Genomic DNA, 111,058 nt, shown 5'->3' on the forward strand with positions numbered 1-111,058 from the left:
CCACCAGGGCGCCGTTCACCGCCGGCACCTGGCGCAGGTGGAAGCCGCCCTTGTCGGCCGGTTCGACGAACACCAGGTCACCCGCTGACAGGCCCTTGCCGGCCCGCTCCCAGGCGACGTCCGCGGGGATCAGCTCGCCGGCCAGGCCGTCGACCGTCTCGACCTTCACCGAACCGCCGGTGGCGGTGACGGCGGCGATGCGCCAGTTGCGCCGCTCGGCGGGCGCGCGGGCCCCGCGCCCCTGGGGCGCGGCGTTGGAGGCGGCGATGGCCGCCTTCTGCCAGCCTGGAGCGACCTGGCTGAGATGGGCCCAGGCTCCGCGCCAGCCATGCCGGCGGTCGTAGGTCTCCAGCCCGTCCTGCAGGGCGATGCGGGCGGCCGTCTGCAGGCGCGGATCCAGGGTGGTGCGAATGTAATATCCGCCTTCGGTCAGGTCCTTGACCTGCGGCGTGGTGGTGCGCTGCACCCAGTCGACGAAATAGTCGGCGTCGCGGTACTTGGCCCGCGCCGGCGCGCTCTCGACCTTCAGGTCCTCGCGCATCGCGGCCTCGCCCTCGGCCTTGGACACCCAGCCCAGGTCGATCATGTCGCGCAGGATGAAGTTGCGCCGGCGGATCGCCGCGGCCTTCTGCTTGATCGGGTGGTAGTTGTCGGGCCCCTTGGGCAGGGCCGCCAGGTAGGCGCACTGCGCCAGGCTGAGGTCCTGCAGCGACTTGCCGAAATAGTTGTAGGCCGCCGCGCCGACGCCGTACGAGCGATAGCCCAGCCAGATCTCGTTCAGATACAGCTCCAGGATCTGTTCCTTGGAGAGGGTCTGTTCCAGCTGGGTGGCGAGGATCGCCTCCTTCATCTTGCGCCCGACGCTGACCTCGTTGTTCAGCAGCACGTTCTTGGCCACCTGCTGGGTGATCGTCGACCCGCCTTCGGGCCGCTTGCCCTGGGCCAGGTTGAAGACGTCCTTGATCATGGCGCGCGAGAGCCCGCCGACGTCGACGCCGCCGTGGCGGAAGAAGTTGTGGTCCTCGGCCGCCAGGAACGCCAGGTACACCTTCGGCGGGATCTGGTCGTACGGCACATAGATGCGCCGTTCCTTGGAATATTCGCCGATCAGGGTGCCGTCCCAGGCGTAGACCCGGGTGGCGGTGGGCGGGTGGTAGTCGGCCAGGTCCGAGGCGTTCGGCATGCCGTGGAACAGGATCGCCGCATAGATCGCCGCCGACACCGCGGCCACGCCGGTCGCCACCAGCAGTCCCGCGGCGACCAAGCCGATCGAACGACCCATAACTCTCAAGACCGGGCGCCTCCGCCGGCGGACACGCCCGCCGCGCGGCAAGGTCTAGACGGCTTCGATGCGGGGGAAAAGAGGATCGGCGGTCGCGGGGGGAGCCGCCGTCCCTTCCCTAGCGCGAAGCCAGCTTGGTCTGGCCGCTGAAATAGGCGTCGATGGCCGAGGCCACGCCATCCATCAGGCGGGCGCGCTGGTCGGCGTCCACCAGCCGGGACTCGTCGTCCGGATTGGTGATGAAGCCCATCTCCAGCAGGGCCGCCGGCACGTCGGGCGCCAGCAGCACGAAATAGCCGGCGTCGCGGTGGGTGCGCGGCAGGATGTCGACCCGGTCGCTGATGCGGTCGACCACCAGGCCGGCGAACACCGCCGAGCGGTTGCGCGTGGAGCGCTGGGTCAGGTCCAGCAGGATCTGGCCGACGGCCGGGTCGCCGGCGCGGTTGCCGGTGCGCACGAACCAGTCGTTGCGGTCGATCACCTTGCCCACCCGCTCGCCGCCGCGGTCCGACAGGGTATAGACGCTGGCCCCGTGGGCGCCGGCGTTGTCGCCCGCGGAATCGGCGTGCAGCGAGATGAACAGGTCGGCGCCGGCCTTGCGGGCGATCTGCACCCGGGTCTCCAGCGGCACATAGACGTCGGCGTCGCGGGTCATCACCACCTGATAGCGGCCGGTCTTCTCCAGGCGCGCCTTCAGCGCCTTGGCCGCGGCCAGGGTGATGTCCTTCTCGTTGTTGTGGCTGCTCTGGGCGCCGGGATCGTGCCCGCCGTGACCGGCGTCGATCACCACCACCTTCTTCAGCGACAGGCCGCCGGTCGAGGGGGGCAGCAGGTCCTGCAGCCCGTCCTCCACCGCGGCCATCGCCGTGGCCTGGGACATGGCCGGCGTGGCCTTGGGCGCCTTTACCGGCGTCGCCACCGGGGCCGGGCCGCCGGTCGCCACGTCGATCACGTAGCGGTAGTTGGTCACCCCGTCGCCGGGCGGCAGCAGGAAGCGCCGCTTGACCTGGGCGCCGGGCGCCACCTCGAGGGCGAGGCGCGCGCCGCCGCCGCCGTTGTCGACGGTCCAGGCCTTGACCAGGCCCTGGCCCTTGCCCTGCAGCACGCCCTTGGCGCTGACGTTGGGCAGGCTGACCACCAGGCGGGTCGGCGCATCATCGTCGCGGGCCACGCGGGCGGAAATCGAGCGGTCCAGATCCACCACGATGCGGGTCTCGGCCGCATCGCCGCCGAACCGCACGCGCAGCACGGCGCCCCCCTGGGACGCGCCCTCGCCGGAGGCCACCGCCGCCGCCGCGCCGCCGGCCAGCAGGAAGGCGAAGGCCGCCAGCAGGCGCCGCCACCCCAGACCCGCCAAGGCCGAACCCAAACGCCGCAACGCCATCCCCCCGATTGGAGCACCGCACACCAGGGGGCACTATCGTCGCCGGCGCGTAGCCAAAGGGTTAAGCAGGCTTCAATCCGACTCGCGGCCCGGGGGCCCCTCCCGGGCCGCCTCGCCCCGCGCGCGCATGCCGTGCTTTCAATTGTGGGATTGTTCTTCTACATTGCTTCCGCGCATGCGCCGTCTTCGGACTTCAGCGACCTTGCGCGGCCCGCGCGGGGTCTAGCGCCCTCTGGCGCAAGCGCATCAGCCGATCCGCGCTGTCTGAGCGCGACTTTGGAATTTTGAAACCAATGGGCAGCGCCGCCTACGCCCCGGAACAGACCCCGATCGCCCTCTCCGCGCCCCATGGCCGGACGGCGGACGGCGTTCTGCGCGCGCGCCCCTGCAGCCGGCGCCCGGACCCAGAGTCCTGGAGGCGCCCCGGAGATATCCTTTATGTCGAAGAGAATGTTGATCGACGCCGCCCACGCAGAAGAAACGCGGGTGGTCGTCCTGGACGGAAGCCGGGTTGAGGAGTTCGACTTCGAGAGCCGCGCGAAGAAACAGCTTCGCGGCAACATCTACCTGGCCAAGGTCACCCGCGTAGAGCCCAGCCTGCAGGCGGCCTTCGTGGAATACGGCGGCAACCGCCACGGCTTCCTGGCCTTCAACGAGATCCACCCCGACTACTACCAGATCCCGCACGCCGACCGCGAAGCGCTGATGCGCGAGCTGGACGAGGACGACGACGACGATCACCTGCCCACCGCTTCCGGCGACGGTGAGGAAGCCGAGAACGTGGGCGGCGAGGACGACGACGACGAGGTCGACGAGGCGCAGGCGCGCCTGCGCCGGCGCATGATGCGCCGCTACAAGATCCAGGAAGTGATCAAGCGCCGGCAGATCATGCTGGTGCAGGTCGTCAAGGAAGAGCGCGGCAACAAGGGCGCGGCGCTGACCACCTACCTGTCGCTGGCCGGCCGCTACGGCGTGCTGATGCCCAACACCGATCGCGGCGGCGGCATCAGCCGCAAGATCACCGCGGTCACCGACCGCAAGCGCCTGCGCACCATCGTCCAGGACCTGAAGGTGCCCAAGGGCATGGGCCTGATCGTGCGCACGGCGGGCGCCAAGCGCACCAAGGCCGAGATCAAGCGCGACTACGAGTACCTGATGCGGGCCTGGGAGAACATCCGCGACACCACCCTGCACTCGGTGGCCCCGGCCCTGATCTACGAGGAAGAGGACCTGGTGAAGCGGGCGATCCGCGACCTGTTCGACAAGGACATCGAGGGGGTCTGGGTCGAGGGCGAGGCCGGCTATCGCGAGGCGCGCGACTTCATGCGCATGCTGATGCCCTCGCAGGCCAAGAAGATTCAGGCCTACCGCGAGCCGGTGCCGCTGTTCGTGCGCCACCGCGTGGAAGACCACCTCAGCCAGATCTATTCGCCGGTCGTGCCGCTGAAGTCCGGCGGCTACCTGGTGATCAACCAGACCGAGGCGCTGGTCGCCGTCGACGTCAACTCGGGCCGCTCCACGCGTGAGCGCAACATCGAGGCGACGGCGCTGAAGACCAACATGGAGGCGGCGGAGGAGGCCGCCCGGCAGCTGCGCCTGCGCGACCTGGCCGGCCTGATCGTCATCGACTTCATCGACATGGACGAGGCGAAGAACAACCGCGCCGTCGAGAAGAAGCTGAAGGACTGCCTGAAGGACGACCGCGCCCGGGTACAGATGGGCAAGATCTCCGGCTTCGGCCTGATGGAGATCAGCCGCCAGCGCCGCCGCACGGGCATCCTGGAAGGCACGACGCAAGTCTGCCCGCACTGCCAGGGCGCCGGCCGGGTGCGCTCGGTGGAATCCAGCGCCCTGTCGGCGCTGCGCGCGGTGGAGATGGAAGCCCTGCGGGGCGGCGGCGAGCTGTCGATCCGCGTGCCGCGCGAGGTGGCGCTGTACATCCTCAACCACAAGCGTGAGGACCTGATCCGCATCCTGCAGACCCACGGCCTGCAGGTGAACGTGGTGATCGACGACGCCCTGGCGCACGCCGACCACGAGCTGGACCGCCTGTCGAGCACCCCGTTCGAGCCGGTGCAGGCCTGGGCGCCGCCCGCCCCGCCCGCCGAGCCGACCGCTGACGACCTGGAAGACGAGGCGTTCGAGGACGAGGACGAAGAGGTCGAGGACGAGGAGGAGGAGGAAGAGGTCTCCACCGCCGCGCGATCGGATGAAGAGGACGAGGACGACGGCGAATCGGCCTCCGGCAGCGACGATGGCGAACGCCGCCGCGGACGCGGCCGTCGCCGCCGGCGCGGTCGCCGTGGCGACGAGCCGCGCGAGGCCGCCGCGGCCCCTGCCCCGGTCGAGCGCCGCCCCGCGGCCAGCGAGGACGAGGAAAGCGAATCCGAACGCCGCCGCCGCCGGCGCGGCCGGCGAGGCGGTCGCCGCGCCCGCGAGGAAGGCGGCGCACGCCCGCAGGACACCTACGGCTGGTCGTGGCCGGCGCGCCTGGTCGGCGACGATCCCTACCAGTGGCGCGGCCCCGTCGAGCCCGGCCCGCGTCCCGCCCCGGCCGTCGCTCCGGCCCGCGCCGAGGCGGTCCAGCCTGCCCCGGCGTCCCTCGCTCCCGCCGCCACCGCCCCGGCGCCCGCCCCCGAGGCGGCCGAGCCGGTGGCCCTGGCCGGGTCGCCGCAGCCTGAGGTCGATGACGTCTGGGTGGAACTGCCGGCCCCTGAAGAGGTGGCGGAAAAGCCCAAGCGCGTTCGCGCCAGCCGCGGCCGCGGTCGCGGCAAGGCGGTCGCCGAGGACGCCGTGACCGAGGCCGTCGCCGAAGCCGCGCCGGAACCGGCCGTGGCGGAGGCGGTCGCCGAGCCGGCTGCCGCCCCCGTCGCCGAAGCGCCGGTGGCGGAGGCTGCGGTCGCGGAAGAGCCGGTGGTGCTGACCCCGGCGCCCGAGCCCGTGGTGGCGACTCCGGTCGCCATCGCCGAGCCGCCGGCGCCGGCCGAGCCCGACCCCGCGGAGATCACCACGCCGGCGGCGCAGCCCCGTCGCGGGTGGTGGCGCCGCGGCGCGTGAGGCCCTAAGTTCGGGCAAACGTGGCCGGGGGGCGTACGGAGTCTTGATGTGATCGGAACGCCCCTCCGCCGCCTGCGCGTCGCCGTCGGCCTGCTGGCCACGGTGAGCGCCCTGGCGTTCGCCCCGGTCCCGGTGGCGGCGCAGGAGGACGGCGGGGTGTCGATCATCCGCGACACCGAGATCGAGGCCATCCTGCGCCAGGACTGCGACCCGATCTTCGTCGCGGCGGGCCTGACGCCGCAGAACGTGCAGATCCACATCGTCGGCGACAAGGAGCTGAACGCCTTCTCGGCGGCGGGCCAGCAGGTGTTCCTCAACACCGGCCTGATCATCGAGACCAAGTCGCCGAACCAGCTGATCGGCGTCATCGCGCACGAGACCGGCCACATCGCCGGCGGCCACATCGCCCGCTCCGGCGAGATGGGGCGCTCGGGCATCGCCCCGCTGATCCTGGGCATGGGGCTGGGCATCCTGGCGGCCATCGCCGGGGCGCCGGACGCCGCGGCGGGTCTGATCTATTCCTCGTCATATTTCGCCCAGCTGTCCGTGCTGGGCTATTCGCGGGTCCAGGAATCGGCCGCCGACCAGGCGGCGGTGACCTATCTGGAGAAGAGCGGCCAGTCGGGCGAAGGTCTGGTCGAATTCTTCAACAATTTCCGATACCAGGAAGTGTTTTCCGACGAGAAGAAGTACCCCTTCTTCCGCGACCACCCCTTGAGCGACGACCGCATCGAGGCCCTGACCGCGCGGGTCACCGCCCAGCCGCACTTCCACGCCGTCGACAGCCCCGAGGCCATCGCCCGCCACGAGATCATGAAGGCCAAGCTGGAGGCCTTCCTCAACGCGCCGCAGCAGACCTTCGTGGAATATCCGGAATCGAACACCTCGTTCCCGGCCCGCTACGCCCGCGCCATCGCCTATTACAAGGAACTGGAGACCGACAAGGCGATCCGCGCCATCGACGCCCTGATCGCCGAGCACCCCAACAATCCCTACCTCTGGGAGCTGAAGGGGCAGGTCTATTTCGAGGCGGGCCGGCCCAAGGACGCCGAGCCGGCGCACCGCCGCTCGGTGGAGCTGAAACCCGACGCGCCGCTGCTGCGCATCAACCTGGGCCAGACCCTGGTGGCCACCGAGGACAAGACCAAGCTCGACGAGGCGATCAGCGAGATCAACCGCGCCCTGACCGAGGAGCCGGACAACGCCCTGGGCTGGCGGCTGCTGTCTGAGGCGTACGACGCCAAGGGCGAGGCCGGCCGCGCCCGGCTGGCGGCGGCGGAGCAAAACTTCTATCTCGGGCAGATGAAGGACGCGCGGGTGTTCGCGCTGCGCGCCCGCGACCTGCTGAAAAAGGATACGCCCGAATGGCGTCGCGCCACGGACATCGTGCTGGCCTCCAAGCCCTCGCCGCAGGAGCTGCAGGAGATCAATCACCCCGGATGAGGCCCCTGGTGAGCCCCCTGCGCTGGACGGCGCTCGCGCTGGCCGGCGCCGCCGCCCTGGCCCTGGGCGCCTGCCAGAAGACCGACGATGCGGCCTTCGGGGCCAAGGTGCGCGCCTATCTGCTGGCGCACCCCGAGGTGCTGCGCGAAGCGGCCCAGAAGCTGGACGAACAGGACCAGGCCAAGGCCACCGCCCAGGCGCGCGAGGCGCTGGCGAAGGCGGCGGTGAGACTGCCGCAGTTCCGCCAGCAGCTGGAGCACGATCCCGCCGACTTCGTGGCCAATCCGAACGGCAAGATCACCGTCACCGAGTTCTACGACTACCGCTGCCCGCACTGCGTCAACGCCGCCCCGCGGGTGATGGCGATGATCAAGGCCAATCCGGACGTGCGCTTCGTGTTCAAGGAGCAGCCGATCTTCGGCGACCTGTCGGAGCGCGCCGCGCGCGCCGCCCTGGCGGTGAAGAAGGACGGCGGCGACTATGTCGGGGCCTATGCGGCGATGATGGCCGCGCACGGCGCGCTGGACGCGGACGTGATCGACAAGATCGCCGTCGCCCACGGCGCCAAGGCCGCCACCCTGCAGTCCGCCGCCTTCCAGCAGGAGGCCAACGCCCACCTGGCCGCCACCGACCAGCTGTTCCGCCAGCTGGGGATGGGCGGCACGCCCTCGTTCGTGATCGGCGACGAGGTGGTCCCGGGGGAGGACGTCGACGCGGTGCTGCAGGCGGTCAACCAGCAGCGCACCCGCCTGGCCGGGACCTGACCGCCACCGCGCCGCGGCGCTGTCATCCAAACTTCACGGGACCCTCTGCGCCCGCCGTCGGATAAGGCGGCGACGCCCCGCCCTTGCGCCGACCAGCAGGAGCCACCCGTGACCGCCGCCCCCCAGGACCTCGACGCCGCTTTCACCGAGCGCGCTCCCGATGAAGACGGCGACGCCGACTACGCCCAGCGCGTGCTGGCCGAGCAGGCCGACAGTTTCGACGAGGAGTTCGAGCTGGCCCTGGTCGATGATGGCGACGACCACCTGGTCAGGCTGCTGGACCAGCTGCACGATCCGGCAGACCCCGGCGCGATGACCGAGCGCCACCGCTATTTCAAGGAGCTGCTGCGCCTGCAGACCGAGCTGGTGAAGCTGCAGGACTGGGTGGTGCGCCAGAAGCTGAAGGTGGTGGTGCTGTTCGAGGGCCGCGACGCCGCCGGCAAGGGCGGGGTGATCAAGCGCATCACCCAGCGGCTGAACCCCAGGGTCTGCCGCGTGGTCGCCCTGCCCGCCCCCAACGAGCGCGAGCGCACCCAGTGGTACTTCCAACGCTACGCGCCGCACCTGCCGGGCGCCGGCGAAATCGTGCTGTTCGATCGCAGCTGGTACAACCGCGCCGGCGTCGAGCGGGTGATGGGCTTCTGCAGCGAAGAGGACGTGCAGGAGTTCTTCAACTCGGTCCCCGAGTTCGAACGCATGCTGGTCCGCTCCGGCATCGTGCTGATCAAGTACTGGTTCTCGATCACCGACGACGAGCAGGCCTTCCGCTTCGAGATGCGCAACGTCGATCCGCTGAAGCAATGGAAGCTCAGCCCCATGGACCTGGAGTCGCGCCGCCGCTGGGAGGCCTACACCCACGCCAAGGAAGAGATGCTGGCCCGCACCCACATCCCCGAAGCGCGCTGGTGGGTGGTCGAGGCGGTGAACAAGAAACGCGCCCGGCTGAACTGCATCAGCCACCTGCTGGGCCAGTTCGACTACCAGGCCGTCGAGCACCCGCCGATCGTGCTGCCCGAACGCGCCCACAGCCCGGACTATGTGCGCCACCCGGTGCCGCCGGAGCTGTTCGTGCCGTCGGTGTATTGAGGCGCGCACAGGGGCCTCTGGCCGCCCGTCGCCGTTCGCGCCATGATCGGGCCCTTCCGGGAGCGCCCGCCATGTGCCGCAACATCAAGACCCTGTTCAACTTCGAGCCGCCGGCCACCGACGACGAGATCCGCGCCGCGGCGCTGCAGTTCGTGCGCAAGCTGAGCGGCTTCAACACCCCGTCGAGGAGCAACCAGGCGGCGTTCGACCAGGGGGTCGAGGCGGTCTACCGCGCCGCGCGAGACCTGCTGCAGCAGCTGGAGACCAACGCCAGCCCGCGCGACCGCGAGGTGGAGGCGCAGAAGGCCCGGCAACGCTCGGCCGAGCGGTTCGCCAAGGTCGGGGCTTAAAGCCTCCCTCCTCTGGTGGCCAGCAGGTCCACACATCCCACGCCTTGCAGGCATGCCCGGTCCTTCTCCCCTTGCGGGAGAAGGTGGCCCGCGCAGCGGGCCGGATGAGGGGTTGGTGATCCTTCGAGACTAGCTTGCAAAGGCTTGGCGCGGCGCCAACCTGAAACGCCGCGTCCACCCCTCATCCGTCTTGCTACGCAAGACACCTTCTCCCGCAAGGGGAGAAGGGAGTTGTGAACTCGCGAGCCCCTTATGGGGAGGGATGTACCATCACGATACCAGACCGAACTCGCGCATGGCCGGGACGAAGTTGACGTTGTCGTGGTTGTCGCGCGACAGCTTCAGCAGCACGAACCGCTGCAGGTCGGTGAGCCCGGCCCAGACGGTGTCGGAGGGCGGCGCGACGCCCGCCTGCCGCGCGAAGCCGATCACCTGATCGGGGGTGCGCGCCATGGCCTGCCAGGCGACGGTCACGCCGGGCGGCAGGTCCCTGGCCGTCTCGCCGCTGCGTTCGGCCACCAGCGCCTGGAGGGCGGCGCGATACGCCCCGACCTCGGCGGGGGTGGCGCAGGGGGCCATCAGCCGCTCGAACCGGTCCTCCGGCGTCAGCCGGCTCCACTGGCGCAGGGTCAGCTTCACCCCGGCGAGGTCCAGCTTGAAGCGCACCGCCATCGGCACGCAGCGCAGGGTGTCGACGAAGTCAGCCTCGAAGGCGAACAGATCGGTCTCGTTCATGCGCGCCCTATAGCGCGAGCCGGTGGGGATGGGTGAAGACCTCGAAGCCGTCGGCCCGGGCGATGGCGGCCAGGGTGATGTTGGCCTGGTCGGCCGCCTCGACAGCCAGGGCGCTGGGGGCCGAGACGGCGACCAGCACCGGCGCGCCGATCATCGCCGCCTTCTGCACCAGCTCGATGGAGACCCGGCTGGTCAGCATCAGCAGGCCCTCGCCAATCGCCGGGCGCCCGCGCTCTCCGGCGCGGGCCAGGGCGCCGATCAGCTTGTCGAGGGCGTTGTGCCGGCCGACGTCCTCGCGCAGGGCGACCAGACCCAGCCCCGGCCGCCAGAAGCCGGCGGCGTGCACGGCGCGCGTCTCGGCGTTCAGCACTTGCGCCGGCGCCAGCGTCGCCAGCGCCTCGGCCACCTGCGCGGCGGTGAAGCGTGGCTCGGCCGCCACCCGCGGCAGCGCCCGGCGCGCCTCGGCCAGGCTTTCGACGCCGCACAGGCCGCAGCCGGCGGGACCGGCCATGTGCCGGCGCCGGGCGACGAAGGCTTCCCGCCGCGCCGCCGACAGGCCGATGCGCAGATCGACGCCCAGGGGCTGGACGGCGATCTCCAGGCTCTCGATCTCCTCGGCGTCGCCGATCAGCCCCTCGCTGAGCGAGAAGCCCACGGCGAAGTCCTCCAGGTCGCGCGGCGTCGCCATCATCACCGCCTGGCTGGTGAAGTCGTAGGTGAAGGCGATGGCGGCCTCCTCGGCCAGCACCCGCACGCCGGACACCGGCTCGCCATGGCGGACGCCGACGCGTGGCGCGGCCCGGCTGGCCGGCGGCGGCGCACGCTCCCCGGCGGCGGACAGGGCGGCGCGCGGGCTCATGCGGCCGCGGACGAGCGCCGCACGGTCACCGGCGCCGACTTGTAGGACGGGGTGCCGCTGACGGTGTCGTACTGTTCCAGGGCCACCAGCACATTGGCCTCTGGGTAGTAGGCCGCGGCCGAACCGCGGGCGATCTCGTAGGCCACGGCGGTGTAGCCGCGCAGGGCCCGCACCGGCTCGCCCGGCCGCTCCGGCACGGTCTCGACGTCGACCACGTCGCCGTGCGCCAGCCCCGCGGCCTGCAGATCGTGGGCGTTGAAGAAGATCACGTCGCGCCGGCCGGTGACGCCGCGATAGCGGTCGTCCAGGCCGTAGATGGTGGTGTTGTACTGGTCGTGGCTGCGCACCGTGGTCAGGATCAGCACCGGCCCGCCGGCGGCGTCCGGATCCTCCTTCAGGCCGGGATAGGTCAGGAACTGCGCCTTGCCCGAGGGCGTGTTCCACACCCGGTTGGAGGCGCCGACCGTGAGGCGGAAGCCGCCAGGCCTCGCCACGCGGTCGTTGAAGTCGTGGAAGTCGGGGAACACCTCGGCGATCTTCTCGCGGATGCGGCCGTAGTCGGCCACCAGGTGCGGCCAGTCGACCTTGCTGTCGGCGATCGTCGCCATGGCGATGCCGGCGACGATGGCCGGCTCCGAGCGCAGCTGGTCGGAGGCCGGCTTCAGGCCGCCGCGCGAGGCGTGGACCATCGACATGGAGTCCTCCACCGTCACCGCCTGCGGCCCGCCGGCCTGTTCGTCGACCTCGGTGCGCCCCAGGCAGGGCAGGATGATCGACTCCTCGGTGGCCAGCAGCAGGTGCGAGCGGTTGGGCTTGGTGGCGATATGCACCGCCATTTCCAGGCCGCGCATGGCGGGGAACACCGCCTCAGGATCGGACATCGCCACCGCCAGGTTGCCGCCCAGGCTGACGATCGCCTTGGAGCGGCCGTCGCGGATGGCCATGATCGCCTCGACCGCGTTGTGGCCGTGCTTGCGCGGCGCGGTGAAGCCGAACACCTTCTCCATCGCCGAGGACAGCGCCTCGCTGGGGATCTCGGTGATGCCGACGGTGCGGTCGCCCTGCACGTTGGAGTGGCCGCGCAGCGGGCAGATGCCGGCGCCCGACCGGCCCATGTTGCCGCGCAGCAGCAGCAGGTTGGCGATCTGCTGCACGTTGGCGACGCCGTGCCGGTGCTGGGTGATGCCCATGCCGTAGCAGACGATCACGCTCTTGGCGGCGCCGTAGACCCTGGCCGCGGCGGTGATGTCGCCGCGCGACAGGCCGCTGGCGCGCTCGATGGCGTCCCAGGAGACGGTCTCCAGGTCGGCGATGAGGGCGTCGACGCCCTGGGTGTGGTCGGCGATGAAGCCGTGGTCCAGCACCCCGGCGCCGCCCGCCGCCCGATCCTCGGCGTCGGCCTCGAGCAGCACCTTCATCATCCCCTTCAGCGCGGCGATGTCGCCGCCCACCTTGACCTTGTAATAGGCCGAGGCCAGCGGGGTGGAACCGAGGGTCAGCATCTCCACCGGGTCCTGCGGCGCGGCGAACCGCTCCAGTCCGCGCTCGCGCAGCGGGTTGAACACCACGATCGGCACGCCCCGCTTCGACGCCGCCCGCAGGGTCGTCAGCATGCGCGGATGGTTGGTGCCGGGGTTGTGGCCGATGCAGAAGATGGCGTCGCAGGCGTCGAAGTCTTCCAGCGTGACCGTGCCCTTGCCGACGCCGATCGACACCGGCAGCCCGACGCTGGTGGCCTCGTGGCACATGTTCGAACAGTCGGGGAAATTGTTGGTGCCGAACTCACGCACGAAGGTCTGGTAGAGGAATGCCGCCTCGTTGGAGGCGCGGCCGGAGGTATAGAACTCGACGCTGTCGGGGTCCTGGGCGCGCAGGGCGGACAGCTTGCGGCCGATGCGGGCGAAGGCCTCGTCCCAGGCGACCTCGACGAAGCGGTCGCTGGCCTTGTCGTAGGCCATCGGGTGGGTCAGCCGCCCGGCGCCCTCCAGAGCGTGGTCGGTCCAGTCCCACAGTTCCGACACGGTGTGCTGGGCGAAGAAGTCCGGCGAAGCGCGCTTGGCGGTCGCCTCCCAGGTCACCGCCTTGGCCCCGTTCTCGCAGAACTCGAACGACGAGGTGTGCTTGGGGTCCGGCCAGGCGCAGCCGGGGCAGTCGAAGCCGTGCGGCTGGTTCATCTGCAGCAGGGCGCGGGCGTTGCCCGGCGCCTGGATCTGCTCCTTCAGCGCCACCGCCACCGCCTGCAGCGCGCCCCACCCGCCGGCCGGGCCCTCGTAGGTGCTGATGCCCTCGATGTCGTCGTCCTGGGCCATGGGGTCCTCCTACGCAGCACTCTGGGCGCGATCCGACGCCCCGCATGGCCCAAGGTCAAGCCCGACGCCAGCGCCGTTGCTAGAACGTTTTCAGCCTCGGACGGCTGTTGGGGCTGGCGCGGGTCCCCGCCTGCTTCACCTCTTGCCGTCATCCTCGGGCGTAAGTCCCGAGGATCCATGCGCACGTGAGAGCGATTGGCGCGCTTCGCAGGGCGCGCCACGGCGCAGCGGTTGCCGCGTGCTTTCGCCGACAGCACACTGCGTCGCTCCGCTGCCGCTCGCGACCTCAACTCACGTGTTCATGGATCCTCGGGACTTACGCCCGAGGATGACGGTGTGTTGCTGTTGGCGTGGCCTCGCCGTGCGACGCGGCCTGCCGCCTAGATCAGCCCCGCCAGCGGCGACGACGGGTCCGCGTAGAGGCGGCGCGGCATGCGGCCGGCCAGGTAGGCCTCGCGGCCGGCGATTACCGCGTGCTTCATGGCCCGGGCCATGCGGATCGGATCGCGGGCCTCGGCGATGGCCGTGTTCATCAACACAGCGTCGCAGCCCAGCTCCATGGCGATCACCGCGTCGGAGGCCGTGCCCACGCCGGCGTCGACCAGCACCGGCACCTTGGACTGTTCGATGATCAGACGGATGTTGACGCGGTTCTGGATGCCCAGGCCCGAGCCGATCGGCGCGGCGGCCGGCATGATCGCCGCGGCCCCGGCCTCCTCCAGCTTCTGGCAGTAGACCGGGTCGTCGGTGGTGTAGACCATCACCGAGAAGCCCTCCGCCACCAGCATCTTCAGCGCCCGCAGCGTTTCCTCCATGTCGGGCAGCAGGTGCCTGGTGTTCGACAGCACCTCCAGCTTGACCAGGTCCCAGCCGCCCGCCTCGCGCGCCAGGCGCAGGGTGCGCACGGCGTCCTCGCCGGTGAAGCAGCCGGCGGTGTTGGGCAGGTAGGTGAAGCGGTCGGGCTTCACGTGGTCGACCAGCATCGGCTGGCTGGGGTCCGACAGGTTCACCCGGCGCAGGGCCACGGTGACGATGTCCGCGCCCGCGGCCTCGGCGGCGGCGGCGTTCAGCGCGTAGTCCTTGTACTTGCCCGTGCCGACGATCAGGCGCGAGCGAAAGGTGCGGCCGGCGACCGTCCAGGTGTCCTCGTCCGCCATCTGCGATCCGTCCATCAGCCGCCTCCGATAAAGTGCACGATCTCGATCCGGTCGCCGTCGGCCAGGGGCGTGGCGCCATAGGCCGAGCGCGGAACAATTTCCAGGTTGCGCTCGACCGCCACCTTGCGCGCGTCCAGGCCGAGACTGGCCACGAGGTCGGCGATCACGCCGACGGCCTCGAAGCTGCGTTCCTCGCCGTTCACCGTCAGCCGCATGGTCCTGGCCGTCCGCTCCTCAAGCTGTCGTCGCCCGCCTTGTGAGCCCGAGCGCCGGACGATACAAGACGCGCGAACCGGGCGGCGGAGCTGAATGTCGAAACCGATCTATGTGCTGAGCGGGCCCAACCTCAACCTGCTGGGGGTCCGCGAGCCCGAGATTTACGGCCGCCAGACCCTGGACGACGTCCGTGTCCTCTGTGAGGCGCGCGCGGCGGCGTTCGGCCGTCAGGTGGTGTTCCGGCAGAGCAATCACGAAGGCCAGCTGATCGACTGGGTGCAGGAGGCCCGCACCGAGGGGGCGGCGGTGGTGATCAACCCCGCCGGCTACGGTCACACCTCCGTGGCCCTGCTGGACGCCCTGAAGACTCTGTCTATACCGGTCGTCGAGTGTCACCTGTCGAATCCGGCCGCGAGGGAGGACTTCCGCCGCTCGACCTACGTTTCGCTCGTCGCGGCCGGCATGGTCTCCGGGTTCGGCGGGGCGAGCTATGAACTGGCCGTCGAGGCGGCGTGCGGCCTCGCCGCCGCCTGAACACCCGACATCACCTCCGACATCTGAACCCGGGCCCAGCAAGAAGGTTATCTGTACATGGCTACTCCCAAGGCGCCCGCCGAACCCATCGACGCACGTCTGGTGCGCAAGCTGGCCGACATCCTGAACGACACCAACCTGTCGGAGATCGAGGTCGAGCGCGGCGAGCTGAAGATCCGCGTCGCCCGCACCATCGCCGCCCCGGCGGCGGTCTACGCCGCCCCGCCGCCGCTGGCCGCCGCGCCGGCGCCCGCGCCCGCAGCCCCCGCCGCCGCGCCGGCCGCCGCCACCGAAGCGGCCCTGCCCGCGGGCGAGGTGGTGAAGTCGCCGATGGTCGGCACCGTCTACCTGCAGCCGTCCCCGGGCGCTTCGCCCTTCGCCAAGGTCGGCGACCGCGTCGAGGCCGGCCAGACGCTGATGATCATCGAGGCGATGAAGACCATGAACCCGATCGCCGCGCCCAAGGCCGGCGTGCTGGTGGAGTACCTGGTGACCGATTCCCAGCCCGTCGAGTTCGGCGAGCCTCTGGTGGTGATCGGCTAGCCCGTGTTCGACAAGATCCTCATCGCCAACCGGGGCGAGATCGCGCTGCGGGTCCACCGGGCCTGCAAGGAGATGGGCATCTCCACCGTGGCCGTGCACTCCGAGCGCGACCTGTCGGCCATGCACGTGCGGCTCGCCGACGAGAGCGTCTGCATCGGCCCGGCTCCGGCGTCCAAGAGCTATCTCAACATCCCCTCGATCATCGCCGCCTGCGAGATCACCGGGGCGCAGGCGATCCATCCCGGCTACGGCTTCCTGTCGGAGAACGCCCGCTTCGCCGAGATCGTCGCGGCGCACGGCTACACCTTCATCGGGCCCAAGCCAGAGCACATCCGCATCATGGGCGACAAGATCTCGGCCAAGCAGGCGGTGAAGGCGGCCGGCATCCCGGTGGTGCCCGGCTCCGACGGCGCGCTGGAGACCGAGGCCGAGGCCATGGCCGCCGCCGAGGAGATCGGCTTTCCCGTGCTGATCAAGGCCGCCGCCGGCGGCGGCGGGCGCGGCATGAAGGTGGCCAAGAGCCGCGAGGACCTGGCCGAGGCGGTCGCCACCGCCCGGGCCGAGGCCAAGGCCGCGTTCGGCGACGACGCGGTCTACATGGAGCGCTATCTCTCCACGCCCCGGCACATCGAGCTGCAGGTGATCGCCGACGCCTTCGGCAACGTCTGCCACCTGGGCGAACGCGACTGCTCGCTGCAGCGCCGCCACCAGAAGGTGCTGGAGGAGGCGCCCTCCCCGGCCATCGACGCGGCCGCCCGCGAGAAGATCGGCAAGGTGGTGGTCGACGCCATCAAGGCCATCGGCTACCTGGGCGTCGGCACCATCGAGTTCCTGTACGAGAACGGCGAGTTCTTCTTCATCGAGATGAACACCCGCCTGCAGGTGGAGCACCCGGTCACCGAGGCGATCACCGGCATCGACCTGGTGCGCGAGCAGATTCGCATCGCCGCCGGCATGCCGCTGTCCTTCCGCCAGGAGGACATCGTCTTCGAGGGCCACGCCATCGAGTGCCGGATCAACGCCGAGAACCCGCGCACCTTCACCCCCTCGCCGGGGCTGATCACCGACTTCCACGCCCCCGGCGGCCTGGGCGTGCGGCTGGATTCGGCGATCTACGCCGGCTACGCGATCCCGCCCGACTACGACAGCCTCGCCGGCAAGCTCATTGTACACGGCCGCGATCGTGTGGAATGCATAGCCCGGCTGAAGCGGTGTCTGGATGAAATGGTGGTCGGAGGCATCGAGACCACCATTCCGCTGTTCCAGGATCTTCTGGTGGATCCGGATATTCTGGAAGGGCGTTACAACATCCACTGGCTTGAGCATTGGATCGCGGCGCAGGGATGATCCCTTCGCCGAACGGCTTGGGGGGGTCTTGGACGGGTTTTCGGCCGACGATCTGATCGCCTGCTACCGTCGCGGCGTGTTCCCGATGGCTGATGCGCGCCATGATGACCGGGTGTTCCTGGTCGATCCCGCGCGCCGAGGGATCATCCCCCTTGATGGGTTCCACTGCCCGCGGCGCCTGCAGCGCACGGTCCGCTCGGGACGCTTCGACGTGCGCGTCGACACCGCCTTCTGCGAGGTGATCGACCTGTGCGCCGCCGCGCGGCCGGGGCGCATGGAGACCTGGATCAACGGGCCGATCCAGAGCCTGTGCCTGGAACTGTTCGACCGCGGCAAGGCGCACAGCGTCGAGGCCTGGCGCGACGGACGCCTGGTGGGCGGGCTCTACGGCATCTCGGTGGGCGCGGCCTTCTTCGGCGAGAGCATGTTCAGCCTGGAGCGGGACGCCAGCAAGGTGGCCCTGACGCATCTGGTGGCCAGGCTGAAGGTCGGCGGCTACCGGCTGCTCGACGCCCAGTTCATCACCGACCATCTGGCCGGGCTGGGGGCGGTGGAGATCTCCCGCGCCGAATACGGCCGACGCCTGGGCGACGCGGTCGGCCAGCACGCCGACTTCCTGAAGATGAACCTCTACGCTGGCGGGACGGAGGCGCTGCAGGCGATCAGCCAGGCGTCGTAGACCGGGTGCTCGAAGGGGTGCAGCCCCGGGGCCGTGGAGAACATCCAGCCCTTGTAGACCTGCTTGGTGGGCGGCGGTTCGTGGCCGGGGACCGGCCGCGGCTGGCTCTCGACGACGAGGTAGGCGGCCGCCTGCGGCTGCGGATCATCCAGGCCGGTCGTCTCGCAGGCCTTCACCGTGAACACCAGGTTCTTGTAGCGGATCCGCCGGCCGATCGGCGCCTCGAAGCGCATGGTCTCGGCGGTCACCTTGTCCAGCGCCTGCAGGATGGCGGCGGGGCTGCGCAGCGGCTTGGGCGGCTCCGGCGGCTTGTCCGGCGCGGCGGTGCTGGCCGAGGCTCGCGGCTTGGCGGCCACGCTGTCGGCGTCGTCCGCGGTGGCGTCGGTGGCAGGGCGCAGGCCCGGGGAGGCGGCCGGCGCGGCGCTCGGGGCCGGCGCCGGCGGCGAGATCACCGTCGGGGCGGCGGGCGCGGGATTGTCGTCGGGCGCGGCCGCGCCGCCGGCCGGCTGCTGCGCCCACACCAGGCTGGAGACCGCGAGGGTGGTCCCCGCGAACGCCACGGCGATCCCGGCGAAAAACTCCGCGCGGCGGCGACGCGCCGCCCGGCGCTCGGCTATTCCGGAGTCCACGGCTGGTAGTCCCCCGTGGCCTTGGCGCGTTCGCCGCCGCGGGCGATGGCCCCCTTGGGCCGCCAGGCCCAGATGGTGCCCGTCAGGTTCGGCTGATGGTCCTTTTCCCACGCGCGGCGGGTCAGCGGCGCGGTGGTCGGCGGCTCGGCGAAGGTGTGGTGCAGCCAGCCATGCCACTCGGCCGGCACCTTGGAGGCGTCGGCGTAGCCCTTGTAGATGACGTAGCGGCGCTTGCGGCCCTTGTCGTAGCTGCCCTTGTCGGTGCGCGCTTCGAAATAGCGATTGCCGAAGTCGTCCTCGCCCACGAAATTGCTGCTGCTCTTGATTTGGTTGTTGGCGCCGATCGTGGCGCCGTTCCACCAGGTGAAGATGGCTTTCAGCACAGTCGCGAGAATCCAAACAAAGGCCTGAGCGCTTATAGGCGCCCCGCCCCCTCCCCGTCCAGCGAACCGGCGCCGCATCGCCCATGCGCCGCACGCTTTACGCCACGTCGCGGATGACCGGCGCGGCGCCCTCCGCTATGGGTTGAGCCATACCGGATCATCGAATTTCGGCAGACCACAGGGACCCACTGGGCTCCGCAGGGACAAGGGAAGCGCCATGAAGGATTTCGCCGGCAAGATCGCCGTCATCACCGGGGGCGGCACGGGCATGGGCCGCGAGCTGGCCCGCCAGCTGGTCGCCGAGGGCGCGAGCGTCGCCATGTGCGACGTCTCCGCCGGCAACATGGCCGAGACCCAGCGCCTGTGCCAGCAGGACGCCCGCCAGGGGGTGAAGATCACCACCCACGTGGCCGACGTCTCCATCGAGGACCAGATGAACCGCTTCCGCGACGAGGTCGCGCAAGCGCAGGACACCGACCACATCCACCTGTTGTTCAACAACGCCGGCATCGGCGGCGGCGGCTCGATGATCGCCTCCAGCCGCGCCGAGTGGGAGCGGACGTTCAACGTCTGCTGGTACGGGGTCTACTACGGGGTGCGCGCCTTCATGCCGATGCTGCTGAAGGCCAGCGAGGGCCACATCGTCAACACCTCCAGCGTCAACGGCTTCTGGGCCTCGCTCGGGCCGAACGTGCCGCACACCGCCTACAGCGCCGCCAAGTTCGCGGTGAAGGGCTTCACCGAGGCCCTGGTCAACGACCTGAAGGTCAATGCCCCGCACCTGAAGTGCTCGGTGGTGATGCCCGGCCACATCGGCACCGACATCGTCGCCAACTCGCGCAAGGTGCTGGCCGGCAACGACAGCGACACCCTGTCGGGCGAGGAGCTGGCCCGCTCGCGCGAGATGCTCAAGCGCTTCGGCATGGACGTCGGGGCGATGTCGGACGACCAGATCCAGGCCCTGTCGGCCGAGCGCGCGCGCCGCTTCCACGACGACGCCCCCACCAGCGCCGCCCAGGCGGCGACCATCATCCTCGACGGGGTGAAGGCCGAGACCTGGCGCATCCTGGTCGGCGAGGACGCCCAGAAGCTCGACGCCGCCGTGCGCCGCGCCCCCGAGCACGCCTACGACGCCGACTTCTTCGAGCGCTTCAACAACGAGGTCGGCTGGCGGCTGGGGCAGTAAGGCCGTCCCTCACTTCGAACCACGAACCACACGAACCACACGAACGGATTCCGCTCCCGCCATCCCGGTCAGCCCGGCGAAGGTGGAGGCCCAGGCATGACTCGCCTGCGACAGGAGGCCTGACCCCCAGGGTATGGCGCACGATCCAATGAGTGGAAGCTTTTGCCTGAGCCCGGGCCTTCGCCGGGGTGAGCGGTGCGAGTGGACGTGTTCGTGTGGTTCGTGTGGTTCGTGGTCAAAAGAACCAAGCTAAGATCCGACGGCCCTGACGGCGCGCGCGCCAGCCTCCCCGCCCCCATCCAGCACCCGCTCCATCGCCGCCACCAGCTCGCTCACCTGGATCGGCTTGGCGACGAAGCCGTCCATGCCGGCGGCGGCGTATTCGGCCTGATGGTGGGCCATGGCGTTGGCGGTCAGCGCCAGGATCGGGACCCGGGGAGCGCCAGCCGTCGCTTCCTCGGCGCGGATGGCGCGGGCGGCGCTGGGGCCGTCCATCACCGGCATCTGCACGTCCATCAGGATCAGGTCCCAGCCGCCGCAGGCCGCCGCCCGCACCGCCGCGGCGCCGTCGCCGACGATCTCCAGGCTGACGCCGAGCTGCTCCAGCAGGGTGCGCAGCACGGTCTGGTTCATCGGATTGTCCTCGGCGGCGAGCACCTTCAAGCCTTCGCACTCGGCCTCGTCCGCCGGCGCCAGAGCGGCGACCGCGGCCGGCGCGGCGCGTTCGGCGCGGCGCAGCGGCAGGCGCAGGGTGAAGGTCGAGCCCTCGCCCCCCACGCTCGCCGCCGTGATCGTGCCGCCCATCAGCTCCGCCAGCTCGCGGCAGATCGCCAGCCCCAGTCCGGAGCCGCCGTACTGGCGGGTGGTGGAGGCGTCGGCCTGCACGAACTTCTCGAACAGGGCGCCCAGCCGCTCGGCGGGGATGCCCGGCCCGGTGTCGGCCACCGTGGCGACCACGTCCGCGCCGTCCACCGCCAGGGCGACGCGCACGGCGCCGCGGGCGGTGAACTTCACAGCGTTGGAGACCAGGTTGAACAGGATCTGCCGCACCCGCGTCGGGTCGCCGCGCCAGGCGCCCGCCGCCTGCGGCGCGATGTCGAGCACGAAGTGGATGTCCTTGTCTGCGGCCAGGGCCATGAAGGCGTCCTGGGCGTCGCGGGCGGCGGCGGCCATGTCGATGACGCCGTCCTCCAGCTCCAGACGGCCGGCCTCGATGCGCGACAGGTCCAGCAGGTCGTTCAGCAGGCGCAGCAGGGTCTCGCCGCCCTGGCGGATCACCGCCAGCCGCTCGCGCTGCATCTGCGGCAGGTCCTCGCGCGCCATGGCCTGGGCCATGCCGATCACCCCGTTCAGCGGCGTACGGATCTCATGGCTCATCGTCGCCAGGAATTCGGACTTGGCGGCGTTGGCGGCCTCCGCGGCGGCTCGGGCGCGTTCCAGGTCCGCCGTGGTCCGCGCCAGCAGTCGCGCGGCGCTGATGTTGCGGCCGCCCGACAGCGCCGCATAGATGGTGAACAGGCACACGCCGAACACCGTGGCGAGTTGCACCGGCCCGGTGAACTTCGGCCAGATCAGCGGGCTGGCCACCATCACCGCGCACACCGGCGCGGTGAACATGCCGAACGCCAGGGGTGAGCGGAACGCGAAGCTGATCGCGTTGGCCAGCAGCGCCGCCCACACCAGCAGGGCCAGGAACCGCCCGCCGAGCGGCTCGGCGTTCCAGAACATGACGCTCAGCGCCAGCCAGACCGAGCAGCCGCTCAGGGCGGAGGCCATGTAGCCCAGCCGGTTCCATCGGGTCAGAGGCCGCCCGCGAGCGTGCGGGCCGGTGGCCAGCCACATCCAGCCCTCGGCCGCCAGCACGCCGGCGCCCCAGAGCCCCGCCGCGCGCTGACCGAACATCGCCAGCACCAGCAGGATCACCACGCAGGCCGCCGCCAGCCGTCCGACGCCCAGCTTGCGGGAGTCGAGGGCGACGAGGTCAAGCTGCTCCAGTGGGGGGAAGACAATACGCGTCATGGGAACCTCAGGGGCGCCCTTACCCCCTCAGCTTGCAATTTTGGCTTAACGTCGGGAGAAATTGGCAGCGCGGCGCCAATCCCCTGCGTCGCCGCACCGCACCCCATATGTTGTGGATGACAGGCTTCAGACCCGCAACATCTGTTGCTCCCAACGGTCATGGCGCCTAGCGTGTCACCCGGCAGATGTTCGCCGGAGCGAGTCCCATGCGATTTCAGAAGCGGTTCTGCGGTCAGGTCCTTCCCGAGGCCGAACTGCGCTGGATCGAGCGCGCGCATGAGCTGCTGGAAACCCTGGCGCCGCGCGCCTGGACCACCGCGCGGGTCGAGGCGTGGCTGGACTGGGCCGACACCCTGCCCACCGACTATCCGACGACGGACCTTCCCGAGCGCCTGAAGCCGAACGGACGGTTCAAGGGCCTGCTGGCCGAAGGGCCGGACCGCTGGGCGCATCGCCTGGCCGCCTGGGGCTGGGCGCTGGGGCTGTTCGACAGGCCGGCCGACGCCGAGACCTTCGCCGAGGAGCTGTTCGCCCTGGCGGCCCTCGGTATGGCCGCCCCCGGCGCCAGCCTGGCCTTCGGCGCGCGCATGCATCCCCTGGCCGAGGACAGCGCCAAGGCGCCGTCCGCGCCGATCGCCGACCTGGCCGCGCGCGACCTCGGACTGGCGGCGTCCGCCGAGCGGGGCATCGTCCGCGAGCGCCTGCGCGCCGTGGCCGACGCCATCGCCCGCTGCGAGGGCGATCCGGCCGCCTGCGCCGATCCGGCCGCCAATCCTTCCCTGGCCCGCGCCGCCCTGGCCGCCCGCATGTCCGGGGCCAGCGACGCCGAGATCGCCGACGCCATGGCCCTGGCGGCGCACGAGACCGCCCTGGACGGCGCCGACGCCGCGGTGCTGGCGCGGGCCGATCGCGACGCCGTGGCGCGCGCCGACGCCGCGGCGGTTCGCGCCGCCGCCCTGGGATGGCGCTCACGGCGGCTGACGCTGGCGTTCGGCTCCGAGGAAGCCGTCGCCCTGGCCCGCGCCGGCGACGCCCCCGCCGCCGCGCTGAACCTGGCCCGTCTGGAGACGCCCGAGGACATCGAGGCCGCCGCCCGGCTGCTGACCGTGGCGCTGGACATCGAGGTCTCGGCCGGCTTCTGCGCCGATCCCGCCGCCGCCTGGCGTCGGCGCGAGCGCCGGCCCCTGGCCCTGGGCGCTGCGGGCCTGGCCGAACGGCTGGTGGCCGAGGGCCAGGCCTACGACAGCGACGCCGGCCGCGCCCGCGCCGCGGCGCTGCAGGCGCTGGTGGACGCCGCCGCCCTGGCCGCCTCGGCCGAGCTGACCGCCGCGGCCGGCGCCACGGGCGAGGCCGACCTCGCCGCGCTCGACGCCCGGATCGCCGCCGTCACGCCGCTGAAGCCCGATGCCGCCGCCACCCGGGCGAAGGCGCTTTACACGGCCGCCCGCAAGGCCCTGGCCAAGGCCGGCGCCCGCAACGTCCAGGTCACCGCGGTCAGGGCCGATGCCGACCTGTCGCTGAAGCTGGGCGGCGTCTCCCTGGGCGCGGCGCCCTGGATGGGGCCGGCGGTGTTCGCCGAGACCGCTGACGGCGACTGCGTGGCGGTTCTGGCGGAAGCGGCGCTGCAGGGCCTGGAGCGGCTGGGTCTCGACGCCGCCGAGGCGCGCGCTCACGTGCTGGGCCGGCGCACCCTGATCGACGCCCCCGCCATCGACCATGTCGCCCTGGCGGCCAAGGGTCTGACCGAGCACGAGATCGCCGCCGCCGAGAGCGCGCTGGCGGCGGGCCTGACCCTGGAGGCGGCCTTCGCCCCGGCCGTGGTGGGCGTCGGTTTCGTCTGCGACGTGTTGGGCGCGCCGGAGGAAGCCGCCCTGGCGCCCGGGTTCGACACCCTGGCCTTCGCCGGCTTCACCGCCGCCGAGGTCGAGGCGGCGCGGGCGCACGCCTGCGGCGCCGGGTCCCTGGCCCGGGCCGCCGCGCTGCCGGCCGAGGCCCGCGGCGTGTTCCTGACCGCCGGCGAGACCGGCCTGCCGGCGCGCACCGCCATGACCCTGGCGCTGGAGCCGTTCCTGGGCGCCCCGGCGACCCTGGCCATCCCGCTGGCGTTCGACGCCCCGGTCGCCGAGGCGGTGGCGCGACAGGCCGAAGCGGCCAGCGCCGGTGTGCGCGCCATCCGGCTGGACCGCGCGCAGGCCCCGGCGGATTTCACCCTGGCGATCCCCGAACCGGCGGCCGAGCGCCCCGCCCGCGCCGCGCCGGAGCCCGAGCCGCAGGCCGAGCGGGTGGTGGAGCGCATCGTCGAGGTGGAGCGGATGCGCCGCAAGCTGCCCGACCGGCGCAAGGGCTACATCCAGAAGGCCAGCGTCGGCGGCCACAAGGTCTATCTGCACACCGGCGAGTACGACGACGGCGAACTGGGCGAGATCTTCATCGACATGCATAAGGAAGGCGCCGCCTTCCGCTCGCTGATGAACAACTTCGCCGTGGCGATCTCCATCGGCCTGCAATACGGCGTGCCCCTGGACGAGTTCGTCGACGCCTTCGTGTTCACCCGCTTCGAGCCGGCGGGACCGGTGACCGGCAACGACTCGATCCGCTCGACCACCTCGATCCTGGACTACATCTTCCGCGAGCTGGGCGTGTCGTACCTGGACCGCCGCGACCTGGCCAACGCCGACCCGGACGAGCTCAACGCCGACGGCCTGGGGCGGGGCAAGGCGGACGAGACGGGCGAGGACCCGGTCGCCGAGGCGGCTCCGCAGCCGGCCTCGCGCTACATCTCCAAGGGCTTCTCCCGCGGCGCCGCGCCGGACAACCTGGTGTTCCTGCCGTTCGGCGCCAAGCCCGGCGGCTCGCTGATGGCCACCGCCGACGTCTGCCCCTCGTGCGGCGACCTGGCGCTGGTCCGCAAGGGCCAGAGCCTGATCTGCGAGACCTGCGGCGCGCGCGCGCCCAAGGCCGGCGACGCGGAGCGCTGAACCCTGGCGCGAGCCGGCTCGCTCATCTGGCCTTAAGCTTGCGGGTGTAGGGGCAGATCGACCGATTTTGCCGAGGCCTGTGCCGAAATGAAACCGCTTGCCATCCTCGCCGCGGCCGCCGCGCTGCTCAGCGCCCTGCCCGCCGCCGCCCAGAACGCGGGGCAGATCGCCCACGCCCGCGACGGCGCCTCGTGCCCGCACTGCAACCTGTTCCAGGCCGACTTCGCCAACCTGGAGCTCAAGGGCCGCAACTTCTCCGGCGCCCGCCTGCGCCAGGCCGACATGAGCGCGGCGGTGATGAACCGCACCTCGTTCGCCGGCGGCGACCTGCGCGACGTCAACGGCTACGGCGGCGTCTTCACCGGCTCCAGCTTCGCCGGCGCCAACCTGACCAACGCCAGCTTCGTCGGCGCCTATCTGCAGGGGGCCGACTTCCGCGGCGCGATCCTGGACGGGGTGAACTTCTCCGGCGCCGAGATGGACCATGCGGTCGGCCTGACCCAGGGCCAGCTGCGCGGCGCCTGCGGCGACGAGGCCACGACGCTGCCGCGCGGCCTGCGCCTGCGCCGCTGCGACTGACGCGAGAGGCCGGAGACGCCCGCGCGCATGGCGCTAGCGGGCGCCGCCAGGACCGCGCGGTCAGCGCCTCTGACCCCGCTATTACAAGGTTTTAAGTGGCGCCGGGGCGCGCTTGGCCGCACTAAGGTCCCACGAGGACACTGCTGCCAGGATACCGCCGTTGTCGATTTCGTCCTTCACCTCGCGACTGACCCTCGCCCTCAGCCTCTCCAGCCTGATGGCCGTCATGGCCGTGGGCCGGGCCTACGCGCTTGAGGAAGATCGCGATGTGCCGCGGATGGTCTCGTTCGGCGGCATGTGCGCCAACTGCGAGCTGTCCGGCCGCAAGCTGACCGGCGCGCGGTTCATGGGCGCCAACTTCGCCGGCGCCGCCCTGGTGGGATCGGACCTGCGCGGCGCCTCGTTCTTCGGCTCGAACTTCTCCGGCGCCGACCTGACCCGCGCCGACCTGCGCGGCGCCTCGATGACCGGCGCCACCTTCCTGGCCGCCAACTTCCAGGAGGCGACCCTCGACGGCCTGCAGGCCAAGGGCGCGAACTTCTCGAATTCGAACATCTCGCACGCCCGCTTCGACGCCAGCGACATGCAGGGCGCCAGCTTCGCCGGGGTGAACGCCAGGAGCGTGTCCTTCGCCAACGCCAGCCTGCTGGGGGTGAACTTCACCGGCGGCGACCTGGACCACGCCTCGTTCAAGGACGCCACCCTGGCCGGGTCCAACTTCGCCAACGCCCAGCTGGCGGGGGCCGACTTCCGCGGCGCCAGCATGATGCGGGCGTTCTTTGGCGGCGCCGACCTGACGACCGCGCGCGGCCTGACCCAGGGCCAGCTCGACGAGGCCTGCACCGACGCCGCCACCCGCCTGCCCTCGGGGCTCAGCGGCCACGCCTGCAAGGGCCCGCGCGTGGTGATCATGCACGCGCCGCCGCACCCGCCCGCGCCGCCGGCGCCACCCCGCTGAGCGTCGCCCAGCGCCCGCCCTCCCCTTCATGGGGAGGGAAAGATCGCGTCAGCGATCAGGGTGGGGAACACTTGCCGAAACAACGGTGGTCTTGGGGTCCAGGCAAGCGTCTGACTCCCCCACCCTCCCCGCGAGGGGGAGGGAAGACGCTATTTGATCGGCGGCGCCAGGCGGATGTGCAGGTCGCGCAGCTGCTTGTCCGACACTTCCGACGGGGCGTTCATCATCAGGTCCTGTCCCTGCTGGTTCAGCGGGAAGGCGATGACCTCGCGGATGTTCTGCTGGCCGGCCAGCAGCATGACGATGCGGTCCACGCCCGGGGCCATGCCGGCGTGCGGCGGGGCGCCATAGCGGAAGGCGTTCAGCATGCCGGCGAACTGGCGCTCAACCTCTTCGGCCGGATAGCCGGCGATCTCGAAGGCGCGCAACAGGATGTCCGGGCGGTAGTTCCGCACCCCGCCCGAGCACAGCTCCACGCCGTTGACGACGATGTCGTACTGGTAGGCGAGGATATCGAGCGGATCCTTGGTGTTCAGCGCCTCCAGCTCGCCCTGCGGCATCGAGAAGGGGTTGTGCGTGAAGTCGATCTGCTTGGTCTCGTCGTTGAACTCGTACATCGGGAAATCGACGATCCAGCAGAAGTCGAACCGCCCCTCGGCGACCAGGTTCAGCTCGGTCCCGACCTTGGTGCGGGCCAGGCCGGCGAACTTGTAGAAGCTGGCCGGATCGCCGCCGATGAAGAAGGCCGCGTCGCCGACCTTCAGGCCCAGCTGGTCGCGGATCGCTTGCGTGCGCTCGGGGCCCAGGTTGCGGGCGATCGGGCCGGCCGCTTCCTCGACGCCGTTCTCCTCGCGCCAGAACACATAGCCCAGGCCCGGCTGGCCCTCGGACTGGGCCCAGGAATTCATCCGGTCGCAGAAGGCGCGCGAGCCGCCGCCCGGCGCGGGCAGCGCCCACACCGCGTTCTTCGGCGATTCCAGCATGCGCGCGAACACCCCGAAGCCGCCGCCGCGGAACGCCTCGGAGACGTCCTGCATCACCAGCGGGTTGCGCAGGTCGGGCTTGTCGGTGCCGTACTTCCTGATCGAGTCCCGATAGGGGATGCGCGGGAACGGATAGGGCGTGACCTGCTTGCCGTCGGCGAACTCCTCGAACAGGCCGTGCAGCACCGGCTCCATGGTCGAGAACACGTCTTCCTGGGTGGCGAAGCTCATTTCCAGATCGAGCTGGTAGAACTCGCCGGGCGAGCGGTCGGCGCGGGCGTCCTCGTCGCGGAAGCACGGGGCGATCTGGAAGTAGCGGTCGAAGCCGGCCACCATCAGCAGCTGCTTGAACTGCTGCGGCGCCTGCGGCAGCGCATAGAACTTGCCCGGGTGCACCCGCGAGGGCACCAGGTAGTCGCGCGCGCCTTCGGGGCTGGAGGCGGTCAGGATCGGCGTCTGGAACTCGGTGAAGCCGGCGCCGACCATGCGGCGGCGGATCGACTCGATCACCTTGGCCCGCAGCACGATGTTGCGGTGCAGGCTCTCGCGGCGCAGGTCCAGGAAGCGGTACTTCAGGCGGATGTCTTCCGGGTAGTCCGGCTCGCCGAACACCGGCAGCGGCAGCTCGGCGGCCTCGGACAGCACGGCGACCTCGCGCACGCGCACCTCGATCTCGCCGGTGGGCAGGTTGGGGTTGATGGTCTCGGGCGTGCGCGCCACCACCTCGCCGTCCACCTGGATCACGCTCTCGGCGCGCAGGCGCTCGACCGTGGCGAAGCCGGGGGTCTCCGGGCTGAACACCAGCTGGGTCAGGCCATAGTGGTCGCGCAGGTCGACGAACATCAGTCCGCCGTGGTCGCGCTTGCGGTGGATCCAGCCGGAGACGCGAACATTCGCGCCCTTGTCCGCGAGCCGGAGGGCGCCGCAGGTATGGGTGCGATAGGCGTGCATCGGTCTGTCTCTAAGCAAGAAAGTTGCGGTTTTTGGAGGCGCGGAAGGGCGCATGACCCCTGCCCAATGTCAAGGCAAAGCGCCCCTTGGCGCCCCTGCGGCCGCTTGACGTTTGCGACTCTCGCAAAGGCGGCCCATATTGGGGGTCCTGTTCAACAGCTGAAAGGAGGTGATCCAGTGTCTCATTGTCTCCAACCGTGGTCCCAAGCGGCCTGGAGCCTCAAGACTGAGGTTCGCGCCTGACAGCGTTTGACGCTCGAAGGTTTTAGGTCGCGAAGAGCGCCGGTTCGCCGGTAGGATTCGCGGTCCCGACGATGGAGGCCCGCCCGGGAAACCGGGCGGGCCTTTTCGCATGTAAGGGGGGGTCGGCCCGCCCGGGAAACCGGGCGGGCCTTTTCGTATCTGAGGGCTCGCCCCCCTACCCGGCCGCCGCCATCCGGGCGCGCAGGCGGCGCATGCCGCCCAGCCAGCGGTCGTAGTCGGCGGTCTTGCGCTGCATGTAGGTCTCGACGATCGGGTGCGGCAGGATCAGGAAGTGCTCGGCCGCGAGCCCCTCGATCACGCTGTCGGCCACCTGGTCCGGGGTCAGCACGCCGTCGAGGTTCTGCGGCTGGGCCGCGCCGCCGCCGGCGCGCAGCATGGCGGTGTCGACGCCCTGCGGGCACAGCACCGAGACGCGGACGCCGCCGTCGCCGTGGGCGATGGCCAGCGATTCGGCAAAGCCGATCGCCGCGTGCTTGGTCGTCGAATAGACGGCGCTGCCGATCTGCGACAGCAGCCCGGCGGCCGAGACGGTGTTCAGGATGTAGCCCTCGCCCCGCGCCAGCATGCCGGGGATCACCGCGCGCGCGGCGTGCACGTGCGCCATGACGTTGACCTCCCAGCCGCGCTGCCAGGTCTCGTCGGTCGCCGAGGCGGCGTTGTTGCGGTCGGGATCGCCGCCGCCGACGCCGGCGTTGGAGCAGAACAGGTCGATGCGGCCGAACCGCGCCTCGAGGTCGGCCACCAGGGCGGCGATGGCCGCGCCGTCGCGCACGTCCAGGGTCACGGCCTCGCCGCCGATCGCCTGCGCCACCGCCGCCGCGCCTGCGCCGTTGATGTCGGCCACCACCACCCTGGCCGCCCCGGCCTGGGCGAAGCGGCGGCAGAGCGCCGCGCCGATGCCGTCCGCCCCACCGGTGACGACGATGACCTTGCCCGCCACATCCATGTCGATTTCCTTCCCGAGACTTGCGTTTGATCGGCATCGCTAGTCCAAGGCGCGAGCCGGCGCCACGTCGAAACACGGCCGCGCCGCCGGCGTCCCGCGTGCTCCGGCGAAACGGGCGGCAAAACTCAGCTGGAACAGGCGCCCTTGTCGGACATTCCCCGCCCATGACCTTCGACGCACACGTCCTGGTGGCCCGGTACGGCTACCTGACGATCTTCGCCCTGATCTTCGTCGAGAGCGTCGGCATTCCGCTGCCGGGCGAGGCGGTGCTGGTGGCCGGCGCCCTCTACGCGGCGCGCACCCACCGGCTGGATCCGCTGGCGATCGTGGCGGTGGCGACCCTCGCCGCGAGCAGCGGTTCGATGCTCGGCTACGGGCTGGGCCGGTGGATCGGCGAGCCCGTGCTGCAGCGCTTTGGGCGTTTCATCGGCCTGACCGAAGGGCGCCAGAGGATCGGTCGCTATCTGTTCCTGCGGCATGGGGCGACGATCGTGTTCTGGGGCCGGTTCCTGGCGATCCTGCGCACCTTCGCCGGGCTGCTGGCCGGGATGAACGAGATGGGCTGGCGCCGCTTCGCCCTGTTCAACGCCCTGGGCGCGGCGCTCTGGGCCGCGACCGTCACCACGGCGGCCTATGTGTTCGGACGGGCCTTCGCGCACCTGGCCGGCCCCGCCAGCCTGGCGCTGGGCGCCGCGGCGGTCGTGGCGGTCTGCGTGGCGCTCGTCTGGGGCCTGCGCCGTGAGGCGGACCTGCAGCGCAAGGCCGATGCTGTCCTGGCCCATCCCGCGGCCTGAGAGGAGCCGTGGTGCGACGTCGGTTCAGCCGGGATGGCCTGGCGCCTTGCGGGCAGGCGCTGGCGGCAGCGGATAGATTGCGCCGACCAAGGCCAGGGCGATCAGGGCCCCGGCCACCTCGGCCGCCACGTGGGCGGCCGCGGACTGCAGGCTGACCGACAGCAGCGGCGCGCCGGCCAGGGCGGCCAGGGCCACCGCCGGATTGGCGAACGGGAACGTCGGAACCACCAGAAGCGTCGCCAGCACCCACCCGGCGGCGGCGAACGCCCCGGCGATCGGCGAGGCGGCCCGTGAGACCGCCAACACGACGATCATCAGCCCACCCGCGCCGACCAGTTCGCCGGCCAGCAACAGGGCCAGAGGCGGCGTCGTCTGCGGCATCCAGCCGACGGCGCCGAAAAGTACGGCCGCGACCTTGGCCCCCAAGACCCCGCCCGCCAGCTGGGCGCAGAGGTAGGCCAGCAGGCACGCGGTGTTGCGCCGCCGCTCGAACCACTGGCAGGCGGTGATCAACGGGTTGAAGTGACCGCCCGACACCGGCCCGAAGGCAATCATCAGTCCCGCCAGGGCCGCGGAAATCGCCAGAGCTCGCGCCACCGTGGCCGGCCCCGGCGGCAGGCAGCAGGTCCCGGCGAAGGACGCCGCGATCACCAGCACCAGCAGGAAGGCGCCCACCCCCTCGGCCAGGGCGCGGCGCCACAGCGGGGCCCCTGGATCGCGCTCGAAGAAACTGGTGGGATGGCCAGCGCCGGGGACGAGCTTCATGTCGTTGTCGGGCGTGAGGCCGCCAGGCTCGGTCCGAGCGTTCCAGGTCGCAGCCGGCTTGCGGCAGCCTGTTGCGGCCCCTGCCCAGCCACCGGCCTGGTGATCGAAGACTGGGACATGGACGCGAGCGCTCCGACAGGGCTCGTCAGACTGACCCACGGCTTCGCCGGGCGTCTTCGACCGCCGCATCGTCGGTTTCACTTTCGAACGGCCGTCTGACTGCAGCCGACGCGGCGGGCAACAAGACTTAACGCCGCGAAACACCGCCTCACCGCCTCGTCCGCGGGACAGGTCCACAATGGCCGCGGTCCGTGGAGGGATCCTCATGTCCGTCGTCGCCGCGCGCCTGGGGGTCCCGTCCGCTGCCGGCTCCCAGCCTTCGACCCCGGTGTGCGGCGACAGCCGCGTTGGCGGCGAGCCGCTGCGGACGTCGCGCTGGCGCGAACTTGAGGCGGGCGCGCGCCGGACGCTCGACACGGGCGACGACTACGTCTTCACCATCGCCCTGCTGGCGACCCGCCTGGAACTGCGCTGCGACGACAACGCCGTGTTCGACGGCTGGATGCGCCCAGGCGCCGGGGTGGTCACCGGGCCCGGCAGGCGGCTGAGCGGGGCCCTCGCCGAGCCCTGCGACCTGCTGCACCTGCATGTTCCGGCCCCGGCGCTGCGGCGGCGGCAGGCAGCGATCGCCGGGATCCACGGCCGCGCGCCGGCTTCGCTCGATGGACGTGCGTTCTGCGACCCCCTGGCCGCCCAACTGGCGCAGATGCTGCTGGGCGAGTCGCCGGACACGGCCAGCGCCGCCGCGGCGATCGGCGAGACCCTGGCCGCGCGACTGATCGACGTCGCCCAGGCCCAGCCCCAGGCCGCGGCCCTGCCGAAATGGCGCCTGCGGCGGGTTCAGGCCCTGATCGAACAGCGCCTGGACGACACCCTGACCCTGGGCGAGCTGGCGGCTGCGGCCGGCCTGTCGCGCATGCACTTCGCCGCGCAGTTCCGCGCCGCCACCGGCTGCTCGCCGCACGCCTACCTGCTGGCGCGCCGCGTCGAGGCCGCCAAGGCGATGCTGGCCGGCGACGAGACGCCGCTGGCGGACGTCGCCCTCAGTCTGGGCTTCACGGCGCAATCGCACTTCACCACCGTGTTCAAGCGCTTCACCGGCCAGACGCCCGGCCGCTGGCGCCGGCTGAACCGGCCGGCATAGCGCCGGCATGCCGTGGCGCCCCCCGCTTCCTGCGGCCGCCAGCCCGATCGGAAATCGACGCGCCGCTCGCCGATTGTGCCGCGGGGCGTGGCCGGGCACAGTGGCGGCCTGCCGGTGGCCGGAACGTCGGCGACCGCCAGTGGCGATCGAAGAGGCGGACGATTGGACGATGAGCAGTCCATACCCTCATCGAACGCCGTCCTGGCCGAGAGGTCCGAGGCGGTGCGCGGCGCCCTTCAGCGGTACTTTGCGCGCCAGGGTTGCGAAGCCCACGAAATCGACGATCTGGTTCAGGAGGTGTTCCTGCGCATCGTCCGGCGCGGCGGCGCCGACGAGCTGCAGCGCCTGGACGGCTACATCTTCCAGACCGCCAGCAGCGTGTTCCAGGATCGCTACCGCCGCCGCAAGGCGCGGCTTTCGGACCGCCACGTTCCGTTCGAACCCGAGACCCACGGCGGCGTCGCCGGCGGTCCGGACGAGGATCTGCTCGGGCGCGAGGCCCTGGGCAAGGTGAGCGCCGTGCTGCTGACCCTTCCCGAACGCACCCGCCAGGTGTTCATCCTGCGGCGCCTGGAAGAGCTGAGCTATCGGGAGATCGCCCAAAGGCTGGGCGTCTCGGTCAGCGCGGTGGAGAAGCACCTGGCCCATGCGATGGCGGTGCTGATGACCGAGATCGGGGGGCGCGAATGAGCGACAGCCTGCGTCCCGTCCGCGCGCCGCCGGCCGCGACCCTGGCCGCCGCCGAGTGGCTGAGCCGCCGCGAGGGCGGCGAGGACCTGGCCGCCTCGCCGGCCTTCGCCGCCTGGCTGGACGCCGCGCCAGAGCATCGCGCCGCCTGGACCCAGGCCGAAACCGTCTGGAGCCTGGTGGACGCCGAGGCGCGGCACGATCCCTTGCTGCAGGCCATGCGCCGCGACGCCCTGGCGGCGCGGCCGCCTCCGCCGCCAGCGCCGCGCTGGCGGCTGGGCGCGGCCATCGTCGCGGGCCTGGCGGCAGCCGTGGTGCTGGCCGTGGTCACGCTGCAATGGCGTGGCGCGCTGGTGCAGAAGCCGTCTTCCCAGCAGGTCGCCAGCAGCGCCCAGGCCGGCCGGACCTATGACAACGGCGCGGGCCTGCCGACGACCGTGGCGCTGGACGACGGCAGCAGCGTCACCCTGGATGCCGGCTCGACCATCCAGGTGGTCGGCCGACGGGTGACCCTGACCCGTGGCCAGGCCTATTTCCAGGTGATCCACGACCCGGCGCGACCGTTCCAGGTGGCCGCGCGGGACGTGGTGCTGACGGACATCGGCACCAACTTCAACGTCGCCATCGCCGGCCAGCGCACCGTCACCACGGTGATCTGCGGCAGAGTCTCGGCCGCCGCGCCGCGCCATCCCGGGACCCGGCCGGTGGTGCTGAGCGCCAACCAGAGGCTGGAAGCCTCGGCGGGCGCCTTCACCGTGCGGTCCGTCGACGCCCAGGCGGTGTTGGCGTGGCGGCAAGCCATGCTCACGTTCCACGACACGCCGCTCAGCCAGGCGGTCGCCGAGGTGAACCGCTACGGCGGCCCGCCCGCCCGGGTCGAGGGCCTGGAGGACCTCAAGGTCAGCGGCGCCTTCCGCGCCGGCGATCCCACGCGCTTCGCCCGCACCCTGGCGGAGATCTATCCGATCAAGGTGCGCGAGCGCGCCGACGGCGGCGTCGACATCACCCGGCGGTAGGCGTCGCCGACGGGCGCCCCATTTTCGGGAGCGCTGGCGGGTGATTTCAAAAAATCCTCGAAAATTCGCATAACGGCGGTGTGGGTTTGCCGCGCGCCTGCGTCCCTGGAGCAGGAGGGTGCGATCATGCCGCTGCTGAATCCCGTCATCTTGGGCCGCGCGCCCGACCGGCGCGCGCCGGCGCCCGAGGGCTCCGCGGGCCGGCTGCGGTCGGCGGCGGTGCAGTTCGGCGACTTCACCTACCTGCCCGGACAGGCGCTGCTGCTGCGTGACGGGGTCGCGCAGAAGATCGGCAGCCGCGCGCTCGACATCCTCGACTGCCTGCTGGCCAATGCCGGGCAGCTGGTGGAGAAGGCCGAGCTTGCCCGCTGGGTCTGGCCCACCACCACCGTCGAGGAGGTCAGCATCCGGGTGCACCTGGCGGCGCTGCGCAAGGTGCTGGGCGACGGGCGCGACGGCGCGCGGTTCATCATCAACGTGCCCGGCCGGGGCTATCGGTTCGTCGCCCCCGTGCGCCGCGCCGCCCTCGCCTTCGCCCCAGATCCCGAACCCTGCCAGGCCTGGGACGGGGGTCCGCGGCTGGCGGGCGAGGACGGATGGGCAGCCGACCGGCTGGACGGCCGCACGCGCGAGCTGGTCGCGCTGGTGGCGGCCGCCTGCCTGCGGCGCGACGGCGCCGTCGGCCTGCACGTGGCGGCGGCGCAACGCCTGGGAGTCGGGCCCGAAGAGATCGCCGAGGCGCTGCGACTGGCAGCGGCCATGGAAAGCGCGCCGGCGCCGGCTGCGGCCTTGCACCTGACCCGGGTTGCAGCGCAGGATTCGTGACTCCCGCCGCGGCCTCGATCCGGCTTGCAGCCGGGGGAGACCAGGGACGTCGGGAAGGGTGGCATGGGGGCGAGAGCGGCGACGGTCGCGGCGGCCGGGCTGATCGCCTCGGCCATGGCGCTCGCCGCGACGCCCGCCCGGGCGGCCGGCGGTCTCGACCTTCCCGCCCAGGACCTGGCCAGCGCCCTGCGCCAGCTCGCCGCCCGCGCCCACGTGGACCTGCTGTTCGACGCCTCGCGCATGACCGGGCGCCGCAGCGCGCCGGTGCGCGGCGCGGCCGACGCCCGCGCCGCCCTGCGCCAGATGCTGGCGGGCACGGGCTTTGCCGTCCGCAGCGGCGACTTCGGCGCGCTGCTGATCGTGCCGGGCACGCCGGCCGCCGCTGCGCCGAGCGCCGCGGACGCCGAGCCCTCCGCCGTCGCCGAGCTGCTGGTGGTCGGGTCGCGCTCGCTGAACACGGCCATCCGGCGCAGCGAGGACGACATCCAGCCCTACAAGGTGGTCTCGTCCGAGACCCTGGCCACGGCGCAGAGCCAGACGCTGGAAGACTATCTGCGCACGCGCGAACCCAGCGACGCCCAGGCCGGAACCCTGGCCCAGGCGCCGGTGGCCAACGCCGGGGCGGCGCGCTCGCGCATCGACCTGGGCGGCCTCGGCCCGGCCCAGACCCTGGTGCTGGTGGACGGGCGGCGCCTGCCCAGCATTCCCGGCCAGGACATCTTCCAGCAGGCCGACCTGAACGGCGTGCCGCTGGCGGCGATCGACCGGGTCGAGACCCTGACCTCCACAGCCGGGGGCATCTACGGCCCGGGCGCCACCGGCGGGGTGATCAATGTGGTGCTGCGGCGCGACTACGACGGCGGGCAGATCGGCCTGAGCGGCGGGGAGACCACGCTGGGCGACGCCCCGCACTGGCGGGTGGACGGCGTCTGGGGACATGCCCTCTTCGAGGGCCGGACGCAGGTGATGGTCGCGTTCAGCCACGCCGAGGACTCCGGCCTCGTCCAGGGCCAGCGCGGCTTCGGGCTGGCGGCGCGCCAGCAGCTGATCGCCAAGGGCTATTTCGGAGGTATCCCACCGGTGTCGTCCAGTCTCAACGTCATCGGCGATAGCCCGCTGCCTGGCGCGCCCGACCCCGAGGCCAGCGAATTCAGTCACAAGCCGCTGAACCAGCCCCTCGCCGCAGGCGGTCTGGCGTCGCTGATCGCCAACGCCGGAAGCCTGGACGACAGCCTGTCCCCCGATGGCCAGGGGACGATGCAGAGCCTGCTCAGCCGGACCCGCATCAGCTCGGTGGTGTTCAGCCTGCGACAGCAGCTGTCCCCGCGGATCGACACCTTCCTGGACGTTCTGTACCTGCGCACCCAGGGCTGGGCGGTCGGGCCGCGCACGCAGCCGACCAACGCCGTGTTGACGATGCTGGACCCGAGCAACCCCTATCCGGAGGGCGCCTGGGTCTCGTTCCCCACGCCCGGCCTGGCGGCCACCAGCAGCGACGACGTGCGCACCCTGCGCGCGACGCTGGGCGCCATCGTGCGGCTTGGCCGGGGCTGGAGCGGCGAGCTGGACCTGACCTATGGCCGCGCCAGCGACCGCATCAGCACGCCGGCCCTGCCGGGCATCCAGGGCGATCCCGAGCAGATCGACCTGTTCGACACCGGCGCGGGCATCCCCAGCCTGTGGCCAGGCTTCGCCGACAACAACGTCGAACGCCAGGTCAACGCCCTGGTCGACGTGAACCTGCGGCTCTCCGGTCCCGCCCTGTCGCTGCCGGCCGGAGCGGCCACCGTCACCCTGCTGGGCGAGTTCCGGCGCGAACACCAGCCCAACGCCTTCGCCACCTTCACCAATTTCGATACCGGCGCCGTCGACTTCTATTCGATCGGCCCCCAGACCCAGACGGTGGGTTCGGCCTACGCCGAGCTGCGCGCGCCGGTGCTGCGGGCCGACTCCGCCCTGCCCCTGCGCGGCCTGGAGCTGCAGCTGGCCGGCCGGGTGGACGGCGAGACCACCACCGCCCCCGCCGACGCCTATTTCTTCAGTCCCGACCGCGTGCTGTCGGGGACGCCCTTCGCCGGGCGCGCCAGGACCTTCGCCTTCACGGCCGGGGTGCGGGCGACGCCGGTGGAGGGCCTGTTGCTGCGCGCCAGCGTGGCCACCGGCTATCTGCCGCCCACCACCTCGCAGCTGGTCCAGGGCGTCGCCCGCCTGCCCGCTGGAGAGGGCGGCATCGGCCTGGACCCCAGGCGTGGCGACAGCCAGGTCGGCGAGGCGACGGACGTCACCTTCCAGTGGCACGGCTCGCCCAGCCTGCGGCCGGAGCATGCGCGCACCCTGTCGGCCGGCATCGTGGTCACGCCGACCTGGGCGCCGGGGCTGCGCGTGTCGCTGGACTACACCCGCATCGACAAGTCGCGGGAAATCACCGACTTCGCCAGCGTCGACTTCCAGTTCTTCCTGGATCACGAGGCGCAGTTCCCCGGCCGGGTGATCCGCGCGCCGCTGAGCGCCGCGGACATCGCCGCCGGCTACACCGTCGGCCCGGTGATCGACATCGACACCACGCCGCTCAACATCGGCCGCAGCATCGTCCAGACCATCGATCTCGACGCCAGCTACCGGCGCGACACCCGCTTCGGCAGCTTCCGCCTCTATCTTCGCGCCACCTGGCAGCCTGATTTCCGGCGCAAGGACGACCCCGACCGCGGCTTCTACCAGACCGCCGGCCACATCGACGGCCCCCTCACCCTGCGCGGCAACGGCGGCGTCGCCTGGTCCGCGGGGCGATGGCGCGCCGACCTGAACGTCCAGGCCTACGGCCGCTACAGCGTGACCTCCCTGAATCCGAGCTCGGCGGTCGCGCGGCAAAGCTATCTCAACGCCTACCTGCAGGGCGGAGCGACTGTGCCCGCCCAGGCCTACGTCGACCTCGAGGTCTCCTATGAGCAGCCCGTGCGCCAGGCGCCCGCCGGCCTGAAGAGCGTGGAGTACCGGATCGGCATCCACAACCTGTTCGACACGTCGCCCTCCCTGCTGGTGATCGACAACAGCGCCATCCAGCCGCTTCAGACCCTGTCGTACAATCCCTACGGCGATCCGCGCGGGCGCCGGTTCGAGATGTCCGTCGTCGGACGCTTCTGAAGGCCGCCTTGCCGACACGCAAAGGCCCCAATGCCCTTGGCCGCCACGATATTGGCGCCGTGGGCGGCGACACCCGGCTCCCTCTTGGCGGCGCAAAGCGTTTGGCGGCAATGGGTCCGGTGATCCTGCAGAGACTGAGATCGGCGGCGGTGGCGCTTGGCCTGACCGCGGCTCCAGCGCTGGCCCACGCCCAGGCGGCCGCGCCGTTCGACCTGGCCGGGCCGACGCTGCACGTGAGCGTCACGCACGACGGGCGCACCCTGCCGATCGCCGAGGTCCCGAACCTGGCGGCCGGCGACCAGCTGAGCATCCGCGCCGACCTCAGCGCCGACCAGTCCGCCCCGTATTTGCTGGTCGCCGCCTTCCTGCGCGGCGCCACCAATCCGCCGCCGAAAAAGTGGTTCTTCCAGGTGAAGACCTGGACGCCGGAGGGCCGCGCCGGCCTGGCCATCACCGTGCCGCCCGGCGCGCGGCAGGCGCTGGTGTTCCTGGCCCCCAGGACCGGCGGCGACTTCGACACCCTGGTGGGCGCCGTGCGCGGACGCCCCGGAGCCTTCGTGCGCGCCTCGCAGGACCTCTACCAGACCGCCCTCGACCGCACGCGCCTCGACGCCTTCCTGACCGCCGTCGGGGCCAACGGCCAGCACGACCCCACCCGACTGGCGACCATCTCGCCGCTGCTGGCCCGCAGCCTGGCGATCAAGCTCAACGCCGACTGCCTGGACAAGATTCCCGACCTGCAGGCGGCGTGCCTGTCGAGCAACCGTGACGCCCTGGTGCTGAACGACGGGCACAGCGCCTCGGTGGCCCAGAGCCTGACCTCCGGCGCCTCGTCCGAGCTGATCCAGCAGCTGGGCGCCACGCCGCGGGTCGGCGGCGGCGAATACGGCATCTACGTCGACACGGTGATGGACATCGTCCGGGTGCTGGATTCCCTGCACACCGCGCAATACCAGTACATTCCGGCGGTGGGCGACGCGGCCGGCGACACCCTGAAGCTGGCCCTGAACACCGCCCCCTCGTTCCACGCGCCGCTGTCGGTGCTGGTCACCGCCCTGCCCCCGGTCGCCACGCCGCAACTGCCCACCCTGCGCCTGGTCGATCCCGCGCAGAGCTGGTGCGCCAACCAGCCGGACCTCGTGCTGCCGGTCGAGGGCGCGCCGCTGACCTTCTCCACCCCCTACGCCCACGATCTGGCGCTGCGGCTGAAGACCGCCGACGGCCAGTCGGTGGACCTGCCGGCCCGCGCCGATCCCAGCCGCGGCGGCCTGGTCGTCGACGCCAGGCCCCTGGGCGCCGCGAAGCTGCGCGGCGGCCTCGACGCCGTGATCGCCGGCCAGTGGGGCTTCACCTCCTTCGAGGGCCCGCGCTTTCGCGTGCAGTCGGCGCAGGCCGAGCACTGGGGCCTGGCCTCGGACCAGGAGGGCGCCATCACCGTCGGCCACGACGCCACGGTCCGCCTGCAGGCGGCCGCCAATGCCTGCGTCAGCGGCGTGACGTTCCAGGACCACGGCGGCGACCCGCGGCCCGTGGAGTGGAAGCGGCTGCAGCCGGGCGAGCTGCAGGTCACCCTGCCGCTGCAGGGTCGTCAGCCCGGCCCGGCGGCGATCCTGGTGCGCCAGTGGGGTCTGGACGCTCCCGACGTGATGCCGCTGCAGACCTATGCCGAAGCCGGGCGCCTGGAAGGCTTCTCGTTCCATGCCGGCGACACCACCGGGGTGCTGAGCGGCTCGGGCCTCGACGAGGTGAAGGGCCTCAGCCTGGATGGCGCCGCCTTCGCGCCGATCCAACCCGCAGTCGGCGCGGCGGGCGGGGAGATCAGCCTGGCGGCGGCGGACCCGGCGGCCGTGTCCCGCTTCGCCGCCGGCGCGGCGGTCTCCGCCAGCGTGACGTTCAAGGACGGACGCAGCCTGCCGCTGAAGGTCACCGTCGGCCCGCCCCGGCCGAACGTGGCCCTGATCGCCGCCAGCCTGCGCCAGACGCAGCGTCCGCCGCTGGGACCGGTGCAGCTGGCCGACCGGTCCGAGGTTCCGGCCGGCGCCACCCTGGTGTTCGCGGTGCAGGCGGAGACGCCGGCCAGCTTCTCCGGCGACGAGGTGCTGGAGGTGTCGGCCGGCGGCGGCGCGGCGATGACCACCCTGACCTTCGCCGGCGGCCTGGTGTTGCAGGACACGCGGATCGCCGTGGCCACCCTGGACACCCGCGCCTTCCCCGGCGCCTCGGCGTTCGGCCCGCTGCGGTTCCGGCTGGTGAAGAAGGGCGTGGCCAGCGACTGGCAGCCTCTGGCGCAGCTGGTGCGCGTGCCCGCGCTGAAGGCGCTGGAGTGCGGCCGCGGCGGGCCGAAGACCTGCGAGCTGGCGGGCGCGCGGCTGTTCCTGATCCAGGCGGTCTCGACCGATCCGGGCTTCAAAACCGCCACCTCGGTGCCCGACGGCTTCACCGGAGAGACCCTCAGCGTGCCGCGCCCGACCGGCGGGAAGCTGTACCTGAAGCTGCGCGACGCGCCCGCGGTGGCCAATCTGGCCGAGTTCGGCAAACCGCGTGCAGCGCCGGCGGCGACCAGACCGAGCCGTTCGGCGCCCTAGGTCTGGAAGCTGCGCCGGGTCAGCCCCGGCAGCGCGATCGACTGGCCGGCCGCCCGGAACAGGAAGAACGTCAGGTAGGCCAGCCACAGGCTGTCGTTGCCGAGGGCGCGGCCGAGCCACAGCACCAGCACGTAGCCCGCCAGCGCGGCGGCCATGGTCAGCATCATCGCCCGGGTCCAGCTGGCGCCGATGAACACCCCGTCCAGCACGAACGAGGCCAGGCCCGCCACCGGCAGGGCCGCCGCCCACCAGCGATAGCGCAGCACCGTGCCGATCACCGCCGGGGCGGTAGAGAAGCTCGCCGCCAGCGGCCCGCCCGCCAGGGCGTAGACGGCGCTGATCGCCAGGGCGAAGCCCATCCCCCAGACCATGATCGCGCGCACCAGCCGCTCGAAGCGCGGCCGGTCGCCGGCGCCCAGGGCCTCGCCGCACAGCACCTGGGCGGCGCTCTCGAAGCCGTCCAGCATCAGCGCCGACAGCATGAACAGCTGGTAGAGGATCGCGTTGGCCGCCAGCACCACCGCCCCCTGCCGCGCCCCGGCCCGGGTCAGCAGGGTGACCACGGCCATCAGCAGCACCGTGCGCGCGAAGAGATCGCGGTTCAGCCGCAGCAGGGCGCCGATCTCGCCCGCCGCCCAGGTCGCCCGGTGGCGCAGCGCGGCCAGGGCCCGCCTGGCCGGCGGCTCGCGCGCCGCCATCAGCGCCAGGGCCGTGAACTTCAGGGTCTCCGACACCAGGGTCGCGCTCGCCACACCGGCGACGCCCAGGCCGAGACCCAGCACCAGGGTCAGGTCCAGGGCGACGTGGACGATGTTGGAGCCGACCTCGACGGCCAGCACCGCCCGCACCTGCCGCCGCCCCACCAGCCAGCCGGTGAGCACCGAGCCGAACAGGAAGGGCGCCGCGCTCCAGTAGCGGATCGCCACATAGGCGCCGGCCTGCGCCCGGATCGCGCCCTGCGCCCCCAGCACCGCCAAGCCGGCGGCGCTGACCCAGGGCATGGCCGCCAGCAGCAGCGCGGCGATCACCAGCGCCAGGAACAGGGCGCGCACCAGCACCTCGGCCTGGGTGTCCTCCTCGCCGCGGCCGGCGGCCTGGGCGGTGAGCGCGACGGTGCTCGAGCGCAGGAAGTTGAACACCACCAGCACGGTGGTCAGCAGCTTGGCCCCGACCTCCACCCCGCCCTGGGCGGGCGCGTCGCCCAGGCGGCCGATCACCCACATGTCGGCCAGGCCGAACAGGGCGGTGGCGACGTTGGTCAGCATGGCGGGCAGCGCGATGGCGAGGATCGCCCGGCTGAGCCCCCCACCGTCCGATCCCACCGCCGCCTGAGCCATCGCCGAGCCCCCAAGGTCCCCTAGGCCCCTACGCGAAGGGCGCCGGCACCATGCCCGGGATTCTCCGCGCCGGACTAAGCGCTCGGCGGGCTGGCCGCAACGCTTTACAGAACAAATCAAGAACACTATCGTTCGGGGGTGCCCCAGCTTTCCCTGCGTCAGAAGCTTTCCATCCTGGCGGACGCCGCCAAGTACGACGCCTCGTGCGCCTCCTCCGGCGGGGAAAGGCGCAACTCGACCGGCGGCAAGGGCGTGGGGTCGACCGATGGCGGCATGGGCATCTGCCACGCCTACGCGCCCGACGGGCGCTGCATCAGCCTGTTGAAGATCCTGCTGACCAACTTCTGCCAGTACGACTGCGCCTATTGCGTGAACCGGGTGTCGTCCAACACCCCGCGGGCGCGCTTCACCGCCGAGGAGGTCGTCGACCTGACCCTCGGCTTCTACAAGCGCAACTACATCGAGGGCCTGTTCCTGTCGTCTGGGATCATCCGCAGCGAGGACTATACCCTGGGCGAAATGGTTCGCGTGGTGAAGACCCTGCGCGAAGGGCATGATTTCCGAGGCTATATCCACCTGAAGCTGATCCCGGAGGCGTCGCCGGAACTGGTGCTGGAGGCCGGCCGCTACGCCGACCGCGTGTCGATCAACGTCGAGCTGCCGCGCGCCGCCAGCCTCGCCGATCTGGCCCCGGAAAAGGACGCCCAGGGCATCCGCCGGGCCATGGGCCGCGTGCGGCTGCGGCTGGAGGAACACGCCCCGACGCCTCGCCCCAAGGCCTCCACCCCCCGGCCCAAGGCCAAGGCCCCGCGCTTCGCCCCCGCCGGCCAGTCGACCCAGCTGATCGTCGGGGCCGACGGCGCGCCGGACGGCGAGATCCTGGCGCAGAGCGCTCAGCTGTACGGGTCGTACGGGCTGAAGCGGGTCTACTATTCGGCGTTCAGCCCGATCCCCGACGCCACCGCCCGCCTGCCGCTGGAACGCGCCCCGCTGATGCGCGAGCACCGGCTGTACCAGGCCGACTGGCTGATGCGGTACTACGGCTTCGGCCGGGGCGAGATCATCGCCGAGGACCAGAACCTGGACCTGGAGATCGACCCCAAGCTGGCCTGGGCCCTCGCCCACCGCGAGGGCTTTCCCGTGGACGTCAACCGCGCCGACCGCGAGACCCTGCTGCGCGTGCCGGGCCTGGGGGTGCGCAGCGTCGACCGGCTGCTGGTGATGCGCCGGGTCAGGCGGGTGCGGCTGGAAGACGTGCGCGGCCTGGTCCGCAGCCTTAAGACCATCCAGGCCTTCATCGTCGCCGAGGGCTGGACGCCCGGCGCCGCCGCCGATCGCGCCGATCTGCGCCAGGTGGTCACCGGCAAGGCGGCGGGGAGCGCGCCGCAGCAGCTGGAGCTGTTCTGAGCCGTGCCCGTCGTCACCCTGGAGAGTGAGATCGACCTCGCAGGGTGGCGGGCCGCGGCGCGAACCCTGCGCCTGGCGGGCGCGTCGCCCGACACCGTGCGCTGGCGGGTGGCGGGCGGCGGCGGCGACCTGTTCGCGGACGCGGACGTGCTGCCCGACCCGCCCCCCGGGACGGCCTTCACCGCCCCGGCGCCCTTCCTGGCGCTGGCCGCGGACGTGGTGCTGCACCGCGCCGAGGACCGGTTCGACCGCCTTTATCGGCTGCTGTGGCGGCTGAGGGACGAGCCGGAGCTGATGCGCCTGGCCGCGGACCCGGAGGTGGCGCACGCCGGACACCTGGCCCGCGCCGTGCGCCAGGCCGCCCACAAGATGCAGGCCTTCGTGCGCTTCCGGCAGGTCCCCGGCGCGCCGCCGGACAGCTTCATCGCCTGGTTCGAGCCGCCGCACCGGGTGGTGGAGCGCATGGCGCCCTGGTTCGCCGCCCGCTACGCCAACCAGGCCTTCTCGATCCTGACGCCAGAGGTCTCGGCGCACTGGGATCGCCGGCAGCTGACCTTCGGCCCCGGCGCGACCCGGGCCGACGCCCCGGCGGAGGACGCCCTGGAGGGCGACTGGCAGGCCTACTACGCGGCGATCTTCAATCCGGCCCGGCTGAAGGTGCGGATGATGAAGAAGGAGATGCCGCAGCGCTATTGGCGCAACCTTCCGGAGGCGCGGCTCATTCCGGAGTTGATCGACGCCGCCGAAGCCAGGACCGCCGCCATGGTCGCCAGCCCCGCCACAGAGCCCGCCCGCGCCCGCAGGACGCCCGCCCGCGCACGGCCGCCGCCGCCGCCGGATCCGGCCGAGCGGCCGGCCAGCCTCGATCAGGTCGCCGCCGGCGTGCAGGCCTGCCGCCGCTGCGATCTGTGGAAGGACGCGACCCAGGGGGTGGCCTCGGAGGGCCCGGACGGCGCCCGGCTGATGCTGGTGGGCGAGCAACCCGGCGATCAGGAAGACCTGGCCGGGCGCCCCTTCGTCGGCCCTGCCGGCCAGATGCTGGACCGCGCGCTGGCCGAGGCCGGCGCCGACCGCGCTCAGGTGCTGGTGACCAACGCCGTCAAGCACTTCAAGCACGAGCCGCAGGGCAAGCGCCGCATCCACAAGACGCCGAACGCCGGCGAGGTGCAGGCCTGCCGCTGGTGGCTGGACGCCGAGCGCGCCCTGGTGCGCCCGCGGGTGATCGTCGCCCTCGGCGCCACCGCCGCCCTGGCCGTGTTCGGCAAGGCCGTCCCGATCAAGGCCAACCGGGGCCAGGCGCTGCAGCTGCCCGACCAGTCGCAGGCGGTCGTCACCTACCACCCCTCGTTCCTGCTGCGCGTTCCCGACGAGCGGGCGCGGCGCGAGGCCTATGCGGCGCTGGTCGAGGACCTGGCGCTGGCGTGGAGGCTGGCGGGGTAGCCGGGCGCTGGCCGAGGCCCCCTCCACCCCCTTCGGGGGTCCCCCTCCCCCTTGTGGGCCCCAAAGAGGCGAGGAGAAGCGCCGTTACCGTTCTCTTCCCCCACTGGGGGAAGTACGGCCGAAGGCCGGGATGGGGGCTCCAGCCAGGCGCCGACAGTTCCCATTTTGTTCCATCCACGGTAGAGCTCTGCCATGGATGCGCCCAAGCGCACGATCGACAGGGCCCGCACCCTTTCGCGATCGGTGGCTGCGCGACCAGGGCGTGTGCACGGTGCGCATCGCGGCCGTCGACGTGCGCGACAACCTGGCGTGCAGATGATCGTCCTCGTGGCGCGCGGAGAATGGGAAGGCTAGGTCGGTTCTCCGCTGGAGCCCCCATCCCCCGCTTCGCGGGTACTTCCCCCAAGGGGGGAAGAGAACCGTTCTCGTCCCCCCGCAAGGGGCAGGGGAATCGCATATGGAATTGGCTTCGAGACTGGCGGCCCGAGCGCCGAAGCAATGCAAAGCGGCCCTTTGAATCCGTTTTGTTCTCGTTCCGACCATCGACGAAGCGGGTTCGACCATCGAAGCGGGCTTGCTTGGACAGGCTCCCTGATAGCCAAAGTCCATATGCAATTCCCCTCCCCCAAAGGGGGGAGGAGATTTTTCGTCAGTGCTGCGTCGGGGTTCCGCCGCGCAGGTCCAGCGACGCCCGCGAGCCCACGTCCGGCTCCTGGCCGGTCAGGTTGGCCTTGGCGATCTCGAAGCCGAACTTCAGCGGGCCCTGTTCAGACAGCCAGACCTGGGCGTCGGCGACGTCGAAGCGCAGCAGGGTCAGGCGGGGGTCGTCCTTGCCCTCCGGGTACCAGGCGGCGACCACCGGCCCCCAGTACCTGTCGATCCGGTCGGGGTCGCGAACCGTGCGCAGATAGCCGCCGATGCAGGCCTGCAGCTCCTGGTCCTTGGCCTGGATCACGAACATCGCCTGGCCGCCGCGCTCGGCGCTGCGCGCCAGGTCGGTGTCGTTGCGGGTGAAGAACCAGATCTGGCCGGTCTCAGGCTCGGCGAAGGCGGTCATCGGCTGGAAGTGCTGCGCCGGGGTGACGTTGGTCAGGCCCAGCATGCCGTAGCGGCCCTTGGCGATCTCCTTCCACAGGCGTTGCTCGACTTCGGCCTTGTCGTGCGGATCGGTGCTCATGAGGTCTCTCCCGGAGGTGAATGGTCAGACCTCAATCCCTTGTCGGCAGGGCGGTTCCGAGCGTTGCCAGGGGTTTGTGACCCACACCCCGGCGGGGCTCAAGGCCCTCCGACAGCCTCGGCCACCGCCCGCGCCAGGCGCTCTGGCGTTCCCTTGCCCAGCGTCAGCACCGCCTCGTCGGCGCCCGGCGGCTCGAGCGTCGCGAACTGGCTCCCGGCCAGGGTGGCCGGCATGAAATGGCCGCGGCGGGCCTCAAGTCGCCGGGACACCTCGTCCGGCGCGGCGGCCAGGAACACGAACAGCACGCCCGGCCGTCGCAGCCGGTCGCGGTAGGCGCGCTTCAGGGCCGAGCAGGTGATCACCCCGCCCTGCCCCGCCGCGATCCAGGCGTCGATCTGCGCGGCCACCGCCTGCAGCCAGGGGGCGCGGTCGGCGTCCGTGAGCGGCTCGCCGGCGGCCATCCTGGCGACGTTGGCGGGCGGATGCAGGTCGTCGCCCTCGACGAACGGCCAGCCCAGGCGGTCCGCGGCCAGCCGCCCGACGGTCGACTTGCCGGCGCCGGCGACGCCCATCATCACCAGCACGCGCGGCCGGCTCGCCAACGGCGGCGCCGTCAAGCCGGCGGGCCCTCGACATGCCCGCCGAAGCCGAAGCGCATGGCCGACAGCAGCTTCTCGCCGAAGGTGTGCTCCTCGCGCGAGCGGAAGCGGGCGAACAGGGCCGCGGCCAGCACGTCGGCCGGCACCGCCTCCTCGATCGCCGCCTCGATGGTCCAGCGGCCCTCGCCGGAGTCGGCCACCGCGCCGGTGAACTTCGCCAGCGCCGCGTCGCCGGCCAGGGCCTGGGCCGTCAGGTCCAGCAGCCACGACGAGACCACGCTGCCGCGCCGCCACACCTCGGCGATGTCTGACAGGTTCAGCTCGAAGCGCTCGTCCTCGGGCAGGCCCTCGCGGCCCCGGTTCTTGAGGATGTCGAAGCCCTCGGCATAGGCCTGCATCAGGCCGTATTCGATGCCGTTGTGCACCATCTTGACGAAGTGGCCCGAGCCCACCGGCCCGGTGTGGATGTAGCCCTGCACGGCGCGCGGATCGGCATCGTCGGGCCGCTGGGTGCGTGGGATGTCGCCGGCGCCCGGCGCCAGGGTGCGGAAGATCGGGTCCAGCCGGTCCACCACCGACTTGTCGCCGCCGATCATCAGGCAGTAGCCGCGCGCCAGCCCCCAGACCCCGCCGGACGTGCCGACGTCGACATAGGTCAGGCCCTTCTCGCGCAGCGCCTTCGCCCGGCGCACGTCGTCCTTGTAGAAGGTGTTGCCGCCGTCGATCACCGTGTCGCCGGCCGACAGCAATCCCGCGAGCGCCGCGATGGTGTCCTCGGTCGGAGCCCCCGCCGGCAGCATCACCCACACCGCACGCGGCGGCTCCAGCTGGCGCACGAGATCGGCCAGATCCCGGGCCACCCCGGCCCCGTCGTCGCCCAGCCGGCCGACCGCGGCGGCGTCGCGATCGAACACCACGCAGCGGTGGCCGTCCTTCATCAGTCGGCGCGTGATGTCGCCGCCCATGCGGCCAAGCCCGATGACCCCAAGCTGCATGCGTCAGCCTTTCCTGTTTGCAAGTGTCGTCTGATTCAGCGCCGCCGGCTCAGCCTGTCTTGGAGGAAGCCCGCTTCAGCTGGCGCCGCGCCGCCGCCAGCACGTGGTCCGGCGTGAAGCCGAACTTGCCGCGCAGGTCCTTGCCCGGCGCCGAGGCGCCGAACGCGTGCATGGCGATCACCTCGCCCTGCGGTCCGGCATAGCGGTCCCAGCCCAGGGACGAGGCCTCCTCCACCGCCACGCGGGCGGTGACCGATGGTGGCAGCACCCGGCGGCGATAGGCCTCGTCCTGGACCTCGAACAGCGACCAGGACGGCATCGACACCAGCCGCGCCCGCACCCCGTCGGCCTTCAGCTGTTCGAAGGCGGCCACGCACAGCGACACCTCCGCCCCCGTGCCCATCAGGATGATCTCGGGCTCGCCGCCGTCGTCCACGGCGTCGGCCAGCACATAGGCGCCGCGCGCCACGCCGGCGGCGCTGGCGTAGCGGCTCCGGTCGAGGATCGGGATCGCCTGGCGCGACAACACCATGCACGCCGGCTTTTCGGTCTGCGCCAGCACCGTCCGCCAGGCCTCGGCGGTCTCGTTGGCGTCGGCCGGGCGCATGACGATCATGCCTGGGATGGCGCGCAGGGCGGCCAGCTGTTCCACCGGCTGGTGCGTGGGGCCGTCTTCGCCCAGCTCGATGGAATCGTGGCTGAACACGAACACCACCGGCAGCTCCATCAGCGCCGCCAGCCGGGTCGGCGGGCGCATGTAGTCGCTGAAGATCAGGAAGGTGCCGGTGTACGGCCGCAGGTTCGACAGGGCCAGGCCGTTGGCGATCGAGCCCATGGCGTGCTCGCGCACCCCGAAATGCAGATTGCGCCCGCCGTAGCTGGCCGCCTCGAAGTCGCCGGCGCCCTCGAACTCGAGGCGGGTCTTGGTGGAGGGCGACAGGTCCGCCGAGCCGCCGATCAGCCAGGCATAGCGCGTCGCGACGGCGTTCAGCACCTTGCCCGAAGCCTCGCGCGTGGCGATGCCCTTCGGATCGGCCGCGAAGCTGGGAATGTCGGCGTCCCAGCCGTCCGGAAGCGCGCCGCGGCGCATCTGCTCAAGGTCCTTTGCCGGGCCTGGATCCAGCCCCTTCACCGCCCCCTCCCAGTCCGCCCGCAGGCGCTGGCCGCGCTGGCCGAGGGTCCTGTCGAACTGCGCGCGCACGCCGTCCGGAACCAGGAACTGGGCATCCTGCGGCCAGCCGTAGGCCTGCTTGGTCAGCCTGACCTCCTCCTCGCCCAGGGGATCGGAGTGGATCTTGGATGTGCCCTGCTTGTGCGGCGAGCCATAGCCGATCACCGAGCGCACCCGGATGAGGGTCGGCCGGCCGTTCTGCCTGTCCTGGGCGGTCTTGCGGAAGGCGGTCACCGCATGGGCGAAGGCGTCGGTGTCGTTGGCGTCGGCGACGTCCAGGGTGGCCCAGCCGTAGGCCTGGAAGCGCCGGGCCACATCCTCGTCGAAGGCCAGGGACGTGCCGCCCTCGATGGTCACGCGGTTGTCGTCGTAGATCCAGCAGAGGTTCGACAGCTTCAGATGGCCGGCGATCGAGGCCGCCTCGCCGCTGACGCCTTCCATCATGTCGCCGTCGCTGCACAGGGCGTAGACGCTGTAGTCGAAGATCGTCCGGCCGGGCGTGTTGAACCGCGCCTCCAGCCAGCGCTCGGCCATGGCCATGCCGACGCTGTTGGCCGCCCCCTGGCCCAGGGGTCCGGTGGTGGTCTCCACCCCGGTGGTCAGGCGGTACTCGGGATGGCCGGGGCAGACGCTGTCCAGCTGGCGGAAGGCCTTGATGTCGTCCAGGCTGACCGCCGGCCGGCCTTGCGGCCGGCCCTCCTGGTCGACGGCCTCGACCCCGGACAGGTGCAGCAGGGCGTAGAGCAGCATCGATCCGTGGCCGGCCGACAGCACGAAGCGGTCGCGGTTCGGCCAGGTCGGGTCCTTCGGGTCGTAGCGCAGGAAGCGGGTCCAAAGCGTATAGGCCACCGGCGCCATGCCCATGGGCAGGCCGGGGTGACCGGACTGGGCCTTCTGCACGGCGTCGATGGCGAGGGTGCGGATGGTGTTGATCGCCGTCTGGTCGATGTCATTGGCCACGGGCGCGCCGGCGGACGACGCGCCCCGTTGCGGGTTCAGGCTGACCGCGGTCATGGCGACGGCTCCCTGGGCGTTGGCTTGCACGGCTTGGCGCGCGCCGGCGCCCGGACGACGCGCTTGACGGCAACGGACCGCCGGGCGGCTTGTTCCTGGCCGCGGCGGCGGAATTCGGTTTCAGGCCGGAGACCTTCCAGGCGCGAGGCGATCGTCCTCTGTTCCCCTGGCGTCCTCTGTTCCCCGGCGTCCCTGTTCCCGGCGTCCCTGTTCCCGGCGTCCCGGCCCTAGCGCCGGGGGATCGACGTCACGTCGACCGTGTCGTTCTCGGCGTACTCGTCGCCGCGGGCCGCCAGGTCGTCGTCCTCGGGGTCGGCCAGGACCTCGTCCTGTTCGGCGTCGATGATCTCGTCGTCGTCCATGTCCTCGGCGATCCGCGCCTCGTCGTCGTCCTCGTCGCCCTCGGCGGCGGTGACGTCCAGCAGGTCGGGCAGTTCCTCGAACGTGCCCCGGCCGTCATCGCCGACGCCCAGGGTCTCCTCGTCGAAGGCTTCGGCGGCGTCCTGATCGTCCGCCTCGCCGTCCGTTTCGGGAAATTCGTCGGCCATGGCCCGCTCCTGCAAAAGCTTGGGTCCTTAGAACCCCGGCCGGGAGACGATGTTCCGAAACGGCGCCGTGGGGGCGGGCGTTCGTCCAGCGAAGGAGACGATCATGCCAAGCCAACGCAAGTGGTCCGCCGAGGTCACCGAACACAGCGACGCCCTGAACCTGAAGAAGCACATCTTCGAGTCCGACGCCCCAAAGGCGATCGCCCTGTCGCTGAAGCGGTCCGCCGAGCACAGCGACCGGCGCAAGGCCGAGCCCTACCGCTCGGCGATGTCGATGCTGACCTTCTACATCAACCGCGCCGGCAAGAATCTCGATGCGAAACACCGCCAGACGCTGGAAGCGGCCAAGGACGAGCTGCGCCAAGCCTTCGGGCGGAACTAGAGACGTCTGTAGGCGCCGGGGATGCACACATCCGAAGCGGGGCGCACTCGTGTTCCTTCTCCCCCTGCGGGAGAAGGTGGCCGCCGCAGGCGGTCGGATGAGGGGTTGATCGTCTTCTCAGATTAGCTTGCTCGCGCTTGTGCTCAGCTGACCAGACGCGCTGCCCGACCCCTCATCCGTCTTGCTGCGCAAGACACCTTCTCCCGCAAGGGGAGAAGGGCTACTGGCGCGGCCCGCCAGGACAGGATGTGTGAAGCGCCTGGCCTTTGAGCGAAGCCTAGAAGCCCACGCAGGCGGGGGATTCGATGACGTCCGCCTTGGCGTCGTGGAACTGTTCGCGCCAGGCGTCGCGGATGGCGTGCACCCCGTCGCGCTCGCGGTCGCCGCCGGTCAGCAGCACCAGCACGGTGTGGGCCGGCACCCGGGCGAAGGGCGAACGGTCGCCCTCGGCATAGACGTGGTCCGCCGCCAGGCTGCCGGGAAAGCGCGGCTCGACCTCGCGGTCGACGAAGGCGCGCCAGTCGGCCTGGCTGATCTCGGCGGCAGGGCCCGTGAGCACGATCTCGGCGCTCACCGCAGGATGCAGGTTGGCGGGGCACGCGGGCGCGGCGGCGCGGGTTGCGACGGGGCGGGCGGCCACGGGGTTGGCGGCCAGCGGGCCGGCGGCGATCACGGCCAGGGCGAGAGCGAGCTTGAGGGCGGTCATGGCGTCTGCTCCGATTCGCGACACGTGACGGGCAGGCTAGCAAGGCTCGCGCCACAGGCGTGTCGCGTTCCCCTCTCAGGCGAGCCCGGTCATGGGAACTGGTCGTAGCCGCCCAGGATGCGGATCACCTCGGCCAGGCGGCGGGCGTCGGGTCCGGCGCGGTGGGTCAGCGGATAGCGCCCGTCGGCGGCGCTCTGGGCCGCCTCGGCGTCCTCGGCGGTGGCGGCCAGATCCTCCAGCACAGGGTCGACCAGCTGGATCTCGAACGGCACGCTGCGCCGCGCGCCGGCGGCCAGCACCCCCAGCCAGACGTCGTCGAGGCCGCTGTCGGAGACCACGCGCAGCGGACGGGCCATGGCGGCCAACTCGCGCAGCACCTCGTGCGGGGTGCGGCCGCGGCCGAGCGCCTCGTCGAGGCTGATGCCATGCACCGCCTCGGCCGCAGGGTCCCAGCCCCAGGTCAGCCACTCCTCGGTCGGCCGGATCAGCCAGGCGCGGGTGTCGCCGCTGGCGACGCAGGACAGGCCGACCTCCACCGGGAAGGTCCTGTGCCCCACCCCGGGCAGGCCGGACGCCTCGAAATCGATCGCCGCCAGCGCGCCCAGGCCGCAGCTGCGCCACCAGGCTGCGGCCGGGTCGATCACCCGGCGCCGACCAGTTCGCGGCCGATCAGGAAGCGGCGGATCTCGTTGGTCCCGGCGCCGATGTCGTACAGCTTGGCGTCGCGCAGGAAGCGCTCCACCGGGAAGTCCTTGGTGTAGCCGGCGCCGCCCAGCGCCTGGATCGCCTCCAGCGACACCTTCACCGCGTTCTCCGAGGCCATCAGGATCGCGCCCGCCGCATCGAAGCGGGTCGTCCGGCCGGCGTCGCAGGCGCGGGCGACGGCGTAGACGTAGGCGCGGGCGGAATTGAGGGCCACGTACATGTCGGCGACCTTGCCCTGCATCAGCTGGAAGGTCCCGATCGGCTTGCCGAACTGCCGGCGCTCGCGCACGTATGGCAGCACCACGTCCAGGCAGGCCTGCATGATGCCCAAGGGACCGGCAGAGAGCACCGCGCGCTCGTAGTCGAGGCCGCTCATCAGCACCCCGGCGCCGCCGTTCAGCGGGCCCAGCACGTTCTCTTCCGGGACCTCGCAGTCCTCGAACACCAGCTCGCCAGTGTCGGAGCCGCGCATGCCCAGCTTGTCCAGCTTGCGGCTGACCGAGAAGCCCTTGAAGTCCTTCTCGATCAGGAAGGCGGTGACGCCGCGGCTGGCGTGCTCGGGATCGGTCTTGGCGTAGACCACCAGGGTGTCGGCGTGCGGCGCGTTGGTGATCCAGAACTTGGTCCCGTTCAGCACGTAGCGGTCGCCGCGGTGATCGGCGCGCAGCGACATGCCGATCACGTCGGACCCGGCGCCGCTCTCGCTCATCGCCAGGGCGCCGACATGCTCGCCGCTGATCAGCGCCGGCAGATAGCGGCGCTTCTGCTCCTCGGAGCCCCAGCGGCGGATCTGGTTGACGCACAGGTTCGAGTGGGCGCCGTAGCTGAGGCCGATGGAGGCCGAGGCGCGGCTCACCTCCTCCATGGCCACCACATGCTCCAGATAGCCCAGCCCCAGGCCGCCGAAGTCCTCTTCGACGGTGATGCCGTGCAGGCCCAGCGCGCCCATCTCGGGCCACAAGGTGCGCGGAAAGGCGTTGGAGGCGTCGATGTCCGCCGCGATCGGCGCGATGCGATCGGCGGCGAAGCGGGCGGTGGTCTCACGGATGGCGTCGGCGGTCTCGCCGAGGCCGAAATCCATGAAGGGGCCTTGGTTCGGGATCATGCGAGCGGGTTAGCACGGGCGCGTGTGGCGCGCGGCAGGTTTTTGAACCACGAACCACACGAACCACACGAACGCGTGCGCCGATCGCCCCTGGCTCATTCCGGCGAAGCCGGAACCCAGGCAAAGCTCACCGCCGACGGGACATGGGGCGCGAAACAGCGGCTATCGCCCCGACATTGGTGGAAAGGCGGCCGCCGTTGCCTGGGCCCCGGCTTTCGCCGGGGTGAGCATATGTTGGGATGACACCCGTTCGTGTGGTTCGTGTGGTTCGTGGTTCCCAAGCGGACCGATCGAACCTCACGCCTCCGCGCGGTCGTCCCCCGTCACGGCTTCGGCGGCCGGGGTTTCCTTGGGCGGTTCGGACTTGGCCGTGTCCGGGCCCGCCAGGCGCATCAGCAGCTGGTAGACGGCGATGGCGGTGAAGGCGATGCCGATCAGGCCGGCGCCCAGGCCGAACACCACCGGGTCCAGGCCGCCGATGCTGCCGGCGGCCGGGGTCTTGAAACCGAACTTCACGGCGGCGGCGAACAGGGCCAGGCCCAGGAAGGCCAGGCCCGCCCACACCAGCACGCTCACCGGCTGGCGGCGCACGGGGGGCTTGGGTGCGGGCGTGAAGGCCAGGTCCGGCTCCGCGGCCGCCACGTCGGCGATCACCGGCGCGCCGGGCACCGTGTCGATGTCCCGGGCGATCTCCTCGTGCGTCGCCTCGATCGGCGGCGGCAGCTCGTCCTGCGCCGCGGGCGGCGGGGCGACGACCGGCCGGGCCTCGGGTTCGGGCGTCGGCAGCGGATCGCGGACCGGCGCTTCCAGCACCGGCGCGGCGCTGGGCTCGGCGGCCAGGGCCTCCAGCCGGCGGGCCAGGGCGGCGGCGGCGGTCTCGGTGGCGGTCGGGCCGGTGTCCTCCAGCGGGACCAGCGGCGAGGCCGACACCCGCTCGGCGATGGCGCGCTCGCCCGACAGCTCGGTCTTCAGCACCGCCGGGGTGCTGGTCAGGGTGAACGGGGCGACGTCGTAGTCGATCTTGGGCGGCAGCACCGGGCTGGGCGCCGGGGCCCAGGCGTCCACCGGCTTGAGGAACAGGCTCTTCTCATAGGCGCGGCGGCGCACCAGGGCGTCGACGACGATGCGCTCGCCCTCGAAGTCGGCGCGGCGCCACAGCTCCATGGCCAGGGCGGCCTCCAGCATGCGGCCTTCGTTGATGCGGCGCAGGGTGGTGGAGCGGCGGAAGTTCTCCAGCCCGATGTTGAAGGCGAACGACACCAGGGCGTCGAACTGGTTCTGGTTCAGCGGAGCGTAGGTCCACTCGTTCACCGCGTGGGCCACGTTGATCAGGTCGTACAGCAGCAGCGCCTCGGCGTCGGCCTCGGCGATCTCGGTCCCGGAACGGGCCGTCTTGGTGTGGCCGTAGCCGATGGTCCAGCGGCCGTCGTCGAGCTCCGCGGCCTTGCTGCGGAAGCCCTCGAAGCGCTTGATCAGGTTGATCGCCGCGCGGGAGATCTGATGCCTGGGTGTCATCGCCTCTGACCCGGAATGGAACACTGGGCGCAATCGCCCACCCCCGCCCGGCAAGGTCCGGGCCACGCCCTAGATAGGGCGGGCTAGAGCAGAATCATGGCGGCGATCGCCAGCACGGCGAAGAAGCCCATGAAGTCGGTCAGGAAGGTGATGAAGATCGACGACGACACCGCCGGGTCGCGTCCCATCTTCTCCAGGGCCAGCGGCACCAGGATGCCGCCCACCGCGGCGGTGAAGATGTTGGCCACCAGCGCCAGGCCCACGGTCAGGGCCAGCTTGGGATCGTGGTAGAAGAACGTCACCGCCGCCCCCATCGCCAGGGCCACGATCAGGCCGTTGATGATCCCCGCCCCAAGCTCGCGCCAGATGATCCGCGCCGTGTTGGAGGCGTTCATCTCGCGTGCGGCCAGCGCACGCACGGCGACCGCCAGGGTCTGCGTGCCGGCGTTGCCGCCGACTGACGAGACGATCGGCATCAGCACCGCCAGGGCGACGATCTTGGCCACCTCGTCCTGGTAGAAGGCGATCGCCCCGACGGCCACCGCCTCGGTCGCCAGGTTCAGCACCAGCCACAGCAGCCGCGAGCGGACGATGCCGAACATGGTCGCGTCGCGGCCGGCGTCGGACACCCCGGCCAGGGCCAGCATGTCCTCCTCGCTCTCTTCCTGGATGACCCCGACCACGTCGTCGACGGTGATCTGGCCCACCAGTCGCCCGCCCGGCTCGACCACCGGGGCCGAGATCAGGTGGTACTTGTCGAAGATGTAGGCGACTTCCTCCTGGTCCATGTCGACCGGGATCTCGGTCACCGGCTCCATGATGTCCGACAGGCGCGCGTCGCGCGGCGCGCGCAGCAGGCGGCTGAGCGAGGCCCCGCCCAGCGGGCGGTTGGCCGGGTCGACCACATAGATGTCGAAGAACTGTTCGGGGATGTCGTCCCCGCCGCGGCCGACGTAGTCGATAGCCTGGCCGACGGTCCAGAACGACGGCGCCGCCAGCACCTCGCGCTGCATCAGGCGGCCGGCGGACTCTTCCTCATAGGCCAGGGTCGTCTCGATCGCCGTGCGCTCGACATCGGGCATCGCGGCCAGCACCTGGGCCCGCTTGTCCTCTTCCAGGTCGTCGACCACGTCGGCGGCGTCGTCGGAATCGAGATCGCCCAAGGCCTTGGCCAGGGTGGCCGGCGCCACCGCCTCCAGCACCTCCTCGCGGATCGAGCCCTCGAGCTCGGCGAGAATGTCGGCCAGGTCTTCCGGGGCGATGTGCGGGACGATCTCCTCGCGATAGTCCGCCGACAGGAACCCCATCAGGTCGGCGACGTCGGCGGGGTGCAGGGCCGCCAGCAGGTCACGCAGCCGCTCCCCGTCGCCACGGTCCGCCGCGCTGACCACCAGATCCACATAGTCGGCGTTGAGGGCGTAGTCCTCGTCGAGGGCCAGGTCTTCCAGGTCCTCCTCGGGAGGGACCTTGGGATCCAGTTCGGCGGAATCGGCGGCGTCGTGGCTCAAAAGCCCCTCCTCCCGAACTGAGTTCAGCGTTGCGTTGCTACGACCTTGTCGTCCCTGATGGTTTCATTGGCGCGGCCGCACGGGGCGCCGAACCAATGGCGACTGGCCTTTAGGCCAAAACTCGGCGGCGGCGCAACCGGCTGGCCGCGACAGGCTGAATTTACCGGCATGAAGCGTCGTAGCGCCTTGGTTCGACCATGCGGCGCCCGAGCCCCGGCATGGAATCCTGCGAAGCCCGAAGGGCGAAGCAGGATGGTGCGGTCGAGAAGACTCGAACTTCCACGGGTTGCCCCACAGCGACCTCAACGCTGCGCGTCTACCAATTCCGCCACGACCGCATCGTGGTAAGGCGCGGGGGTTAGCAAACGCCGCGACGCTTGTGAAGGGCGTGCGCCGGAATGTCCCGCCGCGGGAGAAATTAAGCGCCTCAGTAGGCCGAACCGGCCATGAAGTCGTAGACGTCGGCGGCGCGGGTCACCGAGATCGAGATCTTGTCGTCGCTGATCAGGATTTCGCCGCGGGCCACCGGATGGTTGTTGGCCAGGATCCAGACCTCGTCGTTGGCCTTGGCGTCCAGCGGAATGACCGCGCCGCGGCCCATCCGCAGCAGCTGCTGCATGGGCAGGGTCGAGCGCCCCAGCACCACGGAGATCTCGACATTGACCGCGTTGACCTGGCTCACGAACGCAAACACCTCCGACGGGAGTGCGGACGACCCGGCTGATTTGCCGATGACGCCGCGAGCCCCCACATTGCCCCCCGATGCTTGACCGCTCGTTAAACATGCCGCCCGTCTTCGCCCGTTCCGACGGCCGTCCCGTGGAATGGAAGGTGTCGTCCGGCCTGGTGGACTACCCCGAGGCCGTGGCGGCCATGGAGGCGCGCGCCGAGGCGATCGCCGAGGGCCGGGCGGGCGAGCTGGTGTGGCTGCTGGAGCATCCGCCGCTCTATACCGGCGGGGTTTCCGCCAAGCCGCAGGATCTGCTGGAGCCCGACCGCTTTCCGGTGTTCGCCAGCGGCCGCGGCGGGCAGTACACCTATCATGGTCCCGGCCAGCGCGTGGCCTATGTGATGCTGGACCTGCGCGAGCGGCAGCGCGACGTGCGCGCCTTTGTCGCGTCGCTGGAGGCCTGGGTGATCGCCGCCCTGGCGCGGTTCGGCGTCGAGGGCCAGATCCGGGAGGGCCGGGTCGGCGTCTGGGTGGAGCGCAAGGGGCCCGGCTTCCAGCGCGAGGACAAGATCGCCGCCATCGGCGTGAAGCTGCGCCGCTGGATCAGCTTCCACGGCATCAGCCTCAACGTCGAGCCGGACCTCGGCCACTTCGACGGCATCGTGCCCTGCGGCGTGACCCAGCATGGGGTCACCAGCCTGGTCGACCTTGGCCTGCCGGTGACCATGGACGAGGCCGACGCGGCGCTGAAGGCGGCGTTCGAGGAGACGTTCGGCCCGACGGCCGTTGTCCCCGCGTCCTGAGGTCGGCGCCACCGCGCCGGTTGTGCCGGCGCGGGCGGCGGGTTTACTAAGGGTCCCGCCCCGGCGCCCGAGAAGCCTCGCAAACTCCGCATGCGCCTCATCGAACGCTATCTGTTTCGCCAACTGCTGGGCCCCGCCCTGCTGGCGACGGCGGCGCTGACCGGGATCGCCCTCTTGACCCAGATGCTGGCGGGCATCGACCTGCTGGTAAAGGACCGCCAGACGCCGCTGATCTTCGCGCAGGTGACGCTGCTGGCCATGCCGCAGCTGGTGGTGATGATCCTGCCGGTGGCGCTGCTGGTGGCGGCGCTGATCGCCTTGAACCGGCTCCACACCGAACAGGAGATTGTCATCTGCTTCGCCGGCGGCATGAGCCGCTGGCGCGTGGCCTCCCCGGCCCTGCGGCTGGCGGCGCTGGTGGCCGTCGCCTCGCTGGTGCTGTCGCTGTGGATCCAGCCGCTGTGCTACCGCGCCATGCGCGAGGTGCTGCGCGACGTGAAGAGCGACCTGGCGGCGACCATGATCAAGCCCGGCCAGTTCACCCACCCGGCGAGGGGCCTGACCGTCTATGCCCAGGCGGTGGACGACGACGGGCTGATCCACAACCTGTTCATCAACCAGGACAACGGCCGCGGCCGCGAGATCACCATCACCGCCCAGGAGGGTCGGTTCGAGGCGCGCGGCGGCCTGCCGATCCTGATGATGCGCCACGGCGCCAACCAGGAGTTCTCCCGCACCGGGGTGCTGAACGTTCTGGCGTTCGACGAGTACGCCTTCGACCTGCGCAGCCTGGCGCCGCAGCGCGAGGCGGTGAACTACAAGCTCTCGGACCGCTATCTGCACGAGCTGTTCTTTCCCGACCTCAGCCGCGCCTGGGAGCGGTCCAACCGCAAGAAGATGCTGGCCGAGGGCCACGCGCGGCTGGCCGGGGCGCTCTACAACCTGGCCTTCATGGCCATGGCCCTGGCCGGGGTGCTCGGCGGGCCGTTCAGCCGGATGGGCTATGCCCAGAGGATCGGCGCGACCGCCGGCGCCGCCCTCGTGCTGCGCACCCTGGGCTTCGCCGTGCAGGCCCTGGCGGCCAGCGCCCCGGCGGCCAACCTGGCGCAGTATCTGCTGCCGCTCGCGGCGGTGGCGGCGTCGGGCTTCGTGCTGTTCGCGCCGCTGCGCCCGCCGGCCGCCCGCGCCCTGCCCGCGCGGCTGCCGGCCGTGCCGGCATGAGCGCCGGCGTCAGCGGCGTTGGGCGCATCCAGCGCTATGTGCTGGGACGCACCCTGCTGGGTGTCGGCGCCGCCTTCGCGGTGATCGCCTCGGTGATCGTGCTGGTGGATTTCGTCGAGCTGTCGCGCACCCTGGGCGGGGTGGTCGACCTCAGCTTCGTCCAGCTGCTGGCGCTGACGGCGCTGAAGTCGCCGGCGGTGATCCTCAAGCTGCTGCCGTTCATCTTCCTGTTCGGCACCATGGGCGCCTTCGTCACCCTGAACCGGCGCAGCGAGCTGGTGGCCATGCGCGCCGCCGGCATCTCCGCCTGGCGTTTCGTCGCCCCGGCCGTGGGCGCGGCGTTCGCCGTGGGCGTGCTGACCGTCACGGCGCTGCATCCGGCGGCCGCCTGGCTGGCGAACCGCTACGAGGACCATCGCGCCGGCCTCCTGGACGGTCGCCAGGGCGCGACCCACGACATGTGGCTGCGCCAGGGCGATGCGCGCAACCAGATGGTGATCCATGCGGACGCCCACGACCTGGTGCGCGAGACCATCCGGCTGAAGGGGGTGTCGGTCTATCTGCAGAGCGCCGGACCGGGGGGCGAACTGATGGTCTCGCGGCGGCTGGAGGCGGCCCAGGCGGACCTCGTGCCCGGCGCCTGGCGGCTGAGCGACGTGCGCGAGGCCCTGCCGGGCGCGCAGTCGGTGCGCGCCGAGCGCCTGGAACTGGCCTCCGACCTCGACCTGCGCAGTGTGCTGGAAAAGGTGGAGTCGCCCGAGGGCGTGCCCTTCTGGCGCCTGCCCGGGACCATCGCCCGGGCGCAGGCCTCCGGCTACGCTGTCGCGGGCTACCAACTGCGCCTGCACCAGTTCCTGGCCGAGCCGCTGCTGTTTGCGGCCATGGCGCTGCTGGCGGCGGCCTTCTCCATGCGGCTGATGCGGCTGGGCGGGTTGGCGGGGCTGGCGATCCTGGGGGCGGCGGTGGGCTTCGTGGTGTTCTTCGCCAACCAGCTGTGCGGCGCCCTGGGCGCGGCGGGCCAGCTGCCGCCGGCGCTGGCGGCCTGGGCGCCGCCGGTGCTCGCCTTCCTGTCCGGGGTGACGGTGCTTTGTTATACCGAGGACGGCTGACTCGCGAGCGTGCGCTCAGGGCCGCTGAGGGGGCGCATTGCCGCCGCAGTCGTGCCATAGGTCGCCAAAGGTGGAGTGGACGCCCGGTCCGAAGGATCGGCGCCGGTGGGATCGAGGGGTCGCGTGGGGATGAATGCCAGCCAATCGGCGCGCGGCGGAGCCAGGGCCGCCTGGCTGACGGGCGCCGCCCTGGCCCTGCTGGCCGGCGGGCCGGCCCTCGCGGCGCCGGAGCCGGACCCGTCCCTGCCCTCCAGCCAGGTCCCGCCGCCCAAGGTTATCACCCCGCCGGCGCCCGACGACGGCCTGCAGGGCGATGGCTTCTATCTCGAGGCCGACGTCCTGACCCAGGACAACGTCACCCGCCACTACACCGCCACCGGCGCCGTCGAGGCCCGCTATAACGGCAAGGTGCTGCGCGCCGAGAGCGTCGAGTACGACGAGACCACCGGCGTGGTGACGGCCCGCGGTCACGTGCAGATCATCAATCCCGACGGCACCGCCGAATTCTCCGACGCCGCCACCCTGGACAAGGACTTCAGCGCCGGCGTGGCCCTGGGCTTCTCCACCCGGCTGCAGAACGGGGTGAAGATCGCCGCGGCCACAGCCACGCGCGAGAACGACCAGGTCACCCGCCTGCGGGACGCGATCTACACCCCTTGCACGGTCTGCGCCGACGACGGCAGCCACAAGCAGCCGACCTGGTCGATCAAAGCCAGCCAGGTGGTGGAAGACAAGAAGCGCCAGCTGGTCACCTACCACCACGCGGTGGTGCAGGTGCTGGGCGTCGGCATTCTGTACCTGCCGGTGATGTGGACCGCCGACCCGTCGGCGGAGCGCAAGTCAGGCTTCCTGACGCCGTTCGCCACCTATTCGCAGAAGCGCGGCCTGTCGTATTCGCAGTCCTGGTACCAGGTGATCAGTCCCTCGCAGGACATCACCATCACCCCGCAGATCAACACCGCGGTGAACCCGTTCGTCAGCGTCGACTGGCGGCGGCGGTTCTATTCCGGCTCGATCGACGTGCGGGCGGGCTACACCTACGAAAAGGACTTCGACTCGCACGGCAACCTGTTTGGCAGCCTGACCTCGCGCAGCTACATCCTGGCCAAGGGCGCGTTCGACATCACGCCGTACTGGCACTGGGGCTTCACCGCCGAGCGCGCCTCCGAGCCGCTGATCTTCGACAAGTACGACGTCTCCAGCGTGTTCATCGAACGCGGGCTCTATGCGGCCGACGACCGGCGGCTGATCTCTCAGGCGTACATCACCCGCCAGGACCAGCTGTCGTACTTCTCGGCTGCGGCGATCAGCGTGCAGGGGCTGCGCGCCGACGACATCAACAAGACCTTCCCGCTGATCGCGCCGGTGGTCGAGGCGCACTACGAGCTGCCCAGCGACATCCTGGGCGGCCGCCTGCGGTTCGACGGCAGCGCCGTGCTGCTGAACCGCGACCGCGATCCGAACAACCCGCTGGAACAGGGTATCGACAGCCGGCGCGCCTCGGGCGGGCTCGACTGGCGCGGGGCCCTGACCTTCGCCAACGGCCTGCGCGTGGAGCCGTTCTTCCAGGCCCGCGCGGACCTCTACAGCATCAGCAACCTGCCCGCGCCCTACAGCCCCAACGCCACCATCGGCCGCGGCTTCGTCACCGGCGGGGCGGACATCAGCTATCCGCTGATCAAGCAGTCCGGCGACATCACCTGGGTGCTGGAGCCACTGGCGCAGATCGCCCTGTCGCCGAACGCCAGGCAGGACCCGCGCATCCCCAACGAGGACAGCCAGGTCTGGGAGCTGGACGAGACCAACCTGTTCCAGATCAATCGCTCGCCGGGCTATGACCTGTTCGAGGCCGGCCAGCGCTTCACCGTCGGCGGCCGGGCCAGCGCCTTCCTGGCCGACGGGCGCAGCGCCAGCGTGATGCTGGGCCGCAGCTTCCGCGCCAACGCCGACCCCGCCCTGCCCGCCAGCACCAGCCTGTCCACCCAGTCGTCGGACTATGTGCTGGCCGCGGAAGTCACGCCGCTGCAGGGCATCCACCTGTTCTCGCGCTGGCGACTGGGGGCCAGCGACCTGGCCATCCACCGCCTGGAAGTGGGCGGCGACTTCGCCACCAGCCGGGTCAGCGGCTACGTCCGCTACCTGGAAGAGGTTCAGGCCCCCACCGGCGGCAACTTCCGCGGCCTCGATTTCCACACCGACCTGTGGGCCAACAAGCACTGGGGCCTGTCGCTCTACGGGGTGCGCAATTTCGACACCGACCAGTGGCTGCGGCGCGACGTGGGCATCGTCTATCGGGACGACTGCATCCGGGTCGAGGTCATCTATCGCAGCGACGAAACGACCAATGGGACACTTGGTCCCTCCAAGTCCGTGGTGCTGCGCCTAACGCTCGCCACATTGGGCAATTCAGGCTACAGGCCCTAGGCAACACCTCGCGCGGCCCTCGGACGCGCGAGCCTAATGGTATGAGGACGTTCGATATTCATGCGCTGGCTTGGTAGGATCGCGGGCGCGGGCGGCGCTGTTCTGGGCATGGCGATCGTCGCCTGTCCGGCTGGCGCGCAGGACGCTGGCGGAGCGGCCGCCGCGCCGCAGCAGGCGGCCCCGCAGCAGCAACAGCAGCCTCAAGGCCTGTCGGAATCGGTGGTGGTGACCGTCAACGACGACATCATCTCCAGCTACGACATCATCCAGCGCATGCGCCTGCTGATCGTCACCTCGGGCATCCAGATCACCGACCAGAACCTGCCGGAGCTGCAGCGCGAGGCGCTGCGCTCGCTGGAGGACGAACGCCTGGAGCTCCAGGAGCTGCGCCGCGAGAGCAAGGAACAGAAGTTCGACCTGATCGCCAGCGACGACGAGGTCAACGACGAGATCAACGACATCGCCCGCAGCAACAACACCAACGCCGACGGCCTCCTGAACCAGCTGGCCTCGCAAGGGGTGCAGCCGGAGACCTTCAAGGCCCAGCTGCGCGCCGAGATCAGCTGGCGCGGCTGGATCCGCGGCCGCTACGGCTCGCGGGTGAAGGTCAGCGAGGACCAGATCAAGGCCTACCAGGACCGCATCGCCGCGGAGTCCGGCAAGCCGCAGTACCAGGTCAGCGAAGTCGTGGTCGACGACGCCCGGGTCGGCAGCGCGCAGCAGGCCCTCACCGGCGCCGCCCAGCTGATCGACCAGCTGCAGAAGGGCGCGCCGTTCGCCGCCGTGGCCCGCCAGTTTTCGTCCTCGCCCACCGCCGCCAACGGCGGGGATGTGGGTTGGGTGACGCACGGCCAGATGCCGCCGGAAGTCGACGCCGCCCTGGAGCAGATGCGTCCGGGCCAGCTGTCGCAGCCGATCGCCACCAAGGACAGCGTGTACATCGTGCTGCTGCGCGACAAGCGCGCCGGCGGCGCCTCCACCCTGGTCAGCCTGCGCCAGGCCGCCATCGCCCTGCCCGCCACCGCCACCGACGACCAGGTCGCCGCCGCCAAGGCCAAGCTCGAGGCGCTGCGCGCCCGGGTGAACGGCTGCGACACCCTGCAGGTGCAGGCCGGCAAGATCGAGGGCGTGATCTACGGCGACCTCGGCGAGGCGGAGGTCAAGGACCTGGCCCCGGCGTTCCAGCAGGCGGCCGAGCAGCTGAAGGTGGGCGAGGTCTCCGAGCCGCTGCGCACCGACGCCGGCATGCACCTGATCGCGGTGTGCAACAAGCGCCAGCCCGGCCAGGACCTGGCAAACCACGACGAGATCGAGAACCGGCTGGTCGGCCAGCAGCTGGCGATGATCGCCAAGCGGTACCTGCGCGACCTGCGCAACTCCGCGACCATCGAGACGCGGTGACGGCGGCGCCGCTCGCGGTCACGCTGGGCGATCCGGCGGGCATCGGGCCTGAGATCATCGTCAAGGCGTGGAGCGCCCTGCGCCATGAGGGCCCCGCCTTCGTGGTGCTGGGCGACGCCCGCGCCCTGGCGTCGGCCTCCTCCGCGGGGGCGGCGATCATCCGGCCGGTGGGTCTGCCGGCCGAGGCCGCCGCCGTGTTCGAGCAGGCTCTGCCCGTGCTCGACCTGCCGCTGAACAGCGCGGTGATCGCCGGCCAGCCCTCCGCGGCCGCGGCGCCGGCCATCGTTCGCTGGATCGAGACCGCCGCGGGCCTGGCCCTGTCCGGCGTGGTGTCGGGCGTGGTCACCGCGCCGATCGCCAAGGCGCCGCTGTACGAGGCCGGCTTCGGTTTTCCCGGCCACACCGAGTTCCTCGGCGAACTGACCGCCGCCGCCAGCCACCCCGGTGCGCGCGGGCCGATCATGATGCTGACGGCGCAGGACCTGCGGGTGACCCTGGTGACCATCCACGAGCCGCTGGCCAGCGTACCGTCGCTGCTGACCGTGGAACGCATCGTCAACGCCGGCCTGGTCACCGCCCAGGCCCTGGTCCGGGACTTCGGCATCCGCACGCCACGGCTGGCCGTCACCGGCCTCAATCCGCATGCCGGCGAATCCGGCTCGATCGGCCGCGAGGAGGTGGACGTGATCCGCCCCGCGATCCGCGTGCTGCGCGACCAGGGGGTGGACGCCACCGGCCCCTACCCGTCCGACAGCCTGTTCCACGCCGAGGCCCGCACCCGCTACGACGCGGCGCTGTGCATGTACCACGATCAGGCGCTGATCCCGGTGAAGATGCTCGACTTCTGGGGCGGGGTGAACGTCACCCTGGGCCTGCCGATCATCCGCACCTCGCCGGACCACGGCGTCGGCTTCGACATCGCCGGCCGCGGCGTCGCCCGCCCCGACAGCCTGATGGCCGCCATCCGCCTGGCCGCGCAGATGGCCGCGCGCCGCCACGGACGATGAGCGCGCCTGCGCCGCCGGACGGGCTCGACGACCTGCCGCCGCTGCGCGATGTGCTGGCCGGCGCCGGCCTGTCGGCCGACAAGCGCTTCGGCCAGCATTTCCTGCTGGACCTCAACGTCACCCGCAAGATCGTGCGCCTGGCGCAGCTGGGCCCCGACCAGCCGGTGATCGAGGTTGGCCCCGGTCCCGGCGGCCTGACCCGCGCCCTGCTGGAGGCCGGTCTGCGGGTGATCGCCGTGGAGAAGGACCCGCGCTTCCTGCCGGTGCTGGCGCAGCTGGCCGCCGCGGCGCCTGGCCGGCTGACGGTGGTGGAGGCCGACGCCCTGGCCGTGGACGAGGCCGCCCTCGCCGGCGGCGGGCCGGCCAGCATCGTCTCCAACCTGCCGTACAACGTCGGCACGCCGTTGCTGGTGAAGTGGCTGACCGGCGCGTTCCGGCCGGTGTCCATGACCCTGATGTTCCAGAAGGAAGTCGCCGACCGCATCGCCGCCCCGCCGGGCGGGCGCGACTACGGGCGGCTGGGCGTGCTGGCGCAGGCCCTGTGCCACGCCGAGAAGGTCATGGACCTGCCGGCCCGCGCCTTCACCCCGCCGCCGAAGGTGGCCTCCGCCGTGGTCCGCCTGACGCCCCTGGCCGAGCCGCCCCCTGCGGCCCTGGTCGACGCCCTTCAGACGGTCACCGCCGCCGCCTTCGGCCAGCGCCGCAAGATGCTGCGCTCCAGCCTCAAGGTGCTGGGCGGCGAGGCGCTGTGCGAGGCCGCCGGCCTGGACCCCAATGCCCGCGCCGAGACGGTGCCGGTGGCGGGCTTCCTGCGGCTGGCGGCGGTGATGGGCAAGCGATAGCCCCTCTTCCCCAAGAAGGTGGGGGAAGTGTCGCCCAAGCGAAGCGGGCGACGATGGGGTGCGAAGGGTGTGAGGGCTCGGCGTCCCGGAACGGGTCGAAGCGTCGATGAAGGCGACCAGCCGCAAATGCCAGCGTCGGCCGGGGACACGTCCCCCATCGTCGCCCGCCTCGCTGCGCGCGGCATTGGCGACACTTCCCCCGCGAGCGGCTAGGCGATTCACACATCTCGATGCCGGGTTCTGAAAGCCTTCTCCCCTTGCGGGAGAAGGTGTCTTGCGCAGCAAGACGGATGAGGGGTCGGCACGCCTTTCCGGTTGGCGCAGCGCCGTCGTCGCCAAGATAGTCACGAAGGTTCCATCAACCCCTCATCCGACCCGCTGACGCGGGCCACCTTCTCCCGCAAGGGGAGAAGGCAGGAGTTACAGGGCCCCTTCGCCGATGTGTGCATCCCCTAGCCGCGAGCGGGGGAAGAGAATTTCGTCAGATCTTCTCCGCCGTCAGCCGGGCCACGAAGGGTTCGATCCAGGTGTTGCGGGCCCGGCGCAGGCGCTCGGCGTGGTAGATGTGCGCCAGCTCGGCGTAGGCCCGGTCGAAGTCGTCGTTGAGGATCAGGTAGTCGAACCGGCCCCAGTCGGCGATCTCGGTCTTGGCCCGCGCCAGGCGCATGGCGATCACCTCTTCGGAGTCCTGCGAGCGGGCGTGCAGGCGCCGGCTCATCTCCGCCAGCGACGGCGGCAGGATGTAGACTTTCACAGCGTCGTCAGGGGAATAGGCGCTGATCTTCATCGCCCCCTGAAAGTCGATGTCGAACAGCACGCTCTCGCCCCGCGCCAGCGAGGCCATGATCGGCCCCTTGGGGCTGCCGTAGTAGTTGCCGTAGACCTCGGCCCACTCCAGGAACTCGTCCGCCGCGGCCATGCGCTGGAACTCCGCGCGGTCGACGAAGTGATAGTCCCGGCCTTCGTGCTCACCGGGGCGCGGCGCGCGGGTGGTGGCCGAGATCGACAGGTGCAGGTCCTGGTGGTCGGCGACCAGCCGTCGGGTCAGCGAGGTCTTGCCCACCCCCGACGGACTGACCACCATCAGCATCAGCCCCCGGCGTTCGAGGGGCGTTTCATTCGACATTCTGAATCTGCTCGCGGAGTTGATCGATCGCGGCCTTCAAGGCCAGGCCCACGGCGGTCAAGGCGGTGGTGGCGCTTTTCGAGCACAGGGTGTTGGCCTCGCGCATGAACTCCTGGGTCAGGAAGTCCAGGCGGCGGCCCTGAGCGCTCGCCTCGGCCATCAGGGCGCGGGCGGCGGTGACGTGGGTCTTCAGGCGGTCCAGTTCCTCGCGCACGTCCGCCTTCAGCGCCAGGGCGGCCGCTTCCTGGACGATGCGTTCGGGGGTGGCGGATTCGCCGGCCAGCTCGGTCAGCCGCCGGGAGACGCGCTCGTTGATCGCCCGCACCTGGGCGGCGGCCTCGGCCTCCGCCTGGGTCGACAGGGCCTCGATCTGGTCCACCAGGCCGGCCAGCACGGGCGCCAGCGCCCGACCCTCGTCCTGGCGCGCGGTCTTCAGCCCATCCAGCGCCAGCGCCAGGCTGGCGGCCATGGCCGCCTCGACGGCGGCGCGAGTTTCGGGGTCGTCGGTGTCGTCGCCGGTGTCGATCACCCCGCGCAGGGCCAGCATGCCGTCCATGCGCGGCTGGCTGGCCAGCCCGGCCAGGACGTATTCCTCGGCGATCTTCAGATAGCGCTCCAGCACCTCGCGGTTGACCCGCCCGCCGCCCTGGCCGTCGGCGCGGCGCGCCTGGACGTTGACGGTCAGCTGCCCGCGCTGGAAGCGCTGCTGCGCCAGTTCGCGGGCGGCGCGCTCCAGGGCGTCGAAGCCGGGCGGGCCGCGGAAGCGCACCTCCAGGCTGCGGCCGTTGACGCTACGCGCCTCGACCGCCCAGCTCCACTCGCCCAGCGCGCCCTCGTGGCGCGCAAAGCCGGTCATGCCGGACAGGCTCGCCCCCGCCATCAGTGGCCGCCCCCGGCCTTGCCGGCGTGCTCGAGGGCCCGCAGATGCGAGACCCCCTTGGTGTGCTGCTCGAAGGTCGACGAGAAGGTGTGGCCGCCGGTCCCGTCGGCGACGAAGTACAGCTCGTCGGTCTGCGGCGGATCCAGCACCGCGGCCAGCGACGCGCGGCCCGGATTGCAGATCGGCGTCGGCGGCAGGCCCTGGATCACATAGGTGTTGTACGGCGTCACCGAGGCGCGCTCAGACACGCGGATGCCGTGGCCCAGGGGCCGGCCGCGGGTCAGGCCGTAGATGATGGTCGGGTCGCTCTCCAGCTTCATGCCCTTCTGCAGCCGGTTGATGAACACCGCCGCCACGCGCGGGCGCTCGTCGGCCTTGGCCGTTTCCTTCTCGACGATGGAGGCCATGATCACCGCCTGGTCCGGCGACTGGTAGGGCAGGCCCTGGCGGCGGTGGTCCCACAGGGTGGCCAGCAGCTTGTCGCGATCGTCCATCATCCGCTGCAGCACCGCCGCGCGATCCTCGCCGCGGCGCACCTCATAGGTCTCCGGCAGCACCGAGCCCTCGGGCGGCACCGGCGCGCTGCCGGTAAGGAACTCGGACGACTGCAGGATGTCGACCACCATCTCGGAGGTGAGGCCCTCGGGAATGGTCACCAGGTGGCGCACCACCTTGCCGTCGCGGATCAGGCCGATGATCGTGGCCATCGAGGCGCGGCTGGGGATCTCGTACTCGCCGGCCTTCATGCGCTTGGCCGCGCCGGTGGCTTCCGAGGCGGCGATGAAGATGGCGCTGGAGCCGATCACATGCGCCTGCTTCAGGCAGGAGGCGATCTCCGGCAGGCTGGCGCCCTGGCGCAGGACCACGTCGGTGGACGCCCCCTGGTGCGCCTTGGGGCCTGGCCCGGCGTACACCCACAGCACCCACAGCACGACCAGAAGCACGCCGGCGCCCAGCACCGCCAGGGCGCTGCCGCCCATCGCCATCAGCCGGCGCGCGGGAGTCACCGCGGCGGAACGTCGATAGCGTGGCGCGCGGCTCACGGCGCCTTCTTGAAGATGACCGAGGCGTTGGTGCCGCCAAAGCCGAAGCTGTTGGACAGGGCCACGTCGATCTTCATCGGCTTGGCGACGTTGGGCACCAGGTCGATGGCGGTCTCGACCGAGGGATTGTCGAGATTGATGGTCGGCGGCGCGATCTGGTCGCGCAGGGCCAGGATCGAGAAGATCGCCTCGATCGCCCCGGCGGCGCCCAGCAGGTGACCGGTGGCCGACTTGGTGGACGACATCGCCACCTTGCCCGCGGCCTGGCCCAGCAACCGCTCGACCGCGCCCAGCTCGATCTCGTCGCCCACCGGCGTCGAGGTGCCGTGGGCGTTGATGTAGTCGATGTCGGCGGGCTCCAGCCCGGCGTGGCCGAGCGCGGCCTCCATGGCCCGGTAGCCGCCGTCGCCGTCCTCGGCCGGCGAGGTGATGTGGTAGGCGTCGCCCGCCAGGCCGTAGCCGATCACCTCGGCGTAGATCTTGGCCCCGCGCTTCCTGGCGTGCTCGTACTCTTCCAGCATCAGGCAGCCGGCGCCCTCGCCCATGACGAAGCCGTCGCGGTCCTTGTCATAGGGGCGCGACGCCTTTTCCGGCGTGTCGTTGAAGCCGGTGGACATGGCGCGGCAGGCGATGAAGCCGGCGATGCCGATCGGACAGATCGAGGCCTCGGCCCCGCCGGCCAGCATCACGTCGGCGTCGCCGTACTGGATCAGCCGCATGGCGTCGCCCACGGCGTGGGCCCCGGTGGCGCAGGCGGTGACCACCGCGTGGTTGGGGCCCTTGTAGCCATAGCGGATCGACACCTGGCCGGAGGCCAGGTTGATCAGCGCCGAGGGGATGAAGAACGGGCTGACCCGGCGCGGGCCCTTCTCGTGCAGTTCGATGGCGGTCTCGGCGATGGTGGCCAGGCCGCCGATGCCCGAGCCGATGATCACACCGGTGCGCTTGCGCTCGGCCTCGTCCTCGGTCGCCCAGTCGGCGTCCCGCACCGCCTCGTCGGCGGCGGCCATGGCGTAGAGGATGAAGTCGTCCACCCGGCGCTGGTCGCGCGTGCTCATGGTCTGGTTGGGATCGTACGACCCCGGCACGTCGGGCCCGCCGCCGCCGCGGCCATCCACGCGCGGCACCTCGCACGCCACCTTGCAGGCGTAGTCGGTGGGATCGAAGGCGCTGATTCGTCCTGCGCCGGACTTGCCGGCCAGCAGGTTCTTCCAGCTGGTGTCGACGCCCCAGCCGAGGGGCGTGACCATGCCAATTCCGGTAACGACGACGCGACGCATGGGTATCGGTGACTCTCCCTGGGGACGACGGCCCCCTCTAGGTGGGCCGGCTTGTCTCGGTCACAAAGGCTAGAGCAAATCGCACGGCGGGCCAGCATCCGTTTTCACAGCGCCGCCTCGGCCCGGACGCCGGCGCTGCGCGAGATCCGGACTCCGGCCGAGATCCAGAATCACGAACGCCGCGCGCATCAGCGAAGCTGACACGGCGCGGCGCGTGAAAGGACGTCAGGAAGCCTGATCAGGCGCCCAGGCGCTCGCCGATGAACTTCACGGCGTCGCCGACCGTCTGGATATGCTCGGCCGCGTCGTCCGGGATCTCGATGTCGAACTCTTCTTCGAAGGCCATGACCAGCTCGACGTTGTCGAGGCTGTCAGCGCCCAGGTCGTCGATGAAGCTGGCCTTCTCGGTCACCTTTTCCGGGTCGGCGTCCAGGTGCTCGATGACGATCTTCCGCACGCGCTCAAGGATGTCGGACATTCAGCTCAAATCCCTCGTTCAGGTTGGCGCCCGGCGGCGGGGTCTCCCAACGCTCCGCGGCACGGATAAACTCAAATAGTGGGGGCCCGGCGGGCCGCCCGGAAGTCCAGTCTTGGTTTCGGCTCCCGCCTAGCATGTTCCTTTTGGCGAGACTAGCGCATCGCAAGCGCCGTGAGGCTCCGCTTCAGATCATCGCCATGCCGCCGTTGACGTGCAACGTCTGGCCGGTGACGTAGGCGGCCTCGCTGCTGGCCAGGTAGACGCACGCCGCGGCCACGTCCTCGCCCGAGCCCAGGCGGGCCAGCGGGATCGTGCCCATGATCTGCGTCTTCTGGGCGTCGGTCAGGGCGTCGGTCATCGGGCTTTCGATGAAGCCGGGCGCGACGCAGTTGACGGTGACGTTGCGGCTGGCGACCTCCTGGGCCAAGGCCTTGGAAAAGCCGATCATTCCGGCCTTGGAGGCGGCGTAGTTGGTCTGGCCGCCGTTGCCCATCACCCCGACCACCGAGGTGATGCCGATGATCCGTCCGGAGCGGCGCTTCATCATGCCGCGCAGCACAGAGCGGGACAGGCGGAAATAGCTCTCCAGGTTCACCCTCAGGACCGTCTCCCAGTCCTCGTCCTTCATCCGCAGCAGCAGGCCGTCGCGGGTGACCCCGGCGTTGGACACCAGGATGTCGAGGTCGTGGCCGGCCGCAGCCTCGGCGGCGGCCACCAGTCCGTCCACGGACGCCGGATCGGCCAGGTTGGCCACCGCGATGCTGGCGCGCCCGCCCAGCTCGCCGGCGAGGTCCTGCAGCGCCGATTCGCGGGTGCCGGACAGCACCACGTGCGCGCCCTGGGCATGCAGGCCGCGGGCGATGGCCCCGCCGATGCCGCCAGAGGCGCCGGTGACGAGGGCGGTCTTGCCGGAAAGATCAAACATCGTGCAGTCCCGTCGGATGAGGGCCGTCAGAGCGAGGCGGCGAAGGCTTCGAGGTCGGCGGGGGCGTTCAGGGCCACGCCTTCCGCATCGGGGGCGATGCGCTTGACCATGCCGGTCAGCACCTTGCCGGCGCCGGCCTCGGCGAAGCGGGTGACCGCGCCGCCGTCCTCGGCCGCCAGCCATTCCATGCTTTCGCGCCAGCGCACCCGGCCGGTGACCTGTTCCACCAGCATCCGGCGGATCGCTTCCGGGTCCAGGGTCGGGCGGGCGGTGACGTTGGCCACCAGCGGCGCGCGCGGCGCGGCGATGGTCACCGCGGCCAGGGCCTCGGCCATCTCGTCGGCGGCCGGCTGCATCAGCGGGCAATGGAAGGGGGCGGAGACGTTCAGGGGGATGGCCCGGGTGCCCAGCGCCTTGGCCGCCTCGATGGCCTTGTCCACGGCCGCCTTGGCGCCGGAGATCACCACATTGCCGGCGTTGTTGTCGTTGGCCACCACGCAGACTCCGACGCTCGAGCCTTCCTTGGCCGCCGCCTCGGCCAGGGCCACGTCGGTCTTGGGTCCGATCAGCGAGGCCATGGCCCCCTGCCCCACCGGCACGGCCCGCTGCATCGCCTGCCCGCGGAGCTTCAGCAGACGCGCGGTGTCCGACAGGCCGATCGCGCCCGCCGCGGCCAGCGCCGAATACTCGCCCAGCGAATGGCCGGCGACGAAGGCGGCCTTGTCGATGCCGACGCCGAACTCCTTCTCCAGGGTGCGGATCACCGCCAGGCTGACGGCCATCAGCGCCGGCTGGGTGTTCTCGGTCAGGGTCAGGTCCTCGATCGGCCCTTCGCGCATCAGCTTGCTCAGGTGCTGGCCCAGGGCGTCGTCCACCTCCTGGAACACCTCGCGCGCGGCGGCGAACGCCTCGGCCAGGTCCGCGCCCATGCCCACGGCCTGGCTGCCCTGTCCCGGAAAGATGAAGGCGAGGGTCATGGCCGCTCCCTGATTTGCTTTGTTCTGTCGCCGGGAGGGTTAGGCGATCGCTCCGGCCGGAGCAAGGGAGGGCGATTTCGGCTTGGGGGCCACAGGGGCGCGGCGCATACTGCGCCCGAGGGCAGGTTCAGGAAGGACGACATCATGAGACTCATCCCCGGCAAACGCGGGCTCGCCGCAGCCGCCGCCGCGATGGCCGCCTCGACCCTGCTGGCGGGGCCGGCCATGGCCCACCTGGCGGTCGGCGCCCCCGCCCCGGCCTTCACCGCCCCCGGCTACCAGGCCGGCAAGCCGCTGACTTTCGATCTGAAGGCGGCGCTGAAGAAGGGTCCGGTGGTGCTGTACTTCTTCCCGGCCGCCCACACCTCCGGCTGCAACGCCGAGGCCCACCTGTTCGCCGACGCGGTGGACCAGTTCAAGGCGCAGGGCGCGACGGTGATCGGCGTCACCTCCGGCAACCTCGACCAGCTGGCCGCCTTCTCCGCCGAGACCGAGCATTGCTCTGGCAAGTTCCCGGTGGCCTCCGACCCCAACGCGGCCATCGCCAAGACCTACGATTCGGGCCTGATGCTGCGCCCGGGCTGGTCGAACCGGGATTCCTACGTGATCGCCCCCGACGGCAAGATCCTGTTCGTCTATTCGGACCTGAACCCCAACCAGCACGTCGCCCTGACCCTGGACGCCGTGAAGAAGTGGCGCGCCGAGCACCCCAAGTAAGGACTCTGACGATGTCGTCCTCCTTCGACGCGCTGCTGGACGTGGCCGGCGGCGCCCTCGGGCCGGGCTTTGCCGGCGCCCTGCCCGATATCGGTGGGGCGGCGCGCACGCGCGAGCTGGAACAGCTGCTGGGCCACCGGGACGGCTTCCTCGCCTTCGAGGACGCCCTGCTGGTGTTCCCGGTGGACGCCCCCACCCGCCGGCTGGACCTGGTGCGGCTGAACAACGGCGACTGGACGGCGGGCTACTGGCATCGCTGCGAGGGGCTGCTGTTCTTCGCCGCCGACGCCCTGGGCGACCTGTTCGCCCTGCAGGGCGACAAGGTGGTGCGGTTCGTCAGCGAGACCGGCGTGGTCGAGCCGATGGCCGACGACCTGCCCGGCTGGGCCGCCCGGCTGCTGGCCGATCCGGCCGGCGAGGCCGGCTGGCCCTTCGCCCACGCCTGGGCCGCGGCCCACGGGCCGCTGGAGGAGGGCTCGCGGCTGACCGGCAAGCGGCCGTTCGTGCTGGACGGCGCCTTCGACCTCGACAACCTGCAGCAGCGTCCGCTGGCCGAGATCCTCGACTACCGCGGCAACCTGGCCACGCGCCTGCACGAGGCCCCGCCGGGCGCCATCCTGCACATGCCGACGCTGAGCTAGCCTTCGCGCAGAGCTAGCCCTCGCGCGCGGCCTCCAGCGCGGCGATGTCCAGCTTCTTCATCTTGAGCATGGCCGCCATCGCCCGGCCCGCCTTCTCGCGGTCGTCGCCGCTCAGCAGGCGGGGCAGCACCGTCGGCACGACCTGCCAGGAGACGCCGAAACGGTCCTTCAGCCACCCGCACTGGCCCGGCTGGCCGCCCTCTTCGCCCAGCGCCTTCCAGTAGTGGTCGACCTCTGCCTGGGTCTCGCAGTCGATGACGAACGAGACCGCCTCGCTGAACTGGAAGATCGGCCCGCCGTTCAGGGCGTTGAAGGGCTGCCCGTCCAGCTCGAAGGCAATGGTCATCACGCTGCCCTCGGCGCCGCCAGGGCTGCCGGGACCGTAGCGGGCGACCGCGGTGATCCTGGAGTTCGGAAACACCGAGACATAGAAATTGGCGGCCTCTTCGGCCTGGTTGTCGAACCACAGGAACGGGCGCGGCTGGGGCATGGGCGTATCTCCTTTTGCCCCCGAAGGACGCCGCGGCCGGCCGCGTTCCGACACGGCGCGGCGGATTCGCCTCACGACTGCTGAGGCGGTGGTGGCTTCGGCAGGGTCGAGCAGTCGATCCTGGCGCAGAAGCGCTTCAGGATCTGGGCGCTGACCTTGGGCATCATCGCCCGCATCGGGCCGGCCATCGCGGCGCTGATCTGCGCATTCTTGGCGACGATCGACTGGCCGACCGGGCTCTCATAGAAGGCCGCCAGCTGGGTCAGCTCATCCTCGGTGAGCACATCGCTCATGGCCGCGACCGCGTCGTCGACCATTTCCGGCGTCAGGGCGTCCATCGCCTCCAGGCAGGAATCGGTGAGCGCCTTGCGTTCGCGCTCCGAGAGGGCCCCATAGTGGCTGCCGGCGTTGTCCAGCAGCGCGGGCATCAGCGACTTCAGCACGCCGGCGACCGTCTGCCGGTAGTGCATCGCCTCCATGTAGCGCCGGGCCAGCGCCATGCGCCGCGACTTGCCGGGATCCATGCGCGACGGATTGTCCGCGCGTTCGGCCCCATCGGTCGCCTTGCCCGACATCGCCGGCTCGGCGGCGGCGAGATTCGCCGACAGAAGGCCGGCGGCCGCAGCCGCAGCCAGCCCGAAACGCCTGATCATCGGAAACGCCCCCGTCCGCTATTTGCGCACGAAGGCGCACAGCTTGTTGCCGTCCGGATCGCGCACATAGGCCGCGTAGAACACCGGATTCATCCCCTCGCGCACGCCGGGCGGCCCCTCGCACGCCCCGCCCTGCGCCAGGGCCGAGGCGTGGAAGGCGTCCACCGCGGCGCGATCATCCGCCAGGAAGGCCAGCATGGTCCCGTTGCCGTGCGTCGCGGTCGAGCGATCCCAGGGCCGGGTCAGGAAGAACTTCGCCCGGTCGCCTGGCCGCGAATAGCCGGTCCAGGTGGGGCTGGTGGTGTCCCGGCGCCCGCCCAGCGGGGCGAACACGGCGTCGTAGAAGGCGACGGCGCGATCCATGTCGTTCACCCCCAGTGTCGAATAGGCGATCATGGCGCGGCGCTCCCCGGACGTCTTCACCCAGTGTCCCAGGCTCGCGCCCGCTGGCAAGAGGCAGGCTTCGCTTGATTTTCCCGGCGTTTACCGCTAGTAGCGCGCCCTCTCTTGGAAGGCGGTCTCTTCGTGGAGCGTAATGGACCTCGGGGCAAGCCCGGGTCGCCACGCTGAGATCCATCGTTTCCGGCGCCTCTTCCGGGCCCGGCGGCGCCGCCCTCCGCAACGGAAGAAGGAACCATGGCTTATTACGAGCACGTGCTCATCGCACGTCAGGACATCTCGCCCCAGCAGGCCGAGGCCCTGAACGAAGAAATCAAGACCCTGATCGAAGGCCAAGGCGGTCACATCGCCAAGATCGAGTACTGGGGTCTGCGCAACCTGACCTACCGCATCAAGAAGAACCGCAAGGGCCACTACTCCCTGCTCGCCCTCGACGCTCCGGCGCCGGCGGTCAAGGAGATGGAGCGCCAGCTGTCGCTGAACGAAGACGTGCTGCGCTACCTGACCGTCCGCGTGGACGAGCTTGATCTGGAACTGTCCCCCGTCCTCGCCCGCCGCGACCGCGATCGCGAGCGCCGTGAAGACTTCACGCCGGGAGAAGGCCGCCAATGACCGACGTTTCCGCTCCCGAAGCCCCGGCCGCTGCGACCAGCGGCGGCGGCCCGCGCCGCGCCTTCATGCGCCGTCGCAAGGTGTGCCCGTTCTCCGGCGCCAACGCCCCGAAGATCGACTACAAGGACGTGAAGCTGCTGCAGCGCTACGTCTCCGAACGCGGCAAGATCGTGCCCTCGCGCATCACCGCCGTCTCGGCCAAGAAGCAGCGTGAACTGGCCAAGGCCATCAAGCGCGCCCGCTTCCTGGCCCTGCTCCCCTACGTCGTGAAGTAAGGGGGAAAGGTCCGATGAAAGTCATTCTGCTCGAACGCGTCGAGCGCCTGGGCGTCCTGGGCGACGAGGTCAACGTGAAGGACGGGTTCGCCCGCAACTTCCTGCTGCCCCGTTCCAAGGCCCTGCGCGCCACGGCCGCCAACCGCAAGATCTTCGAAGGCCAGCGCGCCGACATCGAAGCGCGCAACGCCAAGGCCCGCGAAGTCGCCTCCAAGTCCGGCGAATCCCTGGACGGCACGTCCTATGTGATGATCCGCCAGGCCGGCGAGAGCGGCCAGCTGTACGGCTCGGTCTCCGGCCGTGACGTGGCCGACGCGGTGAACGCCGAAGGCGGCAAGATCGATCGCTCGATGGTCGTTCTCGACAAGCCGATCAAGACCCTGGGCGTCCACCCGGTGAAGGTGCGGCTGCATGCCGAGGTCACCGTCACGGTGAACATCAACATCGCCCGCAGCCAGGACGAAGCCGAGCGCCAGGCGCGCGGCGAGAACGTGATCACCTCGCAGTTCGAGGAAGAGCGCGCGCTCGACGCCGAGGCGGCGGCCGACCTGCTGGACGGCGGCGCCGGTCAGCACGAGTTCGCCTCCGAAGAGGCGTAACCGCCGCTTACAGGTCGACCTTTGGGGGGCGTGACGCAGGTCACGCCCCCTTTGCTTTGGGCGAAACATTTCACCTTCGCCTGTGGCAGAAATGTCATTTCGGTGACCGAACCGAGGCGCCATCTACCCGCCGGCAACGATACCCACCTCCCCGTGGGGTCGTTTAGTGCGGGGACTTCAAACATGCATCATCGACTGTCGATCCTTCTGGCTGCGACCTGCCTGACGGCCGGAGCCGGCGCGGCCCACGCCGCAGACGCCTCCTCAACCGCCGCGGCCGCCGCCGACAATTCCGTCGGCGAACTGGTCGTCATCGGCAGCCGCGCGCCGCCGCGCAGCCGCCTGGACACCACCGCGCCGGTGGACGTGGTGCCGACCACGACCCTGCAGCACAACGGCTCGACGGAGCTGGCCCAGGCGCTGTCCGAGGCCCTGCCCTCGCTGAACTTTCCCCGTCCGACCCTGACCGACGGCACCGACTCGGTGCGCCCGGCCACCCTGCGCGGCCTCGCCCCCGACCAGGTGCTGGTGCTGGTCAACGGCAAGCGCCGCCAGACCTCGGCGCTGGTGAACCTGAACGGCTCGATCGGCCGTGGCACCGCCTCAGTGGACCTCAACACCATCCCGACGGCGGCGCTGAGCACCGTCGAGGTGCTGCGGGACGGCGCCTCGGCCATGTACGGCTCCGACGCCATCGCAGGGGTGATCAACCTGCGCCTGCGCGAGGCCGACCACGGCGGCGGCCTGACGGTGACCTTCGGCGGCTACGACACCGACTTCCACTCCACGCCGCAGGCCGCGCCGGCCGGCGCCACCTGGAACGCCCCGGCCGACCGCCACATCAATGACGGCTTCACCACCACGGTGTCGGCCTGGGAGGGCTACAAGCTCGGCGACAACGGCTTCCTGACGCTGTCGACGGAGTACAAGCACCAGGATCACACGGTTCGGGCCGGCCCGGACGAACGGCCGCAGTACGCGGTGCTGGCGGGCGGCGTCTACGACCCGCGCGAGAACAGCATCAACCGCGTCACCCAGTGGTTCGGCGATCCCGACCTGGAGCAGTACACCTTCTTCGGCAACGGCGGGTACGACGTCGGCGCCGTGCACCTTTACGGCTGGGCCAGCTACCAGCACCGTGACACCACCTCGGGCGGCACGTTCCGGCGCCCCTGCAGCGCCACGGTCTATTGCTATAGCAACAACACGGTCGGCGGCGCCTCGGCCAACTCCTCGATCCAGGACATCGCCGCGATCTATCCCGACGGCTTCCTGCCGAAGATCAATCCCACGGTGCAGGACGCCAGCGCCGCCCTCGGGGCCAAGTTCAAGCTGGGCGAATGGGACGCCGACACCAGCCTGGTCTGGGGCACCAGCAAGATCGATTACCGGGTGATCGACTCGCTGAACGCCACCCTCGGCGCCGCCAGCCCGTCGCGCTTCGACGCCGGCGGCCTGCAGTACAGCCACCTGGTCGGCAATGCCGACTTCACGCGCCAGTTCCACCCGGCCCAGCTGGCAGATCCGATCACCCTGGCGGCCGGCCTGGAGTATCGCTACGAGCGCTATTCGATCCGCGCCGGCGAGCTGAACTCCTACACCAGCGGCGCCAATCCCAAGCTCACCGGGACCAAGTTCGACGGCAGCGGCTCGATCAACGTGCCCTACGCCGCCGGCGCCCAGGTGTTCCCGGGCTTCCAGCCGTCCAACGCCGGCACGAACGATCGCTCGTCCGTCGCCGGCTACGTGGACCTGGACGTGCACCCGCTGCATCAGCTGGACACCGATATCGCGATCCGCGCCGAGCACTATTCCGACTTCGGCAGCGTGGTGACCGGCAAGCTGGCCGGCCGCTATGACTTCTCCGACATGTTCGCGATCCGCGGCGCGATCTCGAACGGCTTCCGCGCTCCGGCGCTGCAGCAGACCTCGTTCACCACCACGTCGACGACCTTCATCAACGGCACGCCGTTCCAGATCGCCACCCTGCCCTCCACCTCGCCGATCGCCGAGGCGGTGGGCGGCAAGCCGCTGGAGCCGGAAAAGTCGGTCAACTATTCGATCGGCGGCGTGTTCCGCTACGGCCGCTTCTCGCTGACCGTCGACGCCTATCGGATCAACGTGAACAACCGCATCGTGCTGTCGGAGAACCTGACCCAGGCCGGCGTCATCGCCCTGCTGCCGTCCGGCAGCGACATCTCGGGGCTGCGGTTCTTCATCAACGGCGTCAACACCACCACCAACGGCGTGGATCTGGTCGGGACCTACAAGATTCCGACGGAGAACTTCGGCTCGTTCGACCTGCAGGCCGGCGTCAGCCACGACGTGACCCTGGTGACCAGGAAGCCCAACACGCCGCAGCTGGTGACGCTGCTCGGCGCCGGGGCGGGCGACGCCCTGTTCGCCTATGTGAACACCTCGATCTACAACAACGGCCAGCCGCAGTGGAAAGGCTCGTTCGAGGCCAACTGGAGCTACGGCATGTGGGGCGCGACCACCCGCGTCACCTACTACGGCAACGTGCACGTGCCGAACACCAACCCGGCGTTCGACTACTGGTTGGGCGACCACGCCCTGGTCGACATGGAACTGCGCGCCAACCTGAACAGCAAGCTGCAGGTGGCCGTGGGCGCCAACAACCTGCTCGACCAGTACCCGCGCCCCGCCCCGAACTCGACGGGCGGGGCCTATTCCAGCTACTCGCCGTTTGGTTTCGACGGCCGGTTCCTGTACGGGCGCGTCAGCTACAACTGGTAGCGGGGGCCGTCGCGGCGGTTCCATCGAAGGGCGGTCCGGACCTCCGGGCCGCCCTTTTTCATGCCCATTTCGCGGGCGAATCCTGATGACAAACCGCGCAACTCCGCCCAATAAAGCGGCGCCGCCGGGTCGGGGCGGCGCTCGAGTCCTGGGGTGGGAAACACGTGCTACGCCTTGCGAAGCCGGCGCTTGCGGCGCTGGGCCTGATCGTCCTGACGCCCGCCGCCGCCCTGGCGCAGGCGGGCGCGCCGCCGGCCCGGCTGGACAGCGGCGACACCGCCTGGGTGCTGGCGGCCACGGCCCTGGTGCTGTTCATGACCCTGCCGGGCCTGGCCCTGTTCTATGCCGGCCTGGTGCGCCAGAAGAACACCCTGTCGGTGATGATCCACTGCGTGGCGATCGCCTGCCTGGCCTCGGTGCTGTGGCTGGCGCTGGGCTATACCCTGTCGTTCGACGGCGCCGGCGCCTTGATCGGCGGCCTCGGCAAGGCGTTCCTGCTGCACACGCCGCGCAGCGCCCTGCACGGGACCATCCCCGAGAGCGCCTTCTTCACCTTCCAGCTGACCTTCGCCGTGATCACCCCCGGCCTGATCGTCGGCGCCTATGTGGAGCGGATCCGCTTCACCGCGGTGCTGCTGTTCAGCGCCCTGTGGCTGCTGCTGGTCTACGCCCCGGTGACCCATTGGGTCTGGGGCGGCGGCTGGCTGGCGCAGCGCGGGGTGATGGACTACGCCGGCGGCCTGGTGGTGCACGCCACGGCAGGCATCTCGGCCCTGGTGCTGGCGGTGTTCCTGGGCCGCCGCGACGGCTTCCCGCGCAACCTCAGCCCGCCGCACAATCCGGGCATGACCATGATCGGCGCCGGCATGCTGTGGGTCGGCTGGTACGGCTTCAACGGCGGCAGCGCCCTGGCCGCCGGCGGCGACGCGGCGATGGCGATCCTGGTGACCCACATCTCGGCCTCCAGCGCCGGCCTGGTCTGGGCCCTGCTGGAGCGCTGGCGCTTCCAGCGGCCGAGCATGGTGGGCATGGTCACCGGCGCGGTGGCGGGCCTGGCCACCATCACCCCGGCCTCCGGCTACGTCGGCCCGCTGGGCGGGCTGATCCTGGGGACGGTGGGCAGCGTGGTCTGCTTCTTCGCCGTCGACATCGTCAAGCACCGCTTCAGGATCGACGACGCCCTGGACGTGTTCGCGGTGCACGGGGTCGGCGGCATTCTGGGGACCCTCCTGGTGGCGTTCCTGGCCGCGCCACAGCTGGGCGGCGTCGGCTACGGCCGCGGCGGCGACATGGCCTCCCAGGCCCTGACCCAGGTGATCGGCGTGGCCGTGGTGTGCCTGTGGTCGGGCGTCGCCAGCATCGCCCTCGCCTTACTGACCCGCGCCGTCACCGGCCTTCGCGCCCGCGACGAGGAGATCGAGGAGGGCCTGGACATGACCTACCACGGCGAGCGGGCCTACAATCCCTGACGCTCGGTCCGGACGCCGGTCGGCGCGGGGATGGCACGTCCGATTCTGACGTAGCGAGACGTCAGGCTGGCCATCGGCGCCCGAATCCCGGCGCCTGTCCACAGCCGAACGATTTCGCAGTGGAGAACGCTTTGTCGCAATGCCCAGGGCCTCAGCCTTAGGCTATCGGTAACCGCATGGCCCTCGCTCCCGCGCTCGACCTGGTACCCGTCTCCCCGACCGTTGAAGTCTCCCACGCCCCGGCCAACGTCGAGGCCGAGCAGGCGCTGCTGGGCGTGCTGCTGTACGACAACGCCGCCTATGAGCGGCTGAGCGACCAGCTGGCCGCGCGGCACTTCTTCGAGCCCTTTCATGGCCGGCTGTTCGGCGCCATCGAAAGCCACATCCGCCGCGGCCAGCTGGCCGACCCTGTGCTGCTGGCCGAACAGTTCCAGCGCGATCCGGCGTTCATCGAGATGGGCGGCGTGCGCTACCTGGCCGACCTGGTCGACCGCGCCCCGGCGGCGGCCAACGCCCACGACTATGCCCGGGTGATCTACGACCTGGCGCTGCGGCGCGAGCTGATCCGCATCGGCGGCGACATCGCCCAGACCGCGCACGAGGGCGACCCGGACCTCACCGCCCGCGACCAGATCGAGCACGCCGAGCAGAAGCTGTTCAGCCTGGCGGAGGCCGGCACCTCGTCCACCGGCTTCCACACCTTCGACCGCTCGCTGGCCAAGGCGGTGGAGAACGCGGCGGAGGCCTACAACCGTGACGGCGGCCTGTCCGGCATCTCCACCGGCCTGACCGATCTCGACCGGATGCTGGGCGGCCTGCACGGGTCCGACCTGATCATCGTCGCCGCGCGCCCATCGATGGGCAAGTCCGCCCTGGCCGCCAACATCGCCTTCAACGTCGCCCGGCGCTACGCCTGGGAGCCCCAGCCCGACGGCAGCAAGAAGACCGTCAGCGGCGGGGTGGTGGCGTTCTTCGCCCTGGAAATGAGCTCCGACCAGCTGGCCGCGCGCCTCCTGGCCGACGTCACCGGCGTGCCGTCCGACCGCATGCGCAAGGGCGAGATCAACGCCTCGGAGTTCGGCCGCATCCGCGACGCGGCGGTGGAGCTGCAGGAAGTGCCGCTGTTCATCGACGACACCGGCGGCATCTCCATCTCCAAGCTGGTGGCCCGCTCGCGCCGCCTCAAGCGCAGCCACGGCCTGGACCTGATCGTCATCGACTACGTGCAGCTGATCACCGGCAGCGAGACCCAGCGCAGCGACAACCGGGTGCAGGAGGTCAGCCAGATCACCATGGCGCTGAAGGCCCTGGCCAAGGAGCTGTCGGTGCCCGTGGTCGCCCTGGCGCAGCTGTCGCGCCAGGTGGAGAACCGCGAGGACAAGAAGCCCCAGCTGTCCGACCTTCGCGAATCCGGCTCCATCGAGCAGGACGCCGACGTGGTGATGTTCATCTACCGCGAGGCCTATTACATGGGCCGCGCCGAGCCCCGCGAGGGGACCGAGGAGCACCTTGCCTGGCAGGAGCAGATGGACAAGATCGCCAACCACGCCGACGTGATCATCGGCAAGCAGCGCCACGGCCCGATCGGCACCGTCAAGCTGCACTTCAACCCCGACCTGACCAAGTTCAGCGACCTCGCCCGCGAAGGCCGGTTCGACCCGCATTGAGCGCCGCGCGCCTGACCATCGACCTGGCCGCCCTGGCGGCCAACCATGCGACGCTGAAGGCCGCCGCGCCGGGCGCCGTGGTCGCGCCGGTGGTCAAGGCCGACGGCTATGGCCTGGGCGCCGGGCTGATCGCCGGGCGGCTGTGGGACGAGGGGGCGCGCGACCTGTTCGTGGCGCGGCTGTCCGAGGGGCAGGCCCTGCGCGCCGCGCTGGGCGGGGGGCGGCCGGCGCGGATCTTCATACTGGATGGCCTGGCGGGCGCGGACGCGGGCGCGCTGGCTGACGCCGACCTGACCCCGGTGCTGAACACCCCGGAGGACATCGCCCGCTGGCGGCCGCAGCGGCGGCCGTGCGGCCTGCATATCGACACCGGCATGAACCGCCTGGGCCTCGACGTGGACGACGCGCGCGCCGCCGCCGACCTCGACGTCGCCCTGGTGATGAGCCACCTGGCCTGCGCCGCCGAGTCGTCGAGCCCGCGCAACGCCCGCCAGCTGGCGCTGTTTCGCCAGGCGCGGGCGCGGTTTCCGGACGCCCCGGCCAGCCTGGCGGCCTCGGCCGGCGTCTACCTGGGCGCCGGCTATCATTTCGACATGGTCCGCCCCGGGATCAGCCTCTATGGCGGCGGCCCGCAGGAAGTGGCCGACGACCGCTTCGCCGCCGTGGCGACGCTGGAAGCGCCGATCCTGCAGGCGCGCGAGCTGCAGGCCGGCGATGCGGTGGGCTATGGCGACGGCTTCGTGGCCGATCGGGCGATGCGGGTGGGACTGCTGGCGGCGGGCTATGCCGACGGCCTGCTGCGCCGCTCGATGGGCCGCGCCACCGCCTGGATCGGCGACGCGCCCGCCCCGATCCTGACGGTGTCCATGGACCTGCTGGCGGTGGATCTGAGCCAGGCGCCCCGCGCCAAGGCGGGCGACCTGGTGCAGTTGCTGGGACCGCGCGCCAGGCTCGACGACCTGGCGGCGGCCACCGGCACGGTCGCGCACGAATGCCTGGTGAGGCTCTCCGCGCGCGCCGAGCGTGTCGGCCGGGGCTGACCCCGGCCGCAAGCCTTGCTCAGTAGTGCGGCAGACCGCCCAGGGCCGCGGCCCCGGTGGCGGCGGCGCTGAACATCATCGCCGCGGTGATGCCGCCGATGATCGCGCCGATCACGGCATTGATCACGATCGCCACCACCAGGGAGACGACCACGTAGCCGACGGCCTTGTCGGCCGGCACCTTCATCAGCTTGGGCAGGCCCAGCCAGAGGATGTACAGGCCGTAGATGGCCGCGATGATCGCCAGCACGCCCAGCACCGGCACGATGTTGAGCACCCCGGCCACCCAGCCGGCGGTATAGGGATAGACGGCCGCCTTCATGGCCTGGACCTGGTTCTTCTCGCCGCCGAAGCTCGGCGCCAGGGCGTCGAAGATCAGGCCGAGGATGAACACGCCGACCAGCGAGGCGACGTAGGTCAGGGCCGCGATGACGATGATCGCCAGCAGGCCCCAGTGGATGAAGAGCAGGTGCTGGATCACCAGGGCCACCGGCGGGATCGCCGCCAGGATCACCGCATAGCCGGTGAACAGCCCCGGCACGGTGGCCGGCTCCCGCTCGATGACGTCCCACTCGGCCGCGGGCTTGATCAGGATGTTCTGCACGCGCTGGATAATGTTCGTGGTGGACGATCCACCCTCGATGACACTCATACCGTCCCTCCGGGATGCGATTAGGAATTCTGAATAACGACGCTAGCCGAGATCGCCCAGCGTGGCGAGATCACAGTTCTGCGAACGATTTGCGGCGCTGCGCGGGCCGGCGCGATAAACTGTGGGCGCTCATCGAATCAGGAGACCCATGGCCCGCGACGGAGCCCTCTATGTCTGCCAGTCCTGTGGCGCGACCCATGCCAAATGGTCCGGCCAGTGCGTGGCCTGCGGCGCGTGGAACACCCTGGTGGAAGAGGTCGCCTCGCGCCCGCCCGGCGCCCTGGCGCCCAGCCGCGGACCGAAGGCGCGGGGCCTGGCGTTCGAGGGACTGGCCTCGGAAACCCCAAGCCCGAAACGGATTCACACCGGGGTGACGGAGTTCGACCGGGTATGCGGCGGCGGCGTGGTGCCGGGCTCGGCGATCCTGCTGGGCGGCGATCCGGGGGTCGGCAAGTCCACTCTGCTGCTGCAGGTCTGCGCCGAGGCGGCCCGTCGCGGCGCGCGCTGCGCCTATATCTCCGGCGAGGAGGCGATCGAGCAGATTCGCTCGCGCGCCCACCGCATGGGGCTGGCCGACGCGCCGATCAACCTGGCGGCCGAGACGGCGCTGCGCGACATCCTCGACGGCCTCAAGCGCGAAGCGTTCGATCTGGTGATCATCGATTCGATCCAGACCCTGTGGAGCGACGCTCACGAGGCCGGCCCGGGATCGGTCACCCAGGTGCGCGCCTGCGCCGGCGAACTGATCCGGCTGGCCAAGAAGCGCTCCATCGCCACCATCCTGGTCGGCCACGTCACCAAGGACGGCCAGATCGCCGGCCCGCGGGTGGTCGAGCACATGGTCGACGCGGTGCTCTCGTTCGAGGGCGAGCGCGGCTATCCCTTCCGCATCCTGCGCGGGGCCAAGAACCGTTTCGGCGCCACCGACGAGATCGGGGTGTTCGAGATGGGCGATGCCGGCCTGGCGGAGGTGAAGAACCCCTCGGCCCTGTTCCTCAACGAGGGCGGCCAGCGCGCCGCCGGGGCGGCGGTGTTCGCCGGCATCGAGGGCTCGCGTCCGGTGCTGGTGGAGTTCCAGGCCCTGGTCGCGCCGTCCGCGTACGGCACGCCGCGCCGGGCGGTGGTAGGATGGGATTCCGGACGCCTGGCGATGGTGCTGGCGGTGCTGGAAGCGCGCTGCGGGCTTGGATTCGGCACGCGTGACGTTTACTTGAACGTCGCCGGCGGCCTGCGCATCAGCGAGCCGGCGGCGGATCTGGCGGCGGCCGCGGCCCTGGCCTCCTCGGCCGTCGACGTGGCCCTGCCGCAGGACTGCGTGGTGTTCGGCGAGGTCAGCCTCTCGGGCGACGTGCGCCCGGTGTCGAGAATGGAGTCCCGGCTGAAGGAAGCGGCGAAATTGGGCTTCGCCCGGGCGCTCGCCCCCTCCTCCGCGGCGGAAGCCGGCGGCGCCGTCACCGGTGTCTCGCGCCTGATGGATGCGATCGATCGCATCCGGGAAGAGCGCTGGGACTGACCCATGAGCCTGTTCGACGTCGTCGCCGGCCTCGTGCTCATCGTCTCGGGGCTCATAGCGTTCATTCGCGGCGCGACTCGGGAAGTCACCACCGTCCTGGCGTTCATCGCGGCCATCTTCGTGGCCGTCTACGGCCTGCGCTTCTCCGGGCCGATCGCCCGCCACGCCATCCATACCGCCTGGATCGCCAACACCGCCGCGGTGCTGCTGCTGTTCGTGTTCGCCTACATCCTGTTCCGGGTGATCGGCGGCGCATTGACGCAGAAGGTCCGCCAGACCGCCCTTTCCGGCCTGGATCGCCTATTGGGCCTGGGCATCGGGCTCGTGCGCGGAGCCGTCGTCGTGGGCGCCTTCACCTTGCTGATCAACGCCGCCACCCCACCTGAGCGGATGCCCGCCTGGATCAAGGACGCCAAGCTCTATCCGGCGGCCAGCGGCGTGGCCTCGATCCTGCGCTCCGTGGCGCCGGAGGGGCTGCGCATGGCCCACACCGTCGAGCCGTCGATGCGCGACGCGGTCAAGGCCGGAACCACCGACGCGGGAGCGGATTCCGCGGCGGACGAAGATCAGTCTGCGGCGGATTCCGCCACGACGGAAACAGCCGCGAAACCTCATCACGGCAAGAGACCCCGGTCGACCCCCGACGACCTGCAGGAGAGAGAGCGGTGACCCTTCCAGCCCCCCCGCCCCATCGCGATCCCCCCCATCGCGATCCTGACGACGACACCCTGCGCCTGGAATGCGGGGTGTTCGGCGTGTTCGGCGTGGACGACGCCTCCCAGGTGGTGGCGCTGGGGTTGCACGCGCTGCAGCACCGCGGCCAGGAGGCCTGCGGCATCGCCGCCTTCGACGGCCAGGGCTTTCACACCGAGCGGCACATGGGTCTGGTGGCGGACGCCTTCTCCGGCCCCGACCTGGCGCGGCGGCTGCCAGGCTTCGCCGGCATCGGCCACACGCGCTATTCCACCGCGGGCGGCTCGTTCATCCGCAACGTCCAGCCGATGTTCGCCGACCTGGGCGGCGGCGGGGTGGCCATCGCGCACAACGGCAACCTGACCAACTTCCTGCACCTGCGCCAGCAGCTGGTCGCCGACGGGGCGATCTTCCAGTCCACCTCCGACAGCGAGGTGATCCTGCATCTGATCGCCCGCTCGCGGAAGGCCAAGGTGGTCGACCGCTTCATCGAGGCGATCAGCCAGATCGAGGGCGGCTACGCCCTGGTGGCGCTGACCAACAAGAAGCTGATCGGCGTGCGCGACCCGCTGGGCATCCGCCCTCTGGTGCTGGGCGACCTGGGCGGCAAGTACGTGCTGGCCTCCGAGACCAGCGCCCTGGAAATGATCGGCGCCCGCTTCGTGCGCGACGTCGCCCACGGCGAGATGGTGGTGATCACCGAGGAGGGGGTGGAGTCGCTGCGCCCGTTCCCGGCCAACCACGCTCGGCCGTGCGTGTTCGAATACGTCTACTTCGCCCGCCCCGACAGCGTGGTGAACGGCAAGTCGGTCTACGAGGTGCGCAAGCAGATGGGCCGCCGCCTGGCCGAGGAAAGCGGCGTGCCGGCCGACGTGGTGGTGCCGGTGCCGGACTCCGGCGTTCCGGCGGCCCTGGGCTATGCGGAGCGCAGCGGCCTGCCCTTCGACCTGGGCATCATCCGCAGCCACTACGCCGGGCGCACCTTCATCCAGCCCACCCAGGGCGTGCGCGAACTGGGCGTGCGCATGAAGCACAGCCCCAACCGCGCGGTGCTGGAGGGCAAGCGCGTGGTGCTGATCGACGATTCCATCGTGCGCGGCACCACCTCGCTTAAGATCGTGCGCATGGTGCGCGAAGCCGGCGCCAAGGAGGTGCACCTGCGATCGGCCTCGCCGCAGATCCAGTGGCCCGACTTCTACGGCATCGACATGCCGGACCGCGAAAAGCTGCTGGCGGCCACCAAGAGTCTCGCCGAAATGGCTGAATTCCTTGAGGTCGACAGCCTGGGCTTCCTGTCGGTGGAAGGGCTGTACTGGGCGATGGGCGCCGGCCCGCGCGATCCTGACGTGCCGCAGTTCACCGACCACTATTTCACCGGCGACTACCCCACCCGCCTGCTGGACCGCGAGATCGCCGAAGGGCGCAACGATCCGGCCGAGCAGCAGCTTTCCTTCCTGGTGGACGCCTGATGTCGACGGTTCGCCTGCCCGTTGGCGGTCGCCTCGAAGCCCCTCCCCCTCGCGGGGAGGGGTTGGGGTGGGGGCGCCAGCGCCGCGCTCTGCGGGGACGCAGCTCAGCCCTTTCCGGCAAGGCCTTCGCCGGCGCCCCCTCCCCCTGCCCCCTCCCCGCGAGGGGGAGGGGATCGTGTCTGTCCGTCGAGTAGGTGCAATGGGACTGCTCAAGCGTCTGAAGCCGGACAACTATGTCCTGGCGATCCTCGGCATGGTGGTGCTGGCCTCGATCCTGCCGATCCGGGGCCAGGCGGCGCACGCCTTCGACCTGCTGACCAAGGGCGTCATCGCCCTGCTGTTCTTCCTGCACGGCGCGCGCCTGTCGCGCGAGGCGGTGGTGGCGGGGCTGGTGAACTGGCGGCTGCACCTGATCGTGCTGGCCACCACCTTCGCCCTGTTTCCGGCGCTGGGCCTGCTGCTGCAGCACCTGCCGACCACCGTGATGCCCACCACCCTGGCCGCGGGGGTGCTGTTCCTCTGCTGCCTGCCGTCCACCGTGCAGTCGTCGATCGCCTTCACCTCGGTGGCGCGCGGGGACGTGGCGGCGGCGGTGTGCGCGGCCTCGGCCTCCAACCTGTTCGGCATCTTCATCACCCCGGTGCTGGTCGGCTTCACCCTGCAGGCGCACGGCGCCGGCTTCTCGCTGCCGGCCGTCGAGGCGGTGGTGGTGCAGCTGCTGATCCCGTTCCTGGCCGGCCAGCTGCTGCGCCCGCTGGTGGGCGGCTTCCTCGGCCGGCACGCCAAGCTGACCAGCTACGTCGACCGCGGCTCGATCCTGTTCGTCGTCTACGGCGCCTTCTCCGAGGCGGTGACCCACGGCATCTGGAGCCAGGTGTCTGTGCTGCAGATCGTCATCCTGGCGCTGGTGTGCGTGGCGCTGCTGGCCGCCGTCCTGGCGATCACTGCCTTCGGCGCACGGGCGCTCGGCTTCTCCAAGCAGGAGGAGATCACCATCGTCTTCTGCGGCTCGAAGAAGAGCCTGGCCTCCGGCGTGCCGATGGCCGGCATCCTGTTCCCGCCGGCCCAGGTGGGGCTGATCGTCCTGCCGCTGATGCTGTTCCACCAGATCCAGCTGATGGCCTGCGCCATCATCGCCCAGCGCTACGCCGCGCGACCCGCCGAGGTCGCGCCGATCGAGGACCCTGCCCTTGCCAAAGTCTGATCCGAACGCCCTGGCGGGCAAGCACGCTGTGGTCACCGGGGCTACCCGCGGCATCGGCCGCGAATGCGCCCTGGCCCTGGCCGGCGCGGGCGCCCACGTGATCGCCATCGGCCGCACCCAGGGCGCACTCGAGGCGCTCGATGACGAGATCCGCTCCTGGGGCGGCGTGCGTCCGACCCTGGTTCCCATGGACCTGATGAACGGCGACGGCATCGACCAGCTGGGCGGCCAGATCTTCCAGCGCCACCAGCGCCTGGACATCCTGGTGCACGCCGCCGGCCTGCTGGGCGGGCTGCGCCCGGTCAGCCACATCGACCCGCGGCTGTGGGACAAGGTGGTGGCCAGCAACCTGACCTCGACCTTCCGCCTGATCCGCTCGTTCGAGCCGCTGCTGCGCCAGAGCGAGGCGGGGCGCGCGATCTTCTTCACCACCGGGCGCGTCGCGCGGCCCAAGGCCTACTGGGGCTCGTACGCCGCCACCAAGGCCGGGCTGGAGGCGCTGGTGCGCTGCTGGGCCGACGAGGTGGAGAACACCAACATCCGCGCCGTGCTGCTGGACCCCAATGTGATGCGCACCAAGATGCGCGCCGAGGCCTTCCCGGGCGAAGACCCGGACACCCTCACCGACCCCGCCGAGATCCGCCCGATGATCCTCGACCTGGTCACCCGCACGGGCCTCGGCCTGCCCGACAAGCCGGTGATCTTCTCTGAGTGGAAGGAAACGGCGACGGCTTGATTCCGCCCTCCCCCTTGTGGGGAGGGACAGATCGCGCAGCGATCAGGGTGGGGGAGCGAGACGCTTCCGCCAAACCCGAAGATTTCGTGGTTCCGGCCTGCGTTCCCCACCCTGGCGGCTTCGCCGCCTTTCCCTCCCCAAGATGGGGAGGGTAGGCATCGCTACCGCCCGCGCGGCTTGCTGGGCTTGGCGTCGCGCTTGGTGCGGATCGGGGCATGCTTGTGCGAGCCGGCGCGTTTGGCGGCGGCGCCGGCCCTGGCCTTCAGGCCCACCTTCTTCTTCACCGGGCCGGCCTTGGCCTTGCCCCCGGCCGCCGCGCGCGGCTTGCGCGCTGGACGAGCGGCGGCGGCGGCCTCGCCCCCCTCCCCGGCCGGCTGCGTCCGCTTGGCCACCGCGCGGGTCCGCGGCGCCGAGGCGCGGCGAGGCGGCGCGCTGTCACCGGCGTCGTCGGCATAGGGATTGGCGCCCGACTTGATGGTGATGCGGATCGGCGTGCCCGGCATGTCGAAGCTCTGCCGCAGCGAGTTGATCAGATAGCGGCGGTAGCTGTCGGGCAGCTGGTCGGCGCGGCTGGAGAACAGCACGAAGGTCGGCGGCCGGGCCTTGGTCTGGGCCATGTACTTGGGCTTGATCCGCCGGCCGTTCACCGCCGGCGGCGGGTGGCGCTGGATGGCCAGCTGCAGCCAGTCGTTCAGGTCGCGGGTCTTGATCTTGGTGGCCCAGTCCTTGTGCGCCTTCAGCACCGCCGGCATCAGCCGCTCCAGGCCGCGGCCGGTCTCGGCCGACAGCGCCACCACCGGCGCCCCGCGCAGCTGCGGCAGCATGCGCTCGGCGTGCTCGACGAAGGCGGCCAGCCGCGAGCCCGGGTCCTCGACCAGGTCCCACTTGGCCAGCACGAACACCAGGCCGCGGCCCTCGCGCTCGACCAGGTCGGCGATCTGCAGGTCCTGGGTCTCGAACGGATGGGTGGCGTCCATCACCAGGATCACCACCTCGGCGAAGGTGATCGCCCGGATCGAGTCCGCGGTGGAGAGCTTCTCCAGCTTCTCCTGCACCCGCGCCTTGCGGCGCAGCCCGGCGGTGTCGACAAGGCGCACGTTGCGCCCCTCCCAGGTCCAATCCACCGGGATGGCGTCGCGGGTGATGCCGGCCTCGGGGCCGGTCAGCAGCCGGTCCTCGCCGATCAGCCGGTTGACCAGGGTGGACTTGCCGGCGTTGGGGCGACCGACGATGGCGATGCGCACCGGCTTGTCGCCGCGCTCGTCGTCGTCCTCGTCGTCCTCGAACGCGTCCGCGATCGGCGCGGCGGCCGCGACGGCGGCATAGAGCTCGGCCATGCCCTCGTTGTGCTCGGCCGAGATCGGCACCGGCTCGCCGAAGCCCAGGCCGAAGGCCTCCATGGTCCCGGCCTCGCCCGACTGGCCCTCCGCCTTGTTGGCGACCATGATCACCGGCTTGTCGGTGCGGCGCAGGATGGCGGCGAACACCTCGTCCAGCGGCGTGACCCCCTCGCGGGCGTCGACCACGAACAGGATCACCTCGGCGTCGGCCAGCGCCAGCTCGGTCTGGCGGCGCATGCGCGCTTCCAGGCTCTCGTCGGTCTGGTCCTCGAAGCCGGCGGTGTCGATCAGCTCCAGGTCGATGTCGCCCAGACGCCCGGTGCCGAAGCGCCGGTCGCGGGTCACCCCGGGCCTGTCGTCGACGATCGCCAGCTTGCGGCCGGCCAGCCGGTTGAACAGCGTGGACTTGCCGACGTTCGGGCGCCCGACGATGGCGAGCTTCACCATGCGTGCGCCCCCGGCATGATCAGCGGATCGCGATCAGTTCGGCGCCGTCGCTGGCCACATAGACCATGCCGCCTACCGCGATCGGCCCGATCAGCGCATCCGAGCCGAGCTTGATGGTCTTCTGCTGGGCGCCGGTCTTGGCGTCGAGCGCCACGGCGTCGCCCTTGGACGACAGGATGATCAGCCGGTTCGACGCCAGCACCGGGCTGGACCAGTAGACCCGCTTGGTCTTCTTCGGCTTCTTGCCCTTCTTCACCGCCTGCGCCGGGGCGTTGAGCTCGTGCATCCAGTAGATCTGGCCGCTGTCGCGCGAGATGCAGAACACCCGGCCCTGCTGGTCGACCACATAGACCACGTCGCCGGCCGCCCACGGGGTGGTGATGGCCGAGATCGGCAGGGTCCAGCGCGGCACGCCGCTGCGCAGGTCGGTGGCGGCCATCACGTCGGAGTGGCTGACGGCGAACACGTCGGAGCGGTACACCACGGGCCGGCCGGCGATGTCGCGGATCTCGGACAGGGCGTTGGTGCGGCTGGCGCGCGACAGGCTGGTGGTCCAAAGCTCGGTGCCGTTGCTGGCGCGCAGCGCGGCCAGTTCGCCCGAGGCGAACGAGGCGATCACCGTGTCGCTGGTCACCGCCGGGCTGGAGGACGCCAGGATCCGCGCCGGCTCGGTCAGGGCCTGGTAGGTCCAGTCGGGCTTGCCGTCGGCGGTCTGGAAGGTGAGCAGCTGGTCGTTGACGTCGACCACGAACACCCGCCCGCTCGACACCGTCGGCGCGGCGTGCACCGGGGCGTCGGTGCGGGTGCGCCAGCCGATCGCGCCGGTGGCGGCGTCCAGCTGCACCACCTCGCGGAAGCCGGACGAGGCGTAGATCTTGCCGTCGGCATAGGCCAGGCCACCGCCGAAGCCTTCGCGGTCGCGCTTCGACTTGGGCATGATGTTGCTGTGCCAGACTTCCGCCCCGGTCTGGGCGTCGTGCGCCGAGATTTCGGCCTCGCCGTCCATCACATAGACCCGGCCATCGGCCACGATCGGCGGGGCGGTGACATGCTTCTGGCGGCTGGAGGCGGCGCCGAACTTGTGGCGCCAGGCCACGGAGAAGTCGGGCGCGGCGGCCACGTTCTCCACGGACTGCTCCAGGGTGCCGCCGGGCAGCGGCCAGGCGGCCATCGGCGCCGGCGGCGGCAGGTAGAAGTCCTGACCCCGCAGGGTGTCGGAGACCTTCAGCTCCTCGTCGGCGGCGACGATGGCGATGCGGTTGGCCTCGTTGGCGGCCGTATGGCCCTTCTTGCCCCCGTGGAAGGGGTTCAGCGATTCGGCCTTCTCGACCGTGGAGCAGCCCGCCAGGGCGGCCGCGACGGCGAGCACGCCGAACTTACGCAGGGTCGTCATTGAGCGGTCCGATTGTCGGGTTGGCTGGGGGCGGCTTGTTGGGCGGGCGACGGCTGCGCCTGCGCCCCGGGCGGAAGCTGCATGGTCTGGGGCGGTGGCGGCGGCAATGTGGCGGCCAGTTTTACAACATCGACAGCGGTCTTGGCCTGGCCGGCGTCGATCAGGGCCGTGGCGGTGGCCGCGCGCTGGCGCATGTCGTCGGTGGCGCCGAGCGCCAGGGTCAGGGCCTGGAAGTCCGACCGCGCCTTGGCCGTCTTGCCGGCGGCCAGCTCGGCGAAGGCCAGGGCCTCGCGCGCCTGGGCGTCGTAGGGCTTGCCGCCGCCGATCAGCGGCTTGAGCCGGGTTTCCAGCTGGGCGTAGGGGGCGGTGTCCAGCAGGGCCAGGGCGGCCTTCAGCCGGGCGCCGTCGGCCAGGATGTCGTTCGGCGCGGCCTTGGCGGCGGCGTCGTACAGGGCCACGGCCTCGACCACCTTGTCGGCCGCCAGGCGGATGTTGCCCTGCTGCAGCAGGGCCAGGGTCTTGTAGCCGGCCGGGCCGGTCTTGGAGAGGGTGTCGAAGCCCGCGTAGGCGCCGGTCTCGTCGCCCTGCGACAGGGCGGTCATCGCCTTGTCGTAGGCCGCGGCGGCCTTGTCGATGTTCTGGTTGCGCCAGTACTGATAGCCGGCCGCGGCCGACCAGCCGATGATAATGGCGGCGAGCGCGGCGAAGAACCAGGGCAGAGTCCGGCGGGCCAGGGCGCGATAGCGGTCAGCGCGCAGCTGCTCGTCCACCTCTTCGATGAAATCGACCACTTAGAAAGGACCTCGCCCGGGGCTGTTGCGCTCAGAGGCGCGGAACCTATCGTTTGGGGCGCGCCGCTGCAACGCAAAGCGGGGCCGATAGGAGCCTGCGACGTCGCGTCCGGCGACGAGCCCCCTCACCCAACCCTCTCGCTCGACGGGGGACAGGGCTGTTTCAGCGCAAACCCGGCCACCGGCAAGCCCTCGCCCCGCCTGCGGGCCAGCCAGTTCACACATCTCGACGACACGTGCGGTCGCCCTTCTCCCCTTGCGGGAGAAGGTGTCTTGCGAAGCAAGACGGATGAGGGGTGGACGAGGCGTTGCCGGCTTTCGCCGCGCCAGGCCTCTGCGAGCTAGTGTCGATGGATCATCAACCCCTCATCCGACCCGCTGCGCGGGCCACCTTCTCCCGCAAGGGGAGAAGGACCGACACATCCGCCAAAGCCAGCCAGCGGGAAGCGCACGGGCGACCAGTTGCGCCTTCCCCTACCCCTTCGCCTTGGCGAAATAGGTCTCTTCCGCCGCGGGGAACCGCCGCGCCCTGACGTCCTCGGCATAGGCGCCGGCCGCCCGGGCGATCTCGCCGCGCAGGTCGGCGTAGCGGCGCACGAACTTCGGCGTCCAGTCGAACAGGCCCAGCATGTCGTCGGTGACCAGGATCTGGCCATCGCAGCCGGCCGAGGCGCCGATGCCGATGGTGGGGACCTCGATGGCGGCGGTGATGTCGCGCGCCAGGGCCTCGGCGACGCCCTCCACCACCACGCAGAAGGCGCCCGCGTCGGCGGTGGCCTCGGCCTCGGCGACCACCCGGGCGCGTTCCGCTTCCTGGCGGCCCTTGGCCTTGAAGGCGCCGTCCACCAGCACCGACTGCGGACGCAGGCCCACGTGGCCCATCACCGGGATGCCGCGGCGCACCAGATAGGCGATGGTCTCGGGAATGGTCGGTCCGCTCTCGACCTTCACCGCCTGGCAGCCGGTCTCCTTGAGGATCCGCGCGGCGTTCTCGTAGGCGGTCTCCTTGGAGCCCTCGTACGACCCGAACGGCATGTCGACCACCACCATCGCCCGCTTGGCGGCGCGCATCACCGCCTGGCCGTGCAGGATCATCATCTCCATCGTCACGCCGACGGTGTTGGGCAGGCCATGCACCACCATGCCGACGCTGTCGCCAACCAGCAGCAGGTCGCAGTGGGCGTCGAGAATCTCGGCCACCGGCGCGGTGTAGGCGGTGAGGCAGACCACCGGCTCCTTGCCCTTGCGCGCGGTGATCTCCGGCGCGGTGATGCGCCGGACGGCTTCCTGGCGTTGCGCCGACATCTCAGATCTCCCGAACCAGCCGCGTGACGGCGAGGCCCACGGCCACCGCGGCCAGGGCGGCCGACATCCAGATGGTTTCGCTGGAAATGTCCAGCTGCTGGGCCATGCCGGGCGGCAGCACCTGCATCATGGCGTTGTGCAGCGCGACGCCCGACACCGCGGAATAGCCGTTCATGCGCCCGAAGAAGCCCGAGCCCAGCAGCTGGGCGGCGCCGATCAGCCCGCCGACGGCCCCCAGGCCGCCGATCAGGAAGCGGCGGAAGGCCCAGCCGCGGTCGAGCCGTTCCTCGCAGCGCAGGGCGAACAGCTCCGCGTCCGGGAAGGCTGGCGCCTCCGCGAACATCCGGTCCAGGGCCATTTCGAAGCTGGCCTCAGCCATTGACCTTGCCCTCTGGAGCCTGGCGGTCGGACGCGCCAAAATCGCGGCCCGGCGCCAGGCGCTGTCGGAGTTTATCCAGACCACGTTTGACATGGGATTTGACCGTTCCCAGTGGCGTATTCAAGGCGGCCGCAGCCTCAGCGTGCGAAAGTCCCGCGCCGTAGCACAGCGACACGCACAGCCGTTCGGCTTCCGACAGGGATTTCAGCGCCTCGTCCAGGTCTATCCGGTCGGCATGGCCGGCCTCGCCGGGCGGTGGGGGCGGTGCGTCCTGGCCGACATCCGCCAGGGCGTCGCGGCGCGCCTGACGGCGCCAGCGCTTGACGTAGAGCCTCGCGGCGATGCGCTTGACCCAGGCCTGGAAGGTGCCCTCGCCGCGGAACTCGGCGATCTGCTCGAAGGCGGCCAGGAAGGCGTCCTGCGCCACGTCGTCCGCCGTCGCCCCATCCGCGCCCAGCCGGCGCAGCAGCGCGCGCACCGGCGAGGAATGTCGCCGCACGAGCTCGCCGAACGCCACGCGCCCGCCGGTCGCCGCCATGGCGACCAGATCGAGATCGTGGGCCGAAGCCAGTGATTTGACGGAGTCCGCCATCGCGGCGCGCCCTTCCCCCTCGTCGCTTCAGGTCAGGCCTGGCTGCGCCGGCTGAACAGCCACAGGACGAGGTAGGCGACGCCGATCATGCCGGGGATCGCGCCCGCGCCGGCGATGATCCCGCCGACGATGCGTCCCGCGTCGCCGTCCAGCGCATAGTGGAACCCGCCGCCCAGGCCGCCCAGGCCGATGCCCACCGCGATCAGCACCACGGCCCGGCGCAGGTCCCGCTCGGAGGAGCTGGCCATCGACACCGGGGTGTCCATCTCGCGGGTCTGCAGCGCCGCGATCATTTCCGGCGGCACCGGCTGGCCCTTCTCGTAGGCGGTGCGCAGCGTCTCGTGCATGCGTTCCCGCTCGCGGCTGGCGTAATAGCTGCGGATCCAGCTGGGACCGATGACGATCGCAATGATCATCAAGATCCCCATGATCGGCACCAGATGGTCGCCGATGTCCCCGAACCACATATTCGTTCTCCCGATCTCTTCGAACGGCGCGCCTGACGCTGCGCCCTTGCAGTGTAGAGGCCAGGAGATGCCTGCGCGGATGCGAAATACAGAATGAAATCTTGGTAAGGCGGACTAACCCGGCTGGCGGGAGCGCGCCGCGGTCACGCCGTGCGGGGCCGCAGCAGCCACCACACCGCCGCGCTCGCCGCCGCGGCGCAGGCCAGCGCCGGTCCCGCCGCGCCCACGCCGGCGGAGAGTCCGCCGAGAATCCGCACCGCCGCCGGCCAGAAGCCCCACAGCGCCACGGCGCCGGCCAGGCCCGCCACGCCAAGTCCCGCGGCGTCGACCAGCAGCAGCCGCCGGGCGATGCGCTCATGCACCGCCAGCGCGAACGCCGGATCGCGGGCGGGCGCCTCGGTCTGCGCCCACAGGGCCGCGAGGGGATCGCTCTGTGGCGCGTGGCGATCGGGCTCAGTCATGCGCGGCTCCCGTCTCGCCGCCCTGCAGGCGCGCCAGCAGCTTCTCGCGCCCCCGCGCCACGTGCGATTTCACCGTGCCGAGCGGCAGGCCCAGCGCCTCGGCGGCCTCGGCGTGCGAAAAGTCCGCGCCCAGGCACAGCGCCACCGCCGCGCGCTGTTCCGCCGGCAGGCCGGCCAGGGCCGTGGCCAGGTCGAGCCGCGCCTCGGCCGGCGCCCCTGCCCCGCTGGCCGCCAGCGCCTCGGCCTCGCCCGCCGCCGCCTCGCGGCGGTCGGCGCGGCGCCGGGCGCGCACGGCGTCCTGGTGCTTGCGCCAGGCGATCGCGCACAGCCAGGAGCGCAGGGACGCGCCCCCCTTGTAGCGCCACAGGCCCGTCCAGGCGGCGATGAAGGTCTCCTGCGCCAGGTCGTCGGCCAGCGCCGCGTCGCCGCACAGCCGGCGCAGGAAGCTGCGCACCGCCTGCTGATGGCGCCCGACGATGCGGTCGAAGGCCGGGCGCGAGCCCAGCGCCGCCGCGGCCGCCAGGTCGGCATCGCCGTCCGCGGCCCCGCGCCAGCCCGACGCCGCCGCCGCCGCGCCGCCGCTGCCGCCCGCGCCGAGCACGGCGTTCAGCGCCGCCATCCAGGCGGCGCTGTCGCTCTGCAAGGGGATCGCCATGGCGCTCATCGCCGGACCGCTCCTGCCTCGTTCCGCGCGGCCTAGAGCCTTTTAGGGTCAGATGGAATCATCTGACCCGTATAAAAAGGCTCTACCTTCAAAAGTTTAGAGCATGTTCGAGCGGCGAAACCGCGTACACTTTCGCCTAACATGCTCTAGGGCCGCATGACGGTGGCGATCACCGCCGTCACCACACTGCCCACGGTCGCCGCGCCCAGGATGATCGCCGTCACCAGAAAGGCGTTGGCGGTGTCGCCCGTGGCGTGCTGCGCGGCGTAGCCGAAGCCTACCGTCAGCGCCGCCAGCCACACCACCGCGGACCAGCGCCGATAGGGCGCGCGGTAGCGCCAGCGGGCCATGCGCATGGCCTGGCGGGCGGCGCGGCGGGCGTAGCGGTCGGAGCCCCACATCATCGGATCGGCCCAGGGCGAGGCTGGATCGCTCCAGTCGCCTGGTCCTGGCGCGGCGCCCGGCGCGGCCCCCGGCGTTGGGCCGAAGCGAACGCCGACGTTGTAGAACGGTCCGGTCGCCTGCGCCTTGAGGATCTCAGCCAGCTCGGGCGGCGGGGTGCGGCCGGAGTCGGCATAGGCCTTCAGCGCCGCCAGCGCCTCGCGCCGCTGCCGGAAGTGCAGCCAGGTGGTGAAGGTCGAGGCGATCATCCCGCCCACCGGGATCACCAGCGCCGCCGCGGCGAACACCAGCCACCAGTGCTGCTCCCAGAACGAAGAGGCCATGGCCCGCTCCCAAGTTCGCGGGGCCAACGCAGCCCCATCTGAGCCTTAGTCGCCGCCGCGCGCCCGTCCGGATGCAGGGGCGCAGAAAAAGTCAGGCCCGCCAGGGCGTCAGCGCCCGCAGCCGCGCGTCGCGCAGCCACAGCCCGCCCCAGGCGAACAGGCCCAGGTAGACGCCGAACAGGACGTGGCTGAACAGCGGATCGCCCACTCGCATGTGCGTGGCGACCGCCCCGCCCATCACCCCGGTCAGCAGGATAGCCCCCAGCACCGCGGTGCGCGGGAACAGATACAGCAGCAGGGCCAGCAGCTCGATCGGCGCGATCGGCTCGGCGCGATCCAGCGTCCAGCCCAGCGGCGCCAGGGTCTGCGCCACCTGCGGGACGCCGGCCAGCTTGATGCCGATGTCTATCAGCATGAAGAGGGCGAAGAGCCCGCTCAGCGCCCAGCCGGTCCAGCGCATGGCGGCAGGCGTGTCGCCCTGGCGGACGGTGTCGGGGGCGGTGGTTGCGGTCATGGTGGGTCTCCAGGCGATCGGCGCCCTTCCGCGCCGCTGCCACGAGGACGTCCCGACCGTGCTTCCGCCGACAGGGGCGGCGCCAAATCACGCCCAGGCGATCAACCGCCAAAGGACCGCCCGCGGACGACACGCCCTGCCTAGAGCGCGCGCACGCGGTTGTTGCGCGCGCCGTGCTCCAGCTCCACGCGCTCGAGGGCTTCCAGGACCGGGGTCACGTAGTTGGCGAAGCGGCCGCGGTAGCCCTTGCGCAGGCCGTAGTACCCGCCCACTGGATTGTCCTCGGCCCGGGCCCAGGCCTCGACGCTGTCCGGCTTCACGGGCTTGCCTTCGTCGGCCGAGCCCAGCTCGGCCCAGTCGCCCCGCGCCTTCAGCCAGGCGTACAGGTCGCCCAGCCCGCGCAGCTGGTAGGACAGCCGCGTTGCGCCAGCCTGCACCACCAGCGCCGGCGGATCGGCGGCCTCGTCCCGCCAGGCCAGGTAGTCGGCCGTCAGGGACGGGGTCTTGAGGCGCCAGGGGTCGGCCTCGGTTCCGCTGCCGTGCGTGGTCATGACCGAGGCGCTCCCATCCGCTCGCGCCCTTATAGCGCAGCCCGCGTGACGCTTTCGCGCCCGTTCAGCCTCGCGAGGGAATGGCCAGGCCCCGCTGCACCGCCGGGCGCTCCAGACAGCGCTCCAGCCAGGCCGGCACGGCCTTGAGGCTGTCGTAGTCCACCAGTTCGCCCGCGCCGTAGAAGCCGACCAGATTGCGCACCCAGCCCAGGGTGGCGACGTCGGCGACGGTAAAGTCCTGGCCCATCAGCCAGCGGCGGTCGGCCAGGCGGCCCTCCAGCACGCCCAGCAGGCGCTTGCTCTCGTCGCGGTAGCGGTTCAGCGGCCGCTTGTCCTCGATCTCGCGGCCGGCGAATTTGTGGAAGAAGCCGACCTGCCCGAACATCGGGCCGATGCTGGCCATCTGGAACATCACCCACTGCAGGGTCTCCCAGCGGGCCGCCGGATCGGTGGGCAGCAGCTGGCCGGTCTTCTCGGCCAGGTACATCAGGATCGCGCCGGACTCCCACAGCGCCAGTGGCTGGCCGCCCGGACCGTCGGGATCGAGGATCGCCGGGATCTTGCCGTTCGGATTGAGCGACAGGTACTCGGCCGTCCAAGTCTCGTTGGCGCCGATGTCTATCAGGTGCGGCTCGTAGGCCAGCCCGATCTCCTCGAGCATGATCGACACCTTCACCCCGTTGGGCGTGGGCAGGGAATAGAGCTGCAGGCGATCGGGATGCTGCGCGGGCCAGCGGCGGGTGATCGGGAAGGCGGAAAGGTCGGCCATGGGACTCCGGGGGGCTGCGTCCCGCCGATGTAGTCACCCGGCCGCCCGTGCGCACCCCGCCAGGCGCCGTCTGCTGACAGCCTCAGACCGTGGCGGGCCGGATCGCGGCGCCCGAGCCGCGCTCGGCCGGGTGGAAGTTGCGCACCGCCAGCCAGCCCGCGGCGATGGCGGCCACCAGCAGCAGGCCCTGGGCGATGGCGAACGGCGGCTCGGTTCCCTTGGGCGCCAGGGCGTTGAGGAAGGCGATCTTCTGGAACGCCTGCACCACGCCGACGAAGCAGTTGAAGTACAGGGCGAGGACCGCCGTCACGACATAGGCCAGGCGCCAGCGCCCGGCCAGGTGGCGGCCGTAGAGGGCGACCAGCGCCACCAGCAGCACCACCAGCGAGATGGCGCCGACGATGTGCGGCGGTCCGATGGCCTTGGAATGGAACAGGAAGCCCGTGGCGCTGGTCGCCACGGTCGTGGCCAGGAAGGTGGCGGTCCAGCCGCCGAGGTCCTTGCCGGCGATCATCGCCACCAGGGCGACCAGGCCGGCGCCGATGCCGACCAGGCTGATCAGCACGTGCACGAGGGTGAAGGTGGCGACCGACAGTCCGAGGATCATGCTCCAGGCCCCAGCATCGCGGCCAGCGCCCCACGGCCGGCCAATACCTTGGGACTATGCGGCGCCATGCGCGCGAGGCCAGCGCCGACGATCCCCTCCGGCCGACGCGGCGGCGGCTTCAGACAACCGGGGGCAGGCCGGGGCAAAGGCGCGCCGGGCGCGCGCTCACCGCGCCACGCCGTCCTCGGCCAGGCAGGGCGCCGAGAACAGCTCGCCCCGCCAGGCGCCGGCCAGGGTGCGGCCAGCGACCAGCACCCAGATCGCCGCCAGGGCGGCGACCAGCAGCTGGGCGAAGCCGGTCAGGGCCGGGATCGGCAGCAGCGCCGCCAGCCGCAGGGTGGCCGCGGCGAAGACGCCCAGCGGGAAGGTGTAGGCCCACCAGCCGAGATTGAACGGCAGGCCGCCTTTCAGGTAGCGAAGCGTGGTCATCACCGCCATGGCCATCCACCACAGGCCGTAGGCCCACAGCAGCAGGCCGCCGATCAGGTCGACCCCGCGGGCCGCGCCGGCGACGTCGGCCAGGCCGGCGCCCGCCAGGATCGGGCTCGCCCCGCCCAGCACCAGCAGGCCCAGGGCGCCGGTGCCGATCGGCCCCAGGGCCAGCCAGTTGCTGGCGGCCATCGCGACGGGCGGCAGGCTGTGCGCCACCATGCGCAGGAACAGGATCGCCAGCACGCCGAGGGCCATCGGCACGGACAGCGCCCACAGGGCATAGCCGGCGACCAGGGTCTGCAGCCGGTCGGCCGGGTCGGCCAGGCGCGGCGCCAGCAGGCCTGCCGTGACGGCCGCCACCTCACAGGCGACGATCGGCAGCAGCCACACCGCGGTCATCTTCTCCAGGCTGTGGCCCTGGCGGGTGAACATCAGGAACGGCACGGCCAGCCCGCAGGCGACCGAGAGGCCGGCGTCGACCCGCCAGAGCAGCTGCGCCCCCTCCACGGCCGCCTGGCCCCAGCGCGGCGCACCGAACAGCAGCAGGCCGTTGACGATCGTCGCCAGCCCCATGGGGATGCAGCCGAAGTACATCGACATCAGCGCGTGGCCGAAGATCCGGCGCGCCTCGCCCGGGAACATCACCCAGCGCGCGGCGTAGAGCGCGGCGAACAGGCCGAAGAGCCCGATGTTCAGCCCCCAGAGCCCTTCGGCGAGCCCGCGCGTCCAGGCCGGCGCGCCCGGGACCTGGGCCAGGGTGAGGGACAGGATGCCGGTGCCCATGGTGGCGGCGAACCAGTTGGGGGTGAACTGGCGGATCACCTCGCGCGGGCTGGCCAGCGCCGCCAGGGGGCGCAGGCGAAAGGCGGAGGCAAGGGCGACGCCGGTCATGGGGAATCTCCGGTCCGGATGGCCCTCCCCTATCGCGCCGGATCGCTGTTCAATTCCAACGCAAGTTTCAGCTAAAAACGTTCGATATAGCAGAACGATCTGGTCCCTGCAGACCTGCGGCGACCTGCAGGAACGCCTCGCCTGCCCGGCTGCGATAGCGCTGGCGATGGCGCAGCCGCCAGAAGGCGCGCGGCGCCACGGCGAACGGCACCTCGACCAGCGAGCCCAGCTCCAGGCCGACCGTGACGACGCTGCGCGAGATCAGGGTTGCGCCGGCGCCCGCCCGCACCGCCGACCGCACCGCCTCGTTGCCCGGCAGCACCATGGCCAGCGGCAGGCCGTCCAGCGCCAGGCCGCGCGTCCGCAGGGCGCCCTCCAGCGCCGCGCGGGTGCCGGAGCCGGCCTCGCGCACCACCCACTCGCTGGCGGCGAGGTCCTTGGGCTCGGCGGTCAGGCCGGCCCAGGGGTGGTCCCGGCCGACCACCAGGCACAGCGGATCGTGATCCATCACCACCCGCTCGAGCGCGGGATCGTCCACCTCGCCCTCGACCAGGCCCAGTTCGGCGTCGCCCTCCGCGACCGCCCGCGTCACGTCGCTGGTGTTGCCGATCGCCACCTGCAGCGCGATCCCGGGATAGGCCTTGTGGAAGGCGGCCAGCCGGGCGGGCAGCCAGTAGCTGGCGATGGTCTGGCTGGCGTGGATGCTCAGGCGCCCACGCGACAGGTCGCCCAGATCGGCCAGCGCCGCCTCGGCCGCCGCCGCCCGGGCGAGCACCGCCCGCGCCTCGTCGAGGAACACCGCGCCGGCCGGATTGAGCACGATGGACCGGCCGACCCGGTCGAACAGCGCCACCCCGTGGCGCGCCTCCAGCGCCGTCACGGCGCTGCTCACCGCCGACTGCGTCAGGTTCAGCGCGTGCGCCGCGCGGGTCACATGCTGGCGCTCGGCGACGGCGACGAAGATGCGGAGCTGCTCGAGGGTCATGTGATCAAACGTAACCTGCGCAGACGGGCGCGCCCAGGCGCGAATACCTATCGACGATTGAGTTACGCAAGGTTAGCCTGCGGCCACAACCTCGCGGAACGCGCGCCGGGCCGGGCGGCGCAAGACGGGGTCAGGAGAGGAACGGGTGGCTGTCTTCCCAAGGATTCAGAGTCCCTGCCCCTATCAGGACAATCTCGCCGCCATCATGGAGGGCGACGTTTGCCGCATGTGCAAGCGCCAGGTCTTCGACCTGACCGCGATGAGCGATGACCAACGGGTCGACTTCCTCTCCGCCTGTACTGGCGAAGTCTGCGTCTCGTACCGGCTGCCGGTCCAGATCGCCGTGGCCGCCGCACTGGCCACAGCAGCCGTGTCAGCTCCCATGGCCGCCGCCGCCCAGGACGCCGCCACGCTCGCCGACCTGGTCGTCGTCGCCGGCGGCATCAAGGACCCGGCGAACGTGAAGTTCGTCGAGGCGGCTGACTCCAAAGCAGCCGCGTTACCCACGGTGTACGAGGACGCGCCGCCTCCGACGGTTGCTACGAGCGCCAAGGCTGCCGCGGCGCCCGCCAAGGCCTCCACGCCGCAAGCCGCACACAACGCAACCTGAATTCGGGAGCCTCAAATGGCCGTCTTTCCGAAGATCCAGAGCCCCTGTCCCTACAAGAGCCAGTTGGCCGAGGTGATGCAGGGCGACTTCTGCCGCATGTGCAAGCGGCAGGTCGTTGCGCTGGACGCGATGAGCGACGGCGAGCGCGTGGCGTTCCTGAGCGCCTGCCAGGACGAGGTCTGCGTCTCCTACCGCCTGCCGGTCGGCATCGCTGTAGCGGCGGCGACTGCCGCCGCGGCGCTGGCCACGCCCTTGGCGGCAGCCGCACAGGACGCTACGCCGGCCACGATCGACGTGCTGGTCATCGGCGGCATCAAGGATCCGGCGAACGTGAAGTTCATCGAACATGCCGACGCTGCGCCGGCCCTGCCCACCGTCTACGAGGACGCCCCGGCGGCGGTGGCGACCACCCAGGCGGCCAAGGCTTTGCCAGCCCCGGTCACCGCCCCGGCGAAGGCTCCGAAGGCGTCCTGACCGGCGGCGCCGGGACGGCGGGTCCGCCCGCGTCGCGCCGCTTCACCTCGGCCATGCTCTTCCACACCAGCAGGCTGGCCAGCTGCGCGCCGGCGTTCACCGAGCGCGCATCGCCGTCGCCGGCGTTGAGCGCGATGTGCGTGCTGTCGAAGCCGGCGTCGACAGCGGCGTCGAAGCTCATCCAGTGGCCATCGACGAAGGCCAGGGTCCAACTGTGCGGCATGAAGGCGTTCGAGACGCCGTGGTACTGCTCGCTGGAATAGATCAGCCCGTTGGCCACTCGTGTCGGGATGCCTGCCGCCCGACCCAACGCCGCCAGCAGAACAGCCGTCTCCGTGCAATCGCCGCGTCGCCGCTGCAACGCCTCCAGCGCCGAGAAGTGGCCGTTGAAGTCGACGGTGGAGATCCTGGCGTTCGTGATCCTGGTCAGAATCTCCATCTTGCGCGTGTCGCTCAGCTTCAGCTTCGCCACCGGCGCGGCGATGGCGCGGATGCGCGGATCGTCGCTTTGCAGCCATGCGGTTGGCCGCAGGGCGTCGGCCAGGGTCGCGGAATCCGTGGCTAGGCCCGGTCCACAGCCCTTGCAGATGTCGAGCACCATGCCATCATCGTCGGCGACGACCCGCTGCTCCCCAGTCTGGGGCGGCGCAAAGGCAAGGCCGTCCTCGAAGCCGAACCGGTAGCGCATGTGGCCGACGGCCGCGGCGTCGGGGATATGGTAAGGCGACTTGCGCATCACCGAGGCCAGCAGCCGGTACGGGGGATGCGGCGCCTGCGCCGTGGCCTGGTCGACGGCCGAGACGGTGAACCGCCCGCCCAGCATCGGCTGCACGGCGCGCGTCACCTGACCACCCTGATCCAGTAGCAGCCGGGAAACCGCTACCAGGCTCTCGCCATCGTACCGCTCGCGGCGCACCGCCCGCAGGTTCGGCGGGTCATCCGGGCGGGGCGGGGCGATCTCGTAGACCACGCGTTCCACCGCCATGTCGTCGGCATCGAAGTCCTTGAGCTCAAGGCGGGGCGCGCCGGACGCCAGCCAGGCGCCCAGCATGTCCTCGCCGCCGTCGAAGCGCACGTCGGCAGGCAATGCCACCACGACGGTGCGACGGTCGAACGCCGTGGCGTGCACGATCACCGCCTTTGGCCCCTGGATGCGGGCGGTGTTGCGGGTCCACGATCCATCCACCGTGGAGAGGCTGTCGAGCAATACGGTATGGCCGGCGCGGTCCTCCCGACGGACGCTGCGGGCTGTCAGATGCCCAGGCAAGTGTCCCGGTTCGGCGAGGACGATGTCCTGCTGGGCCGCGACCTCAACGCCCTCGCCGATGGCCATACGGCTTTCGCTGGCCCACCCCAGCACCGCCCCGTCCTCTCCGGCGATCCGATACCAGTGCGCGTCGGTCGTCGCGGCGGACGCAGCCGCCGGCGCCAGGGTCACGCCGGCGACCACCGCCGCCAGCCACCGCCTGCCACGCCGCATCGGCATCGGCTTCAGCCCTCCCCGGCCGCCTCTCTTCGGAAGGCCCGGATCGAGGCCTCCGCAAACGCCTCCAGCGTAGCGCGATCGGCGCCGTCGCGCGCGGCCGCCGACATGCCGGCCAGCGCAATGTTGACGAACGCCGTCAGCCGCTCAGCCAGGCCAGGATGCTCCGCCGGCGGATAGCGTCGCCGAAGGAACGACGTCAGGCGCCGGATCGCCTCCGTCTTGATCGCAGCCGTCAACGCGCGGGCTTCGGGGTCGGCGCTGTTGCGCGCGCCGTCGATCACCAGGCAGCCCGCGACGCCGTCGCGCAACGGATAGACCTGCGCCGCCCGGCGTAACATGCCGGCCGCGATCGCTTCGGCCGACGCGTCCTCACCCTCCTGCGCCAAGGCGTAGGCGAACAGGTTGGCCTCCCCGCCCTGATATCGTTCCAGCGCCTCGTGGAACAAGCCGGCCTTGCTGCCGAACGCCGCGTAGAAGCTCGGCGGCTTAACCCCCAGGGCGGCCCCCAGCTCCGCCACGCCGACGGCGTCGTAGCCGCGGGCATGGAACAGCCTCATCGCCGTCTCCACGGCCTGCTCGCGGTCGAAGCCCCGTGGCCTGCCGCGATGGGGCGCAACAGGGGATGCGGAACTATTTTTAGCGCTCACTACAGATGTCCTCTTGCGGTCGCCCGCGGGGTAAATATGTAGTGGCCGCTATACAAACTCAAGGAGGCCGTCATGGCTGGCTTTTCGGACAAGAACATCCTGGTGCTCGGCGGCAGCCGCGGGATCGGGGCGGCGATCGTGCGGCGCTTCGCGGGCGACGGCGGCAAGGTCGCCTTCACCTATGCGGGCTCGGAAGACGCCGCCAGGGCCCTGGCCGCCGAGACCGGGAGCGAGGCGCTGAAGGTCGACAGCGCCGACCGCGACGCGGTGATCGCCGCCGTGGCGGCGCGCGGGCCGCTGGACGTGCTGGTGGTCAACGCCGGCGTGGCGATGATCGGCGACCCCCTGACCCTCGACCCCGATGCGGTCGACCGGATGATCGACATCAACGTCCGCTCGCCCTACCACGCCGCCGTCGAGGCGGCGCGCACGATGCGCGACGGCGGGCGGATCATCGTCATCGGCTCGGTGAACGGCGACCGGGTGCCCTTCGCCGGCGGCGCGGCCTACGGCCTGACCAAGTCGGCGGTGCAGGGCCTGGTGCGCGGCCTGGCCCGCGACTTTGGCGACCGCGGCATCACCGTCAACGCCATCCAGCCGGGCCCTGTGGACAGCGACATGAACCCGGCCGACGGGCCGATGGCCGGCCTGATGCACTCGTTCATGGCCATCAAGCGCCACGCCCACGCCGACGAGATCGCCGAGTACGCCGCCTATATCGCCGGCCCGCACGCGGCGATGATCACCGGCTCGCTGCAGACCATCGACGGCGGGTTCGGGGCCTAAAAAGTCGAACGACCGTTCTCTCTCGTCACCCCGGCCAAGCGAAGCGCCGAGCCGGGGCCGGCCCCTCCGCCGCCCAGACGCCATCCAGCTGGAAGGCGGCGCCGCCGGCCCCGGATCTCCGCCGCTGCGCGGCTGCGTCCGGGGTGACGACGGCGATTGCAACTCAGCCGAACCGCGCCGCGTAGGCGGCCGGCTTGAAGCCGACCAGCGGCGCGCCTTCGCCGGTCTCCAGCACCGGGCGCTTGATCATCGAGGGCTGGGCCAGCATCAGCGCGATGGCCTTGGCCTCGTCGATGCCGGTCTTGTCGGCGTCCGGCAGCTTGCGGAAGGTCGTGCCGGCGCGGTTCAGCAGCAGCTCCCAGCCGACCGCCTTGGCCCACGCCTGCAGCTTCGCCCGGTCGACGCCCACGGCCTTGTAGTCGTGGAAGGCGTAGGCCACGCCGTGGCCCTCGAGCCAGTCGCGGGCCTTCTTCATGGTGTCGCACTGCTTGATCCCGTAGATTGTCACCGGGCCGGCCATACTGGCTCCATTCCTCTTCAGTCCACGCCCAGCCTATAGCGCAAAGCCGGATCAATTGGCCTTGCCCTCTTGAGCTTCGCGCCCACCTGGGGGAGAGGAACCCTGCATCGTTCCCGCCTGAAAGCGCACCCCATGCCCGCCTACCGCTCCCGCACCTCGACCCACGGCCGCAACATGGCGGGCGCCCGCGGCCTGTGGCGCGCCACCGGCATGAAGGACGGCGACTTCGGCAAGCCGATCATTGCGGTGGTCAACTCGTTCACCCAGTTCGTGCCGGGCCATGTGCACCTGAAGGACCTGGGCCAGCTGGTCGCGCGGGAGATCGAGCGCGCCGGCGGCGTGGCCAAGGAGTTCAACACCATCGCCGTGGACGACGGCATCGCCATGGGCCACGACGGCATGCTCTACAGCCTGCCCTCGCGCGAGCTGATCGCCGACAGCGTGGAATACATGGCCAACGCCCACTGCGTGGACGGCCTGGTCTGCATCTCCAACTGCGACAAGATCACCCCCGGCATGCTGATGGCCTCGCTGCGCCTCAACATCCCCTCGGTGTTCGTCTCCGGCGGGCCGATGGAGGCCGGCAAGGTGATGCTGAAGGGCAAGGAAGTCGCCCTCGACCTGATCGACGCCATGGTCGCGGCCGCCGACGACGCGATCAGCGACGAAGAGGTCGCCAACATCGAGCGCGCCGCCTGCCCCACCTGCGGCTCGTGCTCGGGGATGTTCACCGCCAACTCGATGAACTGCCTGACCGAGGCGCTGGGCCTTTCGCTGCCGGGCAACGGTTCGGTGCTGGCCACCCACGCCGACCGCGAGCGGCTGTTCCTGGAAGCCGGCCACACCATCGTCGACATCGTCCGCCGCTATTACGAACAGGACGACGCCTCGGTGCTGCCGCGCTCGGTGGCCAGCTTCGCGGCGTTCGAGAACGCCATGAGCCTGGACATCGCCATGGGCGGCTCGACCAACACCGTGCTGCACCTGCTGGCCGCGGCCAGCGAGGCGGGCGTCGACTTCACCATGGCCGATATCGACCGGCTCTCCAGGAAGGTGCCGTGCCTGTCCAAGGTCGCGCCGGCCAAGTCCGACGTGCACATGGAAGACGTCCACCGCGCCGGCGGCGTGATGGCGATCCTGGGCGAACTGGAGCGGGCGGACCTGCTGAACACCGACGCCCCGACCGTGCACAGCGCCAGCCTGGGCGAGGCGCTGCAGCGCTGGGACATCCGCCGCAGCAATAGCGCCAGCGTGCACGAATTCTTCCGCGCCGCCCCCGGCGGCGTGCCGACCCAGACCGCTTTCAGCCAGTCGCGCCGCTGGAAGGAGCTGGATCTGGACCGCAAGGGCGGGGTGATCCGCGACGTCGAGAACGCCTTTTCCAAGGACGGCGGCCTGGCCGTGCTGTTCGGCAACCTGGCCACCGAGGGCTGCATCGTGAAGACCGCCGGGGTCGACGAGAGCATCCTGGTGTTCGCCGGCCCGGCGCGGGTGTTCGAGAGCCAGGACGACGCCGTCAGCGCCATCCTCGGCAACCGCATCAACCCCGGCGACGTGCTGGTGATCCGGCATGAAGGTCCGCGTGGCGGCCCCGGCATGCAGGAGATGCTGTATCCGACCAGCTACCTGAAGTCGAAGGGCCTGGGGAAGGCCTGCGCCCTGATCACCGACGGGCGCTTCTCGGGCGGCACCTCGGGCCTGTCCATCGGCCACGTCTCGCCGGAAGCGGCGGAAGGCGGCCTGATCGGCCTGGTGGAGGACGGCGACCGCATCGAGATCGACATCCCCAATCGCTCGATCCACCTGGCGGTGGCCGACGCGGTGCTGGCCGAGCGGCACGCGACGATGGTGGCCAAGGGCGACGACGCCTGGAAGCCCGGCCACCGCGACCGCAAGGTCTCCCCGGCCCTGCGCGCCTACGCCGCCTTCACCACCAGCGCCGCCCGCGGCGCGGTGCGCGACGTGGACCAGAAGCGGTAGCGCTGCAGGCGGCGTCGAGACAGTTGCCGCCTCCTGCCTCCCCTCCACCGTCATCCCCGGGCGAAAGTCCCGGGGATCCATGAACACGGCAAGCGCAGTCGCGAGCGGCAGCGGAGCGTCACTCGGATGGCAGCCGCAGGCGTGTGGCGCGCCCTTCGAAGCGCGCCAAACGGTCTCCCGTGTTCATGGACCCTCGGGACTTACGCCCGAGGGTGACGGCAGGGAAAATTCGGATTGACCGTCTGCCGTCACGCGACGGTAAGCGGATCCAGCACCAAAGCCGTGCGCTCGGCCAGGTCGTTGATCTTCGACAGATAGGCCTGGAAGTGCGCCGTGGCGCGGTGCGAGGCGACGGCGGCGGCGTCGACGTAGAGCTCGTCCAGCACGAAGCGGTTCGCATCGGCCTGGTCCTGCCACAGGTCGTAGCGCAGATTGCCGGCCTCGGCGCGGCTGGACGCCAGCATGCCGTCCAGCAGGGTGCGCAGAGCCTCCGCCTTGCCCGGCCGGGCGGTGAGAACGGCGACGATCTTCACGGCCATGCGGGGCCCCTCGGCCTGCTATCGGACCGCGGCGTTGCGGCGCTTGGCGTCGGGCGCCGGGCCGGCGGCGCGGGGCGGCTGGTCCTCTTCGGCGCTGGCCTGGGCAAAAAAGTCCTGCGCCTCGGCAGAGGTGCGCAGCAGTTCCAAAGCGGGCGAAATCATGGCGGCAGGCCACCTATCGACGACAGGCCCGTACCGCAGAAGCATGTCCCTGAATTCCGAAACTGTCATGATCTGTCGTCTTGGCCTGCCTGCTCAAACGCTCACGGAGCGTCTGCTTGCCCCGCTTCAGCAGGGCGCGCACCGCCTGTTCGGAGCATCCCATCCCGGCCGCGATCGACGCTACATCACGCCCCTCGAAATAGAAACCGCGCAAGGCTGTCGCCTGGTTCCCGGGCAGGCGCGCAATCTCCAGCTTGAGCGCACGCGCGGAGTCAGCATCGTCGACCGCCCGCTCCTGGTCGCTTGAGACATTGTCGGCGGCCATGGCGTCACAGGCGGCGATGATGGCTTCCATAGGCTGCGGCGTGGCCCGCCTGGACCTGCGCTTGTCTATCGCCTTGTTGATCGAAACCCGGTAGAGCCAGGTGCTGAACTTGGCGCTGTGCAGAACTACGGCGCCTCTGTTGCGCCACAGCGAGACGAACACCTCCTGAACCACATCCTCGGCCTCGCCGCGGTCGC

General features: G+C 71.0%; 106 protein-coding genes and 1 tRNA gene (2 of these 107 running past the window's edge). 48 read left to right on the forward strand and 59 right to left on the reverse strand.

Going from position 1 to position 111,058, the window contains the following annotated elements; all coding sequences use genetic code 11:
* Positions 1-1,282: the 5' portion of a penicillin-binding protein 1A gene (locus ACO2Q3_RS10380; protein ID WP_423306493.1), read on the reverse strand. The gene continues 1,142 nt to the left of window position 1, outside the view; only the first 1,282 of its 2,424 coding nucleotides appear in the window; its start codon is at positions 1,280-1,282; its stop codon lies beyond the left edge, outside the window.
* Between the two features lie 118 nt (positions 1,283-1,400).
* Positions 1,401-2,639 (reverse strand): N-acetylmuramoyl-L-alanine amidase family protein, encoded by a 1,239-nt coding sequence (locus ACO2Q3_RS10385; RefSeq protein WP_423306494.1) that lies wholly within the window; start codon positions 2,637-2,639, stop codon positions 1,401-1,403.
* Positions 2,640-3,104: 465 nt separating this feature from the next.
* Between ACO2Q3_RS10385 and ACO2Q3_RS10390 the strand changes: the two genes are divergently transcribed.
* From ACO2Q3_RS10390 to ACO2Q3_RS10410, 5 genes are all read left to right on the forward strand, one after another.
* Positions 3,105-5,723 carry an Rne/Rng family ribonuclease gene (locus ACO2Q3_RS10390; RefSeq protein ID WP_423306495.1) on the forward strand — a complete coding sequence of 873 codons (2,619 nt, stop codon included), beginning with the start codon at positions 3,105-3,107 and terminating at the stop codon, positions 5,721-5,723.
* 48 nt (positions 5,724-5,771) lie between these two features.
* On the forward strand, positions 5,772-7,166 hold the full coding sequence (locus ACO2Q3_RS10395; protein WP_423306496.1) for a M48 family metalloprotease: 1,395 nt from the start codon (positions 5,772-5,774) through the stop codon (positions 7,164-7,166).
* A complete protein-coding gene (locus ACO2Q3_RS10400; protein WP_423306497.1) occupies positions 7,163-7,930 on the forward strand; it encodes a DsbA family protein in 768 nt (255 codons plus the stop codon). Before ACO2Q3_RS10395 ends, ACO2Q3_RS10400 begins: the two co-directional genes overlap by 4 nt.
* A gap of 108 nt (positions 7,931-8,038) precedes the next feature.
* Positions 8,039-9,016, forward strand: coding sequence for a polyphosphate kinase 2 (gene ppk2 / locus ACO2Q3_RS10405; RefSeq protein WP_423306498.1), 978 nt, complete (start codon positions 8,039-8,041; stop codon positions 9,014-9,016).
* 71 nt (positions 9,017-9,087) lie between these two features.
* Entirely contained in the window at positions 9,088-9,366 is a 279-nt protein-coding gene (locus ACO2Q3_RS10410; protein ID WP_423306499.1) for a DUF2277 domain-containing protein, read from the forward strand.
* A 270-nt stretch (positions 9,367-9,636) separates the two neighbouring features.
* Here the strand turns inward: ACO2Q3_RS10410 and ACO2Q3_RS10415 are convergent, their stop codons facing one another.
* From ACO2Q3_RS10415 to thiS, 5 genes are all read right to left on the reverse strand, one after another.
* Positions 9,637-10,101, reverse strand: a complete 465-nt coding sequence (locus tag ACO2Q3_RS10415; RefSeq protein WP_423306500.1) for a nitrate reductase associated protein — start codon at positions 10,099-10,101, stop codon at positions 9,637-9,639.
* Between the two features lie 7 nt (positions 10,102-10,108).
* Positions 10,109-10,960: a formate dehydrogenase accessory sulfurtransferase FdhD gene (gene fdhD / locus ACO2Q3_RS10420; RefSeq protein ID WP_423306501.1), complete on the reverse strand. Its 852-nt coding sequence runs from the start codon at positions 10,958-10,960 to the stop codon at positions 10,109-10,111.
* A complete protein-coding gene (locus tag ACO2Q3_RS10425; RefSeq protein WP_423306502.1) occupies positions 10,957-13,269 on the reverse strand; it encodes an FdhF/YdeP family oxidoreductase in 2,313 nt (770 codons plus the stop codon). Before ACO2Q3_RS10425 ends, fdhD begins: the two co-directional genes overlap by 4 nt.
* Before the next feature lie 380 nt (positions 13,270-13,649).
* Complete coding sequence (locus ACO2Q3_RS10430) at positions 13,650-14,441, reverse strand: thiazole synthase (protein WP_423306503.1); 792 nt, start codon at positions 14,439-14,441, stop codon at positions 13,650-13,652.
* Positions 14,441-14,641: a sulfur carrier protein ThiS gene (gene thiS, locus ACO2Q3_RS10435; RefSeq protein ID WP_423306504.1), complete on the reverse strand. Its 201-nt coding sequence runs from the start codon at positions 14,639-14,641 to the stop codon at positions 14,441-14,443. Before thiS ends, ACO2Q3_RS10430 begins: the two co-directional genes overlap by 1 nt.
* Positions 14,642-14,735: 94 nt before the next feature.
* On the opposite strand from thiS, the gene ACO2Q3_RS10440 reads away from it, so the two are divergent.
* The 4 genes from ACO2Q3_RS10440 (at position 14,736) to aat (ending at position 17,745) form a co-directional block, all read left to right on the forward strand.
* Positions 14,736-15,176 (forward strand): type II 3-dehydroquinate dehydratase, encoded by a 441-nt coding sequence (locus ACO2Q3_RS10440; protein ID WP_423306505.1) that lies wholly within the window; start codon positions 14,736-14,738, stop codon positions 15,174-15,176.
* Positions 15,177-15,233: 57 nt separating this feature from the next.
* On the forward strand, positions 15,234-15,719 hold the full coding sequence (gene accB / locus ACO2Q3_RS10445; protein WP_423306506.1) for an acetyl-CoA carboxylase biotin carboxyl carrier protein: 486 nt from the start codon (positions 15,234-15,236) through the stop codon (positions 15,717-15,719).
* Positions 15,720-15,722: 3 nt separating this feature from the next.
* Positions 15,723-17,066 (forward strand): acetyl-CoA carboxylase biotin carboxylase subunit, encoded by a 1,344-nt coding sequence (accC, locus tag ACO2Q3_RS10450; RefSeq protein WP_423306507.1) that lies wholly within the window; start codon positions 15,723-15,725, stop codon positions 17,064-17,066.
* A gap of 85 nt (positions 17,067-17,151) precedes the next feature.
* Positions 17,152-17,745 (forward strand): leucyl/phenylalanyl-tRNA--protein transferase, encoded by a 594-nt coding sequence (gene aat, locus ACO2Q3_RS10455; protein ID WP_423306937.1) that lies wholly within the window; start codon positions 17,152-17,154, stop codon positions 17,743-17,745.
* On the opposite strand, the gene ACO2Q3_RS10460 is transcribed toward aat, so the two are convergent.
* Both ACO2Q3_RS10460 and ACO2Q3_RS10465 read right to left on the reverse strand, forming a co-directional pair.
* Positions 17,697-18,374: a DUF2155 domain-containing protein gene (locus tag ACO2Q3_RS10460; RefSeq protein ID WP_423306508.1), complete on the reverse strand. Its 678-nt coding sequence runs from the start codon at positions 18,372-18,374 to the stop codon at positions 17,697-17,699. The genes aat and ACO2Q3_RS10460 overlap by 49 nt on opposite strands.
* Positions 18,359-18,757, reverse strand: a complete 399-nt coding sequence (locus tag ACO2Q3_RS10465; RefSeq protein WP_423306509.1) for an NADH:ubiquinone oxidoreductase subunit NDUFA12 — start codon at positions 18,755-18,757, stop codon at positions 18,359-18,361. The genes ACO2Q3_RS10460 and ACO2Q3_RS10465 overlap by 16 nt, the downstream gene beginning before the upstream one ends.
* Before the next feature lie 217 nt (positions 18,758-18,974).
* Between ACO2Q3_RS10465 and ACO2Q3_RS10470 the strand changes: the two genes are divergently transcribed.
* Positions 18,975-19,943: an SDR family NAD(P)-dependent oxidoreductase gene (locus tag ACO2Q3_RS10470; RefSeq protein ID WP_423306510.1), complete on the forward strand. Its 969-nt coding sequence runs from the start codon at positions 18,975-18,977 to the stop codon at positions 19,941-19,943.
* Positions 19,944-20,192: 249 nt separating this feature from the next.
* Here ACO2Q3_RS10470 and ACO2Q3_RS10475 read toward each other — a convergent pair whose 3' ends face one another.
* Complete coding sequence (locus ACO2Q3_RS10475; protein WP_423306511.1) at positions 20,193-21,962, reverse strand: ATP-binding protein; 1,770 nt, start codon at positions 21,960-21,962, stop codon at positions 20,193-20,195.
* 206 nt (positions 21,963-22,168) lie between these two features.
* Here ACO2Q3_RS10475 and ACO2Q3_RS10480 point away from each other — a divergent pair, with 206 nt between their 5' ends.
* The 3 genes from ACO2Q3_RS10480 to ACO2Q3_RS10490 all read left to right on the forward strand — a co-directional run bounded on the left by ACO2Q3_RS10480 (position 22,169) and on the right by ACO2Q3_RS10490 (position 26,477).
* Positions 22,169-24,940, forward strand: coding sequence for a ribonucleotide reductase (locus ACO2Q3_RS10480; protein ID WP_423306512.1), 2,772 nt, complete (start codon positions 22,169-22,171; stop codon positions 24,938-24,940).
* Positions 24,941-25,027: 87 nt separating this feature from the next.
* A complete protein-coding gene (locus ACO2Q3_RS10485; protein ID WP_423306513.1) occupies positions 25,028-25,519 on the forward strand; it encodes a pentapeptide repeat-containing protein in 492 nt (163 codons plus the stop codon).
* A gap of 160 nt (positions 25,520-25,679) precedes the next feature.
* Positions 25,680-26,477, forward strand: coding sequence for a pentapeptide repeat-containing protein (locus tag ACO2Q3_RS10490; RefSeq protein WP_423306514.1), 798 nt, complete (start codon positions 25,680-25,682; stop codon positions 26,475-26,477).
* A 149-nt stretch (positions 26,478-26,626) separates the two neighbouring features.
* Here ACO2Q3_RS10490 and aspS read toward each other — a convergent pair whose 3' ends face one another.
* Both aspS and ACO2Q3_RS10500 read right to left on the reverse strand, forming a co-directional pair.
* Positions 26,627-28,411, reverse strand: coding sequence for an aspartate--tRNA ligase (aspS, locus tag ACO2Q3_RS10495; protein WP_423306515.1), 1,785 nt, complete (start codon positions 28,409-28,411; stop codon positions 26,627-26,629).
* A 418-nt stretch (positions 28,412-28,829) separates the two neighbouring features.
* A complete protein-coding gene (locus tag ACO2Q3_RS10500; RefSeq protein WP_423306516.1) occupies positions 28,830-29,621 on the reverse strand; it encodes an SDR family oxidoreductase in 792 nt (263 codons plus the stop codon).
* A gap of 164 nt (positions 29,622-29,785) precedes the next feature.
* On the opposite strand from ACO2Q3_RS10500, the gene ACO2Q3_RS10505 reads away from it, so the two are divergent.
* A complete protein-coding gene (locus tag ACO2Q3_RS10505) occupies positions 29,786-30,415 on the forward strand; it encodes a DedA family protein (RefSeq protein WP_423306517.1) in 630 nt (209 codons plus the stop codon).
* A gap of 24 nt (positions 30,416-30,439) precedes the next feature.
* Here ACO2Q3_RS10505 and ACO2Q3_RS10510 read toward each other — a convergent pair whose 3' ends face one another.
* Positions 30,440-31,180, reverse strand: a complete 741-nt coding sequence (locus ACO2Q3_RS10510) for an aquaporin (protein ID WP_423306518.1) — start codon at positions 31,178-31,180, stop codon at positions 30,440-30,442.
* 325 nt (positions 31,181-31,505) lie between these two features.
* On the opposite strand from ACO2Q3_RS10510, the gene ACO2Q3_RS10515 reads away from it, so the two are divergent.
* The 6 genes from ACO2Q3_RS10515 to ACO2Q3_RS10540 all read left to right on the forward strand — a co-directional run bounded on the left by ACO2Q3_RS10515 (position 31,506) and on the right by ACO2Q3_RS10540 (position 40,638).
* Positions 31,506-32,384 carry an AraC family transcriptional regulator gene (locus ACO2Q3_RS10515; protein ID WP_423306520.1) on the forward strand — a complete coding sequence of 293 codons (879 nt, stop codon included), beginning with the start codon at positions 31,506-31,508 and terminating at the stop codon, positions 32,382-32,384.
* 162 nt (positions 32,385-32,546) lie between these two features.
* On the forward strand, positions 32,547-33,074 hold the full coding sequence (locus ACO2Q3_RS10520; RefSeq protein ID WP_423306522.1) for an RNA polymerase sigma factor: 528 nt from the start codon (positions 32,547-32,549) through the stop codon (positions 33,072-33,074).
* A complete protein-coding gene (locus ACO2Q3_RS10525) occupies positions 33,071-34,087 on the forward strand; it encodes a FecR family protein (protein WP_423306523.1) in 1,017 nt (338 codons plus the stop codon). Before ACO2Q3_RS10520 ends, ACO2Q3_RS10525 begins: the two co-directional genes overlap by 4 nt.
* A 126-nt stretch (positions 34,088-34,213) precedes the next feature.
* The gene (locus ACO2Q3_RS10530; protein ID WP_423306524.1) at positions 34,214-34,912 is read left to right on the forward strand and encodes a carboxymuconolactone decarboxylase family protein; all 699 of its coding nucleotides are present in this window, start codon (positions 34,214-34,216) and stop codon (positions 34,910-34,912) included.
* 63 nt (positions 34,913-34,975) lie between these two features.
* Positions 34,976-38,053, forward strand: coding sequence for a TonB-dependent receptor (locus ACO2Q3_RS10535; protein ID WP_423306525.1), 3,078 nt, complete (start codon positions 34,976-34,978; stop codon positions 38,051-38,053).
* Positions 38,054-38,163: 110 nt separating this feature from the next.
* The gene (locus ACO2Q3_RS10540) at positions 38,164-40,638 is read left to right on the forward strand and encodes a hypothetical protein (protein WP_423306526.1); all 2,475 of its coding nucleotides are present in this window, start codon (positions 38,164-38,166) and stop codon (positions 40,636-40,638) included.
* Here ACO2Q3_RS10540 and ACO2Q3_RS10545 read toward each other — a convergent pair.
* On the reverse strand, positions 40,635-41,975 hold the full coding sequence (locus ACO2Q3_RS10545; RefSeq protein ID WP_423306527.1) for an MATE family efflux transporter: 1,341 nt from the start codon (positions 41,973-41,975) through the stop codon (positions 40,635-40,637). The two genes, ACO2Q3_RS10540 and ACO2Q3_RS10545, sit on opposite strands and share 4 nt — an antisense overlap.
* 138 nt (positions 41,976-42,113) lie before the next feature.
* Between ACO2Q3_RS10545 and ACO2Q3_RS10550 the strand changes: the two genes are divergently transcribed.
* Positions 42,114-43,382, forward strand: a complete 1,269-nt coding sequence (locus ACO2Q3_RS10550) for a putative DNA modification/repair radical SAM protein (RefSeq protein ID WP_423306528.1) — start codon at positions 42,114-42,116, stop codon at positions 43,380-43,382.
* 3 nt (positions 43,383-43,385) lie between these two features.
* Complete coding sequence (locus ACO2Q3_RS10555) at positions 43,386-44,822, forward strand: UdgX family uracil-DNA binding protein (RefSeq protein WP_423306529.1); 1,437 nt, start codon at positions 43,386-43,388, stop codon at positions 44,820-44,822.
* Positions 44,823-45,471: 649 nt separating this feature from the next.
* Here ACO2Q3_RS10555 and ACO2Q3_RS10560 read toward each other — a convergent pair.
* The 5 genes from ACO2Q3_RS10560 to ACO2Q3_RS10580 all read right to left on the reverse strand — a co-directional run bounded on the left by ACO2Q3_RS10560 (position 45,472) and on the right by ACO2Q3_RS10580 (position 50,326).
* Positions 45,472-45,999 carry a pyridoxamine 5'-phosphate oxidase family protein gene (locus ACO2Q3_RS10560; RefSeq protein WP_423306530.1) on the reverse strand — a complete coding sequence of 176 codons (528 nt, stop codon included), beginning with the start codon at positions 45,997-45,999 and terminating at the stop codon, positions 45,472-45,474.
* 98 nt (positions 46,000-46,097) lie between these two features.
* Entirely contained in the window at positions 46,098-46,601 is a 504-nt protein-coding gene (locus ACO2Q3_RS10565; protein WP_423306531.1) for a gluconokinase, read from the reverse strand.
* An 11-nt stretch (positions 46,602-46,612) separates the two neighbouring features.
* Positions 46,613-47,593, reverse strand: coding sequence for a phosphogluconate dehydrogenase (NAD(+)-dependent, decarboxylating) (gene gnd / locus ACO2Q3_RS10570; RefSeq protein WP_423306532.1), 981 nt, complete (start codon positions 47,591-47,593; stop codon positions 46,613-46,615).
* A gap of 49 nt (positions 47,594-47,642) precedes the next feature.
* Positions 47,643-49,778 (reverse strand): transketolase, encoded by a 2,136-nt coding sequence (tkt, locus tag ACO2Q3_RS10575; RefSeq protein WP_423306533.1) that lies wholly within the window; start codon positions 49,776-49,778, stop codon positions 47,643-47,645.
* Between the two features lie 227 nt (positions 49,779-50,005).
* Complete coding sequence (locus ACO2Q3_RS10580; protein ID WP_423306535.1) at positions 50,006-50,326, reverse strand: hypothetical protein; 321 nt, start codon at positions 50,324-50,326, stop codon at positions 50,006-50,008.
* Positions 50,327-50,429: 103 nt separating this feature from the next.
* Here ACO2Q3_RS10580 and ACO2Q3_RS10585 point away from each other — a divergent pair, with 103 nt between their 5' ends.
* The gene (locus ACO2Q3_RS10585) at positions 50,430-50,708 is read left to right on the forward strand and encodes a DUF3175 domain-containing protein (protein ID WP_423306536.1); all 279 of its coding nucleotides are present in this window, start codon (positions 50,430-50,432) and stop codon (positions 50,706-50,708) included.
* 277 nt (positions 50,709-50,985) lie between these two features.
* Here the strand turns inward: ACO2Q3_RS10585 and ACO2Q3_RS10590 are convergent, their stop codons facing one another.
* From ACO2Q3_RS10590 to ACO2Q3_RS10620, 7 genes are all read right to left on the reverse strand, one after another.
* Entirely contained in the window at positions 50,986-51,414 is a 429-nt protein-coding gene (locus tag ACO2Q3_RS10590) for a DUF3574 domain-containing protein (protein WP_423306537.1), read from the reverse strand.
* An 89-nt stretch (positions 51,415-51,503) separates the two neighbouring features.
* Entirely contained in the window at positions 51,504-52,058 is a 555-nt protein-coding gene (locus ACO2Q3_RS10595) for a hypothetical protein (RefSeq protein ID WP_423306538.1), read from the reverse strand.
* Positions 52,055-53,224, reverse strand: a complete 1,170-nt coding sequence (locus tag ACO2Q3_RS10600) for an isovaleryl-CoA dehydrogenase (protein ID WP_423306539.1) — start codon at positions 53,222-53,224, stop codon at positions 52,055-52,057. Before ACO2Q3_RS10600 ends, ACO2Q3_RS10595 begins: the two co-directional genes overlap by 4 nt.
* 297 nt (positions 53,225-53,521) lie before the next feature.
* Complete coding sequence (locus ACO2Q3_RS10605; RefSeq protein WP_423306540.1) at positions 53,522-54,739, reverse strand: glycoside hydrolase family protein; 1,218 nt, start codon at positions 54,737-54,739, stop codon at positions 53,522-53,524.
* 83 nt (positions 54,740-54,822) lie between these two features.
* Positions 54,823-56,247 (reverse strand): magnesium transporter, encoded by a 1,425-nt coding sequence (mgtE, locus tag ACO2Q3_RS10610; RefSeq protein WP_423306541.1) that lies wholly within the window; start codon positions 56,245-56,247, stop codon positions 54,823-54,825.
* Between the two features lie 253 nt (positions 56,248-56,500).
* A tRNA-Leu gene (locus tag ACO2Q3_RS10615) sits at positions 56,501-56,585 on the reverse strand.
* A gap of 89 nt (positions 56,586-56,674) precedes the next feature.
* On the reverse strand, positions 56,675-56,980 hold the full coding sequence (locus tag ACO2Q3_RS10620; protein WP_423306938.1) for a FliM/FliN family flagellar motor switch protein: 306 nt from the start codon (positions 56,978-56,980) through the stop codon (positions 56,675-56,677).
* A gap of 29 nt (positions 56,981-57,009) precedes the next feature.
* Here ACO2Q3_RS10620 and lipB point away from each other — a divergent pair, with 29 nt between their 5' ends.
* From lipB to rsmA, 7 genes are all read left to right on the forward strand, one after another.
* Positions 57,010-57,720 (forward strand): lipoyl(octanoyl) transferase LipB, encoded by a 711-nt coding sequence (gene lipB / locus ACO2Q3_RS10625; RefSeq protein WP_423306542.1) that lies wholly within the window; start codon positions 57,010-57,012, stop codon positions 57,718-57,720.
* A gap of 90 nt (positions 57,721-57,810) precedes the next feature.
* On the forward strand, positions 57,811-58,941 hold the full coding sequence (gene lptF, locus ACO2Q3_RS10630; protein WP_423306543.1) for an LPS export ABC transporter permease LptF: 1,131 nt from the start codon (positions 57,811-57,813) through the stop codon (positions 58,939-58,941).
* Positions 58,938-60,050 (forward strand): LPS export ABC transporter permease LptG, encoded by a 1,113-nt coding sequence (gene lptG, locus ACO2Q3_RS10635; RefSeq protein ID WP_423306544.1) that lies wholly within the window; start codon positions 58,938-58,940, stop codon positions 60,048-60,050. Before lptF ends, lptG begins: the two co-directional genes overlap by 4 nt.
* 129 nt (positions 60,051-60,179) lie before the next feature.
* Positions 60,180-62,474 (forward strand): LPS-assembly protein LptD, encoded by a 2,295-nt coding sequence (locus ACO2Q3_RS10640; RefSeq protein ID WP_423306545.1) that lies wholly within the window; start codon positions 60,180-60,182, stop codon positions 62,472-62,474.
* A gap of 60 nt (positions 62,475-62,534) precedes the next feature.
* The gene (locus ACO2Q3_RS10645; RefSeq protein WP_423306547.1) at positions 62,535-63,875 is read left to right on the forward strand and encodes a peptidylprolyl isomerase; all 1,341 of its coding nucleotides are present in this window, start codon (positions 62,535-62,537) and stop codon (positions 63,873-63,875) included.
* Positions 63,872-64,882, forward strand: coding sequence for a 4-hydroxythreonine-4-phosphate dehydrogenase PdxA (gene pdxA, locus ACO2Q3_RS10650; RefSeq protein WP_423306548.1), 1,011 nt, complete (start codon positions 63,872-63,874; stop codon positions 64,880-64,882). The genes ACO2Q3_RS10645 and pdxA overlap by 4 nt, the downstream gene beginning before the upstream one ends.
* Entirely contained in the window at positions 64,879-65,724 is an 846-nt protein-coding gene (rsmA, locus tag ACO2Q3_RS10655; protein WP_423306549.1) for a 16S rRNA (adenine(1518)-N(6)/adenine(1519)-N(6))-dimethyltransferase RsmA, read from the forward strand. Before pdxA ends, rsmA begins: the two co-directional genes overlap by 4 nt.
* 481 nt (positions 65,725-66,205) lie before the next feature.
* Here the strand turns inward: rsmA and gmk are convergent, their stop codons facing one another.
* The 7 genes from gmk to fabD all read right to left on the reverse strand — a co-directional run bounded on the left by gmk (position 66,206) and on the right by fabD (position 72,433).
* Entirely contained in the window at positions 66,206-66,850 is a 645-nt protein-coding gene (gene gmk, locus ACO2Q3_RS10660) for a guanylate kinase (RefSeq protein WP_423306551.1), read from the reverse strand.
* Positions 66,840-67,730, reverse strand: coding sequence for a YicC/YloC family endoribonuclease (locus ACO2Q3_RS10665; RefSeq protein ID WP_423306552.1), 891 nt, complete (start codon positions 67,728-67,730; stop codon positions 66,840-66,842). The genes gmk and ACO2Q3_RS10665 overlap by 11 nt, the downstream gene beginning before the upstream one ends.
* Positions 67,730-68,773, reverse strand: a complete 1,044-nt coding sequence (mltG, locus tag ACO2Q3_RS10670; protein ID WP_423306553.1) for an endolytic transglycosylase MltG — start codon at positions 68,771-68,773, stop codon at positions 67,730-67,732. Before mltG ends, ACO2Q3_RS10665 begins: the two co-directional genes overlap by 1 nt.
* Positions 68,770-70,053 (reverse strand): beta-ketoacyl-ACP synthase II, encoded by a 1,284-nt coding sequence (gene fabF, locus ACO2Q3_RS10675; protein WP_423306554.1) that lies wholly within the window; start codon positions 70,051-70,053, stop codon positions 68,770-68,772. The genes mltG and fabF overlap by 4 nt, the downstream gene beginning before the upstream one ends.
* A 238-nt stretch (positions 70,054-70,291) precedes the next feature.
* Positions 70,292-70,531 (reverse strand): acyl carrier protein, encoded by a 240-nt coding sequence (locus tag ACO2Q3_RS10680; RefSeq protein ID WP_056019455.1) that lies wholly within the window; start codon positions 70,529-70,531, stop codon positions 70,292-70,294.
* A gap of 184 nt (positions 70,532-70,715) precedes the next feature.
* Entirely contained in the window at positions 70,716-71,456 is a 741-nt protein-coding gene (gene fabG / locus ACO2Q3_RS10685) for a 3-oxoacyl-[acyl-carrier-protein] reductase (RefSeq protein ID WP_423306555.1), read from the reverse strand.
* Between the two features lie 26 nt (positions 71,457-71,482).
* A complete protein-coding gene (gene fabD, locus ACO2Q3_RS10690; RefSeq protein ID WP_423306556.1) occupies positions 71,483-72,433 on the reverse strand; it encodes an ACP S-malonyltransferase in 951 nt (316 codons plus the stop codon).
* Between the two features lie 144 nt (positions 72,434-72,577).
* Here fabD and ACO2Q3_RS10695 point away from each other — a divergent pair, with 144 nt between their 5' ends.
* Together ACO2Q3_RS10695 and ACO2Q3_RS10700 are read left to right on the forward strand one after the other, a co-directional pair.
* Entirely contained in the window at positions 72,578-73,150 is a 573-nt protein-coding gene (locus ACO2Q3_RS10695) for a peroxiredoxin (protein ID WP_423306557.1), read from the forward strand.
* Positions 73,151-73,161: 11 nt separating this feature from the next.
* On the forward strand, positions 73,162-73,791 hold the full coding sequence (locus ACO2Q3_RS10700) for a hypothetical protein (RefSeq protein WP_423306558.1): 630 nt from the start codon (positions 73,162-73,164) through the stop codon (positions 73,789-73,791).
* 13 nt (positions 73,792-73,804) lie between these two features.
* Here the strand turns inward: ACO2Q3_RS10700 and ACO2Q3_RS10705 are convergent, their stop codons facing one another.
* The 3 genes from ACO2Q3_RS10705 to ACO2Q3_RS10715 form a co-directional block, all read right to left on the reverse strand.
* On the reverse strand, positions 73,805-74,281 hold the full coding sequence (locus tag ACO2Q3_RS10705; RefSeq protein WP_423306559.1) for a VOC family protein: 477 nt from the start codon (positions 74,279-74,281) through the stop codon (positions 73,805-73,807).
* Between the two features lie 71 nt (positions 74,282-74,352).
* Complete coding sequence (locus ACO2Q3_RS10710; RefSeq protein WP_423306560.1) at positions 74,353-74,934, reverse strand: DUF2059 domain-containing protein; 582 nt, start codon at positions 74,932-74,934, stop codon at positions 74,353-74,355.
* Between the two features lie 18 nt (positions 74,935-74,952).
* Positions 74,953-75,330 carry a VOC family protein gene (locus tag ACO2Q3_RS10715; protein WP_423306561.1) on the reverse strand — a complete coding sequence of 126 codons (378 nt, stop codon included), beginning with the start codon at positions 75,328-75,330 and terminating at the stop codon, positions 74,953-74,955.
* 240 nt (positions 75,331-75,570) lie between these two features.
* On the opposite strand from ACO2Q3_RS10715, the gene rpsF reads away from it, so the two are divergent.
* The 7 genes from rpsF to alr all read left to right on the forward strand — a co-directional run bounded on the left by rpsF (position 75,571) and on the right by alr (position 83,752).
* Positions 75,571-75,945 carry a 30S ribosomal protein S6 gene (gene rpsF / locus ACO2Q3_RS10720; RefSeq protein ID WP_423306562.1) on the forward strand — a complete coding sequence of 125 codons (375 nt, stop codon included), beginning with the start codon at positions 75,571-75,573 and terminating at the stop codon, positions 75,943-75,945.
* The gene (gene rpsR / locus ACO2Q3_RS10725; protein ID WP_423306563.1) at positions 75,942-76,220 is read left to right on the forward strand and encodes a 30S ribosomal protein S18; all 279 of its coding nucleotides are present in this window, start codon (positions 75,942-75,944) and stop codon (positions 76,218-76,220) included. The genes rpsF and rpsR overlap by 4 nt, the downstream gene beginning before the upstream one ends.
* Positions 76,221-76,234: 14 nt before the next feature.
* Positions 76,235-76,819, forward strand: a complete 585-nt coding sequence (gene rplI, locus ACO2Q3_RS10730; protein ID WP_423306564.1) for a 50S ribosomal protein L9 — start codon at positions 76,235-76,237, stop codon at positions 76,817-76,819.
* Between the two features lie 183 nt (positions 76,820-77,002).
* Positions 77,003-79,576 (forward strand): TonB-dependent receptor plug domain-containing protein, encoded by a 2,574-nt coding sequence (locus ACO2Q3_RS10735; protein ID WP_423306565.1) that lies wholly within the window; start codon positions 77,003-77,005, stop codon positions 79,574-79,576.
* A gap of 164 nt (positions 79,577-79,740) precedes the next feature.
* Positions 79,741-81,045 carry an ammonium transporter gene (locus tag ACO2Q3_RS10740; protein ID WP_423306566.1) on the forward strand — a complete coding sequence of 435 codons (1,305 nt, stop codon included), beginning with the start codon at positions 79,741-79,743 and terminating at the stop codon, positions 81,043-81,045.
* A gap of 176 nt (positions 81,046-81,221) precedes the next feature.
* On the forward strand, positions 81,222-82,712 hold the full coding sequence (locus tag ACO2Q3_RS10745) for a replicative DNA helicase (protein ID WP_423306567.1): 1,491 nt from the start codon (positions 81,222-81,224) through the stop codon (positions 82,710-82,712).
* Positions 82,709-83,752, forward strand: coding sequence for an alanine racemase (alr, locus tag ACO2Q3_RS10750; protein ID WP_423306568.1), 1,044 nt, complete (start codon positions 82,709-82,711; stop codon positions 83,750-83,752). The genes ACO2Q3_RS10745 and alr overlap by 4 nt, the downstream gene beginning before the upstream one ends.
* A gap of 19 nt (positions 83,753-83,771) precedes the next feature.
* On the opposite strand, the gene ACO2Q3_RS10755 is transcribed toward alr, so the two are convergent.
* Entirely contained in the window at positions 83,772-84,404 is a 633-nt protein-coding gene (locus ACO2Q3_RS10755; protein ID WP_423306569.1) for a Yip1 family protein, read from the reverse strand.
* Between the two features lie 148 nt (positions 84,405-84,552).
* Between ACO2Q3_RS10755 and radA the strand changes: the two genes are divergently transcribed.
* From radA to ACO2Q3_RS10780, 5 genes are all read left to right on the forward strand, one after another.
* Positions 84,553-85,917, forward strand: coding sequence for a DNA repair protein RadA (gene radA / locus ACO2Q3_RS10760; RefSeq protein ID WP_423306570.1), 1,365 nt, complete (start codon positions 84,553-84,555; stop codon positions 85,915-85,917).
* Positions 85,918-85,920: 3 nt separating this feature from the next.
* The gene (locus tag ACO2Q3_RS10765; protein ID WP_423306571.1) at positions 85,921-86,586 is read left to right on the forward strand and encodes a CvpA family protein; all 666 of its coding nucleotides are present in this window, start codon (positions 85,921-85,923) and stop codon (positions 86,584-86,586) included.
* Positions 86,583-88,079 (forward strand): amidophosphoribosyltransferase, encoded by a 1,497-nt coding sequence (purF, locus tag ACO2Q3_RS10770; RefSeq protein ID WP_423306572.1) that lies wholly within the window; start codon positions 86,583-86,585, stop codon positions 88,077-88,079. Before ACO2Q3_RS10765 ends, purF begins: the two co-directional genes overlap by 4 nt.
* Positions 88,080-88,278: 199 nt before the next feature.
* Entirely contained in the window at positions 88,279-89,283 is a 1,005-nt protein-coding gene (locus ACO2Q3_RS10775) for a bile acid:sodium symporter family protein (RefSeq protein WP_423306573.1), read from the forward strand.
* A complete protein-coding gene (locus tag ACO2Q3_RS10780) occupies positions 89,270-90,019 on the forward strand; it encodes an SDR family NAD(P)-dependent oxidoreductase (protein ID WP_423306574.1) in 750 nt (249 codons plus the stop codon). The genes ACO2Q3_RS10775 and ACO2Q3_RS10780 overlap by 14 nt, the downstream gene beginning before the upstream one ends.
* A gap of 161 nt (positions 90,020-90,180) precedes the next feature.
* On the opposite strand, the gene der is transcribed toward ACO2Q3_RS10780, so the two are convergent.
* The 16 genes from der to ACO2Q3_RS10860 form a co-directional block, all read right to left on the reverse strand.
* Complete coding sequence (gene der, locus ACO2Q3_RS10785; protein WP_423306575.1) at positions 90,181-91,806, reverse strand: ribosome biogenesis GTPase Der; 1,626 nt, start codon at positions 91,804-91,806, stop codon at positions 90,181-90,183.
* 19 nt (positions 91,807-91,825) lie between these two features.
* Positions 91,826-93,199 carry a PQQ-binding-like beta-propeller repeat protein gene (locus ACO2Q3_RS10790; RefSeq protein WP_423306576.1) on the reverse strand — a complete coding sequence of 458 codons (1,374 nt, stop codon included), beginning with the start codon at positions 93,197-93,199 and terminating at the stop codon, positions 91,826-91,828.
* Complete coding sequence (locus tag ACO2Q3_RS10795) at positions 93,196-93,990, reverse strand: tetratricopeptide repeat protein (protein ID WP_423306578.1); 795 nt, start codon at positions 93,988-93,990, stop codon at positions 93,196-93,198. Before ACO2Q3_RS10795 ends, ACO2Q3_RS10790 begins: the two co-directional genes overlap by 4 nt.
* Positions 93,991-94,464: 474 nt before the next feature.
* A complete protein-coding gene (gene panB / locus ACO2Q3_RS10800; RefSeq protein WP_423306580.1) occupies positions 94,465-95,295 on the reverse strand; it encodes a 3-methyl-2-oxobutanoate hydroxymethyltransferase in 831 nt (276 codons plus the stop codon).
* Between the two features lies 1 nt (position 95,296).
* Positions 95,297-95,674, reverse strand: coding sequence for a hypothetical protein (locus ACO2Q3_RS10805; protein ID WP_423306581.1), 378 nt, complete (start codon positions 95,672-95,674; stop codon positions 95,297-95,299).
* On the reverse strand, positions 95,667-96,266 hold the full coding sequence (locus ACO2Q3_RS10810; RefSeq protein WP_423306582.1) for an RNA polymerase sigma factor: 600 nt from the start codon (positions 96,264-96,266) through the stop codon (positions 95,667-95,669). Before ACO2Q3_RS10810 ends, ACO2Q3_RS10805 begins: the two co-directional genes overlap by 8 nt.
* Positions 96,267-96,298: 32 nt before the next feature.
* Positions 96,299-96,733, reverse strand: coding sequence for a DUF6249 domain-containing protein (locus ACO2Q3_RS10815; RefSeq protein WP_423306584.1), 435 nt, complete (start codon positions 96,731-96,733; stop codon positions 96,299-96,301).
* A 143-nt stretch (positions 96,734-96,876) separates the two neighbouring features.
* A complete protein-coding gene (locus ACO2Q3_RS10820) occupies positions 96,877-97,194 on the reverse strand; it encodes a hypothetical protein (RefSeq protein WP_423306585.1) in 318 nt (105 codons plus the stop codon).
* Entirely contained in the window at positions 97,187-97,858 is a 672-nt protein-coding gene (locus ACO2Q3_RS10825; protein ID WP_423306586.1) for an RNA polymerase sigma factor, read from the reverse strand. The genes ACO2Q3_RS10820 and ACO2Q3_RS10825 overlap by 8 nt, the downstream gene beginning before the upstream one ends.
* 146 nt (positions 97,859-98,004) lie before the next feature.
* Positions 98,005-98,583, reverse strand: a complete 579-nt coding sequence (locus ACO2Q3_RS10830; protein ID WP_423306587.1) for a hypothetical protein — start codon at positions 98,581-98,583, stop codon at positions 98,005-98,007.
* Positions 98,584-98,674: 91 nt separating this feature from the next.
* Positions 98,675-99,097: a DoxX family protein gene (locus ACO2Q3_RS10835; protein WP_423306588.1), complete on the reverse strand. Its 423-nt coding sequence runs from the start codon at positions 99,095-99,097 to the stop codon at positions 98,675-98,677.
* A gap of 140 nt (positions 99,098-99,237) precedes the next feature.
* The gene (locus ACO2Q3_RS10840) at positions 99,238-99,648 is read right to left on the reverse strand and encodes a DUF6855 family protein (protein WP_423306589.1); all 411 of its coding nucleotides are present in this window, start codon (positions 99,646-99,648) and stop codon (positions 99,238-99,240) included.
* 64 nt (positions 99,649-99,712) lie between these two features.
* Entirely contained in the window at positions 99,713-100,417 is a 705-nt protein-coding gene (locus tag ACO2Q3_RS10845) for a glutathione S-transferase N-terminal domain-containing protein (protein ID WP_423306590.1), read from the reverse strand.
* A gap of 82 nt (positions 100,418-100,499) precedes the next feature.
* Complete coding sequence (locus ACO2Q3_RS10850; RefSeq protein WP_423306591.1) at positions 100,500-101,024, reverse strand: hypothetical protein; 525 nt, start codon at positions 101,022-101,024, stop codon at positions 100,500-100,502.
* 165 nt (positions 101,025-101,189) lie between these two features.
* A complete protein-coding gene (locus tag ACO2Q3_RS10855; protein ID WP_423306592.1) occupies positions 101,190-102,347 on the reverse strand; it encodes a TDT family transporter in 1,158 nt (385 codons plus the stop codon).
* Between the two features lie 67 nt (positions 102,348-102,414).
* Entirely contained in the window at positions 102,415-103,332 is a 918-nt protein-coding gene (locus ACO2Q3_RS10860) for a LysR family transcriptional regulator (protein ID WP_423306593.1), read from the reverse strand.
* A gap of 145 nt (positions 103,333-103,477) precedes the next feature.
* Here ACO2Q3_RS10860 and ACO2Q3_RS10865 point away from each other — a divergent pair, with 145 nt between their 5' ends.
* Complete coding sequence (locus ACO2Q3_RS10865) at positions 103,478-103,942, forward strand: hypothetical protein (RefSeq protein WP_423306594.1); 465 nt, start codon at positions 103,478-103,480, stop codon at positions 103,940-103,942.
* Positions 103,943-103,957: 15 nt separating this feature from the next.
* Positions 103,958-104,416 carry a hypothetical protein gene (locus tag ACO2Q3_RS10870; protein ID WP_423306595.1) on the forward strand — a complete coding sequence of 153 codons (459 nt, stop codon included), beginning with the start codon at positions 103,958-103,960 and terminating at the stop codon, positions 104,414-104,416.
* On the opposite strand, the gene ACO2Q3_RS10875 is transcribed toward ACO2Q3_RS10870, so the two are convergent.
* A complete protein-coding gene (locus tag ACO2Q3_RS10875; RefSeq protein ID WP_423306596.1) occupies positions 104,382-105,896 on the reverse strand; it encodes a transglutaminase-like domain-containing protein in 1,515 nt (504 codons plus the stop codon). The two genes, ACO2Q3_RS10870 and ACO2Q3_RS10875, sit on opposite strands and share 35 nt — an antisense overlap.
* An 11-nt stretch (positions 105,897-105,907) precedes the next feature.
* Positions 105,908-106,459 carry a helix-turn-helix domain-containing protein gene (locus ACO2Q3_RS10880; protein WP_423306597.1) on the reverse strand — a complete coding sequence of 184 codons (552 nt, stop codon included), beginning with the start codon at positions 106,457-106,459 and terminating at the stop codon, positions 105,908-105,910.
* A 162-nt stretch (positions 106,460-106,621) separates the two neighbouring features.
* Here ACO2Q3_RS10880 and bdcA point away from each other — a divergent pair, with 162 nt between their 5' ends.
* On the forward strand, positions 106,622-107,335 hold the full coding sequence (gene bdcA, locus ACO2Q3_RS10885; protein WP_423306598.1) for an SDR family oxidoreductase: 714 nt from the start codon (positions 106,622-106,624) through the stop codon (positions 107,333-107,335).
* A gap of 163 nt (positions 107,336-107,498) precedes the next feature.
* Here the strand turns inward: bdcA and ACO2Q3_RS10890 are convergent, their stop codons facing one another.
* Positions 107,499-107,855, reverse strand: coding sequence for an ArsC family reductase (locus ACO2Q3_RS10890; RefSeq protein ID WP_423306599.1), 357 nt, complete (start codon positions 107,853-107,855; stop codon positions 107,499-107,501).
* Positions 107,856-107,987: 132 nt separating this feature from the next.
* On the opposite strand from ACO2Q3_RS10890, the gene ilvD reads away from it, so the two are divergent.
* Positions 107,988-109,835, forward strand: coding sequence for a dihydroxy-acid dehydratase (gene ilvD / locus ACO2Q3_RS10895; protein WP_423306600.1), 1,848 nt, complete (start codon positions 107,988-107,990; stop codon positions 109,833-109,835).
* 248 nt (positions 109,836-110,083) lie between these two features.
* On the opposite strand, the gene ACO2Q3_RS10900 is transcribed toward ilvD, so the two are convergent.
* The 3 genes in view from ACO2Q3_RS10900 to ACO2Q3_RS10910 are tightly spaced (at most 18 nt apart) and all read right to left on the reverse strand, a layout consistent with a single transcriptional unit that may run on beyond the window.
* Positions 110,084-110,374 (reverse strand): putative quinol monooxygenase, encoded by a 291-nt coding sequence (locus tag ACO2Q3_RS10900; RefSeq protein ID WP_423306601.1) that lies wholly within the window; start codon positions 110,372-110,374, stop codon positions 110,084-110,086.
* Positions 110,375-110,392: 18 nt separating this feature from the next.
* Positions 110,393-110,536, reverse strand: a complete 144-nt coding sequence (locus ACO2Q3_RS10905) for a hypothetical protein (protein WP_423306602.1) — start codon at positions 110,534-110,536, stop codon at positions 110,393-110,395.
* Between the two features lie 13 nt (positions 110,537-110,549).
* Positions 110,550-111,058, reverse strand: the 3' portion of a protein-coding gene (locus ACO2Q3_RS10910) for an RNA polymerase sigma factor (protein ID WP_423306603.1). It continues 274 nt past the right edge of the window; only the last 509 of its 783 coding nucleotides appear in the window; the start codon falls outside the window, past its right edge; it ends in the stop codon at positions 110,550-110,552.

Origin of the sequence: Caulobacter sp. KR2-114 (genome assembly GCF_049446115.1) — a bacterium.
Taxonomy (GTDB): domain Bacteria; phylum Pseudomonadota; class Alphaproteobacteria; order Caulobacterales; family Caulobacteraceae; genus Acaudatibacter.

Excerpts from the sequence above, each read along its gene's own strand:
- ACO2Q3_RS10855 (WP_423306592.1), bottom strand. The coding sequence starts at position 102,347 with ATGACCGGCGTCGCCCTTGCCTCCGCCTTTCGCCTGCGCCCCCTGGCG.
- ACO2Q3_RS10545 (WP_423306527.1), bottom strand. The coding sequence starts at position 41,975 with ATGGCTCAGGCGGCGGTGGGATCGGACGGTGGGGGGCTCAGCCGGGCG.
- ACO2Q3_RS10470 (WP_423306510.1), top strand. The coding sequence starts at position 18,975 with ATGAAGGATTTCGCCGGCAAGATCGCCGTCATCACCGGGGGCGGCACG.
- ACO2Q3_RS10475 (WP_423306511.1), bottom strand. The coding sequence starts at position 21,962 with ATGACGCGTATTGTCTTCCCCCCACTGGAGCAGCTTGACCTCGTCGCC.
- fabF (WP_423306554.1), bottom strand. The coding sequence starts at position 70,053 with ATGCGTCGCGTCGTCGTTACCGGAATTGGCATGGTCACGCCCCTCGGC.
- ACO2Q3_RS10665 (WP_423306552.1), bottom strand. The coding sequence starts at position 67,730 with ATGGCGGGGGCGAGCCTGTCCGGCATGACCGGCTTTGCGCGCCACGAG.
- lptG (WP_423306544.1), top strand. The coding sequence starts at position 58,938 with ATGAGCGCCGGCGTCAGCGGCGTTGGGCGCATCCAGCGCTATGTGCTG.
- ACO2Q3_RS10600 (WP_423306539.1), bottom strand. The coding sequence starts at position 53,224 with ATGATCCCGAACCAAGGCCCCTTCATGGATTTCGGCCTCGGCGAGACC.
- ACO2Q3_RS10860 (WP_423306593.1), bottom strand. The coding sequence starts at position 103,332 with ATGACCCTCGAGCAGCTCCGCATCTTCGTCGCCGTCGCCGAGCGCCAG.
- ACO2Q3_RS10715 (WP_423306561.1), bottom strand. The coding sequence starts at position 75,330 with ATGATCGCCTATTCGACACTGGGGGTGAACGACATGGATCGCGCCGTC.
- ACO2Q3_RS10755 (WP_423306569.1), bottom strand. The coding sequence starts at position 84,404 with ATGAGTGTCATCGAGGGTGGATCGTCCACCACGAACATTATCCAGCGC.
- ACO2Q3_RS10850 (WP_423306591.1), bottom strand. The coding sequence starts at position 101,024 with ATGATCCTCGGACTGTCGGTCGCCACCTTCACCCTCGTGCACGTGCTG.
- ACO2Q3_RS10805 (WP_423306581.1), bottom strand. The coding sequence starts at position 95,674 with ATGGCTGAGGCCAGCTTCGAAATGGCCCTGGACCGGATGTTCGCGGAG.
- fabG (WP_423306555.1), bottom strand. The coding sequence starts at position 71,456 with ATGTTTGATCTTTCCGGCAAGACCGCCCTCGTCACCGGCGCCTCTGGC.
- bdcA (WP_423306598.1), top strand. The coding sequence starts at position 106,622 with ATGGCTGGCTTTTCGGACAAGAACATCCTGGTGCTCGGCGGCAGCCGC.
- radA (WP_423306570.1), top strand. The coding sequence starts at position 84,553 with ATGGCCCGCGACGGAGCCCTCTATGTCTGCCAGTCCTGTGGCGCGACC.
- aspS (WP_423306515.1), bottom strand. The coding sequence starts at position 28,411 with ATGCACGCCTATCGCACCCATACCTGCGGCGCCCTCCGGCTCGCGGAC.
- ACO2Q3_RS10580 (WP_423306535.1), bottom strand. The coding sequence starts at position 50,326 with ATGGCCGACGAATTTCCCGAAACGGACGGCGAGGCGGACGATCAGGAC.
- ACO2Q3_RS10835 (WP_423306588.1), bottom strand. The coding sequence starts at position 99,097 with ATGACCGCAACCACCGCCCCCGACACCGTCCGCCAGGGCGACACGCCT.
- ACO2Q3_RS10705 (WP_423306559.1), bottom strand. The coding sequence starts at position 74,281 with ATGCCCCAGCCGCGCCCGTTCCTGTGGTTCGACAACCAGGCCGAAGAG.
- ACO2Q3_RS10645 (WP_423306547.1), top strand. The coding sequence starts at position 62,535 with ATGCGCTGGCTTGGTAGGATCGCGGGCGCGGGCGGCGCTGTTCTGGGC.
- ACO2Q3_RS10700 (WP_423306558.1), top strand. The coding sequence starts at position 73,162 with ATGTCGTCCTCCTTCGACGCGCTGCTGGACGTGGCCGGCGGCGCCCTC.
- rsmA (WP_423306549.1), top strand. The coding sequence starts at position 64,879 with ATGAGCGCGCCTGCGCCGCCGGACGGGCTCGACGACCTGCCGCCGCTG.
- ACO2Q3_RS10745 (WP_423306567.1), top strand. The coding sequence starts at position 81,222 with ATGGCCCTCGCTCCCGCGCTCGACCTGGTACCCGTCTCCCCGACCGTT.
- ACO2Q3_RS10640 (WP_423306545.1), top strand. The coding sequence starts at position 60,180 with ATGAATGCCAGCCAATCGGCGCGCGGCGGAGCCAGGGCCGCCTGGCTG.
- ACO2Q3_RS10440 (WP_423306505.1), top strand. The coding sequence starts at position 14,736 with ATGTCGAAACCGATCTATGTGCTGAGCGGGCCCAACCTCAACCTGCTG.
- ACO2Q3_RS10560 (WP_423306530.1), bottom strand. The coding sequence starts at position 45,999 with ATGAGCACCGATCCGCACGACAAGGCCGAAGTCGAGCAACGCCTGTGG.
- ACO2Q3_RS10775 (WP_423306573.1), top strand. The coding sequence starts at position 88,279 with ATGGGACTGCTCAAGCGTCTGAAGCCGGACAACTATGTCCTGGCGATC.
- ACO2Q3_RS10825 (WP_423306586.1), bottom strand. The coding sequence starts at position 97,858 with ATGAGCGCCATGGCGATCCCCTTGCAGAGCGACAGCGCCGCCTGGATG.
- panB (WP_423306580.1), bottom strand. The coding sequence starts at position 95,295 with ATGTCGGCGCAACGCCAGGAAGCCGTCCGGCGCATCACCGCGCCGGAG.
- ACO2Q3_RS10585 (WP_423306536.1), top strand. The coding sequence starts at position 50,430 with ATGCCAAGCCAACGCAAGTGGTCCGCCGAGGTCACCGAACACAGCGAC.
- ACO2Q3_RS10500 (WP_423306516.1), bottom strand. The coding sequence starts at position 29,621 with ATGGATGTGGCGGGCAAGGTCATCGTCGTCACCGGTGGGGCGGACGGC.
- rpsF (WP_423306562.1), top strand. The coding sequence starts at position 75,571 with ATGGCTTATTACGAGCACGTGCTCATCGCACGTCAGGACATCTCGCCC.
- ACO2Q3_RS10485 (WP_423306513.1), top strand. The coding sequence starts at position 25,028 with ATGAAACCGCTTGCCATCCTCGCCGCGGCCGCCGCGCTGCTCAGCGCC.
- ACO2Q3_RS10840 (WP_423306589.1), bottom strand. The coding sequence starts at position 99,648 with ATGACCACGCACGGCAGCGGAACCGAGGCCGACCCCTGGCGCCTCAAG.
- ACO2Q3_RS10425 (WP_423306502.1), bottom strand. The coding sequence starts at position 13,269 with ATGGCCCAGGACGACGACATCGAGGGCATCAGCACCTACGAGGGCCCG.
- ACO2Q3_RS10530 (WP_423306524.1), top strand. The coding sequence starts at position 34,214 with ATGCCGCTGCTGAATCCCGTCATCTTGGGCCGCGCGCCCGACCGGCGC.
- ACO2Q3_RS10820 (WP_423306585.1), bottom strand. The coding sequence starts at position 97,194 with ATGACTGAGCCCGATCGCCACGCGCCACAGAGCGATCCCCTCGCGGCC.
- lipB (WP_423306542.1), top strand. The coding sequence starts at position 57,010 with ATGCTTGACCGCTCGTTAAACATGCCGCCCGTCTTCGCCCGTTCCGAC.
- der (WP_423306575.1), bottom strand. The coding sequence starts at position 91,806 with ATGGTGAAGCTCGCCATCGTCGGGCGCCCGAACGTCGGCAAGTCCACG.
- ACO2Q3_RS10415 (WP_423306500.1), bottom strand. The coding sequence starts at position 10,101 with ATGAACGAGACCGATCTGTTCGCCTTCGAGGCTGACTTCGTCGACACC.
- ACO2Q3_RS10410 (WP_423306499.1), top strand. The coding sequence starts at position 9,088 with ATGTGCCGCAACATCAAGACCCTGTTCAACTTCGAGCCGCCGGCCACC.
- ACO2Q3_RS10845 (WP_423306590.1), bottom strand. The coding sequence starts at position 100,417 with ATGGCCGACCTTTCCGCCTTCCCGATCACCCGCCGCTGGCCCGCGCAG.
- ACO2Q3_RS10790 (WP_423306576.1), bottom strand. The coding sequence starts at position 93,199 with ATGACGACCCTGCGTAAGTTCGGCGTGCTCGCCGTCGCGGCCGCCCTG.
- ACO2Q3_RS10510 (WP_423306518.1), bottom strand. The coding sequence starts at position 31,180 with ATGAAGCTCGTCCCCGGCGCTGGCCATCCCACCAGTTTCTTCGAGCGC.
- ACO2Q3_RS10505 (WP_423306517.1), top strand. The coding sequence starts at position 29,786 with ATGACCTTCGACGCACACGTCCTGGTGGCCCGGTACGGCTACCTGACG.
- gnd (WP_423306532.1), bottom strand. The coding sequence starts at position 47,593 with ATGCAGCTTGGGGTCATCGGGCTTGGCCGCATGGGCGGCGACATCACG.
- ACO2Q3_RS10605 (WP_423306540.1), bottom strand. The coding sequence starts at position 54,739 with ATGACACCCAGGCATCAGATCTCCCGCGCGGCGATCAACCTGATCAAG.
- ACO2Q3_RS10815 (WP_423306584.1), bottom strand. The coding sequence starts at position 96,733 with ATGTGGTTCGGGGACATCGGCGACCATCTGGTGCCGATCATGGGGATC.
- lptF (WP_423306543.1), top strand. The coding sequence starts at position 57,811 with ATGCGCCTCATCGAACGCTATCTGTTTCGCCAACTGCTGGGCCCCGCC.
- ACO2Q3_RS10810 (WP_423306582.1), bottom strand. The coding sequence starts at position 96,266 with ATGGCGGACTCCGTCAAATCACTGGCTTCGGCCCACGATCTCGATCTG.
- fabD (WP_423306556.1), bottom strand. The coding sequence starts at position 72,433 with ATGACCCTCGCCTTCATCTTTCCGGGACAGGGCAGCCAGGCCGTGGGC.
- ACO2Q3_RS10875 (WP_423306596.1), bottom strand. The coding sequence starts at position 105,896 with ATGCGGCGTGGCAGGCGGTGGCTGGCGGCGGTGGTCGCCGGCGTGACC.
- rpsR (WP_423306563.1), top strand. The coding sequence starts at position 75,942 with ATGACCGACGTTTCCGCTCCCGAAGCCCCGGCCGCTGCGACCAGCGGC.
- ACO2Q3_RS10695 (WP_423306557.1), top strand. The coding sequence starts at position 72,578 with ATGAGACTCATCCCCGGCAAACGCGGGCTCGCCGCAGCCGCCGCCGCG.
- ACO2Q3_RS10870 (WP_423306595.1), top strand. The coding sequence starts at position 103,958 with ATGGCCGTCTTTCCGAAGATCCAGAGCCCCTGTCCCTACAAGAGCCAG.
- ACO2Q3_RS10710 (WP_423306560.1), bottom strand. The coding sequence starts at position 74,934 with ATGATCAGGCGTTTCGGGCTGGCTGCGGCTGCGGCCGCCGGCCTTCTG.
- ACO2Q3_RS10765 (WP_423306571.1), top strand. The coding sequence starts at position 85,921 with ATGAGCCTGTTCGACGTCGTCGCCGGCCTCGTGCTCATCGTCTCGGGG.
- tkt (WP_423306533.1), bottom strand. The coding sequence starts at position 49,778 with ATGACCGCGGTCAGCCTGAACCCGCAACGGGGCGCGTCGTCCGCCGGC.
- ACO2Q3_RS10880 (WP_423306597.1), bottom strand. The coding sequence starts at position 106,459 with ATGAGGCTGTTCCATGCCCGCGGCTACGACGCCGTCGGCGTGGCGGAG.
- gmk (WP_423306551.1), bottom strand. The coding sequence starts at position 66,850 with ATGTCGAATGAAACGCCCCTCGAACGCCGGGGGCTGATGCTGATGGTG.
- ACO2Q3_RS10890 (WP_423306599.1), bottom strand. The coding sequence starts at position 107,855 with ATGGCCGGCCCGGTGACAATCTACGGGATCAAGCAGTGCGACACCATG.
- rplI (WP_423306564.1), top strand. The coding sequence starts at position 76,235 with ATGAAAGTCATTCTGCTCGAACGCGTCGAGCGCCTGGGCGTCCTGGGC.
- ACO2Q3_RS10680 (WP_056019455.1), bottom strand. The coding sequence starts at position 70,531 with ATGTCCGACATCCTTGAGCGCGTGCGGAAGATCGTCATCGAGCACCTG.
- ACO2Q3_RS10525 (WP_423306523.1), top strand. The coding sequence starts at position 33,071 with ATGAGCGACAGCCTGCGTCCCGTCCGCGCGCCGCCGGCCGCGACCCTG.
- ACO2Q3_RS10905 (WP_423306602.1), bottom strand. The coding sequence starts at position 110,536 with ATGATTTCGCCCGCTTTGGAACTGCTGCGCACCTCTGCCGAGGCGCAG.
- ilvD (WP_423306600.1), top strand. The coding sequence starts at position 107,988 with ATGCCCGCCTACCGCTCCCGCACCTCGACCCACGGCCGCAACATGGCG.
- ACO2Q3_RS10480 (WP_423306512.1), top strand. The coding sequence starts at position 22,169 with ATGCGATTTCAGAAGCGGTTCTGCGGTCAGGTCCTTCCCGAGGCCGAA.
- accB (WP_423306506.1), top strand. The coding sequence starts at position 15,234 with ATGGCTACTCCCAAGGCGCCCGCCGAACCCATCGACGCACGTCTGGTG.
- ACO2Q3_RS10390 (WP_423306495.1), top strand. The coding sequence starts at position 3,105 with ATGTCGAAGAGAATGTTGATCGACGCCGCCCACGCAGAAGAAACGCGG.
- ACO2Q3_RS10515 (WP_423306520.1), top strand. The coding sequence starts at position 31,506 with ATGTCCGTCGTCGCCGCGCGCCTGGGGGTCCCGTCCGCTGCCGGCTCC.
- ACO2Q3_RS10540 (WP_423306526.1), top strand. The coding sequence starts at position 38,164 with ATGGGTCCGGTGATCCTGCAGAGACTGAGATCGGCGGCGGTGGCGCTT.
- ACO2Q3_RS10535 (WP_423306525.1), top strand. The coding sequence starts at position 34,976 with ATGGGGGCGAGAGCGGCGACGGTCGCGGCGGCCGGGCTGATCGCCTCG.
- ACO2Q3_RS10830 (WP_423306587.1), bottom strand. The coding sequence starts at position 98,583 with ATGGCCTCTTCGTTCTGGGAGCAGCACTGGTGGCTGGTGTTCGCCGCG.
- aat (WP_423306937.1), top strand. The coding sequence starts at position 17,152 with ATGGCTGATGCGCGCCATGATGACCGGGTGTTCCTGGTCGATCCCGCG.
- thiS (WP_423306504.1), bottom strand. The coding sequence starts at position 14,641 with ATGCGGCTGACGGTGAACGGCGAGGAACGCAGCTTCGAGGCCGTCGGC.
- ACO2Q3_RS10400 (WP_423306497.1), top strand. The coding sequence starts at position 7,163 with ATGAGGCCCCTGGTGAGCCCCCTGCGCTGGACGGCGCTCGCGCTGGCC.
- fdhD (WP_423306501.1), bottom strand. The coding sequence starts at position 10,960 with ATGAGCCCGCGCGCCGCCCTGTCCGCCGCCGGGGAGCGTGCGCCGCCG.
- ACO2Q3_RS10430 (WP_423306503.1), bottom strand. The coding sequence starts at position 14,441 with ATGGACGGATCGCAGATGGCGGACGAGGACACCTGGACGGTCGCCGGC.
- ACO2Q3_RS10590 (WP_423306537.1), bottom strand. The coding sequence starts at position 51,414 with ATGACCGCCCTCAAGCTCGCTCTCGCCCTGGCCGTGATCGCCGCCGGC.
- ACO2Q3_RS10900 (WP_423306601.1), bottom strand. The coding sequence starts at position 110,374 with ATGGCCGTGAAGATCGTCGCCGTTCTCACCGCCCGGCCGGGCAAGGCG.
- ACO2Q3_RS10735 (WP_423306565.1), top strand. The coding sequence starts at position 77,003 with ATGCATCATCGACTGTCGATCCTTCTGGCTGCGACCTGCCTGACGGCC.